Genomic DNA, 114622 nt, shown 5'->3' with positions numbered 1-114622 from the left:
ATTCATGTGTAGGAACCTATGCGACGAAAAAACCCTGAGGCTTCTCTGTTCATGAAAAGCAGTTCACTCCGTGAACTGCGCGCAACCCTCGCGCATGGCACGCTAGAGGCGAGGGTTAGGCAGTGAAAAAACAGATTGGTTGTCTGAAGCGCGGTGATTATCTTCAGAATCTACGATGCAGTCCTCAAAAAACTGCTGTAAACCGGCCATCCAGAGCCATTAAAGCAGGTTTAGCCGGCGCTGCTGCCCGGCATATCGGCTCTCCAGCAGTTGCCCCAGCCTTTTCTTCGCGCGCGCCTCGCCGTGGACCAGCCGGATCGCAGACGGCCACTCCTGCATGCCGGTGACGAACGCCAGCAGTTCGCCCTGATCGGCGTGAGCCGAGTAACCGCCGATGGTTTCCACCCCGGCACGAACCGGATAACGCTCGCGATCCAGCTCGACATACCCGCCTTTCGGTCCATGGGTCTGAATGGCGGCGCCGGGGGTGCCTTTCGCCTGATAACCAACGAAGACCACGTTGTGCCGCTCATCGCCGAGCATGGCTTTCAGATAATCGACGATGCGCCCACCCGCGCACATGCCGTGGCCAGCAATGACAATGGCCGGACGTCCTGTGCTGGCGAGGTAATTCACCGTTTGCAGATGCTGCGCATGGCTGTCGATGGTAATCAACTGCTCAAACCCCAGCGGTTTACGCCCCTTCGACAAACGTTCGCGGGCGTTGGTGTCCCAAATGTCGTCAAATGACTGGTAAACCCGGGTCAGGCGGCTGGCCAGCGGAGAATCGAGGATGACCGGTAACTGCGGCCAGTTGACCGGCAGCGAGCGGTCCGTCGATGGAGGGTCAGCAATCGGCGTCAGCAGTGCCTTGCGATGGAGAATGTCTTCGATTTCGTACAACAGTTCCTGAGTGCGCCCCAGACTGAAGGCCGGAATCAACACAGTGCCATGGTCGGCCAGCGCACGCTCGATGACCGTTTCGAGCCGCTGCTGCCGGGTGGCACGATCTTCATGCAGGCGGTCGCCGTAGGTGCTTTCCAGTATCAGCAGATCCGCCCGTTCCGGCGATTTCGGGCTGGGCAGAATCGGCGTATGGGACGACCCCAAGTCTCCGGAGAAAACCACCCGACGGTTGCGCTGCTCCAGCGGATACTCGATGTCCACTTCAACATAGGCCGAACCGAGGATATGGCCCGCGCGCTGCAAGCGGATACGGCACTGCAGATCTGCCGTGGCCACCACGGAAAACCAGGTCGCAAAGGGAACGGCAATGACACGTTCTTCAACGAGCTTGAGATAACGCGCGACCTGCGACGGATCGTGCCCGTGCTCCAGCCTGAACGCGTCCTCCAGCACCAGCGGCAAAAGTTGCGCCGACGGTTCGCTGCATAGAATCGGCCCCTTGAAGCCGGCTGCCAGCAATTGAGGCAAGCGCCCGACATGATCGGCATGCACGTGGGTCAGGATCATCAGCTTGATGCTTTGCAGTGCCGACTCAGGAAAGCCGCCAAACTCGCCCAAGCGCTCGCGCAGTTCGGCTTCGACACCCTGAAACATGCCGCAGTCGATCAACAGACTATGTGCTGCATCCATCTGCAGCTGATGACACGAACCGGTTACACCATTATCCGCGCCGTGATGAACGACTTCCGGGTATTGGGTCATGAGACTCCCTCTCGCTGCTGTCTGGAAAAGCGCGGCAGCTTAGCGGGGTTGGGGAATCGGTTCAGCCAGTATGGTTTTGCCGGATTTTACCGAAGCATCCGGACATATTTTCGAGGAAGGATAAAACGGGCGCGCGCAATCAACCGGAAGCCGCAAAGAGAGGGCCAACGACGGCATAGCGGTGGAGATTGCGCTCGGGTCAGGTATCCACCACCGGACACCCTGATCATGACCCAAACGACGGTCCTTCAGACCAGACGAGCCTTCGGCTTTCTACGCAGGCGAGCAACCCAGGCAAGCAGCGGCCCGATTGCCATCCCCAGCAGCAGCGCCAGAATGACCGGAATCGCAACTGACAACTCAGGGCTCGACCAGCCGAAAAATACCAGCGACACAGGCTGCCGGTTTTCCAGCATGAACACGATCGTCGCCACTACAACCAGCAGAACGATCACAAAAAAGATTATGCGCTTCAGGTTTCGCATCGATAGCTCCTCTAACGGCTATTGGAGCTCGTGCTCCTCCTCTTCGTTCACCCGATCGCGCAGTTCCTTGCCGGGTTTGAAATGAGGAACGAACTTGCCGTCGAGGCTGACGGACTGTCCGGTTTTAGGGTTGCGTCCCACGCGCGGTGCGCGGTAATGCAGGGAAAAGCTGCCAAAGCCCCGTATTTCAATACGGTCGCCCGTGGCCAGACATTGCGACATCTGCTCAAGCATGGTCTTGATGGCCAGCTCCACATCCTTGGATGAGAGCAGTCCTTGATGGGTGACAATTCGTTCGATCAACTCCGACTTCGTCATATTTTTCCCTTCTTTTTCAAGCAGCTAGGTAAAGCGCTTTGAAGGTTTTAGCACGACCGGATGAATTTGAACAGCCTGCGCCCCCACTTATGTGAAAGGCCACACCAGGCAGGATGCCATTAGCCTGCGCAAGCCTTGCAGGCTGCGGCCTGGCGCTGTTTGAACCAGTTTGGGGCAGAAACTGTGGAAACGTTGAGGCAGGAGGAAAATGCTGCGCCCACAAAAAAGGGCGACCGAAGTCGCCCTTTTTCAATGGTCAGACAGAACTCAGTTCTGCTTTTCCATTTGAGCACGCAGCAGGTCACCCAGAGTGGTAGGACCAGTGTTTTCTGCGGTGTCAGGCTTGCTACGCAGGCTCTGAATCGCTTCTTTCTCGTCTTCAACGTCTTTCGACTTGATGGACAAGCTGATCACACGGCTCTTACGGTCAACGCTGATGATCTTGGCTTCGATCTCTTCGCCTTCTTTCAGGACGTTACGCGCGTCTTCAACGCGGTCACGGCTGATTTCGGAGGCTTTCAGAGTAGCTTCGATGTCGTCGGCCAGAGTGATGATGGCGCCTTTGGCGTCAACTTCCTTGACGGTACCGCGAACGATAGCGCCTTTGTCATTGGCAGTGACGTACTCGGAGAACGGATCGCTTTCCAGTTGCTTGATACCCAGCGAGATACGCTCACGCTCTGGGTCAACCGACAGGATTACGGTGTCCAGCTCGTCGCCCTTCTTGAAGCGACGTACGGCTTCTTCGCCGACTTCGTTCCAGGAGATGTCCGACAGGTGAACCAGACCGTCGATGCCGCCGTCCAGACCAATGAACATACCGAAATCGGTGATCGACTTGATGGTGCCGGAGATCTTGTCGCCCTTGTTGAACTGGCCAGAGAAGTCTTCCCATGGGTTCGACTTGCACTGTTTGATGCCCAGGGAGATACGACGACGCTCTTCGTCGATGTCCAGAACCATGACTTCCACTTCATCGCCAACCTGAACGACTTTCGATGGGTGGATGTTCTTGTTGGTCCAGTCCATTTCGGAAACGTGTACCAGACCTTCAACGCCTTCTTCCAGCTCAGCGAAGCAGCCGTAGTCGGTCAGGTTGGTAACGCGTGCAGTCACGCGAGTACCTTCTGGGTAACGTGCCTTGATAGCAACCCATGGGTCTTCGCCCAGTTGCTTCAGGCCCAGGGAAACACGATTGCGCTCGCGATCGTACTTCAGGACTTTTACATCGATCTCATCGCCAACGTTGACGATTTCCGATGGATGCTTGATGCGCTTCCAGGCCATGTCGGTGATGTGCAGCAGGCCATCGACGCCGCCCAGGTCGACGAACGCACCGTAGTCGGTGAGGTTCTTGACGATACCTTTGACTTGCTGGCCTTCCTGCAGGGATTCCAGCAGAGCTTCGCGCTCGGCGCTGTTCTCGGCTTCCAGGACGCTGCGACGGGAAACGACAACGTTGTTGCGCTTCTGGTCCAGTTTGATGACCTAGAATTCCAGCTCTTTGACTTCCAGGTGCGTGGAGTCGAGCACTGGACGGACGTCAACCAGAGAACCTGGCAGGAACGCACGGATGCCGTTAACGTCGACAGTGAAGCCGCCTTTAACCTTACCGTTGATAACGCCCTTGACCACTTCTTCAGCTGCGAAAGCCGCTTCCAGAACGATCCAGCACTCAGCACGCTTGGCTTTTTCGCGGGACAGTTTGGTTTCGCCAAAGCCGTCTTCGACCGCGTCCAGCGCAACGTGGACTTCGTCACCGACCTTGATGGTCAGCTCGCCAGCTTCGTTGTAGAACTGCTCGAGCGGGATGACGCCCTCGGACTTCAGGCCAGCGTGAACGGTAACCCAGTCGCCGTCGATGTCGACAACGATACCGGTGATGATGGCACCCGGCTGAAGATTGAGGGTTTTCAGGCTTTCTTCAAAAAGTTCTGCAAAGCTTTCGCTCATTTTAATTCCTGTTGATAAAGGCGAAGTATCCGCCTATCTGCCACGCTCCAGACAACGTGGGTTTCGTTCATATGAAAGAAAGCCTGCGGAACATTGACTGGTCTCCCGCACGGCTTTCTGGTCATCCAGCGAGATCGCGAAGGGCGACTTCACTCAGGATGCGTTCCAGCACCTGCTCGATGGACAATTCGGTGGAATCCAGCTGGATGGCGTCTTGCGCCGGCTTGAGCGGGGCTACCGCTCGCTGGGTGTCACGTTCGTCACGGACACGTATCTCATCTAGCAGACTCGACAGACTAACATCGTCCCCCTTGGCCTTCAACTGCAAATATCGGCGTCGGGCGCGCTCCTCGGCGCTGGCGGTCAAGAAAATCTTCAATGGCGCGGCTGGAAACACCACGGTGCCCATGTCGCGGCCGTCGGCGATCAGGCCTGGAAATTCCTGAAATGCACGCTGCCGTTGCAGCAAGGCTTCACGCACTGCCGGCAACGAAGCGACCTGCGACGCACCGCTGCCGACCGTTTCGTTACGGATCGCCAGGGTGACATCCTCGCCTTCGAGAATGATGCGCTGACCGTGATCGTCAGTCGCCGCCTCGAACTGCACATCCAGATGCGCTGCCAACAGTTTCAGCGATTCTTCGTTGGTCAGGTCGACGCCATGATTGCTCGCCGCGAACGCCAGCAGACGATACAACGCGCCCGAATCCAGCAGACACCACCCCAGACGCTTGGCCAGCAATCCGGCTACCGTCCCTTTTCCGGAACCGCTAGGTCCGTCGATCGTAATGACCGGAGCTTGAACTTTCACGATTGCCCCTCTTGCGCTACACGAATACCCACCTGGGCACACAGCGCCAGGAAATTGGGGAAAGAAGTCGCCACGTTGGCGCAGTCCCGAATACGAATCGGGGCCGTCGCGCGCAACGAAGCGACACTGAAAGCCATGGCGATGCGGTGATCGCCGCGCCCGTCTACCTCACCACCGCTGATACTGCCACCTTCAATAATGAGGCCATCGGCGGTCGGTTCAACCTTGATACCCAACACAGTCAGACCATCGGCCATGACCTGGATGCGATCGGACTCCTTGACGCGCAACTCCTCGGCGCCGCGCAACACCGTGCGCCCTTCGGCACAGGCGGCGGCCACGAACAGTACCGGGAATTCATCGATGGCCAGTGGCACCAGTGCTTCGGGGATCTCGATGCCCTTGAGCTTCGCATGCCGTACACGCAGATCAGCCACCGGCTCACCACCCACTTCGCGGGCGTTCTGCAGGGTGATATCAGCCCCCATCAGACGCAGGATATCGATGACGCCGGTGCGGGTCGGGTTGATTCCGACGTGCTCCAACAGCAGGTCGGAGCCGTCGGCAATCGATGCCGCGACCAGGAAGAATGCCGCCGAGGAAATATCGGCGGGCACTTCGATCCGCGCCGCCTTGAGTTCGCCACCGGCACGGATCGATGCCGATGCACCGTCGACCGCCAGCGGATAACCGAAGCCACGCAACATGCGTTCGGTGTGATCGCGGGTCGGCGCAGGCTCGGTGACCGTGGTTTCGCCATCGGCATAGAGCCCTGCCAACAAGAGGCAGGACTTGACCTGAGCACTGGCCACCGGCATGACGTAATCAATGCCATGCAAGCGCCGACCACCACGAATGGTCAGCGGCGGGCGCCCTTCGGCGGCAGTTTCGATGACCGCACCCATCTGTCGCAAAGGATCAGCCACCCGCGCCATCGGCCGCTTCGACAGGGACGCGTCGCCCGTCAGCACGCTGTCGAAACGCTGCGCCGCCAGCAGACCAGCCAGCAAGCGCATCGAAGTACCGGAGTTACCCAGATAGATCGGCCCCGGCGCGGGTTTCAAACCGTTGAGGCCAACGCCATGGATGGTCAGACGGCCATGATGCGGCCCTTCGATGACCACACCCATGTCGCGGAACGCCTGCAAGGTTGCCAGGGCGTCTTCACCTTCGAGAAAGCCTTCGACTTCGGTGACGCCTTGCGCCAGCGAGCCCAGCATGATCGAACGGTGGGAAATCGACTTGTCACCGGGCACGCGAATCTGCCCGCAAACACTGCCGCCCGGCTGGGCAACAAACGTCAAATCGCGGCTTTCGGTCTTTTCGACGTAAGCGCGGCGCGCAAGGATCTTGCCGAAATGCTCACGCGCCACCCGCGCACGGGTGAACACACCGAGCAATTGATGACCATCTCCAGCATCGACGGCGTCGCGCAACGCATCGAGGTCGCTGCGGAACGTGTCCAGGGTACGCAGCACCGCCTCGCGATTGGCGAGGAAGATGTCGTGCCACATGACCGGATCGCTGCCGGCAATCCGCGTGAAATCGCGGAAACCGCCAGCGGCATAGCGGAAGATATCGAGGTTTTCGTTACGCTTGGCCAGCGAGTCCACCAGGCCGAACGCCAGCAGATGCGGCAGATGGCTGGTCGCCGCCAGCACTTCGTCGTGGCGCTCGACCTGCATGTGCTCGACATCGGCACCCAGCGCCGACCACATGCGGTCCACCAGCGCGAGAGCAGCCGGATCGGTTTCTGCCAGCGGCGTGAGGATCACCTTGTGCCGACGGAACAACAACGCATTGGACGCTTCCACCCCGCTCTGCTCGGACCCTGCAATCGGATGGCCCGGCACGAAACGCGCCGGCATGGCGCCGAACGCCTCCCGCGCGGCGCGCACGACATTGCCCTTGGCGCTGCCGACATCGGTCAGCACAGCATCACCCAGATCGAGTGTCGCCAACACGCCCAGCAGTTTTTCCATGGCCAGGATCGGCACGGCCAACTGAATGACGTCGGCACCGACACAGGCGGCAGCAAGATTGTCTTCACAGCGGTCGACGACACCCAGTTCGACGGCCAGCTTGCGCGATTGCGGGTCAAGATCGACGCCGACGACTTCGCGACACAGGCCGCTTTCTTTCAAGCCTTTGGCGAACGAGCCCCCGATCAGACCGAGACCGACCACCACCAGGCGGCCGATCATAGGCGGCGCGGATTGCACTGCCGTGACATCAGCGATGACATCAACCACGCGCCAGAACCTTGTTCAATGCTTCGAGGAAGCGGCTGTTTTCGCCCGGCAGGCCAATGCTGACCCGCAGGTGATTGGGCATGCCGTAGCCAGCGATCGGACGCACGATGACACCCTCGCGCAGCAGGCCGTCATACACCGACGCGGCTTCGCGCCCGAGATCGACGGCGATGAAGTTGGCCTTCGACGGCACCCAGGTCAGCCCCATCTGCCGCAGACCCTCTTCCATCTGCTGCATGCCGGCTTCGTTCAGGCGACGACTTTCAGCCACGTATTCGACATCATCTAGCGCAGCGCAGGCAGCAGCCAGTGCGAGGCTGTTGACGTTGAACGGCTGGCGCACGCGATTGAGTACATCGGCGACCACCGGCGAGGACAGGGCGTAGCCGACGCGCAACGACGCCAGGCCGTAGGCCTTGGAGAAGGTCCGCGACACCAGCAGGTTCGGGTAGTCCGCCAGGAAATTCAGGCCATCCGGCAGCTCGGCGCCTTCGGCGTATTCGATGTAGGCCTCGTCCAGCACCACCAGCACGTCCTTTGGCACATCGGCGAGGAAGTCAGCCAGTGCCTGCGGACCGAACCAGGTACCGGTGGGGTTGTTCGGGTTGGCGATAAACACGACCCGGGTATTGCCGTCGATGGCCGCGAGCATGGCTGGCAGGTCGTGCCCCCAGTCTTTCGCCTTGGCTACGCGCGCGCTCGCGCCGACTGCCTGGGTGACAATCGGATAGATCGCAAACGCGTGCTCGCTGAACACCGCATTCAGTCCTGGCGCCAGGTAGGCACGGGCGACGATTTCGAGAATGTCGTTGGAACCGTTGCCCAGGGTCACCTGATTCGGCTTGACGCCGCACAGCTCGGACAACCGTTGCTTGAGATCGAAACCATTACCGTCGGGGTAACGGGTCAGCTCTGCCAGCGCAGCAGTGATCGCCTGCAACGCCTTGGGGCTGGCGCCCATCGGGTTTTCGTTGCTGGCCAGCTTGATGATGCTGGCCGGATCGATGTTCAACTCGCGCGCCAGTTCGTCCACCGGCTTGCCGGGAACGTAAGGCGAAAGTTTTTGCACGCCGGCCTGTGCCAACGTGAGGAAGTCGCCGCTCATGTACCGCTTAACCTCTTATAAAACGTAGATCCCATAGCAGCCCTGCCAACGTGGGTGACCTCCCTTACGCCACCGCCGGCAAGCCGTACTGCTACGGTTTTCGTGCTGCACCGCTTCCGCTGCAGCAGTCCGGCTTGCCGGGGGTGACGCATTCAAGGACGCCACACCCGCAAGCCTTGCGACGACCAATCAGAATCGTCAGAGCACCGCTTTCGGATAGGAGCCGAGCACCTTGAGTGCCACCGCCTCCTGGCTGATCCGTTCAAGCACCGCCTTGATCAATGGATCGCGGTGGTGACCGACGAAGTCGATAAAGAACACGTAGGTCCATTTACCGCTGCGCGAAGGCCGGGTCTCGATACGGGTCAGGTCGATTCCGTTCTCGTGGAAAGGCACCAGCAGTTCATGCAGCGCGCCAGGCTTGTTGCTCATCGACACGATGATCGAGGTCTTGTCGTCACCGGTCGGCGGCACTTCCTGATTGCCGATCATCAGGAAGCGCGTCGAGTTGTCCGGACGGTCTTCGATCTTCTCGGCAATGCGGGTCAGGCCATACAGGCTGGCCGCCATATCGCCAGCAATGGCGGCAGAGTTCCACTCGCTCTTCACCCGCTTGGCCGCTTCGGCGTTGCTGGAAACCGCTACGCGCTCCACATTCGGGTAATGCGCGTCCAGCCACTTGCGGCACTGGGCCAGCGACTGGGCGTGGGAGTAAATGCGGCTGATGCTGTCGGTCTTGGTGTTCTCGCCCACCAGCAGGTGGTGGTGAATACGCAGCTCGACTTCGCCACAGATGACCATGTCGTGTTCGAGGAAGCTGTCCAGCGTGTGGTTGACCGCACCTTCGGTGGAGTTCTCCACCGGCACCACGCCGAAATTGACCGCACCGGCCGCCACTTCGCGGAACACTTCGTCGATGGCTGCCATCGGCTTGCTGATCACCGCATGACCGAAGTGCTTGAGCGCAGCGGCCTGGGTGAAAGTGCCTTCCGGGCCCAGATAGGCGACCTTGAGCGGCTGCTCCAGTGCCAGGCACGAGGACATGATTTCGCGGAACAGACGCGCCATTTCCTCGTTGCTCAACGGGCCACGGTTACGCTCCATGACCCGCTTGAGCACCGCTGCTTCACGTTCCGGGCGGTAGAAAACCGGCTCTTCGCCTTCAGCCAGACCGGCCATCTTCACGCGCGCCACTTCCTGCGCGCAGCGAGCGCGTTCGCTGATCAGCTCCAGGACCTTTTCGTCCAGGCTGTCGATGCGAACCCGCAGCGCCTTGAGCTCTTGTTCAGACATCAGCCGTGTTCCTTCTCGAATTCAGCCATGTAGGCCACCAGCGCCTCGACGGCGTCCAGACCCAGGGCGTTGTAGATCGACGCGCGCATGCCGCCCACCGAACGGTGACCCTTGAGGTTGAGCAGGTTGCGCGCATCGGCGCCAGCCAGGAAAGCCTTGTCCAGACGCTCGTCAGCCAGACGGAACGGCACGTTCATCCACGAACGGGCGTTGTGGCTGATCGGGTTGGTGTAGAACTCGCTGGCGTCGATGAAGCTGTACAGGCGATCTTTCTTGGCCCGGTTACGCTGCTCCATGGCCTCGACACCGCCCTGCTCCTTGAGCCACTCAAACACCAGACCCGACAGATACCAGGAATAGGTCGCCGGGGTGTTGTACATCGAACCGTTGTCGGCCGAGATCTTGTAATCGAGCATGGTCGGGCAACTGCTGCGGGCACGACCCAGCAGATCCTCACGGACGATCACCACCACCAGGCCGCTCGGGCCGATGTTCTTCTGCGCGCCGGCATAGATCAGGCCGTACTGCGATACATCGATCGGACGCGAGAGGATGTCGGAGGACATGTCGACGACCAAAGGAACGTCGCCGGTTTCCGGTACCCAGTCGAACTGCAGGCCGCCGATGGTCTCGTTGGACGCATAGTGGACGTACGCCGCGTTCTTGCTCAGGTTCCACTCGTTCTGACCGGGAATGGCCAGATAGTCGTAAGGCTTGGCGCTGGCAGCCACGTTGATGTTGCCGAAACGACGGCCTTCTTCGATGGCCTTCTTCGACCAGATACCGGTCTCGATGTAGTCGGCGGTACCGTTTTCCGGCAGCAGGTTCAGCGGAATCTCGGCGAACTGCTGGCTGGCGCCACCCTGCAGGAACAGGATCTTGTAATTGGACGGGACGGACAGCAGGTCACGCAGGTCCTGCTCGGCCTTGACGGCAATGGCCGTGTAGTCGTCGCTGCGATGACTCATTTCCATGACTGACAAGCCCTTGCCACGCCAGTCCATCATTTCGGCCTGGGCACGCTGCAGCACAGCGTCGGGAAGCGCGGCGGGACCAGCGCAGAAGTTAAAGGCTCGCTTGCTCATATCCACTCTCGTCATGTAACTCGTTGAATTCAAAACCGCTGTAGCCACGCGCCAGAGCCGGCGCCCGATTACAGTACTGGCCAAAGCCAAGAGGGCCCACGAATGGGCCCTCAATTACAACGTCTGTCAGTCCTGCGACTCTTCTTCGTCCGCAGCGCCATCGGCTTGCAGGTCCGCTGCCGAATCGTCGACATCGGCAAGGCCGGTGGCCTCTCCTTCTGCCGCTTCGCCTTCGAACGCTTCACCGTCCAGCACGTCATCTTCGACTTCCGACGGCTCCTGGATACGCTCCAGGCCCACCAGCGTCTCGTCCTTCGCCAGCTTGATCAGGGTCACGCCCTGGGTGTTGCGGCTCAGGCTGGAGACTTCGTCAACGCGGGTACGCACCAGAGTGCCCTGGTCGGAAATCAGCATGATTTCTTCGCCGTCCTGCACCTGAATGGCACCGATCAGGTTGCCGTTGCGGCCCTTCATGGCGATCACGCCCTGGCCGCCACGACCGCGACGCGGGAATTTCGACAGCGGCGTGCGCTTGCCGATACCACGCTCGGAAGCAGTGAGGATCTGCGCGCCGGACTCAGGGATCAGCATCGAGATCAGGCGACCCTTGCCCAGCTTCATGCCGCGTACGCCACCGGCGGTACGACCGCGCTCACGCACTTCGCTCTCGGCGAAACGGATGACCTTGCCGGCTTCGGAGAACAGCATGACTTCACGGGCACCGTCAGTGATGGCCGCAGCGATCAGGGTGTCGCCTTCTTTCAGTTTCAGCGCGATCAGGCCGCTGGTACGCGGACGGGCGAACTTGGACAGCGCGGTTTTCTTGACGGCACCCGAAGCGGTGGCCATGAAGATGTAGGCGCCAGTCGGTTCAGCGACCAGTTCCGGGGTATCGCCGTCTTCTTCGTCGATTTCTTCCGCTTCGACGACTTCACCTTCGATCACGGTGCCTTCGATCACGCCGTCCTCGGCGTCTTCGGCTTCGTCGTCACCGACGCTCTGCTGCAACGCTTCCAGGTCGATCTGCAGCATGGCGGTGATGCGCTCACCTTCTTCCAGCGGCAGCAGGTTGACCATCGGACGGCCACGGGCGGCGCGGGACGCCTCGGGAATTTCGTACGTCTTCAGCCAGTAGACCTTGCCCTTGCTGGAGAACAGCAGCAGCGTGGCGTGGCTGTTGGCGACCAGCAGGTGAGAAATGTAGTCCTCGTCCTTGATGCCGGTCGCCGACTTGCCCTTGCCGCCGCGACGCTGGGCCTGATAGGCCGACAGCGGTTGAGTCTTGGCGTAGCCGCTGTGGGAAATGGTCACCACGCGCTCTTCTTCGGGGATCATGTCGCCCAGAGTGAGGTCCAGACGCGAATCGAGGATCTCGGTGCGACGGACATCGCCGTATTCGGCGCGGATCAGTTCCAGCTCTTCGCGGATGACTTCCATCAGGCGCGTAGCGCTGTTGAGGATGCGGATCAGCTCGCCGATCTGGGTCAGGATTTCCTGATATTCGGTCAGCAGCTTTTCGTGTTCCAGACCGGTCAGACGGTGCAGACGCAGTTCCAGAATCGCCTGAGCCTGCTCCGGCGACAGGAAGTACTTGCCGTCACGCAGACCGTATTGCGGGTCGAGGTTCTCAGGGCGGGACGACTCGGCGCCGGCGCGCTCGATCATCTCCACCACGGCGCTCGATTCCCACGGCGTGTTGACCAGACCTTCCTTCGCTTCGGCCGGCGTCGGCGAGGCTTTGATCAGCTCGATGACCGGGTCGATGTTGGACAGCGCAACTGCCTGACCTTCGAGGATGTGCGCACGCTCGCGAGCCTTGCGCAGTTCGAACACGGTACGACGGGTGACGACTTCGCGACGGTGGCGAATGAACGCTTCCAGCAGGTCCTTGAGGTTGAGGATCCGTGGACGGCCATCGATCAGTGCAACGATGTTGATACCGAACACGCTCTGCAGCTGGGTCTGGGCGTAGAGGTTGTTGAGGATGACCTCTGGCACTTCGCCACGGCGCAGCTCGATGACCACGCGCATACCGTCCTTGTCGGACTCGTCGCGCAGTTCGGTGATGCCTTCGAGTTTCTTCTCTTTCACCAGTTCGGCGATCTTCTCGATCAGACGCGCCTTGTTCAGCTGGTAAGGCAGCTCGGTGATGACGATCTGCTGGCGACCACCGACCTTGTCGATGTCTTCGACGGTGGAACGGGCGCGCATGTAAATGCGGCCACGGCCGGTGCGATAGGCTTCGACGATACCGGCACGGCCGTTGATGATGCCCGCTGTCGGGAAATCAGGGCCGGGAATGTATTGCATCAGCTCATCGACGGTCAGCTCGCTGTTGTCGATGAGGGCCAGGCAACCGTCGATGACTTCACCGAGGTTGTGCGGCGGAATGTTGGTCGCCATACCCACGGCGATACCGCTGGAACCGTTGACCAGCAGGTTGGGGATACGGGTCGGCATGACAGCCGGAATCAGCTCGGTGCCGTCGTAGTTGGGCACCCAGTCCACGGTTTCCTTGTGCAGGTCCGCCAGCAGCTCGTGCGCCAGCTTGGTCATGCGCACTTCGGTGTATCGCATCGCCGCGGCGTTGTCGCCGTCGACCGAACCGAAGTTGCCCTGACCGTCGACCAGCAGGTAACGCAGGGAGAAAGGCTGCGCCATACGCACGATGGTGTCGTAGACCGCAGTGTCACCGTGAGGGTGGTACTTACCGATGACGTCACCGACCACACGGGCGGATTTCTTGTACGGCTTGTTCCAGTCGTTGCCCAGTTCGCTCATGGCGTACAGGACACGCCGGTGCACGGGCTTCAAGCCGTCGCGTGCATCGGGCAGAGCACGTCCGACGATGACGCTCATCGCGTAGTCGAGGTAGGACTGCTTCAGCTCGTCTTCGATATTGACCGGGAGGATTTCTTTGGCCAGTTCGCCCATGAGAAGCCTGATTCCTTTTTCTGGTGAAACCTCGTTCAGCCATCCGGGATGAACGAAGCTCGCCGTCGCCGACGAGTGCCAGGCGACGACTTACGACAAATCAGCGAGTTAAGCCATGGATTTGCGCAGTAAAGGAGGCGGCCATGCGCCTCCTTGGAAACCGCCGAATGTTACCACAATCGCCGTCCGGCACGAAGTCTTTGAGAGCGCTGATAGTGAGCCATCAGACAGATAGCCCCCGCAGAAGCGCTCAGAGAGCGCGATAGCGGCATCTTACCCCTGCACAACCCTGTTCAGAGGCAACTCAATGCAGGCGTTTGCGGCACATCAGTTGCGCCATTTTTATCGTGTCCGGGCGCTCGACGATGCCCTTCTCCGTGACGATCGCATCGATCAGGTCGGCCGGGGTGACATCGAACACCGGATTGAACGCATCGACGTCCGCGCCCAGGCGCTGGCCGCCGATTTCCAGCAGCTCGCGACCGTCGCGCTCTTCGATGGGAATGTCTTCGCCGCTGGCCAGGTTCATGTCGATGGTGGAACTTGGTGCTACCACCATGAAACGCACGCCGTGATGCATCGCGGCGACCGCCAGCTGATAGGTACCGATCTTGTTCGCCACATCGCCATTGGCGGTGATGCGGTCGGCACCGACGATGACCCAGGTAATGCCCTTCGTCTTCATCAGGTGCGCAGCGGCAGAGTCCGCGTTCAGCGTGACCGGAATGCCTTCGTTGACCAGCTCCCACGCCGTCAGACGCGAGCCCTGCAGCCACGGCCGGGTTTCGTCGGCGTAGACGCGCTCGATCATGCCTTCCATATAGGCAGCACGAATGACCCCCAGCGCGGTGCCGAAACCACCGGTGGCCAGTGCGCCGGTATTGCAGTGGGTCAGCACGGTCTGCAGGTTGCCCTGGTGCTTGCGGATGAGCTCGGCGCCCAGTTGCGCCATGGTCAGGTTGGCTTCGCGGTCGCTCAGATGAATGGCCACTGCCTCGGCTTCCATGATCGCGACCGGATCGTCACTGTCCTTGAGCCGGTACAGACGCTCGCGCATGCGGTTCAGTGCCCAGAACAGGTTGACCGCGGTCGGCCGCGCATTGGCGAGCAGGTCGAAATCCTCTTCCAGCGCCATTTGCCAGTCGCCGCCTGCCGCCAAACGGTCAACAACCGCCAGCACAATGCCGTAGGCGGCCGTGATGCCGATGGCTGGCGCGCCACGCACTACCATCGTGCGAATCGCTTCAGCCACGTCGGCGGCGTTGCGGTAGGGATGCCAGGTTTCTTCCGATGGCAGGATCCGCTGATCCAGCAGATACAGCGTGCCGTCCCGCCAATCGATGGCCTTCACCTTTTCCGCAGCCAGTAATCGATCGCGCATTGCACACCCCACATGATGATTTTGAGAAACCAGACGCTGAATCCTTTGAGCCAAAGCCGTAAAGCAAATAGCCAGCAGCTGAAAAAGCCGCCGATTATAACGAGCCGACCGTCAGGACGCTCGGGTATACTGCGCCGTTTCCGTCACCAGCCACTGGACGCCCGAACCATGCCCGACTCCGCTGCCCCGCTCGACCTGTTGCTCCTGCCGCAGTGGCTGGTGCCGGTCGAACCTGCCGGTGTCGTGCTCAAGCAACACGGCATCGGTATTCGTGACGGTCGCATCGCCTATATCGGCCCGCGCGCCGAAGCCCTGCGCCAGAGCGCCCTTGAAGTGCGTGAACTGCCCGACATGCTGCTCGCCCCCGGCCTGATCAACGCCCACGGTCACGCGGCGATGACCCTGTTTCGCGGCATGGCCGACGATCTGCCGCTGATGACCTGGCTGCAGGACCATATCTGGCCGGCCGAAGCCAAGTGGGTCAGCGAAGATTTCGTCCGCGACGGCACCGATCTGGCGATCGCCGAGCAGCTCAAGGGCGGCATCACCTGCTTTTCTGACATGTACTTTTTCCCAAAGGTTGCCTGCGAGCGGGTACACAACAGCGGCATTCGCGCGCAGATCACCGTGCCGGTGCTGGATTTCCCGATCCCCGGCGCGCGCAATGCCGACGAATCGCTGCACATCGGCGTCGAGCTGTTCAACGATCTGGCCCACCACGAGCGCATCACCATTGCCATGGGCCCGCATGCGCCCTACACGGTCAGCGATGAAAACCTGGAAAAGATCCGGGTCATCGTCGACGAACTGGACGCCATGATCCACATGCACGTGCATGAAACCGCGTTCGAGGTGAACGAAGCCGTGCAGCAGCGCCAGGAACGCCCGTTGGCGCGCCTGCAGCGACTGGGCCTGCTGGGTCCGCGCTTCCAGGCCGTACACATGACGCAGATCAGCGATGACGACCTGGCCATGCTGGTCGAAAGCAATTCCAGCGTGATTCACTGCCCCGAGTCGAACCTGAAGCTGGCCAGCGGCTTCTGCCCGGTGGAGCGCCTGTGGCAGGCCGGCGTCAACGTCGCCATCGGCACCGACGGCGCAGCCAGCAACAACGACCTCGACCTTCTCGGCGAAACCCGCACCGCCGCACTGCTGGCCAAAGCCGTCGCCGGCTCTGCCACCGCACTGGACGCCCACCGCGCCCTGCGCATGGCGACACTCAATGGCGCCCGGGCGCTGGGGCTGGACGAACACACCGGCTCGCTGGAGTTGGGCAAGGCCGCCGACATGGTCGCCTTCGACCTCTCGGGCCTGACGCAACAGCCGGTCTACGATCCGGTATCGCAGCTTATTTATGCCAGTGGCCGCGACTGCGTTCGCCACGTCTGGGTCGCCGGCAAGCAACTGTTGCAGGACGGCAGACTCACGCGCATGGACGAACAGGCGCTGATCGCCACTGCCAAAGCCTGGGGCGCGCGCATCGCCGCCCGGGGCTGACCCGTTTTTGCACCGCTACCGCCGACGGGCGCGAGCGGCCACCGATTTTCAAGATTAGAGGGATCACCGATGAGCAACGTCGACCACGCCGAAATCGCCAAATTCGAAGCCCTGGCTCACCGCTGGTGGGACCGCAACAGCGAATTCAAGCCGCTGCACGACATCAACCCGCTGCGGGTCAACTGGATCGACGAGCGCGTCAGCCTGGCCGGCAAAAAGGTGCTGGACGTCGGCTGCGGCGGCGGCATTCTCAGCGAAGCCATGGCCCTGCGCGGCGCCACCGTGACCGGCATCGACATGGGTGAAGCTCCGCTTGCGGTGGCGCAACTGCACCAGCTGGAATCCGGCGTTGCCGTCGAGTACCGGCAGATCACCGCCGAAGCGCTGGCCGAAGAGATGCCCGAGCAGTTCGACGTGGTCACCTGCCTGGAAATGCTCGAACACGTTCCGGACCCGTCGTCAGTGATCCGCGCCTGTTTCCGTATGGTCAAGCCGGGCGGCCAGGTGTTTTTCTCCACCATCAACCGCAATCCGAAGGCCTATCTGTTCGCCATCATCGGCGCCGAATACATCATGAAGCTGCTGCCGCGCGGCACCCATGACTTCAAGAAATTCATCCGCCCCTCCGAGCTGGGCGCCTGGAGCCGTCAGGCGGGTCTGCAGGTCAAGGACATCATCGGCCTGACCTACAACCCGCTGACCAAGCACTACAAGCTGGCGGCGGACGTCGACGTCAACTACATGATCCAGACACTGCGGGAGGCCTGAGTCATGCGCTTGAGAGCAGTTCTTTTCGACATGGACGGCACCCTGCTCGACACCGCGCCGGACTTCATCGCCATCTGCCAGGCCATGCTGGCCGAGCGCGGCTTTGCGCCGGTGGATGACAAGTTGATTCGTGACGAGATCTCCGGCGGCGCCAAGGCCATGGTGTCTGCGGCCTTTGCCCTGTCGCCGAATGCGCCGGAATTCGAAGGTCTGCGCCTGGAGTTTCTGGAGCGCTACCAGAAAGACTGCGCGGTCCACAGCAAGCTGTTCGACGGCATGGCCGAACTGCTGGCGGACATCGAGCATTCGAAGCTGATCTGGGGCGTGGTCACCAACAAGCCGCTGCGCTTCGCCCAGCCGATCATGGAGCAACTGGGCCTGGCCGAGCGCTCGGCGGTGCTGATCTGCCCGGACCACGTGACCCGCAGCAAGCCTGATCCCGAGCCGCTGCTGCTGGCCTGCAAGATGCTCGATCTGGACCCGGCCAGCGTGTTGTTCGTCGGCGACGACCTGCGCGACATCGAATCGGGCCGCGATGCCGGCACCCGCACGGCAGCGGTACGCTACGGTTACATCCACCCCCACGACAACCCGACCCACTGGGGCGCGGACGTGGTCGTGGATCACCCGCTGGAACTGCGCAAGGTGCTGGACAACGCGCTTTGCGGCTGCTGAAAGACAACCCCTGTAGGAGTGAGCTTGCTCGCGATCAAGGTTTGTCAGACACAACGATTAACCCGACAGACAGCAATCGCGAGCAAGCTCACTCCTACAAGGACCGTTCAAGAACTGACGAGGACTCCATGCTCAACTACTCCGCCCGCCCCGAACTGCTCAAGGATCGCGTCATTCTGGTCACCGGTGCCGGACGAGGCATCGGCGCCGCCGCCGCACGCACTTACGCGGCCCATGGCGCCACCGTGTTGCTGCTGGGCAAGACCGAATCGCACCTGACGGCGATCTACGACGAGATCGAAGCGGCCGGTCATCCGCAGCCCGTGGTCATCCCGTTCAACCTGGAAACCGCCCTGCCCCATCAGTACGACGAGCTGGCGGCGATGATCGAAAACGAGTTCGGTCGCCTCGACGGCCTGCTGCACAACGCCTCGATCATCGGCCCGCGCACGCCGCTGGAGCAGTTGTCCGGTGAGCATTTCATGCGGGTGATGCACATCAACGTCAACGCGACCTTCATGCTCACCTCGACGCTGCTGCCGTTGCTCAAGCTGTCGGCGGACGCTTCGGTGGTGTTCACCTCCAGCAGCGTCGGGCGCAAGGGCCGTGCCTACTGGGGTGCCTACGGGGTCTCGAAGTTCGCCACCGAAGGCCTGATGCAGACCCTGGCCGACGAGCTGGACGGTCAGGGTTCGATCCGCGCCAACAGCATCAACCCCGGCGCCACCCGCACCGACATGCGCGCTCAGGCGTACCCGGCAGAAAACCCGCTGAACAACCCGACGCCGGAAGAAATCATGCCGGTCTACCTGTACCTGATGGGCCCGGACAGCGCGGGCATCAATGGACAGGCGTTCGACGCGCAGAAGAAATAGCGTCATCCCGCTCGCCGCGCTTGCGCCGGCGAACCCTGTGGGAGCGAATTTATTCGCGATGGGATCTTCCAGACGACAGATTTGCGCTGACTGGAATGCCTTTCGCGAATAAATTCGCTCCCACAGAGGGTATGCTCTTCGACACAAAGTCAGCGCAAGCCTGCCAATAGCGTCAATCCAATACCTACCGCCGCTGTCCCTCCGATCTTTCGCCGGTTTTCCGTCGCCTCTTTGTAGCCCGATCGCCTTGAAACCGATACGTTAGTCAATTCCAAGGCACCGGGCAGCACGTCATTGCCCCTCTAAAATCACAAGTCCATGTTTTACATGGATATTTATGTATTTTTGGAGGTTGGCATGACTTTCGCTCTGTCTACACCAGCCCCACAAGAGGCGCAGGAGCGAGAAATGAGTGTTCCGAACCGAACCAACGCCATCGATTTCGACAAGGCCAGATTGCAGCGCCACGGCTTTGCGATGCTGCACAGTGCTACCCAGTCGCCGGTCGACTTCGACCAGTTGCAACGCCGACTGAGCCTGCAACTGCAGACCAGCCTGGAAGCGGACAAGATTCTGGCAATGTTCTTCCATGGCGTTTGCCAGCTCATCCCTCTCGACGCCTTGAGTTACAAGCACCTGGGCACCGACCTGCGCCTGAGTTTCGGTGAGCGGGCGCGCAACAGCGCCAACTACTGCATGACCCACGAAGGCGAGCAGATGGGCGAACTGGCGTTTCAGCGCGAGCGTCGCTTCAGCGAACAGGAGCTGACCCAGCTCGAATCCCTGCTGACCAGCCTGGTCTACCCCCTGCGCAACGCTCTGCTCTACCGCAGCGCCAACCTCAGCGCCCTGCGCGACCCATTGACCGGTGCAGGCAATCGCATCGCCATGGAACAGTCGCTGACCCGGGAAGTGGAAATCGCCCGACGCCAGCAGCAACCGCTGTCGGTGCTGATGCTGGACATCGACCATTTCAAGGGCATCAATGACACCCATGGCCATGCCACGGGCGACGCGGTGCTCAAGGCCGTGACCGATGTGCTCAAGGATCGCCTGCGCAACATCGACCAGGTGTTCAGATTCGGCGGGGAGGAGTTTCTGATCGTGCTGACCAACACCGGTCGCGAAGCTGCCGCACTGGTCGGCGAACGCCTGCGCCATGCGGCGCTGCAACTGTCTTATCCGGTGCAAGGTCATCCGGTGGAATTGACGGTCAGTCTGGGTTGCTCGACGTTGCTGCCGGGGGAGTCCCCCGACAGCCTATTGCGTCGCGCCGACAGCGCCCTCTATGTGGCCAAGCGCCAGGGTCGTAACCGTCTAGAGATGGCAGGCTGAGGCTTCAGGCACCAAACGCGAAGCGACGCTCGCGTGGCCCTTTGACCTCCTGTTGCGGCCGTTCCATTGCCATGCAACGCTCCAGAAACAGGTACATGTACTCATAGCTCTTGCATACGGCCGTTGTCAGGTCCGCCCGCAATTGCTCGCTCGGGCTGTTGCCGGCCAGCGTGCAAATGATTTCCAGGGCTTCCCACGGATGCGCATCATCGTACTGCGCGTGCATCTTCAACCACTTCATGGCGCGCTTGCGCAGATCTTCCGGGAACAGGTTCGCGTAAGTGTCCTGAGAACATACGACTGCCGACCATTCGCCGGTGACGCCTTCGATTGCATAGTTGGTCGCTGCAATGGCAACCACCAGCGAGTCCGACGAACAGGTGTGCCAGCACCAGTGACTCAGTGCGTGCAACTCGGACGGTACCCGTTGTGCCTGCAGATCTTCCAGCGTGACCCCATGGGCCGCGCTCCAGTTTACCCAGTAATCGGCATGATTGAGCTCGACCCGGATATTGCGCATCAGCCAGCGCCGCGCCATGTCCTCGCCCGGATGCCGGGCAAAACGGGTCTTGGTCAGGTTCTGGCCCATGTAGACCGCAAACTGTTCGACCACAGGCCACCCGCCAATCAGATACTGGCGCATGGTCCTCGAACTCAGCTGTCCATCTCGCATACGTTGATACAGTTCATGCCCTACCACACGCTCCTTGGCCTCACTGCAATCCTTGATCAATTGCTGTGCCCAGACGGGGTAACTGCTGGCATCCATCAGCGGACCGGTTCTAATGAACATATCGATCACTGTGTAGCTCCTTCTAATGATGTTGCATGGGTCGTTCAGCGAAAAGTCCCAGGTGCGCTGAACAACATCGGGGTCTGCCTCGCGGGCCGTGCGTGCAGACGTTCACAGGTGAATAATTGCGGTCGCTCGATGACGTACCCCTGAGCGTAGTCCACACCGATTTCCAATAACGCCTGCTCTATCTGGGGGCTTTCGACGAACTCTGCAATCGTCTGTTTGCCCATTACGTGCCCGATATGGTTGATCACTTCCACCATCGCCCGGTTGACCGGGTCGTCGAGCATGTCCTTCACGAAACTGCCATCGATCTTGAGAAAATCCACAGGCAAATGTTTCAAGTAAGCGAATGACGACATGCCTGCGCAGAAGTCATCCAGAGAAAAGCGGCACCCCAGACTCTTGAGTTCGTTGATGAACCGGATAGCGCTGCCCAGATTGGCGATCGCACTGGTTTCGGTAATCTCGAAACAGATAAGTTCAGGGGGAATTGCGTAGATTTGGAACTGCTGTCGCAAATATTCAAGAAAAGCATCGTCGCCGATGCTGGTACCGGACAGATTGATCGCGCACACCGCCAGCGGACCGCTGTGGTTGTCGCTCAGGCATTCAGCAATGATCTTGAAGACGTTCTGCACCACCCAGCGATCGAGGGTGGTCATCATGCCGTAGCGCTCGGCCGCCGGAATGAAACTGTCCGGCAGAATCATCCGGCCGGACTCGTCGCGCAGGCGCAGCAGGATCTCCACATGGCCGTGGCGCTGCACGCCATCGCGATCGCGGCTCAGGGCAGCGATTTCCTGGGCGTACAGGCAGAAACGGTTGTCTTCCAGCGCCATGTGCAGGCGCTGGATCCAGGCCATTTCGCCGAAGCGGGTCGACAGTTCCGAGTCGTTGTCGTGGTAGACCTGAACCCGGTTGCGGCCTTTCTCCTTGGCCATGTAGCAGGCCATGTCGGCGGCACGCAGCGAGGCTTCCAGCGTGGTCGGCACATTGGACACATGCACCAGGCCGACACTGACGGTGGTCACGAACGGCCGACCTTTCCAGACAAAATGCAGGCTCTCGACGGTCTGGCGCAGGCCCTCGGCGATCTTCTCGGCCACCTCCGGCGGGCAGTGCTCCAGCAGAATGCCGAACTCGTCGCCGCCAAGCCGGGCCAGGGTGTCGCCCTCGCGAATGCCCTGTTGCAGCAATGCGCAGATATGCCGCAGCAACTCGTCGCCGGCCGCGTGGCCGCTGGTGTCGTTGACCAGCTTGAACTGGTCCAGGTCGAGGAACATCACCGCATGCCGTGCCGACTGATGCGCCAGGCCGTTGAGCGCCAGCTCCAGGCGGTATTCGAATTCGCGGCGGTTGGCCAGTCCAGTCAATGCATCGTGGGTCGCCTGCCAGGACAGATTGGCGATGTATTGCCGCTCCTGGGTCATGTCATGCAGCACCAGCACCGCCCCGCTGACCTTGCCTTCGGTGCGGATCGGCGAGCCCACCAGCGCCACCGACACGGTGCTACCGTCCAGACGCTGGATCAGCTTGGAGTGCTCGCTGCCACCGCCCAGCTTGCCGCTGAGGATGTGGTCGATCAGCGTGGAGCTGTCCTTCTGGTCGTTTTCGTCGAGCAGGTTGAACAGCGCCGCCAGCGGCAGGCCGGACGCCTGCTCGGTTTTCCAGTGGGTCATCTGCTCGGCGGCCGGGTTCAGGTAGGTGATCGAACCGTCGACATCGGTGGTGATCACGCCGTCACCGATCGATTCCAGGGTGATCTGCGCCCGCTCCTTCTCCATCTGCAACGCCGTGGCGAAGGCATGGCGCTGCTCCAGCAGCTTGTGAGTGCGCAACAACGCCAGAATGATCAGAAACACCGCTGTGGTCAGGTTGACCACCAGCAGAATGCGCAAAATGACCCGCGAGCCCTCGCCCAGCGCATCGCTGAAGGCCATGGCCGCCGGCGTCACCCCTTCGTTGATGGCATTGATGCGGCGCCGCCACTCCAGCACATCGCCGTTGGTGGCGCTGCCTTCGACGATATGCGCATGCATTTCCTGGGCGACTTCGTCGAGCTGGACCAGATAGCTGTCACCGATCTTCCACAGGTCGATGGCTTTCTGCAGGTAGCTGAAATGGCGGAAATTCAGATAGAGCCAGATGATGCTCTGCGCATCGTCGGGATGGTTACCACCCTGCAGAATGCCTGCAGTGGCGCGCGCGATGTCGGGAATCGGCTGGTCCATGGCCACCCGCAGATCGTGTCCGCCCTGGGGAATGGCAATGGCCTGCTGATACTTCAGGTAGTTGATCTCGTCGCGACTGTTGGCATAGAGATTCAGATAGTAAATGGCATCCTTCTGGCCCTTGGACCAGAGGCTCTCGCCCCCGACGTAGCTGCGCACCGCCGACATCATGTACAGGCTGACGCAGCCGAGCAGTGCCTGTAACAGCACCACGGCGATAAACGGCCAAACGATGCCCAGAAGCCGAGGCTTCTCCAGGGTCCGCATTTGCTTCATGGTGTCCCTTTCATCAGCACTGCCAGATACTCACGCCCCGGCTCAGGCAACCCGCCTGACACACTTGGGGCTTCGGCCAATTTCCACGATGCAGCGGTCAACGCTTACATTTTCTACCCGACCCTTACGGTTATAGCTGAACAAAAGAGACGTAAATATGACGCTTTTCACAGAATTGCGGCATAACGAGCTCAAGCTTAGCCCAAGAATTGACGTGTTCCACTGGCGAAACGCCATTTGGGACATTTGCCGCAAAAAACCGACAAGCTGTATCAGACCTGTTGCAGGTGCCCGTAAAGCCGTGCGTAGAGCCCGCCGTCAGCGATCAGTTGCTGATGATCGCCGTCCTCGGCAATGCGCCCGCCGTCGAAGACCAGCACCCGGTCCGCCTGTTTCACCGCCGACAGCCGGTGGGCAATGATCAGCGTGGTACGCCCATGCAAGAAGCGGTTCAACGCCTGATGCAGGTTGTATTCGGTGGCGGCATCCAGCGCCGAGGTGGCCTCGTCGAGAATCACCACTTTCGGGTCAGCAAGCACCATGCGCGCAATCGCCAGGCGCTGACGCTGGCCGCCGGAAAGACGCACGCCGGAACGCCCGACCACGCTGTCCAGACCTTGCGGCAAGGCGCGGATGGTGGCGTCCAGTTGAGCGATCTCCAGTGCCTGCCAGCAGGCATCATCGCTGCGTTCGCGGCCCATGAGCAGGTTGGCGCGCACGGTGTCGTTGAACAGCGCTGGATGTTGCAGCACCACGGCGACGTTCTCCCGCACGGTGTCCAGGCCGATGTCCTGCAGGCTGGCGCCGCCGAAGTGGATGGTGCCGGCCCTGGCGCTGTAAAGGCCGAGCAGCAACTGCACCAGCGTGCTCTTGCCGCCGCCGCTGGCGCCGACGATGGCGACCTTTTCACCCGGATTGATCGACAGGTCGAGCTGATCGAGCACCGGCTCCTCGTTGTAGCCGAAGCTCAGCCCGCGCACGTCGATACTGACCGTGTCCCGACCGGCAAACGGGTTGATCTGCGGCGGATATTGCGGCTCGTCGGCGCGCGCCAGCAGTTCATTGAGACGGGTCAGCGCGCCACCGGCGGCATAAAAGGCGTATTGCAGATTCAGCAATTGCTCGACCGGACCGATCATGAACCACAGGTAGCTGAACACTGCGAGCATGTGGCCGATGGACAGGTCGGAAAACAGCACGGTGAGCATCGCCGCTGCGCGGAAAAAATCGATGCCGAACTGGAACAGCAAGCCGCTGGCACGGCCTGAGGCGTCGCTTTTCCATTGCGAGGCCACGGCGTAGTCACGCACTTCGCGGGCACGCAAGCCGAGCAGGCCGAGAAAATGACCCTGACGGTTGCTGGCGCGGATTTCCTGAATGGCGTCCAGGGTTTCGGTCAGCGCCTGGGTAAACCGCGAAGTGCTGTCGTTTTCCAGTTTTTTCAGGTGCTTGACCCGCTTGCCAAGCTTGACCGTGGCGTAGATCACCAGCGGGTTGAACAGCAGGATCACCAGCGCCAGTTGCCAGTGCATCCACACCAGAATCGCTGCCGTACCGGTCAGGGTCAGCATGGCGACGAGGAATTTGCTCAGGGTTTCGCCGACGAACTTGTCCAGCGTGTCCAGATCGGTGACCAGATGCGCCGCCACGGTGCCACTGCCCAGGCTTTCATATTCCGCCAGGGCAATGCGCTTGAGGCGCTCGATCAGACGCAGGCGGATGCGGTAGACGATGTCCTTGGCCAGCCCGGCGAACAGCCGTGCCTGAACCACGTTGAAACACAGGGCACCGAGGCGCAGGCACAGGGTCGCCAACAGCATCAGACCGATGTAGCCGACCGGCTTGTGCAGGCTCGCCGGCAACAGATGGTTCATGAACAGCAGTGCCGAATCGCCCTTGCTGAGCAGCACTTCGTCGACCAGCAACGGCAGCAGCAAGGGAATCGGCACTGAACACAGCACGGCCAGCACCGCGACCGCATTGGCGGTCCACAGCGACTTCTTGTGAGTCAGGGCCAGTTGGCGGATGTGTGCCCAGCTCAGCCGGTCGACGCTCGCCAGTGGATCCTCAGCGGTGGTTGCCCGGGCGGGACTTTCCAGATCGAGGGATTCACGCACGGCCGGCGCGCTCCAGCCAGCGGCTGAGCAAGGGCGCCAATTCTTCCAGAGGTTGATAGCCGTTGGTCAACAGTGCCAGTTGGCCGTTGCGCTCGGCGAGCAAAGTGGGGAAACCGGCGATGCCCAAATCCTGTACCCAGGAAAAATCCGAAGCAGTGGCCGCATGCTGCTCTGCGCTGTCGAAGGCCTCGGCAAACTCGATGCGCGGCAGACCGGCTTTTTCCGCCAGTTCCGCCAGCACCGAACCGTGGGTGACATCACGGCCTTCCAGATAGAACGCCTGCTGGATCTCCCGCACCAGCTTCCAGGCAATGTCGGGCGCCAGACTGCGCGCCGCCACGATCGCACGGCAGGCCGGTTCGGTGTCGTAAACGAAACCGTCGGGCAGCGCACCATCAAAGCGGAACGCCTGGCCGGTGGTTTCATGCACCGCCTGCCAGTGTTCAAGAATGTAGCGCCGGGTAGCCGGCTCCAGCGAAGCACCGCTGCCGGTACGCAACCCGCCCACCACCAGATGCAACGGCACGTCCGCCGCCCGCGCCTGCTCGACCAGTGCATCGGCCACCGGGGCGAACCCCCAGCACCACGAGCACATGGGGTCCATCACATAGAGCAGGCGGGCGTGCATGACTCAGGCCTCGTTCGGTTGGTTGTCTTTGGCCTGTGCGTCCAGCAAACGGTAGTTGCGACCGATCGGATGCGGCTGGTTGCGCGCCTTGGCCAGTTCGATCTGCTTCTGCCGATCAATGGCACTGCGACGGGTCTTCTCGCTCAGCGTTTCCCAGCAATGCGGGCAACTCACACCCGGCGAATAATGCTCGCTGGCGCGGTCTTCAGCGCTGATCGGAGTGCGACAGGCATGACATTGATCGTAGTCGCCTTCGGTCAGGTCGTGGCGCACGGTCACGCGATTGTCGAAAACGAAGCAGTCGCCGCGCCACTGGCTCTCTTGCTGCGGGACTTCTTCCAGATATTTGAGAATGCCGCCCTTGAGGTGATAAACCTCTTCAAAGCCTTCGCCGAGCATGTAGCTCGAGGCTTTTTCACAACGAATGCCGCCAGTGCAGAACATCGCCACCTTCTTGTGCTTCGCCGGGTCGAAGTTGGCCTTGATGTACTCCGGGAACTCGCGGAACGTCGTGGTTTTCGGGTCGATGGCACCCTCAAAAGTGCCGATGGACACTTCATAGTCGTTGCGGGTGTCGATCAGCAGCACTTCCGGATCGGCAATCAGCGCGTTCCAGTCCTGCGGCTCGACATAGGTGCCGACCTTCTTGTTCGGGTCCACACCGGCAACGCCGAGGGTGACGATCTCTTTCTTCAGCTTGACCTTGGTGCGATAGAACGGCTGCTCGTCGCAGTACGATTCCTTGTGGTCGACATCGACCAGACGCGGATCGTTGCGCAGCCAGGCCAGCAGACCGTCGATACCTTCACGGGTGCCGGAAACGGTGCCGTTGATACCTTCTTCGGCGATCAGCAGCGTGCCTTTGATGCCGTTGTCGTTCATCGCCGTCAGCAGCGGCTCGCGCAGCTCGACGTAATCCAACAGAGTGACGAATTTGTACAGCGCCGCGACGACGATGGGTGCGGTTTGGGTCATGTAACGTCTCCAGGTGGCGACCCTCGCAAAGGGCCTACCGGATGAATTGATTCAGATAAACGCGTGCCGCCCGGGCAACGCGGCGCGGATTCTAGCAAAAATCGCGGGTTTGCAGACAGGGTGGTTGATCGACGGGGGATTGATGCAGGTCAATAACGGGTCGACGGCTGTGCAACCTGTGAGGGACTGGTGCCATCAATTGAGGGCTGACAGCCACGCAATCTGTGGGAGCGAATTCATTCGCGATAGTGGGTCAGGCGACAGAAATGCATCGAACACACCACCGCCTCGCGAATGAATTCGCTCCCACAGGAACAAGTGTCCTTTAGTGGCAACGCATTCATTCGCAAACGCGGGATACCGAACACGGAAAATCCGCTTCAGTCATGCCCACCGGCACAGGTCGGCGAAGCGGGCGCGGCGCCGAGCTGGGCCCACTCTTCCGGGGTGTAGGTGTGCAGCGCGAGGGCGTGGAATTCACCCATCAGGCCACCGAGCAGGCCGTAGACCTTCTGGTGGCGCTTGACCGCGTTGAGGCCGGCGAATTGCTCGCTGACCACCACGGCCTTGTAATGGGTGTCGGTGCCGCGGCTGTGCATGTGGCTTTCATTGAGTACCTGCAGGTACTGGGGCTGAAAGACCGCCAGCGCGGATTCGATTCGCTGTTGCATGCTCATGTCAGGCTTCGCTTATGGCTTCTTGGCCGGAGCCGCCTTGGTGTCGGCTGGCTTGCTGCCGGCCGGGGCCAGTTCGTTGGTCATGTCGGCCAGAAGCTTGTTGACCACCGGCACGGCGCTTTCCAGTTTGCTCTGGGTCAGCTGGAACGACTGCTGGCTGATCTGCGGCATCTTGGCCTGGACTTTTTTGCCCAGTGGAGACTGGTAGAAGGCAACCAGGTCTTTCAGCTCGGTCTCGGTGAAGTTCGAAGTGTACAGCTTGACCATGTCAGGCTGCAGCTTGTCCCAGCCGATCACTTGATCGAGGGCTGCATTGGCCTTGGCCTGGTAGGTTTCCAGGGTGGCTTGCTTGGACGCTGGCGCTTTGGTTTCGGCAAAACGCTGGGCAAACATCTGCTGCACTTGCATGTAGACCGGCGCACCCAACTGATCGGCATGGGCCAGTTTGAGGAAGGCTACAGCACTGGCTTCATGGCTGGCGGTGTCGGCAAAAACCTGGCCGCTGGCGCATGCCAGAGCGACTGCAGCACAGATGGCGCGAAGACGGGTCATCGAGTTTCCTTATCTAGCAGGCGAGGCAGAACCCCAAGGCCGGACATTCTGCGCTCCTTTGCACATTACGCTCAAGCCCCGACCCTACGAGCGGTTGCCTGCCGGATAATGGCGCCGGGGAACCGAATCGGCTTGCCGGGTACCAAGGTCTATACCAAAAGCTGAAGGCACCGGCTTTTGGGATGCAGCTAAACTGCGGTACTCGACCCCCAGAAGGAGTGATTCCAGTGAGCCGTACCGAAACCGACAGCATTGGTCCTATCGAAGTCCCCGCCGACGCCTACTGGGGCGCGCAGACCCAACGCTCCCTGATCAACTTCGCCATCGGCCAGGAACACATGCCGTTGCCGGTGCTGCATGCGCTGGCGCTGATCAAGAAAGCCGCCGCCCGGGTCAATGACCGCAATGGCGATCTGCCCGGCGACATCGCCCGACTGATCGAACAGTCCGCCGACGAGGTGCTCGCCGGCAAGCTCGACAACCAGTTCCCGCTGGTGGTGTGGCAGACCGGCAGCGGTACCCAGAGCAACATGAACGTCAACGAGGTGATCGCCGGCCGCGCCAACGAATTGTCCGGCAAGGGCCGTGGCGGCAAGGTGCCGGTCCACCCCAATGACCACGTCAACCGCTCGCAAAGCTCCAACGACTGTTTCCCCACCGCCATGCACATCGCAGCCGCCCAGGCGGTGAAAGAACAGCTGTTGCCGGCCATCGCCGAGCTGTCTTCCGGCATCGCCGAGCAGTCGTCGCGGCACATGAAGCTGGTCAAAACCGGCCGCACGCACATGATGGACGCCACGCCGATCACCTTCGGCCAGGAACTGTCGGCCTACGTCGCCCAACTCGACTACGCGGAAAAAAGTATCCGTGCGGCCCTGCCCTCGGTCTGCGAGCTGGCCCAGGGCGGCACGGCAGTCGGCACTGGCCTGAACTCGCCCCACGGTTTTGCCGAAGCGGTGGCTGCCGAGCTGGCCGCGCTGTCTGGCCTGCCTTTCGTCACCGCACCGAACAAGTTCGCTGCGCTGGCCGGCCATGAGCCGTTGACCGCGCTGTCCGGCGCCCTCAAGACCCTCGCCGTGACCCTGATGAAAATCGCCAACGACCTGCGCCTGTTGGGCTCCGGTCCGCGCGCCGGCCTGGCCGAAGTGAAGCTGCCGGCCAACGAACCGGGCAGTTCGATCATGCCCGGCAAGGTCAACCCGACCCAGTGCGAAGCACTGTCGATGCTCGCCTGCCAGGTCATGGGCAACGACGCCACCATCACTTTCGCCGCCAGTCAGGGCCACTTGCAGTTGAACGTGTTCAAGCCGGTGATCATCCACAACCTGCTGCAATCGATCCGCCTGCTCGGCGACGGCTGCCGCAACTTCAACGAGCACTGCATCGCCGGCATGGAACCGGACGCCGGGAAGATGGCCGAGCACCTGGAACGCGGCCTGATGCTGGTGACGGCGCTGAACCCGCACATCGGCTACGACAAGTCGGCGCAGATCGCCAAGAAGGCTTACAGCGAAGGCCTGACCCTGCGCGAGGCGGCGCTGCAACTGGGCTTCCTCACCGATGCCGAATTCGACGCCTGGGTCCGACCGGAAAAAATGCTGGAGGCCGGCAGCAATGGCTGAGCCGATCAGCGGCGCCACCCCACTGGAAGGGTATGGTAAACGCATCCTGATGGTCATCGGTTCGCCGAAGACCATCAGCCTCTGCCACGCGCTGGGCGATGCCTATGCTCAGAGCGCGCGCAGCCAGGGTCATGTGGTGCGGGTGCTGAAACTGGAGGAACTGGATTTCGACCCGGTGCTGCACGGCGGTTACGAATCGAGCCAGACCCTGGAACACGACCTGTTGCAGGCCCAGCGGGAAATCCACTGGGCCGAACATCTGGTGTTCGTCTATCCGGTCTGGTGGGGCGGCCTGCCCGCTCTGCTCAGCGGTTTCATCGACCGGGTGTTCATGCCCGGGTTCGCCTTCAAGGCTCACGGCCGTCATCACCCTTCCAACGAGTTGCTCAAGGGCCGTACTGCCGAAATGCTGGTCACCCTGGACACTCCGGCGCGCTACTTCCGTTGGGTATTCAAGGCGCCGGCACACCGGCAGATGATGCATTCGATTCTGGAGTTCTGCGGCATCAAGACCACCCGCCTGACCGAGTTCTCGCCGGTGCGCAATTCCACCGAAGAACAGCGTCAGCAGTGGCTACGCCAGGCTGAGGGATTGGGCAAGGAGTAAGTCATCCACCCGTGCCTGCGATCTCCACCTGTAGGAGCGCGGCTTGTCCCGCGACCGGCTGCGTAGCAGTCGTAAATCAGGTATACGCGGTGTGGCAGACAGACCGTGTCCACCGGTTTTACGACGACTACGTCGCCGGTCGCGGGACAAGCCGCGCTCCTACAGGGGAAAGCATCTGCCATAGGGACAGCGTTTGCTCGAAGGAGTACAGTGTCAATCAGCCAGCCCGCTTTTCCGTTTCACGCTGTGGATTCAGGCGGCCAGCCAGGTTTAGCCGTCCTGAATCGATCCGCAGACTCCCGTGAACGGAGAAATGGCTATGTTGAGCAAGCGCGAACAGGATGCCGATAACGCCGTGCACTTTCGCAGTGACCGCGTCTCCCGCGTCAATGGCCTGTATTTTTTCAGCACCCGTGAAAACACCCTCGAAGGCCCGTTCATGACCAAGGAAGACGCCGAACGGGAAACCGAAGCCTATATACGCCGCATGCTCGCCCATCGCGCCGCACAAACCGAGCCGCCTCCGTCGACGCTGAACGGCTGAGCCGTCAGGAGTGATTGCGCCGAAAGGTTTCTTCGCCCATCGCCGCGATCTGCCCTTCGATCAAGGCATCGAACGGGCGCAGCAAGGCCTCGAACGACGTGCCCGGCTCCAGCGTATGCAGGGCGTGGGTGATGGCTTCCAGCGTCGACAGCGCTTCAGCGGCAGGCGCCTTGCGCAGCCGGTAACGTGAGGCCGGCGCATCGCTCAGCGTCACCCGGGGCAAGGCTGCCAGCAGCGGGTTGAGGTGCAATAGCTTGCGTGCCTTGCGCCAGGTGCCGTCGGGCACCACCAGCAGCCACGGCTGACTGTCATCGCGGTAAGCCGTCAGTGGTTCGGCGCCCTCTCCCGGAAAAAGCAGTCGCGCCTGATAACCCGGCACGTTCAGCAGCGCGGCCAGATCATCGAACACCTCCCCCACCCGCAACTGCGCGTTGTTCAGCCCCAGCGCTGCCAGCCGCGCAGTGTTCAGCGCGTGATTGACCTCGCTGGGGTGCTGCAGGATAAGCACCCGAGTGCGGCTGTCGAGTTGCGGGATCAAGCCGCAAAGGCAATGGTTTTGCGGACGCAGGCAGCGTTCGCAGCGGGCGCGAGACATGGCCGGTTCCTCTTACAACGGGTTGAGCTGTGCTTTGAGCAGGTCGCGGAAGGTCTGGATCAACGGCTCGCGGCTGCGGCCCCGGCGCAGGATCATGGAAAATGGCGCCTGATAGCCGAAAGTCGCCGGCAATAGCACACGCAAATGCCCGGAATCGACCCACGACTGCGCGTAATGCTCCGGCAGGTAGCCGATATAGGCGCCGGACAGCACCAGAATCAGCTGCGCCTCCATACTTTCCACGGTCGCGGCACTGTGCTTGAAGCCGTGCCGGGCCAGCTCCGCCTGGCTCCAGTAACCGCGCCCGACCATGCGCTGCTGGGTAATCACCGGCTCCGGAATGCGCCGTTCGTTGAACAACGGGTGGCGGTTACTGCAATACAGCCAGTGCTGCTCGCGGTACAACGGCTGGTACAGCAGGCCGTTCATCCGCGTGGAAAACGAACCGATGGCCAGGTCCAGGCGGTTGTCCAGCACGCCCAGTTGCAGTTCGTACGGGCTCATCACCGACAGGTGCAGGTGTACGGCCGGGTGCTCTTCGCTGTAGGCGCCGATCACTTCGGCGAACGGCAACGCGCGGTCGCTGACGGTGGAGTCGAGCACGCCGAGGTTCAAGGTCCCGCGCAGTTCGCCCTTGAGCGCCGCCGCGTACAATTCAAACCCTTCCAGCTCGCCGAGCAGGCGCAGGGTTTCCTGATGGAACAGCTCGCCCTTGCTGGTCAGGCTGAAACCGCCACGACCACGATGGCACAGAACAATGCCCAGCGCCGACTCCAGCTGGCTCATGTAAGTGCTGATCGCCGAGGTCGACAGGTTCAGTTCCTGCTGCGCACTGGCAAAGCCCTGGTGGCGGACCACACAGCAGAAGATGCGCAGCAGTTTCAGATCGGGTAATGCACTGGCCATGATGCTTCCGGAGTTGTTGTCGCTGTCGATATCGTCTGGCGACACTGCTGGCGACCACACAAATCCTGTGGGAGGGAGCTCTGCTCGCGATGGCGTCAGCTCAGACACACTTGCATCGACTGAAACGACGCATTCGCGAGCAGAGCTCCCTCCCACAGGATTTGTGTAGCTGACACAATCAGCGTCTTACCCAGCCCTGCCAATTGGCCGGACTGCCACGAATAGGCGCAGCTTACCCGATAGTTCAGAAATCTCTGAACTAAGTATTTTGCCCCAGCGATTGTTCGCAGCCCGCGCCGTTCGCAGAATCGGCCTCAGCTTCCTACAACATTCATAACCACCGATGAGGCAATCCCGTGGACAAGATTTTCCACCAACCACTGGGCGGCAACGAAATGCCGCGCTTCGCCGGCATCGCAACCATGATGCGTCTGCCCCACCTGCAATCTCCCGTCGGCCTGGATGCCGCCTTTGTCGGCGTGCCGCTGGACATCGGCACCTCGCTGCGCTCCGGCACCCGCTTCGGCCCGCGTGAGATCCGCGCCGAATCGGTGATGATCCGCCCCTACAACATGGCCACCGGTGCCGCCCCGTTCGACTCGCTGTCGGTGGCCGACATCGGTGACGTGGCGATCAACACCTTCAACATGGCCGAAGCCGTGCGCATCATCGAAGAAGCCTACGACGGCATCCTCGAACACGGCGTGATCCCGCTGACTCTGGGTGGCGACCACACCATCACCCTGCCGATCCTGCGCGCCATCCACAAGAAGCACGGCAAGGTCGGCCTGGTGCACATCGACGCCCACGCGGACGTCAACGATCACATGTTCGGCGAGAAAATCGCCCACGGCACCACCTTCCGCCGCGCCGTGGAAGAAGGCCTGCTGGACTGCGACCGCGTGGTGCAGATCGGCCTGCGCGCCCAGGGTTACACCGCCGAAGACTTCAACTGGAGCCGCAAGCAGGGCTTCCGCGTGGTTCAGGCCGAAGAGTGCTGGCACAAATCGCTGGTGCCGCTGATGGCCGAAGTCCGCGAAAAAGTCGGCGACGGCCCGGTGTACCTGAGCTTCGACATCGACGGTATCGACCCGGCTTGGGCGCCAGGCACCGGCACCCCGGAAATCGGCGGCCTGACCACCATTCAGGCGATCGAAATCATCCGTGGCTGCCAGGGTCTGGACCTGATCGGCTGCGACCTGGTGGAAGTCTCCCCGCCGTACGACACCACCGGCAACACCTCGCTGCTCGGCGCCAACCTGCTGTACGAGATGCTCTGCGTACTGCCGGGGGTGACGCACCGCTGAGCCCCGGGCCCGCCGCGCAATAACGGCGGGCCTGATCAGGTGGGAGCGAATTCATTCGCGATGGAAATGGCAGGCGACATCACCGTGTTGTCTTTACCATCGCCTCGCGAATGAATTCGCTCCCACCGGTTACACGTCCGATCCAATATAAAAATTCACCGCTGACTGCCTGCGCCGTTTCAGCCGGATGATTCGCGATTCACTATAAAAACAATGAGTTGGAGATACTCCATGGCTTTAGATATTTTCGTCGTGCTGATCTACGCAGCCGGCATGCTGGTGCTGGGCTGGTACGGCATGCGCAAGGCCAAGACCCACGAGGATTACCTGGTCGCCGGGCGCAACCTGGGCCCGAGCCTGTACATGGGCACCATGGCCGCCACCGTGCTGGGTGGCGCTTCCACCGTCGGCACCGTACGCCTGGGCTATGTCCACGGCATTTCCGGTTTCTGGCTGTGCGCGGCACTGGGCGTCGGCATCATCGCGCTGAACCTGTTCCTCGCCAAACCGCTGCTCAAGCTGCGCATCTTCACCGTCACCCAGATCCTCGAAAAACGCTATAACCCGATGGCCCGTCAGGCCAGTGCGGTGATCATGCTGGCCTACGCGTTGATGATCGGCGTGACCTCGATTCTGGCCATCGGCACCGTCATGCAGGTGCTGTTCGATCTGCCGTTCTGGGTGTCCGTGCTGCTCGGCGGTGGCGTGGTGGTGATCTACTCGACCATCGGCGGCATGTGGTCGCTGACCCTGACCGACATCGTCCAGTTCGTGATCAAGACCGTCGGCCTGATGTTCATCCTGCTGCCGATCTGCCTGTACCGCGTTGGCGGCTGGGATCAACTGGTGGCGAAACTGCCGGCAGCCAGCTTCAGCTGGACCACCATCGGCTGGGACACCATCATCACCTACTTCCTGATCTACTTCTTCGGCATCCTGATCGGTCAGGACATCTGGCAGCGCGTATTCACTGCCCGCACCGAAAAAGTCGCCCAGTACGCAGGCTCGATCGCCGGTGTCTACTGCATCCTCTACGGCCTGGCCTGCGCCCTGATCGGCATGGCCGCTCACGTGCTGCTGCCGGACCTGGCCAACGTCAACACCGCGTTCGCTGCCATCGTCAAAGCCTCGCTGCCGGACGGCATCCGTGGCCTGGTGATCGCCGCCGCGCTGGCCGCGATGATGTCCACCGCCAGTGCCGGCCTGCTGGCAGCGTCCACCACGCTGACTGAAGACCTGCTGCCGAAGCTGCGTGGCGGCAAGCAATCGAGCCTGGGCGTCAACCGTCTGTTCACCGCCCTGACCGGCATCGTCGTACTGGCCATCGCGCTGGTGGTCAACGACGTGATCAGCGCCTTGACCCTGGCCTACAACCTGCTGGTCGGCGGCATGCTGATTCCGCTGATCGGCGCGATCTACTGGAAGCGTGCAACCACGTCCGGTGCCATCACCAGCATGGCGCTGGGCTTCGTCACCGCCCTGGCGTTCATGCTCAAGGACGGTCTGGATGCCAACACGCCGATCTACTACAGCCTGGTAGTCGGTCTGGTCAGCTTCGTGCTGGTCAGCCTGGTGTCGCCACGACCTGCGTCGGTAGCTTCCGCGGTGTAACGCTGTCGCAACAGAAAAAGGCTCCCCATCGGGAGCCTTTTTTATTTGTGCGCTCAACCATCCTGATCCGCCCCCATTCCTGCGGCTTGACCGCTCTGTAGGAGTGAGCTTGCTCGCGATGAGGGTTTAGCAGATGACACAACGGCGTCTGACACGGCGCCATCGCGGACAAGCGCGCTCCTGCAGGACAAACGCATGTTTTTTAGCGACCTCATGCGCAGTTACAAAAAAACCGCGACAGCCGCTCAATCCCGCGGGGAAAACTTGGGCTAGCCTTATTCGAGACACGACGGAGACCCGTAAACCTCCGCTCGCCGCCAGTCGTTGAAACCTCTGTTTTGAAGTCGGGGTGATCGTCGAACACATCAAAGCAGAGGCCCGCCATGGACCGTACCGAAGTCAAACAGCACGTTCTCGATACGCTCGGAAAAATACTGGTCGACAAGTCTCTGATTCAGGAAAAGGACGACGCCCTGCTCTCCGAGCTGGTGCTGGACGAAGATGATTTCGCCGAGTTCTTCGCCAGTCTGCAAAGCGATTTCAATATCGTCCTGCCCAACCGGGTCAAATCCGATATTTCTCACCTGCCCGAGCACTCGGCCTACCGGCAACTGACCCTGCAAGGGCTGATCGATCTGATTCTGGTGCAGATGAAAGGCCGCAAGAAACACTGAACACGCGGCATGCGCCAGCGACTTTCACGGAAGGCAGAAACAGGAAGACCGGCCAGAAGCCGGTCTCGAAGGCAGCGGGCTATGCGCGATAGCCCGGTTGATGGTGATGGTTCAGTCGCCCCGTGGCTCAACGCCGCGGACGACGACGCTCGTCATCGTTGGTGCGAACGGGAATGGGCTGCAACTTTGGTCGCTCGATCAGACCCAGTGCGACACCGACATCGTGAAGCCACTCTTGCACTTTACTGTTCATTCAACGCCCCCTTGGGGAAATACCCGGCAGCCAACTTCTGATACACATGCAGTGGATCATGCCTCTAACAGATCATAGTGCTAGCTGGCACTTTACGCCTGCTACCAAGTGTCGCGGCAAAAATTTTCCCGTTCTTTACCTTCTGACCTGTCCGCAGCCTGAACAGGTCGTCGCGAGCGACCGGCGGTAGCCTCCTCAGCCGGTGACGGCCGGGGCACCCGCCAACCCTTCGTGGGCCTGGCTGCGGCGGGCAAACAGATAGAACAGCGCCCCGCCGAGGAAGCAGCCGGTGAACCAGGCGAAGTTGGCCATCGGCTGCAAGGCCGGCACGAAGGTGATCGCGATGCCCGCCAGCGTCGCCAGTACCAACGCCTTGACCGCGGTGTAGTTGACCCCACCGTTGTACCAGTAACGCCCGCTCGGACCGTCGTTGAACAATGCATCGACATCGATCTGCTGCTTTTTGATCAGGTAGTAATCCACCAGCAGGATGCCGAACAGCGGGCCGATGAACGCGGCCAGCACGTCCAGGGTGTAGTGGATCACCTGCGGGTTGTTGAACAGGTTCCACGGGGTGATGAAGATCGACGCCACGGCAGCGATCATGCCGCCGACACGCCAACTGATCTTGCTCGGCGCAACGTTGGCGAAATCGAATGCCGGCGAGACGAAGTTGGCGACGATATTGATGCCGATGGTCGCGGTGACGAAGGCAAAGGCGCCGAGCAACACGGCGACGTCATTGTCGATGCGCGCCACCGTCGCGATCGGGTCGTGGAGCATCTCGCCGAACACCGGCAGCGTGCCGGAGACAATCACCACCGTGACCAGCGAAAAGGCCAGGAAGTTGACCGGCAGGCCCCAGAAGTTGCCGCGGCGAACTTCCGACATGCTCCGGCAATAACGGCTGAAATCGCCGAAATTGAGCGTCGGCCCGGAGAAATACGACACCACCAGCGCGGTGGCCATGATCACTTGGGAAAACGCCTCCCAGCCTGTCAGCGATTTCTCCGACAGGGTGAAGCTGATGTTGGCCCAGCCGGCTTTCCAGACAATCCAGCCCGCCAACAGAAACATCACCGCGTACACCACAGGTCCCGCCCAGTCGATGAAGCGACGGATCGAGTCCATGCCGGTCCAGAACACCGCCGCCTGCACCAGCCACAGCGCCAGAAAGCCGAACCAGCCCAGATACGACAGGCCGGCGAAGTGCGGCTCGGCGTACACCGCCATGCTCGGAAAAAAGCGCAGCACCACCACGATCAGCGCACTGGAGGCCAGATACGTCTGCACACCGTACCAGGCCACCGCGATCAGACCGCGAATCACCGCCGGAATGTTCGCCCCGAACACGCCAAAAGCCAGCCGACAGATCACCGGATAAGGCACGGCAGCCTGTTGGCTGGGCTTGGCCAGCAGATTGGCAATCACCTGAATGATGCAGATCCCCACCAGCAAGGCGATCAGCACCTGCCAACTGGCAAGGCCCAGGGCGAAAAGGCTGGCGGCGAAGACATAGCCGCCGACGCTGTGCACATCACTCATCCAGAACGCAAAAATGTTGTACCAGGTCCACTTCTGCGGCAGCGGCCCCAGGTCCTGGTTGTACAAGCGGGGGCTGTAGCCCTGTGGCACTGGCTCGGTCATCGCATTTCTCCCTGTATGAACAGGCTGGCCCCCGCACCTTGCCTTCAGGCCACACTGCGTACGGGAGCAAGCGTGAGTTGTATACGAACCAATAGGCAGAATGCGTGCCATCGCCTGTTCGATGCGCGCAAAGCTGCACCACAACAGGCTTTCGGGAACATCTGTAGGGATCAAGAAGCAGGCGAAGGATCAGATCAACGCCCGCAGACAGTGCAGCCATGCCTGCTCAAGGTGCGTTTTGGTACACGGATCCAGTAGAAAGAAGACAGGACAATACGATGTATACAAAAAAATACTCGTATTGTCCTTTTTTGCAGAGGTGAGAAATACCGGCATCACTCCGGCAATTGCATCAGACCATCCTCATCGGTCATGGCCCGTTCCAGTAGATCCGCCGGCAGGTTCTTGCTGGCCCGCGCGCCCAGCAATTTCAACTGCTCGCTACGGCTGACCAGGTTGCCACGCCCTTCGACCAGCTTGTTGCGTGCCGCGCCGTAGGCCTTGTCCAATTGCTGCAGACGATTGCCGACCTCGTCCAGGTCCTGGATAAACAGCACGAATTTGTCGTACAGCCACCCTGCCCGCTCGGCGATTTCCCGGGCGTTCTGGCTCTGTCTTTCCTGCTTCCACAAGCTGTCGATGACCCGCAACGTGGCCAGCAACGTGGTCGGGCTGACGATGACGATGTTGCGGTCGAAAGCCTCCTGAAACATCGTCGGCTCGGCTTGCAGCGCTGCGGAAAACGCCGCTTCTATAGGCACGAACAGCAACACGAAATCCAGGCTGTGCAAGCCTTCAAGACGTTTGTAGTCCTTGCCGGACAGGCCTTTGACGTGGTTGCGCAGTGATTGCACGTGCTGTTTCAGCGCCGCTTGGGCGATCACCTCGTCTTGCGCCCCGACAAATTGCTGATAGGCGGTCAGGCTGACCTTGGCGTCGACCACCACCTGCTTGTCGCCCGGCAACATGATCAGCACGTCTGGCTGGAAACGCTCGCCATCAGGGCCTTTGAGGCTGACCTGGGTCTGGTATTCGCGGCCTTTTTCCAGCCCGGCATGCTCCAGCACCCGTTCCAGAATCAGCTCACCCCAGTTGCCTTGGGTTTTCTGGCCTTTAAGGGCCCGAGTCAGATTGGTCGCCTCATCACTCAGGCGCTGGTTGAGCTGTTGCAACCGCTCCAGTTCTTTGCCCAACGAGAAACGCTCCCGCGCCTCCTGCTGATAGCTCTCCTCCACGCGTTTTTCGAACGACTGAATGCGCTCCTTCAACGGCGTGAGCAGTTGCCCTAGTTGCTGCTGGCTGGTTTCCGCGAACCGCTGCTCGCGCTCGTCGAAGATCTTGCCGGCCAGTTCGGCGAACTGCGCCCGCAACTCATCCCGCGAGCCTTGCAGATCGTTCAGGCGTTGCTGATGGCTGTCCTGTTGCTCGCGCAGCTCGGCGTTGAGCGAGGCGCATTGCGCATCCAGGCGACGCAGCTCCGCCTCTTTGACGCCGCGTTCGCGACTCCAGTCGTCCTGCGCTTCGCGCGCGGCGTCGTGCTGCTGGCGCAGCAACTCGACTTCACGCCGCAATGCCGCCAGATCCGCCTGCTTCACACTATTGGCCTGGCCCAGATCGCTGATCTCGTCGCGGCAGGCGTCGAGCTGGGCATTGAGCCCGTCCTGCGCCATTTGCGCCTGGCTCAGTCGCTCGTCAAGCAACAGCGAGTCAGCCTCGCGCTGCGTCAGCCGACGCTGTTGCTGCCAGGCCAACGCCAGCAACGGCAACGCCGCCGCCCCCAATCCCAGCAACAGGCTGGTCAGGTCAAAAGCCATCACGTTTCCCCACCTCCATCGTGCATGCGCGGCATTATGCGCAGAACCGACGATGACGTCAGATCCGCTTGCATATAAACGGATCGATCAGCTTTAAAAGTGCTGAAACGCGTGCTAGAGCAAGCGCCGGGGACAATCCACAGATCCTGTGGATAACTCAGTGGACAACGCCCCTCCAACCCCCGCAAACGCAGGCAGAATGGGGCCTGCGTTCAAACTGACGATTTTTTCACCAACGAAAAAAAGCGATGATTTTCATTGACTTAATAAATCGCTACATGAAATCAACCTGTTATGACTCAATGTGGCAGTGGCACGGCTGATGGCCGGTTCAATGTGCACAAGTCAATTTCGATTGGCTATAGCAAGCCTTTCAAAAGGTCATAATGGTCATTCTCTGGACAAAATCGCGGCAGTTCGCCACCCAAAAAGCCATCATTCCTGTTGTAACGCCTGATTTACACAAACGCCGTGTTGAGTGCTGCTCGACAGGTATTTCGTCTCTCCGGCTTTCCTTTCGCCAATCGATCAGGTAAAGTGCCCGCCGTTAGTACCAAGCTGAAAGTCAATTCTGGTCGGACACATCCTCCGAGTTCACACTGCCGTCGCGCAGGTGGAATCGAAAAAAGGACCGGCCACCTCGATGGTTTCCAGACATGTACCCAACCGGCCATGCCAGACAGGCACAAGGCGCGCGGTTGATCATGGCCTGCTCAAACCAGCCTGCAAATTGATCAGGATCTTCACCTCGAGCACTGAACCTTTGCTCCTGTCGTGATGCCTGCCCTCCGAAGTACCTACCGGTCAGCCCAGCGCCACACAATTACCGCGCTTCAACTGGCTGCTCTTGTTCCAGACAGGTTCTGCGCCCAGCCTTCGACTCGCATTCGAGCGACCGCCCGCGTTTACTGGAACGTTTTTAGTTTGCACGCCTCTATTTGCGTGTCGATTCAGGAAACACCACAACATGACTACTCAACACCAGACCCAGGATGCTATCCGCACCCTCACCAACGCCTTTGCACCGATGAACTGCCTGATCATGGCCGCACGCAAGGGCTGCTTCAGCTTTACCCTCGTCAACGAGCACGGCATTGCCCGTCACAGCGAACGCCTGTACCCCGACCAGTACTCCAGCCCGGAACCGCTGCAGGCTGTGATCGACCGCACGCGCCAGGCGCTGACCGCCTGATACCGTTCGTCGGCAAACAGTGTTTCGCAAAAAGCCCCGCTTTAAACAGCGGGGTTTTTTTTGTGCCTGTTTTTCTTGCAGAAAAACAATCCGTTTAATCGCCATCCGATATATGCGCGCGGAAGTAAATCGGGAAATATTTTAAAAACAGCCCTTTACGCCGAACATATGACACTACACTTCAAGTCAAGCGGTCTGAGCCGCTTCCGGTGGGCCCGTACTCCATCCACTGCTGCCAAGCGCCAGGGCTCGCCGGCTCATTTCGTTTCCCGAGGGTGTCATGGGAATTGCTGCCAGTGAATTGCGCCGTTATGTGATCCGCCCCACGCTGATCTACCTCGGACGCCACCAACCCGCCGCAGAATGTTGCCTGCTGGCGGTTGCCGCCAGTCAATCCGCCCTCGGTGCCGAGCTGGACAGCCAGCGCGGCCACGGCCTGTACAGCATTCCCGATCTGAGCCATCAGCAGCTGTGGGACAACTACTTGGCCCGCGATCCGGACCTTGCCAGCCTGGTAAGAGGCCTGGCCAGTCAACATGCGTTTTTCAGCGGGCCGGATCTGGAACTCACCGTCAATCTGCGTTATTCCACTGCAATTGCCTGGCTGATGGTCGAAGCCAGTCACCTCCCCCTCCCCGCCGAAAATGACCTGTTGGGAATGGCGCGAATTTGGCGCCAGATATTTCACCCCAAAGGCCGTCTGCAGGACTTCACACGTGCCTGGCACACCTCGATTGCGCCCCTGTTTCAGGCCGAACCAGCCATTTTGTGACTTGGCAGTTTCTCTGAACATGGCAGCGAATTTTCAGGATTGTCCTACAAAAACTGCTCTAACTCGCGTGATCCAGCCTATAGCGCGTTATGAAAAATATTGGTAATTTCCGCGCGGTGATCAACAAGGAGTTCTAACAATGAAAAAAACAATGATCAAATCCAGCCTCAGTCTCGCCATCACCCTCGCCTCCACCCAGATTTTCGCATCCGGTTTCGCCCTCAACGAACAAAGCATCAGCGGCATGGGTACCGGTTATGCCGGTCGCTCCTCTGCAGCCGACGATGCCAGCACCGTTTACGGCAACCCGGCCGGCATGTCGCGCCTCAAACGCCAGCAAGTGACTGTGGGCGTTGCAGCGATCGATGCCAAGACTGACATCTCCGACGCCAGTGGTACCCACGCCGGGACCAACAAGGGCGACATGGTTCCATTCACTGCCGTGCCGATGGGTTTCTACGTCAACCCGATCGACGATCACTGGGCCTTCGGCTTGGGTGTTTACGCACCGTACGGTCTGGTCACCGACTACGAAAGCAGCTTCCAGGGCCAGAACTTCGGCAGCAAGAGCATCGTCAAGGTCGTGACCTTCCAGCCGACCGTCAGCTACGCCTTCAACGACAAGGTGTCGATCGGTTTCGGCCCGACCATCAACCGTATCTCCGGTGCACTGGAATCGACCCTGAACGTCAGCGGCCTGACCCTGCCGGTCACCGGTCGTCCTTCCGGCGACGGTCGTGTCCAGGTCAAGGGCGATGACGTCGGCTACGGCTTCAACGTCGGCCTGCTGGTTCAAGCCACCGACAGCACCAGCGTAGGCCTGACCTATCACTCGAAAGTCACCTACAAGCTCGACGGCCACACCGAAGTGCGCACAGGCGCCGGCGTCCCGGCTCCGCTGCTGAACAGTGCACGCTACGACGCCAAGCTGAGCCTGGACACGCCTGAGTCCGTGGACTTCTCGATCACCCAGAAGCTGACCGACGACTGGAAACTCTACGCCGGTTCCGCCTGGACCCGCTGGAGCCGCCTGAAAGACATCACCGTGAAAAACTCCGGCGTGATCCCGGCAGTCGGCGGCGTTGCAGCGCCGGCTCTGGTCGGCACCATCACCGAAGAGCAGAACTGGCACGACACCTGGGCTTATGCCGTGGGTACGTCCTACCAGTTGAACAAGCAGTGGGTACTGCGTACCGGTCTGACTTTCGACCAGTCGCCAACCAACAACACTGATCGTTCGCCACGCATCCCGACCGGTGACCGCACCATCTTCAGCATCGGCGCTGGCTACAGCCCGACCGAAGACATCACCATTGACGTCGCTTACTCCTACCTGGATGAAGAGACCGTCAAGATCAACCGCACCAACGCACTGGGTCAGCGTTACTCGTCCAAGTACGACAACAGCGCCAACGGTTTCGGCCTGGGCCTGACCTACCGCTTCTGATGCAGTTGGCGGGACCGGCCATCACCGGTCCGCCATACAGAAAACCCCGCAGCCAGCGATGGCTGCGGGGTTTTTCTTTGAGGACCGGATTGCTCCGCTCTGTAGGAGCGCGCTTGCCCGCGATCGGCGACGCAGTCGTCGTAAATCCTATGCATGCGGTGTGCCTGACAGGTTGCATGGTCTGCTAACGCAGCCCTGTTTCGCCTGGCGGCGAGTTACTTGGAAAAGCCCCAAGTAACCAAGGGCTTCTTACCCCGCCATACGGCACCTCGCCAATGCTCGGTGTTCCCTCACTCCGGCGACGCTCCGTGGGCACGCCACGAATGGGCCATCCATGGCCCACGCGGCTCTCGCGGCATCCATGCCGCTCGACCCACTCCACATCGCCTGCGTTCGGCCTTCTGGGACGGGCCCCAAGATCAAAAGCCAGATCAAAAGCGCGAAACACACACTCTCTGTGGGAGCGAGCTCGCCCGCGAAGGTGTCCTCAAGATCGCCATCGCCGGCAAGCCGGACTGCTACGGGTTTTGGCGGCGTGCTGAAGTTCGCCAAGCACCCCAAAAAACTGTGGGAGCGAATTCATTCGCGATGCGGCACTCCTGACGACGCTTTCGTATCGGCTGAATGCTCATCGCGAATGAATTCGCTCCCACAGTAGATCGGTGTTACCCAGCCCTGTAGCCGCCTGACTTGCCAGCGATGACGCCAGCAAGCGCGCACTCAGGGCTTCGACGCAATCGCCTGCTCGATCGCCGAGATCAGCGCCGGGTCATCCGGTGTGGTCTTGCTGGAAAAGCTGGCGACGACGTTGCCTTTGCGGTCCACGACATATTTATAGAAATTCCAGCGCGGCGCATTGCTTTGCTCCGCCAGCACCTTGAACAGGTTGATCGCATCCGAACCGCGCACCGGTTGTGGCTCGGTCATGGTGAAGGTCACGCCGTAGTTCACGTAACAGACCTTGGCGGTCTCGGAAGAGTCGTTGGACTCCTGCTTGAAGTCGTCCGATGGCACGCCCAGCACTTCCAGCCCTTTGCCTTTGAAGCGTTGGTTGAGCGCCTCCAAGCCTTTGAACTGCGGGGCGAAGCCGCAGAAGCTGGCAGTGTTGACCACCAGCATCGGCTTGCCGGAAAACTGTTTGCACAGGTCGATGTCCTGTTTGGCCCGAAGCTTGGGCAGATCGCCTTGCAGCAACGGTGGGCAGTCGGCAGCCATGGCAGAGCCGCCCATGGCCAGAAGCAGGAAAGGTACGCAGATCCAGCGAATTGTCATGACGGCATCCATCCCGGATTGGTGAAGTCGAGTCGTTGAAGACACGCTACTCCCCATGCCGGCGAATGCCTAGCAGGACATGCCCAACTGCAACGCTCCGAGCCCGACGCGCTGCCAGCCCCACCAGGTCAACGCCAGCAGCGCCAGGATCAGCAAGGCAGCGCCGATCCACGGAGCCAGCCTGATCACAGCGCCACCGCCTGGTTCTGCAGACGCTCCACAGGGCGCTCACGCACCGGCCAGTTCAGCGCCGCCGCCATCAGGCTGAGGGCAATCGAGACATGCCAGATCAGGTCATAGTTGCCGGTGTGGTCGTACGCCACCCCGCCCAGCCAGCCGCCAAGGAAGGCACCCAACTGGTGGAACAGGAAGACGATACCGCCGAGCATCGACAGGTTACGCACGCCGAACAGGGTCGCCACGGTGCCATTGGTCAACGGCACCGTCGACAGCCACAGCAGGCCCATGGCGATGCCGAACAGATACGCCGTGACCTGGGTCAGCGGCGCCCACAGGAACAACGCGATCACCAGCGCTCGCAGCAGATACAGCGCGGTCAGCAGGCGCGGCTTGGACATGCGCCCACCGAGCCAGCCAGCAACGTAGGTGCCGAAGATATTGAACAGACCGATCAGCGCCAGCACGGTGGTGCCGACCGTCGCCGGCAGATGCTGGTCGACCAGATAAGCCGGCAGATGCACACCGATAAACACCACCTGAAAACCGCAGACGAAAAAGCCGAAGGCCAGCAGCCAGAATCCCGAATGGGTGCAGGCCTCATGCAGCGCCTCGCGCAGCGTCTGTTCGCCGACACGGGGCGGGATCGGTTTGTCCTTGAGCATCGCCACCAGCGGCAGAATGAACGCCACCAGAAGGCCCAACGCGACCAGTGCCAGCGACCAGCCGAGCCAGCCGATCAGCCCCAAAGTGCCCGGCAACATGGCGAACTGGCCGAACGAGCCGGCGGCGCTCGCCAGCCCCATGCCCATGCTGCGTTTCTCTGCCGGCAGCGCGCGGCCGACCACGCCGAGAATGATGGAGAAGGTGGTGCCGGACAGGCCGATGCCGATCAACAGGCCGGCGCTCAGGGACAGGCTGGTCGGCGAATCGGCCATGCTCATCAGCACCAGCCCCACGGCGTAAAGCACGCCGCCGATCAACACCACCCGCGCGGCGCCGAAACGATCGGCCAGGGCACCAGTGAACGGCTGCGCCAGCCCCCAGATCAGGTTCTGCAAGGCGATGGCGAAAGCAAACACTTCCCGGCCCCAGCCGAACTGCGCACTCATGGGCGGCAGGAACAGGCCGAAACCGTGCCGCGTACCCAGCGACAGCGCCAGAATCAACGCGCTGCCCAATAGAATCCAGCCACTGGTACGCCAGACCGATGTCATTGTTGTTCTCCCGAAATCATCGATGCGCGACGGATAGGCGTATATGCCAACAAGTCGCAATCAGCGGACGCTACGCGCGGGGTGGCAGGCTGTCAATTCAGGTGGCGCCGACGGACATGGCAGATTCGCGCCGAGCATGGATCACAATCAGAATGCGATGCCGTGGGAGGGAGCCCTGCTCGCGAAGGCAATATCCCGACACCATTGCAGTGCCTGGTTTGACGCATTCGCGAGCAGGGCTCCCTCCCACAAGGGCGTATCAATATCAGGACTACGCTAACGCCAGCACCACCAATACCAGCATTTCCAGCAGCTCCAGCATTGCGCCGGCGGTATCGCCCGTGGTGCCACCCAGGCGTTTGATCATCAGGTGGCGCAGGAACACGAAACCGAGCGCCGCAGCCGCCAGCGCTGACACGCCACTCCAACCGCCGAGCAGCACACAGCCCAGCGCCGTCACTACCAGCACCTGAATCCCCGCACCCCGCGGCAAGTGATCAGCCAGCGCCTGACCCAGGCCACCCGCGCGCACATACGGTGTATTGATGAACAACGCCAGCAGCGCTGCCCGACCGATCACCGGCGCCAGCAGCAGGCCGACGCCAGGGTGCGCCTCGATCAGCGCCAGCAGCGCGGTGAATTTCAGCAGCAGCACGATCACCAGTGTGACCACGGCAATCGGGCCGCTGCGCGGGTCTTTCATGATGGTCAGGGTACGTTCGCGGTCACCGAAACCGCCGAGCCAGGCGTCGGCGCTGTCAGCCAGTCCATCCAGGTGCAGGCCGCCGCTGAGCAACACCCAGGCCGCCAGCAACAAGGCGGCGTGCAACATGGACGGGCGCCCGTCGAGCAACAGGTTCAGCGCCATCAACAGGCTGCCGAACAACAGCCCCACCAACGGATAAAACAGCAGCGAGCGCCCCAGTTCGCGAGGCTCCGGCATACCGGGCAGGCGAATCGGCAGGCTGCCAAGAAATTGCAGGGCGATCCAGAACGGCAGCATTCAGACCTCCGTCAGCCGGCCATCGGCTGCCACCTGCAAACCAAACAGACCGCCATGGCCGACGATCACCTGCAACAACTGCTCGCGTGGCAGACCACGGGCCTGCGCCAGCAACAGGCGCATCACCCCGCCATGGCTGATCAGCAGAATCCGCTCGCCGTCATGGGCCTGCTGCAAACGCTGCACGGCCCCCAGCACACGCTGGGCAAACGCCAGCACCGGCTCGCCGTTCGACGGCGTGAAGCCATAAGGGTCGCTCCAGAACTGCCCAAGCGCGTCGGCATCGGTTTCCATCAACTGCGCAGGGCTTTTCCCCTCCCAGTCGCCGAAATGCAGCTCTTGCAGATCAGGCTCCTGTTGCAGCGGCAGGCCATGCTGTAGCGCCAGCCGTTCGGCGAACCGCGCGCAACGCTGCAAAGGCGAACTGACAATGCGGTCCCAAGGACCGGCTTCGGCCACTGCCGCCTGCATCTGCTGCCAGCCGGTGTCGGTCAGCGCATCGTCAAGGCTGCCACGCAGGCCGCCACCCAGCTCGGTCTCACCGTGACGCAGCAGATCCAGGCGCAAGGTCATGCCGGGCGGTCCGCCACCGCAGCTTCGGCGAAGGTCGCCATGCCGTTGTGCAGCTCGCAGGCCAGGCGCAGCAATGGCACCGCCAGCGCTGCACCACTGCCTTCGCCCAGGCGCAGGCCCAGTTCCAGCAACGGTTCGGCCTGCAGCGTTTCCAGCACATGGCGATGGCCCGGCTCGGCGCCCCGGTGACCGAACAGCAACCACGGCCGGCACGACGGATTGAGCTGTACCGCAACCAGTGCCGCCACTGTGCAAATGAAGCCGTCGACCAGCGCCACGATGCCTTCCTGAGCGCAGGCCAGATAGGCGCCGACCAGCGCCGCCACTTCAAAACCGCCCAGTGCGCGCAGGCTGCCCAGCGCATCGCCGGATTGCGCGGCATGCAGCTGCAAGGCGCGCTCGATGACATCAGCCTTGTGATTGACGCCCTGGGCATCGAGGCCGGTGCCGGGACCGACCAGCAAGGTCGCCGCGCACTTGAGCAGCGAACAGGCCACGGCGCTGGCTGCCGTGGTGTTGCCGATGCCCATTTCGCCACCGATGAACAGCTCGCTGCCAGCAGCCTTGGCCCGCAGCACGCTGTCACGGCCGCCTTGCAGCGCCTGCTCCAGTTGCGCCTGGGTCATGGCTTCGCCGCGTGCGAAGTTGGCCGTGCCGGCACCCAGATTGAGGTGGCGCACGCCCGGCAGGTTCAACGGCGAGACGGTGCCGAGATCGACCACGTCCAGCTGTGCCGCCAGTTGCCTGGCCAGCACGCTGATGGCCGCGCCGCCCATGATGAAGTTGTGCAGCATCTGCCCGGTGACCGCCTGCGGATAGGCCGACACGCCCTCTTCGACCACGCCGTGGTCGCCGGCAAAAATGGCGATCCAGACCTTATCCACCGCCGGCTTCTCGCGCCCTTGCAAACCGGCCAGTTGCACCGCCACCGCCTCAAGTTGGCCCAAAGACCCGGCAGGCTTGGTCAGTTGTTGCTGGCGGGCCAGCGCCTGCTCGCGACTGGACGGGTTGATTTCCCGGGCCGGTTCGAGCCACCAGGCATTACTCATAGTGCGGATCCTTTTAAAGTCATGGGCAGTCCGGCGACGGTGAACACCACGCGCTGGCAACGCTCGGCCAGTGCCTGATGCAGCCAGCCGGCCTCATCGACGTAACGGCGGGTCAGCTCGCCGAGGGGCACCACGCCCAGCCCGGTTTCGTTGCTGACGAAAATGATCTCGCCCGGCAGTTGCGCCAGGCCGTTCAACAAGGCTTCGCGCTCCTGCGCCAGTCGCTGCGGATCGTCCAGCATCAGCAGATTGGTCAGCCACAGGGTCAGGCAATCCACCAGCAGGCAGCGGCCTTCCCCAGCGTTTTCCGTCAATACACGGGCCAGTTCGACGGGCTCTTCAACCAGCCCCCACTCGGCCGGACGACGCTGCCGGTGCAGCGCCACGCGCTGGTTCATCTCGCCGTCCAGCGGCTGACTGGTGGCGATGTAGATCACCTCCAGGCCGCCGTCGCTGGCGAGCTTTTCCGCCAGCCGGCTTTTACCGGAGCGCGCACCGCCCAGAATCAGTTGCAGCATCAGGGTTGCTCCAGACCGCAGAGTTCACGCAGCAGCTTGCCGTCCAGGTGTTTTTCCACCAGATCGGCCAGCCGTTCGATATCGCGTTCGCGCAGGGCGTGGTAATCGACCTGCTCGACGTCGTTCAGCCCGGCCCAGCGCAGTAGCGCACTGCTCGACGCCGGTTGTTCGAACAGGCCGTGCAGGTAGGTGCCGAGCACTTGCCCGTCGGCACTGCGCGCACCGTCGCAACGGCCGTCGCTGAGGTGGACCAAGGGGTTTTCCAGTGCCGGTCCGGTCGTCACCCCGGCATGAATTTCATAGCCGCTGACTTCCGCCTCTTCCAGGCTCAACCGGCCAGTGACGTTGCGCAGCTGTTTTTCCGGCCCCAGCACCGTGCTCATTGCCAACAGGCCAAGGCCCGGGCTGGAGCCGGCCGGGCCTTCCAGCCCGAGCGGGTCATGCAGTTCTTCGCCGAGCATCTGCAAACCGCCGCAAATGCCCAACAGCTTGCCGCCGTAGCGCAGATGGCGCTGGATCGCCTGCTCCCAGCCATTGTTGCGCAGGTAGGCCAGATCGCTGCGGGTGCTTTTCGAGCCCGGCAGGATGATCAGGTCGGCCGGTGGAATTGCCTGCCCCGGCCCGATGAATTGCAGATTGACCTGCGGGTGCAGGCGCAGCGGGTCGAAATCGGTGTGGTTGCTGATGCGCGGCAGCACAGGCACCACCACGTTCAGCACCTGCTCGGCCTTGTCGGTCTGGCGCTGATCGAGGCCGTCTTCGGCCTCCAGATGCAGGTCCATGACATACGGCAGCACGCCGACCACCGGCTTGCCGGTGCGTTGTTCCAGCCAGTCGAGGCCCGGCTGCAGCAAGGCGATGTCGCCACGGAAACGGTTGATGATGAAGCCTTTGACCCGCGCCTGTTCGCTGGGTGACAGCAACTCCAGGGTGCCGACCAGATGGGCAAAGACGCCGCCGCGATTGATGTCGGCCACCAGCAGCACCGGGCAGTCCACCGCTTCGGCGAAGCCCATGTTGGCGATATCGCCGGCACGCAGGTTGATTTCCGCTGGCGAGCCTGCGCCTTCGACCATCACCACCGGCCAGCCTTCGCTCAACCGCTTGTGCGAAGCCAGCACCGCCTGCATGGCGATGGCCTTGTAGTCGTGATAGGCCACGGCATTCATGGTGGTCACCGCGCGACCGTGAATGATCACCTGCGCGCCCGTGTCGCTGTTGGGTTTGAGCAGCACCGGGTTCATGTCGGTGTGCGGTGCCAGACCGCAGGCCTGCGCCTGCACCGCCTGGGCCCGGCCAATCTCGCCGCCGTCGGCGGTGACCGCGCTGTTGAGCGCCATGTTCTGCGGTTTGAATGGCACCGTGCGCACGCCCTGGCGGGTCAGCCAGCGGCACAGTGCGGTGACGAGGGTACTTTTGCCGGCATCCGAAGTAGTGCCCTGCACCATCAGGGTTTTGCCGGTCCTGGAAACGCTCATGCGCTCTCCTGGGAAAAATCGCTCAGTGCCTGTTCCAGCCGTTGCCAGTCGGCCTCGTCGCGGGGCAGGCCGAAGCGCAGGCTGCTGTTGTGCGGTCCGGTCGTGACAAAGATGCGCAGCAAAATGCCGCGCCGGGCGCAAAATTCGTAAAGCTCGCTGGCCCGTGGTGTAACCAGCCACTGAAACAGTGCACAGCCGCCCTGCGGGGCAAAGCCGTGACGAGTCAACAACTCGACCAGTCGCTGACTGGCCTGCCCGGTGCGCTCGATTTGCCGGCGGTGACCTTCGATATCGCTCAGGCACGCCTGACCGAGAATCCGCGTCGGTCCGCTGACCGACCACGGGCCAATCTGTTTTGCCAGCACCTTGAGAAAACGCGATTCGGCCAGCACAAAGCCCAGGCGCACGCCGGCCAGGCCAAAGAACTTGCCGAACGAACGCAGGACAATCAGTCCGGGGCGCTGGGTTTCTGCCGCCAGGCTCAACTCCGGGGTGTTGTCCATGAACGCTTCGTCGACCACCAGCCAGCCGCCGCGCTGGGCCAGCCGCCAGTGCCATTCCAGCAGACGCTCGGGTGTCAGGCTCAGGCCGGTCGGGTTGTTCGGGTTGACCACCACCAGCACGTCGAGCACATCGATAAAACGCTCGACCTCGTGCTCAAGCACCTCACGTACCAGAAAACCGTTGCTGCGCCAGGCCTCGGCGTGTTCGGCATAGCACGGCGACAACACGCCGACCTTACCGGCCTGACGCAAGCGCGGCAGTGCCTGAATCGCGGCTTGCGAGCCGGCCACCGGCAGCAGATCGGGCGCACCGTAATAGGCGCGGGCGGCACTTTCCAGGCCGTCGTCGGTTTCCGGCAAGCGCGCCCAGGCCGCCTCCGGGATCGGCGGAATCGGCCAGGACCACGGTGAGATGCCACTGGACAGGTCGAGCCAGTCGCCCGCCGCGATACCGTATTTCGCTACCGCACCCCGCAGCCGCCCGCCGTGTTCAAGCATAGAATTCAGTCCCCAGACAGAGGATCAGCAGCCACAGCCAGACGCCGCGCTGCACCAGTTGCCAGCCACGATCGATGGAACCGGCGTCGGCCGGTACACCCTCACCCAGTTGCGCACGTTCGTGCAGCTCGCCGTGATAGATCGCCGAGCCACCCAATTCAACGCCCAGCGCACCAGCACCGGCAGCCATCACCGGCCCGGCGTTGGGGCTGTCCCATTTCGGCGCCTGAGTGCGCCAGCAACGCAGCGCCAGTCGGGTCTTGCCGAGCAGTGCGTAGGTCAATGCCACCAGGCGGGCCGGAATGTAGTTCAGCAGGTCGTCGATTTTCGCTGCCGCCCAGCCGAAACGCTCGAAACGCTCGTTGCGATAGCCCCACATGGCGTCCAGCGTATTGCTCAGGCGATACAGCACCACGCCGGGCGCACCGAGCACGGCAAACCAGAAGATCGCCGCGAACACCGCGTCGCTGCCGTTTTCCAGCACCGACTCGGTGGCGGCACGGGCGACCTGAGTGGCGTCCAGCTCCGAGGTCTGGCGGCTGACCAGATAACCCACGCGGCGGCGGGCTTCTTCAAGATCATCGCCACGCAACGCGCGCGCCACCGGCTCGACATGTTCGCCGAGGCTGCGCAGCCCCAGCGCGCAGTACAGCGCCAGCACCTCCACCAGCCAGCCGATCCAAGGCAGCCAGCTCAATGCGGTGGCCAGCAGGGTCAGCGGAATCACCGCAATAAACCAGGCGGTCACGCCATGGCTGCGCCAGCCTCGGCCGCCGGCATTGAAACGTTGCTCGATGCGCTCGGCGAACCTGCCGAACGCCACCAGCGGGTGGTTTCGTTTTGGCTCGCCAAGCAGCGCATCCAGCGCAACCCCGGCGACACTCAATAACGCCACACTCATGAATTCACTCCCCATGTGTTCTCGTACAGCAGTTCCTGTAGCGGGCGCTCCTGCGCCCAGCCTTCCAGTACCAGCATCGGCGCCGGATAGAATTCCTTGACCGGCCCCAGGCAGAGTACCGCCAGGGGCTTTGAACCGGCTGGCATCTTCAGCAGGTCGGCCAGCGCCTGAGGTTCGAACAGCGACACCCAGCCCATGCCCAGCCCTTCGGCCCGGGCCGCCAGCCAGAGATTCTGGATCGCGCAGGACAGCGACGCCATGTCCATCTCCGGCAAGGTGCGTCGGCCAAAGATGTGTTTTTCCCGATCGTCCATCAGCGCGGCAACCAGCACCTCGGCACAGTCGTTGATACCTTCGACCTTGAGTTTCATGAAGTCATCGGAGCGTTCGCCCAACGCCTCGGCAGTGCGCACCCGTTCGGCCTCGACCAGTGCCTGGATCTGCCCACGCAAGGCGCGGTCGCTGATGCGGATGAAACGCCATGGCTGCATCAGGCCGACACTCGGCGCGTGATGGGCCGCCGCCAGCAAACGTGCGAGCAATTCGGGTGCCACCGTGCCGCCGCTGAAGTGACGCATGTCCCGCCGCTCGGCAATCGCCCGGTACACCGCCGCGCGTTCGGCGTCGTTGAAGGCGTGGTCAGTCATGACAAGCCTCCATTTGCCAGATGAGCAGGTTCGGCTGTGGGAGCGAATTCATTCGCGAGAGGTCCGCACGGTCGATACAGCTGCATTCGATACAGCCGCATTGCCTGGCATGCCTCATCGCGAATGAATTCGCTCCCACAAGGTTTCGCTGCGAACGTCATGGCTTCAACAGCGCCGCCATCGCCCGGGGGTTCGACGGGAAATAGAAATGCACGTACGAGGCCGTCATCCGCCCCTGCCGATACACCGCCTCGGCGCCGCGCCCGCCGTTGGGACTGACACCCCGGGCAATCGGCGTCCATTCGGTGCTGGTCAGGGAATGGTGATAGGTATGCCCGCGCAGCGTGCCTTCCGGCAACTCCACCGCCTGCAACGCCAGTGCCGCCAGACGCTTCTGCATCACCGCTTCGCCGTCGAGCAGGCCGACCAGTTCGGCGCGCTGCCCATCGACATCGGTCAGCGCATCGAGCAGGTACAACATGCCGCCACACTCGGCCAGCAACGGCTTGCCTGCGGCGTGGTGAGCACGGATGGCGTCGAGCATCGAGGTGTTCTGCGCCAGGGTCCGGTGATGCAACTCGGGATAACCTCCGGGCAGGTACAGGCTGTCGGCCGGTGGCAGTTCGCGGTCGCGGATCGGCGAGAAAAAGCTCAGCTCGGCGCCCATGTTGCGCAACAGGTCGAGGCTGGCGCCGTAGGTGAAGGCGAAGGCTTCATCATGGGCCACGGCAATGCGCACCCCGGCCAGCAAAGGCTCGGGGGTCACAAAATCGGGCGCCGCGAAAGTCACCGCTGGCGGCAAGGTCGCGTCGCAGGTGCTGGCCAGCGCCTCCGCAGCGGCGTCCAGACGCACATCCAGATCGTTCAGCTCGCTGGCTTGCACCAGGCCCAGGTGGCGGCTCGGCAGTTCGATACCGGTGTCCCGCGACAGCGCGCCATACCAGCGCAATCCTTCGGTCAGGCTGCCTTCCAGCAACTGCGCGTGGCGCACGGTGCCGACGCGGTTGGCCAGTACACCGGCAAACGGCAGGTCTGCCTGATAGCGCGCCAGTCCTAACGCCAGGGCGCCGAAGGTCTGGGCCATGGCCGTGCCGTCGATCACCGCCAGCACCGGCACACCGAAATGCCGGGCCAGATCGGCGCTGGACGGTGTGCCGTCGAACAGGCCCATCACCCCTTCGATGAGGATCAGGTCAGCTTCAGCGGCCGCTTCCCACAGCAGCCGACGGCTTTCTTCCGCGCCGACCATCCACATGTCCAACTGGTACACCGGATGGCCGCTGGCCCGTTCGAGAATCATCGGATCGAGAAAATCCGGCCCGCACTTGAAGACGCGGACCTTGCGCCCCAGATTGCGGTGCAGGCGCGCCAGCGCGGCGGTCACGGTGGTCTTGCCCTGACCGGACGCCGGCGCGGCGATCAACACCGCGGGACACTGTCTGGGCTCGCTCACAGTTCGATGCCTTTCTGTGCCTTGATACCGGCCTGAAACGCGTGCTTGACCATGGCGATTTCCGACACGGTGTCGGACAGGTCAATGAGTTCCTGTTTCGCGCCACGCCCGGTGATCACCACATGTTGCATCGGCGGACGGGCCTGCAGGTCGCTGAGCACCTGATCCAGATCGAGATAGCCATGCTTGAGGGCGATGTTCAGTTCATCGAGGATCACCAGACTGACGCCCGGGTCCTGCAGCAATTGCCGGGTCACCCCCCAGGCGGCTTCGGCAGCAGCGATGTCGCGCTGACGGTCCTGGGTTTCCCAGGTGAAACCTTCGCCCATGACGTGGTAGCGCACCTGCTCGGGGAAACGGCGGAAAAACAGTTCTTCGCCGGTCGCGTTGCGGCCCTTGATGAACTGCACCACGCCGCACTGCATGCCGTGGCCCATCGCCCGGGCGAGCATGCCGAAGGCGGAGCTGCTCTTGCCTTTGCCGTTGCCGGTCAATACCAGCAACAGGCCGCATTCATTGGGTGCGCTGGCAATGCGCTCGTCGATCACGGCCTTTTTGCGCAGCATGCGCGCCAGGTGGCGTTCGTCACGTTCGGTGGATTCGCTCATCTCAGCTCTCCGCTTGAGGGCAGGTGTGGCACACGGCAGACGCGGGCAAAGACTGACAGCAGGCGCCGGACAAGGCCGGGCCCGCGCAGAGCATCGCCCTCCGTGATGCTGTTCGGATGGATCAGGCCGGTCTCCGGACTCATGAGCGACGTGCGACTTTCGCGCGAGCCACGCGCCTTCCCATGTCCGAAAACACAGTGGCACCGTGCGTGGCCTTGACTCATTTACCGTTGCGGAGGCAGTGCCGGGATGGTGCAGCGAGTCACGCACCGGCTTCCCTGTTTCACCCCGACTGGCGGGGCACCTGAAACAATCGGCGAAGGTTAGAGGGTTGACCCCGGAGCGTCAATCGAACCCGTGATTCGGTTCAGCCATTGAACCCCCGACAGCGCCTGCACCTCTATTCATAAAGACGCCGTCGACTGGTGGCGACGAAATGGAGATCGACCATGCTCACGCTCAGACCCCAGGTTGTCGTTGTGTTGTTGCTCGCCGCCGGCCTTGCCGCCTGCGGCGAATCTTCCCGGCTGCAGGTCGCGGACGGCATGGGGCCGTCGCCGCAGCTGCCGGAACCGAACAAGACGCTGTTTCCAACGGTGAACATCGCCCCGGCAGTCGGCTGGCCGACAGGCGCGAAACCGACGGCAGCGCCGGGCACCCAGGTTGCCGCCTTCGCCAAGAACCTTGATCACCCGCGCTGGCTCTACGTGCTGCCCAACGGCGACGTGCTGGTGGCGGAAACCAACGCCCCGCCCAAACCCGATGACGGCAAGGGCATTCGTGGCTGGGTCATGAAGAAAGTCATGGGCCGCGCCGGGGCCGGCGTGCCGAGCGCCAACCGCATCACCCTGCTGCGCGACAAGGACCATGACGGCGTCGCCGAAACCCGTACGGTGTTCATCGACCATCTGAATTCGCCATTCGGCATGGCCCTGGTGGGCAACAATTTCTATGTCGCCGACACCGACCGCCTGCTGCGTTTCAACTACGAACCCGGCGCCACCTCGATCAAGGGCGAGCCGCTGAAGGTGACTGACCTGCCCGGCGGCACACTGAATCACCACTGGACCAAGAACGTCATCGCCAGTCCTGATGGCAGCAAGCTGTATGTCACCGTCGGCTCCAACAGCAACGTCGGTGAAAACGGTCTGGACGCGGAAAAAGGCCGGGCGGCGATCTGGGAAGTGGACGCTGCCACCGGCAATCACCGGATATTCGCCTCCGGCCTGCGCAACCCCAACGGCATGGATTGGGACCCGCACACCGGCAAGCTGTGGACGGCGGTCAACGAGCGTGACGAAATCGGCAGCGACCTGGTGCCCGATTACGTGACCTCGGTGCAAGACGGCGCCTTTTATGGCTGGCCGTTCAGTTATTACGGCCAGCATGTCGATGTGCGGGTGTCGCCACAGAATCCTGAGCTGGTGCAGAAAGCCATCGCCCCGGACTTCGCGGTCGGCCCGCACACTGCGTCACTGGGATTGGCGTTCGCCGATGGCAAGTCGCTGCCGGCGCCGTTCAACGAAGGTTTGTTCGTCGGCCAGCACGGCTCGTGGAACCGCAAACCCCACAGCGGCTACAAGGTGCTGTTCGTACCGTTCAAGGACGGCAAGCCGAGCGGCACCCCGGTGGATCTGCTGACCGGCTTCCTCAACGCCGACGAAAAAGCCCAGGGCCGCCCGGTGGGGGTGGTCAACGACAACAAAGGCGGCGTGCTGGTGGCCGACGATGTCGGCAATGTGATCTGGCGGGTAACAGCGGCGCGGACGGTGCAGGCGAGCAATACAGCCCAATGACGCGGCGCCTCGCACATGCGGCGCCTGTGCAATGGGCGCCGCGCGCCCTGTAGGAGCTGGCTTGCCCTGCGACCTGCCGGGAACCGGCAGTAAATCCTGACGACTATGCATTCCTGACACACCGCGCTTGCCGGATTTACGACGACTTCGTCGCCGGTCGCAGGACAAGCCAGCTCCTACATCGACCGTGTCACAAGCCAGCTCCTACATCGACCGCGACACAAGCCAGTCCCCCGAAATAGCCTTATTGCCGCGCCAGATTCGACGGCTGGATCACTCGCTTGGCGTTCAGCCAGGCTTTCTGCCAATAGGGCTTGTCGAGGCTGTCCAGCTTGACCGTGCCGCCAGTGGCCGGGGCATGGACGAAGCGGCCTTCGCCGACATAGATACCGGCATGGCTGACGTTGGAGCCGCCGTTGGTGGCGAAGAACACCAGATCACCGGTCTGCAACTCGCTGCGATCGATGTCCGGACCGCGCAGGTTGATCATCTCGCGGGTCGAGCGCGGCAAGGTAATGCCTGCGGCGCCCTGATACACGTAGCCGATCAGACCACTGCAATCGAAACCGGAATCCGGCGTGTTGCCGCCCCAGCGATAGGGCGTGCCGACCAGCCCGATGGCACGCAGCAGTACGTCATCGGCGAGCGGAGAAGAAAACTGGGAGGGAGCAGATACCACAGGCCGGGAAACGACCTTGGGTGGGGATGGCGGTGGATTACTGGAACAGGCGGCCAGCAATACAGCCAGAGAAGCAACAGCCAGGCGTACCGTAATCGACATAAACACAACAACCTTTGAGGATGCGGCTTACTCTGCCGGGAGCCGAAGCAACGTGCAATCGGGGTTTCCCCGGTTGCACGCTTTAATATCAACGATGTGGACGCGGGTGTTTAAGTGTAGTCGAGGACATCGCGGTCGTGGTTTCTGGCCCTTTGCCGGGTGCCATGGCCAGCGCGCGCTTGGCTTCGATGAACGTACGGGCCCAGTAGGCGTCGTCGAGACTGTCGACACGCACACCACCGCTGCGGCGGCTGCTGGAATGGATGAACTGGTCATCGCCCAGATAGATGCCGGCATGGCTGACGCGACCACGGCCTGCGGTGCTGAAGAACAGCAGGTCACCTGGCTTGAGGTCGTTGCGTTTGACCAGAGGGGCATCGATGTTGATCATTTCGCGGGAAGAACGCGGCAGGCTCATGCCGGCCTCTTCACGGAACAGGTAACCGATGAAACCGCTGCAGTCGAAACCGGAAGTGGTCGAGGTACCACCGAAACGGTATCGGGTGCCAATCAGCGACTTGCCACGCTCGAGAATGCTGTCAGCCAGTACCGGCAACTGGTAAGGCTTGTTGTCAGCGAACTGGGCCAGCTCATCTTCGGTGGCGATTTCGTCATCCAGAACGGAAGAGGCGTAATCGGCACGCTTGGCGGCGCTTTGAGCGGTGACAGAATCCTTCATCTGATTCTGCGACTGTTGTTGCGACGCTGGCATCTGGGCCGCGCAGCCGAACAGCAGCGTAACGAGTGCGAGAGGCACGAGGGGTGCGAAGCGATTCAGCATGGGCACGACCGTGGCTAATGTGTAAAGAAGCCGAGACTATGCCTTCTATCGTCATCATTTGCAAATTCAATCGACACAAATGTGACTTACCAGTAACTCCATGACATCTAAGGCTCGGCATCTTAACGACGCGTCCATGTGCGCGGAGTGATCAGTCGGTGAAGGATTGATCTCGGCGGTAAAGCCTCCCGTGACTCGCGTGCGCAGCATCGGCTCGTGAATATACGGGAAACTGGCGGTCGTGCCGATACTTAAAACAGCATCGAAGCCTTTCGCCATCTCCTCATACAGCACATTCAGTGCCAGCTCCGGCAACATTTCCTCGAACAGCACCACCGGTGGCCGCAGCACGCCATGGCATTGCGCGCACAACGGCGGCAACGGCCGCTGCAGGTGTTCGCTCAATAGCGGGTCTTCGGCGCCGCAGGACTGGCAGTAGAGCGGCGCGATCTGCCCGTGGATTTCGATCAGTCGCTCCGGCGGGCTGCCCGCCGCGCGATGATAACCGTCGACGTTCTGCGTCAGCACCCAGCACTGCGGTTTGTGTCGCTGCAATTGCGCGATCGCATAATGCGCCGCATTGGGCTGTCCGCCCAGGCAAGCGCTACCTAATTGGGCAATGTATTTCCAGCACAGCGCCGGGTCGCGACGCAGCATCGGCCCGGACAGCGCCATTTCAATCGGCAGGTCGTCATCGGTGCGACCGTTGTACAGACCGCCGACGCCGCGATAGGTCGGCAGGCCGGAATCCGCCGACAGCCCGGCACCGGTGATGATCAGAATGCGTTCGGCACGTCGCAGCGCTGCGGCCGTCTGCAGTACCACTGCCGGATCGACCGCCGCCGGGATCACCAACCGAGCGTCTCTTTAAGGAAGGGAATGGTCAGCTTGCGCTGGGCCTGCAGCGAGGCCTGGTCGAGCTGTTCGAGCAGATCGAACAGCGCGCTCATGCTGCGCTTGCCGCGAGTCAGGATGAAATGGCCGACTTCGTCAGTCAGATGCAGGCCGCGACGGGACGCGCGCAATTGCAGGGCGCGCAGTTTTTCTTCGTCGGTGAGCAGGCGCATCTGGAACACCAGGGCCATGGTCAGGCGTGATTTCAGGTCGGCCAGCTTCACCGGCAGTTCGCGCGGCGAGCAGGCGGCCGCAATCAGCAGACGCCGGCCACTGTCACGCAGACGGTTGAACAGGTGGAACAGCGCTTCTTCCCACTCGGGCTTGCCGGCCACCACTTGCAGGTCGTCGAGGCAGACCAGCTCGTATTGCTCCAGGTGGTCGAACAGTTCGACGCCCTGATCGAGCAGCTCGGCCATCGGCAGGTACACCGCCGGCTCGCCCAGTTGCTTGAAACGCAGACAGGCCGCCTGCAGCAGGTGCGTACGCCCTACCCCTTGCTTGCCCCACAGATAGATCAGGCTTTCCGTCCATCCGGCGTCGGCTTCGCACAGGCGTTCGACATAGCCGAGTGCAGCGGCATTGGCGCCTGGATAGTAATTGATGAAGGTGGCGTCATCGCGCAGACGCACACTCAGGGGCAGCTGAATCGGTTTCATGCTGGTTGAACGGTTCGCAAAGAGCCGCCAAGGGACCTCTGGGTAAAGTGTGCAAAGTTTATACCCGCGAAGCTGGCCGCACAATGTGCCAGACCACCTGCAAAATCAAAGGGTTGCGTTTGTACACTTTGCTTTCGGGGAGTTGCGCGAAAAACGGTAGGAGCGCGCTTGCCCGCGATCGGCGACGAAGTCGTCGTAAAACCTGCGCACGCGGTGTGCCTGATCGATTGCTGGTCTGCTAACGCAGCCTGTTTCGCCTGGCGGCGAGTTACTTGGAAAAGCCCCAAGTAACCAAGGGCTTCTTTCCCCGCCATACGGTGCCTCGCTAATGCTCGGCATACCCGCACTCCGGCGACACTCCGTGGGCGCGCCGCGAATGGGCCATCCATGGCCCACGCGGCTCTCGCGACATCCTGTCGCTCGGCCCACTGCGCATCGCCTGCGTTCGGCCTTCTGGGACGGGGCCCCAAGATCAAAATCAAAAGCCAGATCAAAAGCCGGCGAAACACACACTCCCTGTGGGAGCGGGCTCGCCCGCGAAGGCGTCCCCAAAATCGCCTCCGCCTCCAAGCCGGACTGCTACGGGACGGCGCGTGCCATCTGCCTTTGATTCTGGCCGGAGGCCGTAGGAGCCGGCTTGCTGGCGAAGGCGACAGGTCAACACCGCCTACAGACTCCATCTACAGATCAGGATCTTCCATCCCGCCGTAGATATCCGAATCCTTGTAGAGATCGTGCACATGCCGCACCAGCACCATGATCACCGCCGCCACGGGCAACGCCAGGAGGATGCCAGTAAAGCCGAACAGTTCGCCGCCGGCCAGGATGGCGAAGATCACCGCCACCGGATGCAGGCCGATGCGGTCGCCCACCAGCAACGGCGTCAGGACCATACCTTCCAGCGCCTGACCAACCATGAACACGGCGACGATGCCGAGCATCGGGTACAGATCGCCGCCGAACTGGAACAACCCGGCCAGAATCGCCGAGCCGATGCCGATCACGAAGCCCATATAAGGCACGATGGCCGCCAGCCCTGCGATGACGCCGATCAACAGCCCCAGCTCCAGCCCGACCAGCATCAGCCCGGCCGCATATATGACACCGAGCGCCACCATCACCAGCAACTGACCGCGAATGAACGCGCCCAGCACTTCATGGCACTCATCGGCCAGCGCGACGATTCTTTTCTCGCGATGACGCGGCAGCAGGCTTCGCACCTTGGCCATCATCACGTCCCAGTCACGCAGTAGGTAGAAGCACACCACCGGGATCAGCAACAGATTGGTCAGCCAGCCGATCAATGCCAGGGTCGACGTCGTCGCCTGCGCCAGAACGATGCCGACGATGTCGCCGGTCTGACCCATGTGCTCGGAAATCGCGGCCTTGACCTTGTCGAACTTCCAGAACCCGTCCGCCAGCCCCAGTTTGGCCTGCACCCACGGGAACGCGCTGTGCTGCAGCCAGTCGAGCATCTGCGGCGCCAGTTCGTACAAGCGATAAAGCTGCTTGGCCAGCATCGGCACCAGTACCAGCAACAGGCCCATGAAGATCAGGCTGAACAGCACGAACACCGTCACCACTGCCCAGGTGCGTGACATTTTCAGTTTTTCCAGGCGATCTGCCAGCGGATCGCCCATGTACGCCAGCAACAGCGCGACCAGAAACGGCGTCAGGATCGCATGCAGCAGCCAGACAAACAGGCAGAGCAGGACAACCCCGCCCAGCCAGAACCAACGACGCGTATCAGTCATTACAGCCCCTTGAACCCAGGATGGTTTGCCTCATGCAACGTCGTTACCAACGCGCTCATCGTTATGAACGCGCTCACCAGCGGAAGTGCAATGCCGACGCGGCCGCGGCTGGCGGTGGCGCAGTCGAACCGTCCACCGGTACTTGCCCGGCGTTGATCGGCGCGCTCGCGATATCGCCTGCCGGGACTTCCTGCAAATGCGCCAATGCCAGTTGCGAACGCAGTTGATCCGGGCTGCCGCTGACGTCGAACACCACGCGGTCGCCGTCCACCGATTTCAGCTTGCCGCCGAACGGCTCCAGCAGACGCAGCAGTTGTGCGTAGCGCTCCAGATTCATGCCCTGCACGTCCAGCGCCATGTTCGACGACGCTCCCGGCTTGACCACGAATCGCGGCGCCAGACGTTGACTCACCGCCAGCAGCACGGCATCGGCCAGTTCGGCGGAGCTGGCGCCGGTGGCACTGCCCTGCTCCACTTTGTCGCCCAGCCACAGGTGCCACTTGCCTTGCCACTGTTCGCCGCTTTGCTGGGCGTGCACGGCCAGGATGGCGTCGGAGCCGTAACGCTCGGAGGCCTGTTTCAACGGCGCGACATCGTTGCCGTCGAGGGTCTTGGCATTGCCGATGCCCTGCTCGCCCAGATCCGCCAGCGGCAGACGCAACGGCAGACCACGGTGCTGTGCGGCACGACGCAGCGGCTCGGCGGTTGGCTGGCCGTCGCCGACCAGGTTGGCGCCGTCCGCGGCTTCATTGAGCCACCAGGCCATGATCACCGGGCGGTTGGAGCCCCACAGCGGCAGACCGGCCTGACGCAGCGCGCGTTCGGTGCTGGCCGGGTCGAAGTCCACCTGCAGCGACTCGGGCGGCCCTGCGTCATAACCGTACTGACTGATGATCTGCTGTGGATCCTTGCGCACTTCGGCCAGACCCGGCCCCTGCGCGGCCTTGGCATCGCCGGTCAGGCGGATCACCAGGGTTTCCAGCGCCGCCTGGGTGGCGCGGTTTTTCTCGTCGGGGGTCTGGCCGCTGACCGGCTCGCGCACCTGATAGAGATTGTTCACCGTTTCGGCCAGGGCCGGCAGGCTGATCAGGGACAGACAACCCACGAACAGACAGTTTTTTAGACGCATGAATGAATTCCCGATGAAAAGCAGCTTCTATTAATAGCTGCATGAACATGACTGGCTCGATTCAGACCACATCACGGCCGAATCGCTCACGCTGAAGATGAACTTACACTCTATTATGTGCCGACGAACGGCGCAGGCCATCCACGGCAGGTTATTTTTTATTCATGATGGCCCTGCCGTCGGCCCAAGGATGGCCGCTTGGGTCCAACCCTGATAAAATCGCGCGCCTTCGCAGACCGGCGCTGACGCGGCCAAAAGCCGTTCCCTCTTCGGTCGTTACCCCGAATCCCCCCTAAAGGCCTGGATAATGAGCAAGCAACCCTCCCTGAGCTACAAAGACGCCGGTGTAGACATCGACGCCGGTGAAGCATTGGTCGAACGCATCAAGAGCGTCGCCAAGCGCACCAAGCGCCCGGAAGTGATCGGCGGCCTGGGGGGCTTCGGCGCATTGTGTGAAATCCCGGCTGGCTACAAGCAGCCTGTTCTGGTGTCCGGCACCGATGGCGTCGGCACCAAGCTGCGCCTGGCGCTGAACCTGAACAAACACGACAGCATCGGCATCGATCTGGTGGCCATGTGCGTGAACGACCTGGTGGTCTGCGGCGCCGAGCCGCTGTTCTTCCTCGACTACTACGCCACCGGCAAGCTGAACGTCGACACCGCCGCTCAAGTAGTCACCGGCATCGGCGCTGGCTGCGAACTGGCCGGCTGCTCGCTGGTCGGCGGCGAAACCGCTGAAATGCCAGGCATGTACGAAGGCGAAGACTACGACCTGGCCGGCTTCTGCGTTGGCGTTGTTGAAAAGGCCGACATCATCGACGGCTCGAAAGTGGTCGCCGGTGACGCCCTGATCGCCCTGCCGTCCTCCGGCCCGCACTCCAACGGTTACTCGCTGATCCGCAAGATCATCGAAGTGGCTGGCGCCGACATCGAAGCCATCCAGCTCGACGGCAAACCGCTGACCGACCTGCTGATGGCGCCGACCCGCATCTACGTCAAGCAACTGCTCAAACTGATCAAGGAAACCGGCGCAGTCAAGGCCATGGCCCACATCACCGGCGGCGGTCTGCTGGACAACATCCCGCGCGTGCTGCCGGAAGGTGCTCAGGCCGTGGTCGACGTGGCGAGCTGGACCCGCCCGGCGGTCTTCGACTGGCTGCAGGAAAAAGGCAACGTCGACGAGCACGAAATGCACCGCGTCCTGAACTGCGGCGTCGGCATGGTCATCTGCGTGGCCCAGGAGCACGTCGAAGCGTCGCTCAAGTCGCTGCGTGACGCGGGCGAACAACCGTGGGTCATCGGCCAGATCGGCGTTGCTGCCGAAGGCGCTGCCCAGGTCGAGCTGAAGAACCTCAAGGCACATTGATGCCTGACATGCCCCAAACCTGTGATGTAGTGGTGCTGCTGTCGGGCACCGGTGGCAACCTGCAAGCGATGATCGACAGCTTTCAGGACAGTTCGGGCCCGGCTCGCATCCGCGCGGTGATTTCCAACCGCGCCGATGCCTACGGACTGGAGCGTGCGAGAAACGCGGGTATCGACACCCGCGTGATCGATCACACGGCGTATGAAGGTCGCGAGGCCTTCGACGCCGCGCTGATCGAAGCCATCGATTCGTTCGCGCCGAAGCTGGTGGTGCTGGCCGGTTTCATGCGCATCCTCACCCCCGGCTTCGTGCGTCATTACCACGGTCGCCTGCTGAACATCCATCCGTCATTACTTCCGCGTTATAAAGGCCTGCACACGCACCAGCGTGCCCTGGAGGCCGGTGACAGCGAGCACGGTTGCAGCGTGCACTTCGTCACCGAGGAACTCGATGGAGGGCCTCTGGTCGTACAAGCTGTTATTTCGGTAGAGTTGCACGACACGCCCGCCTCTCTGGCGCAACGGGTTCACACCCAGGAACACCTGATCTACCCGCTGGCAATTCGCTGGTTCGCCGAAGGACGATTGACCCTGGGCGAACAGGGCGCATCGCTGAACGGCCAGCCACTGGGGCCCAGCGGCCACTTGATTCGCGCCATTTAAATTGAAACCAGGAGACACTATGCGTCGCGCTTTGCTCTTCGCTTTCGCTCTGTTCGCACTTCCTGCAGTCAACGCGGCAGACCTTCAACCCTTCTCCGCCAGCTACACCGCCGACTGGAAACAGCTGCCGGTGAGCGGTGGCAGCGCCACCCGCAGCCTGGAAAAGAACGCCAACGGCACCTGGACCCTGAGCTTCAAGGCATCGATGATGATCGCCAGCCTGACCGAGGTCAGTACGCTCAAGGTCGACAAGGACACCCTGCTGCCACAGACCTACCACTTCGAACGTGGCGGCCTGGGCAAGAGCAAGACGGTGGACATGGTGTTCGACTGGCCGACCAAGTTCATCACCGGCACCGACCGTGGCGACGCGCTCAAGATCCCGCTGAACACCGGCGTTCTCGACAAGTCCACCTATCAGCTCGCCCTGCAGCACGACGTCGCTGCCGGCAAGAAGAGCATGAGCTATCAGGTGGTCGACGGCGACGAGGTCGATACCTATGACTTCCGCGTGCTGGGCACCGAGAAGGTCGCCACCAAGGTCGGCTCGGTCGATGCGATCAAGGTCGAGCGCGTGCGTGATCCGACGCAGAACAAGCGCATTACCGTGATGTGGTTCGCCAAGGACTACGACTACCTGCTGGTGCGCCTGCAACAGGTCGAAACCGACGGCAAGGAATACAACATCATGCTGCAGGACGGCACGGTGAACGGTAAGGCGGTCAAGGGCAACTGATTGCCCGACGCTGCGAGCGATATCGAAACCCCGCCATTGGCGGGGTTTTTTATTGCCTTGCGCGCACACCTGTAGGAGCTGGCTTGTCCTGCGAAGCAGTCGTAAATCCATTCGCACTGGCCGTATCAGGTAAACCGCGTGCATAGGTTTTACGACGACTCCGTCGCCGCTCGCAGGACAAGCCAGCTCCTACAGGTGCGTCAAATGAAGAATACGTTTGCACTCAAACCCGGCGGATTCATGGCGTTTTACGTTCCCGCCGCCAACATGAAACTTTCTTCATTGCTCCGCACAGGGTGCGACAAAACGCCACACGCCCAGTAAAAACAAGCACTTCCGAACTCTTTCCAAATCCGTAAAAAACTCTTTCCGGAATCGTCGGTTTACTTAGCAAGCTACCAAATTCTATAAAGAAGCCACTGCGACGTCCTGCCGCAGATATCAAAGAGTCAGGAGTTTTCAATATGACGGTAACGGTTACTGAACGCGACGAAGCCCACAAGTCCCATGAAAGCATTGCCGATGGCATCCAGATCTGGGATGTGCGCCAGCAAGGCGAGTTGGTCGGGATGTTCCATCAGGAGTCGGACGCACAACGTTACGCCGCAGAGCTCGCGGCTCTGGAAGCCAAGAAGGCTGAACACGTGCAATAACGGAATTGCAGCAAGACAAAACCCGCCATCTGGCGGGTTTTGTTGTTTTGCAGACTGCGGTTTGTGATCGCTGCCGATTGCTCCCACAATGCAGAGCATCACGCCAGCCGGTACCGGTCAGCCATCACCACATCAAATCATCCGGAATCTTGTACGCCGCGTACGGATCGTCGCCATCCGGCTCTTCGGTCGGCTCGCTGAGCATTACGACGCGCTTCGGATCGCGCTCCTGCACCTTCAGCGCCGCTTCGCGCGGAATCACTTCGTAGCCGCCGCCGTGGTGCACGATCGCCAGCGAACCGCTGCTCAGCTTGCTGCGCATCAGCGCGTTGACCGACAGGCGCTTGACCTTCTTGTCATCGACGAAGTTGTAGTAATCCTCGGTGGTCAGCTTCGGCAGGCGGGTGGCTTCGATCAATTGCTTGACCTGCGCCGCACGGGCCTTCTGCTCGGCCTTTTCCTGTTGCTGACGGTTCAGTTCCTGGTCGCGCTTGGCCTTCTCGGCCATGGCTTCCTGGGCAGCACGCTGGCTGGTGTCGTCGGCTACGGCTTGGCCCTTGTGCACCAGACGCTGTTCTTTCTGCTTGCTCTTGGCGACCTGCTTGGCCTGTTTCTCGTTGACCAGACCTGCTTTGAGCAACTGGTCACGAAGGGAAATACCCGCCATTTATCATCTCTCTCTGAATATTCAACTCAACCGCAGTCGGGCGTGTTCTTTTCCTGGCGCTTGGCTTCGCCCCAGAGCGCATCCATCTCTTCGAGGCTGCAATCTTCAATGGGTCGCCCGCTGTCGCGCAAGGCCTGTTCGATAAAACGGAAGCGTCGCTCGAATTTGCCGTTGGCGTTGCGCAGTGCGTTTTCCGGGTCGACCTTGAGGTGGCGGGCCAGATTGACCACCACGAACAGCAGATCGCCGATTTCTTCCTGAATGCCCGGGCCGTCGTTGTCGGCCATGGCTTCAAGGACTTCATCCAGCTCTTCGCGCACCTTGTCGATCACCGGCAACGCCTCGGGCCAGTCGAAACCGACCTGCGCCGCACGCTTCTGCAACTTGGCGGCACGAGACAACGCTGGCAATACCGCCGGCACGTCGTCGAGCAGCGACAGCTGTTCCGGCACATGGGCCTTTTCGGCGCGCTCTTCGGCCTTGATCTGTTCCCAGCGCTGCTTGACCTGTTCCTCGCTCAGCCGTGGCATCTCCAGCGGCGCATACAGATCGCCGGTAGGGAACACATGGGGATGGCGGCGGATCAGCTTGCGGGTGATGCCGTCGACCACACCATCAAACTCGAAACGGCCCTCCTCCCGCGCCAGCTGGCTGTAATACACCACCTGAAACAGCAGATCGCCGAGCTCGCCGCGCAGGTCATCGAAATCGCCGCGTTCAATGGCATCGGCAACTTCATAGGCCTCTTCGAGGGTATGCGGCACGATGGTCGCGTAATTCTGTTTCACGTCCCACGGGCAACCGTATTCCGGGTCGCGCAGGCGGGCCATGAGGTTGATCAGGTCTTCAATGGTGTACATGGAGAGTCCTGTTGTCATTTCAGCTCAAGACATTCGGCATTCGACCCACCGCTATCGCGAGCAAGCTCACTCCTACAAGGGAATGCGATCACATGTAGGAGTGAGCTTGCTCGCGATGGGGCCGGTGAGACCCGTACCGTCAAGGCGTGCGATTACGCCGCGTCTCGATGATGTTCGGCAACTGCGAGATGCGCCCCAACAGACGACCCAAGGCATCCAGCCCCGGGATCTCGATGGTCAGCGACATCAGCGCGGTGTTGTCTTCCTTGTTCGAGCGGGTGTTGACCGCCAGCACGTTGATCCGCTCGTTGAGCAGCACCTGGGAGACGTCACGCAACAGGCCGGAACGGTCGTAGGCGCGAATCATGATGTCCACCGGATAGGTGAGCACCGGCACCGGGCCCCAGCTGACCTGAATGATCCGCTCTGGCTCGCGACCGCCCAGTTGCAGCACCGAGGCGCAGTCCTGACGGTGAATGCTCACGCCGCGTCCCTGAGTGATGTAACCGACGATGGCGTCGCCCGGCAGCGGCTGGCAGCAACCGGCCATTTGCGTCATCAGGTTGCCGACGCCCTGGATCTGGATGTCGCCGCGCTTGCCCGGCTTGTAGCCCGAGGCGGATTTGCGCGGGATCAGTTCCAGCTGTTCGTTGCCGCGCTCCGGCTCGACCAGTTGCTGCGCCAGGTTGACCAGTTGCGCCAGGCGCAAGTCACCGGCACCCAACGAGGCGAACATGTCCTCGGAGGTTTTCATGTTGGCCTTTTCGGCCAGCTTGTCGTAGTCCACCTGCGGCAGCGCCAGACGCGCCAGTTCGCGCTCCAGCAGCACCTTGCCGGCGGCGACGTTCTGATCGCGCGCCTGCAGCTTGAACCAGTGAACGATCTTCGCCCGCGCCCGCGAGGTGGTGATGTAGCCCAGGTTCGAGTTCAGCCAGTCGCGACTCGGCACGCCGTGCTTGCTGGTGATGATCTCGACCTGCTCACCGGTCTGCAGGCTGTAGTTGAGCGGCACGATGCGGCCGTTGATCTTGGCGCCCCGGCAGTTGTGGCCGATTTCGGTGTGCACGCGGTAGGCGAAGTCCAGCGGCGTCGCGCCCTTGGGCAAGTCGATGGCGTGACCGTCCGGGGTGAACACATAAACGCGGTCCGGCTCGATGTCGACGCGCAGCTGCTCGGCCAGCCCGCCGATGTCGCCGAGCTCTTCGTGCCACTCCAGCACCTGACGCAGCCAGGAGATTTTCTCTTCGTAGTGGTTGGAGCTGGATTTGACGTCGGTGCCCTTGTACCGCCAGTGAGCGCAGACGCCGAGTTCGGCTTCCTCGTGCATGGAATGGGTGCGAATCTGCACCTCCAGCACCTTGCCTTCCGGCCCGATCACCGCGGTATGCAGCGAGCGGTAGCCGTTTTCCTTGGGGTTGGCGATGTAGTCGTCGAACTCTTTGGGAATGTGCCGCCACAGGGTGTGGACGATGCCCAGCGCGGTGTAGCAGTCGCGCATTTCCGGCACCAGCACGCGCACGGCGCGAACGTCGTAGATCTGGCTGAATTCCAGACCCTTGCGCTGCATCTTGCGCCAGATCGAATAGATGTGTTTCGCCCGGCCGCTGATATCGGCCTTGACCCCGGTGGCCAACAGTTCGTTTTCCAGCTGCGACATCACATCGGTGATGAAACGCTCGCGGTCGAGGCGGCGCTCATGCAACAGCTTGGCGATCTGCTTGTACTGCTCGGGCTCCAGGTAACGGAAGGACAGGTCCTCCAGCTCCCACTTGATATGACCGATACCCAGGCGGTGCGCCAATGGCGCATAGATGTCGAAGACTTCCCGGGCCACGCGGTTGCGCTTCTCGTCGCTGGCGTTTTTCACCGCACGGATGGCGCAGGTACGCTCGGCCAGCTTGATCAGCGCGACACGCACGTCGTCGACCATCGCCACCAGCATCTTGCGCAGGTTTTCCACCTGGGCCTGGCTGCCCAGCACCAGCGACTGGCGCGGGCTGAGACTGGCACTGATCGCCGCCATGCGCAGCACGCCGTCGATCAGCTTGGCCACCGTGGGGCCGAAGCGCTGGGTGACGTCGGGCAAGGGGATCTTGCCTTCGCGCACGCCGCGATAGATCACGGCCGCGATGAGGGAGTCCTGGTCGAGCTTGAGATCGGCCAGGATTTCTGCGATTTCCAGGCCCGTCTGAAAACTCGACGTGCCTTCCGCCCAGAGATTCTTGGCGGCGTTGTCCTGTTGTTCGGCCAGCCTTGCGAACTCGCAGGCCTCTTTCAATGCCTGGCGATCGACTGCCAGGTCGACGCTGACCACATGATCAAGCCACGCGTCGAGATTGATACTGCCGTCTGTGTTGATCGGCTGGTGCGCTCTCACCTGTACCATGTTGCTTACCTTCCCTACGGCGCGATGAAATGCGCCATCAGTCGCCGGCCTTCTCGGCGCACGCTGTCTGCGGGCCATGCAGACTCCGACGTGCGCGGGCCGGTCGGATTAAACGGGATTCCATGTGAGCGACGGCGTGTTTCCCTGGGCCGTCGCCTCACTTACCCGCTTCAAATAAAGCCATCGCCTCGACATGTGCCGTCTGTGGAAACATGTCGAGGATTCCGGCACGTTTTAATCGGTAGCCCTGCCTGATCAGTTCGACCGTGTCGCGCGCCAAAGTTGCCGGATTGCACGACACATACACCAACCGTTCGGCACCCAGTGACTTGAGTTTGCCGACCACCTCGAACGCCCCGTCACGGGGAGGATCGAGCAGTACTGCGTCGAAACCATCCGCCACCCAGGCCGCCTTGTCCAGAGGCTGCGACAGATCCGCCTGATAAAATTTCACGTTGTGCAAACCATTGCCCGTCGCGTTGCCAGCGGCGCGCTCGACCATGGTCTGAACGCCCTCCACCGCCACCACTTCACGCGTCATCTGCGCCAGCGGTAAAGCGAAGTTACCAAGCCCGCAGAACAAGTCCAGCACTCGTTCATCGGCACGCGGTGCCAGCCATTCCAGCGCCTGCCGGATCATCGCCGTATTGACCTGTGCGTTGACCTGCACGAAGTCGCCGGGACGGTACGCCAGCTCAAGATTCCACGGTTCCAGCGCATAACCCAGTGACTGCGTGGCATCCGCCGGCGCAGGTTCGCCCACACCATGCAGCCACAACTGCGCGTCATGTTGCTGACAGAACTGCTGGAGAACCGCCAGATCCTTGTCGGCCAGCGGCGCAGTGTGACGCAGCAACACGGCATTGGCCGAACCACTGAACAACTCGACATGGCCCAGCGCCTGCGGTTTGCTCAAGCTGCGCAGCATGTCCGGCAACGCCGTCATGATCGGTTGCAAGGCCTGTACCAGCACCGGGCATTGGTCGATGGCAATGATGTCCTGGCTGGAAGCGGCGCGAAAGCCGACGTCCAGATGCTTGCCCTTGGCATCCCAGCGCACCGCAATGCGCGCACGACGACGGTAGGCGTATTCATCACCGGTCAGCGGCGCCGCCCACTCTTCAGGCTCGACACCGGCGACCCGGCTCAACTGTTCGGCGAGCATGCGCTGTTTCAGGGCAAGCTGATCGGCATGCGGCATCTGTTGCACGCTGCAACCGCCGCAGCGGCCAAAATGCGCGCACGGGGCAGGACGACGCTGAGGACTGGCCTGGAACACGCGCTCGGTGCGCGCTTCGACAATCTTCCCGTGGGCATTGAGCACCCGCGCCTCGATCTCTTCGCCGGCCAGACTGCCGGCGACGAACCAGGTGCGGCCTTCAAGGAACGCAATGCCGCGGCCGTCGTTGGAGAGACGCTCGATGGTCAGCCGTTGTTTCTTGCCAGTCGGCACCTGCGTTGTCTTCGTGCCGCCACTGGGCTGAAAACGCAGGCCGGAATCACGCTTGGCCATCAGTTGGGCGCATCGTAGACGCCGGTCGACAGGTAACGGTCGCCGCGGTCACAAATGATCGCGACCATGACCGCGTTTTCGACTTCCTGCGACAGCCGCAGCATGCCAGCCACGGCACCGCCGGACGACACGCCGCAGAAAATGCCTTCTTCGCGGGCCAGACGACGCATGACGTCCTCGGCTTCGCTCTGGGCCATGTCCATGATCCGGTCGACACGGTCGGCCTGATAGATTTTCGGCAGGTATTCCTGCGGCCAGCGGCGGATCCCCGGAATCGCCGAGCCATCCATCGGCTGCAGGCCGACGATCTGGATGTCCGGGTTCTGTTCCTTGAGGTAGCGCGAGGTGCCCATGATGGTGCCGGTGGTGCCCATGGAGCTGACGAAGTGGGTAATGGTGCCACCGGTCTGCCGCCAGATTTCCGGGCCGGTCCCGACGTAGTGGGCTTCAGGGTTGTCGCCGTTGGCGAACTGGTCCAGCACCTTGCCGCGGCCTTCCGCCTGCATGCGTTCAGCCAGGTCGCGGGCGCCTTCCATGCCCTCTTCCTTGCTGACCAGAATCAGTTCGGCGCCGTAGGCGGTCATCGCCGCCTTGCGTTCGGCGCTGGAGTTGTCGGGCATGATCAGGATCATGCGGTAGCCCTTGATCGCCGCGGCCATGGCCAGGGCGATGCCGGTGTTGCCGGAGGTGGCTTCGATCAGGGTGTCGCCCTGGTGGATCTGTCCGCGCAGTTCGGCGCGGGTGATCATCGACAGCGCCGGGCGGTCCTTGACGGAACCGGCCGGGTTGTTGCCTTCGAGCTTGAGCAGCAGGGTGTTGCTGGTGTTCCCGGCCATGCGTTGCAGACGCACCAGCGGGGTGTTGCCGACGCAATCGGCGATGGTTTGATACTGCAGGGTCATGGCGAGTGTGCGATCCAGACGTGCGGGGGTCGCCTATCATACCGGCAATCGCCGCCAGCCCATATCACGCAAAGTGAGTTGGATATGGCGAAATGGAATAAGCCGCGTAATGGCATGCCCCTGTAGGAGCTGGCCTGCCCTGCGAGCGGCTGTAGGAGCTGGCTTGTCCTGCGAGCGGCGACGCAGTCGTCGTAAAACCTGTGCGTGCGGTGTGTCTGGCTGATCGCTGTAGCTGCTAACGCAGCGCTGTTTCGCCTCCGGCACGTTACGCGGACTACTGTAGGAGCTGGCTTGCCCTGCGACCGGCGACGAAGTCGTCGTAAATCCTGTGCACTCGGTTTGTCTGGCCTGACGCTTTAGCTGCTAACGCAGCCTGTTTCGCCTGACGGCGAGTTACTTGGAAAAGCCCCAAGTAACCAAGGGCTCTCCACCCCGCCATACGGCATCTCGCCTAGGCTCGATGTGCCCTCACTCCGGCAATGCTCCGTGGGCACGCCGCGAATGGGCCATCCATGGCCCACGCGGCTCTCGCGACATCCTGTCGCTCGTCCCACTCCACATCGCCTGCGTTCGGCCTTCTGGGACGGGGCCCCAAGATCAAAAACCAAATCAAAAACCAGATCAAAAGCCGGCGAAGCACACACTCCCTGTGGGAGCGGGCTTGCCCGCGAAGGCGTCCTCAAGATCGCCACCGCCGGCAAGCCGGACTGCTACAGGGTGGTGTGCGCCATCCGCGTTTGATTCTGGCCGAAGGCCGTGGGAGGGAGCTCTGCTCGCGATGGCGGTGGGTCAGGCGACACTGGGTTGTCTGGCGTGACGCTATCGCGAGCAAGGCTCTCTCCCACGGGTAATTCACCTTCACCCGCAACAACCTCAAACCTCCAGCGCAAACTCCCGCGCGGGCAGGCGCATGATCATGCGCAAGCCTTGTCCGGTGTTTTCCGCCCAGAGGTCACCGCCCTGCAGTCGCAACGAATTACGCGCGATGCTCAGTCCCAGTCCGAAACCTCCGTCGCCGGGTCGGGCGCCGTCGAGGCGGATGAAAGGGGCAAAGATGCGTTCAAGGTCGTGATCGTCTACGCCGCCGCCCTGGTCTTCCAGCCACAGCAACCAGTCCTCGCCATCACGTCGGCCGTCCAGGCGCACCATGCCCGCAGGCGGTGAGTGGCGGATGGCGTTGCGCAGGATGTTTTCCAGTGCCTGGGCCAGTGTATCGAGGTGGCCGCGGACCCAGCATTCGCTGTCCAGCTCGCACTGTAGTTGCCGCGACGGCCAGCAGCTTTCGAAGCAGGCGTCGTCCACCAGCATTTCCCACAGTGCCTGCACCTGAATGTCTTCTTCCGGCAGTTTTTGCCGTTCAGCGTCGAGCCAGGCCAGGTGCAGGGTGTCGTCGACCAGCCGGCGCATGCCGTCGATCTCGCGGCTCAGGCGCTCACGCAGTTCGCTCAGGCTTTGTTCGCTGTCACAGGCCACCCGCAAGCGGCTCAACGGTGTGCGCAGTTCATGGGACAGATCGCGCAGCAATTGCTGCTGAATCTGCACCGTCGATTGCAAACGCGCGGCCATGTGATCGAAGGCGCGGTTGAGCTCACCCAACTCGTCCTGACGCGAGGTCATCTGTGGCGACAGGCGGCTGGACAATCTGTCGGCGCGCCAGGCATTGGCCTGTTCGCGCAGCTGATTGAGCGGACGGATCAACACGCGGTACAGGCCGACGCTGAGCAACAGGGTAAACAACGCCGGAAACAGCACGTGAGTCATCATCTGCCAGAACAGCGCATGCCGACCCGGTTTGAAGCGCTCGGGCAATTCGATGATCAAACTGCCGATGCTGGCGTCGTCGGGAAACGGAATCTTCAGCCAGGGCGCGGTTTTCTGCCGGCGGCTCATCGGCCAGTCGACGCCACGCATGAAAGTCAGGCGCTGAACCTGAGCATCATCCAGCGGGATGCTGCTCAGCGATTGCAGATCGCTGCCGATGACCCCGACCCAACCCTGCTCGTGCCGGCGGATTTCCCGCAGCCAGTCGTCGATGCCGCGCTCGCCACCCGCACGCCATGCCTGTTCGGCTTCCGCCGCATAGCTGTTGAGCACGCGCTTGGCGACCGGATCAAGGAACGCGTTCTGTACTTCTATATAGCGGCCCCAGTACCAACTGAGCCAAATCATCAGCAGGCAGAAGCCCACCAGCAACACGGCGAGCTTCCAGAACAGCGAGTGCCTGCCCGGCAGGCGTGAGCGCGGCTCAGCCATCCGCTTCGGCTGCGGTCAACACGTAGCCCTTGCCCCATACCGTGCGCAACTGGCGCGCCTCGTAGCCAACGGCCTTGAGTTTGCGGCGGATCTGGCTGACGTGCATGTCCAGGCTGCGGTCATGCTGGGAGTAACCGCGCTGCAACACGTGCTGATAAAGGAAGGGCTTACTGAGCACCTCCTCGGGACTGCGCCAGAGGGTTTCCAGCAGACGGTATTCACTGCGGGTCAACTGCGCGGTCTGGCCGGCGAAGGTCACGTCGCACAGGTTTTCGTTGAACAGCAGTTGATCCACATCGACCGCCTCGCTGACCGTGACGGGCTGCGGTGCGGTCAGCGCGTGGAAGCGCCGCTCCAGCTCGACCCGGCGCAGGATCGCTTCGATGCGCACCCGCAGCTCGTCGACGCTGAACGGCTTGGGCAGGTAGTCGTCGGCGCCGTTGCGAAAGCCGGTGATGCGGTCGGCCTCGGCCCCCAGCGCCGACATCAGGATGACCGGCATGCTGTGGCGGCGACGCAGGTGGGTGAGGATGTCCAAGCCGTTCATGCCCGGCAGCAGAATGTCCATCAGCACCACGTCGAAGGGCTGGCGCTGGGCGCATTCCAGACCTTCTCTGCCGTTCTGGCACCAGGTCACCTGAAAGCCGCAACGGTCCAGTTGTTCGTGCACGAAGGCACCGAGCACGGGATCGTCCTCGATGGCGAGTATGCTGGGGCGGTGGTGGCTGGCGGGAGTCATTGTCGTCTGCGAGTAATTCTCAGACGGCAATTATTCAAGATTGCGCGGCTGTCAGCAATGGCGGCTCATCGGTGGCCGTTCGCTGATCGCCCAATTAGGCGCGATTCGCCACGCGCAAGTGGCTACACTGCGCACATTGACACAGGACGCCTGACTCAAGGGCAATTCCCAAGGACACAAGGCGACCTGGCGCGGTGCTTGCCTGTCTGCAGGCACCCATCGCCGGAGAACGCTGGAGAAGCAAGCGTGTTGAACAAACTGGGCATCAAGGGCCGCGTACTGCTGCTGACGCTGCTGCCGACCTTTCTGATGGCGACCCTGCTGGGCGGTTATTTCACCTGGATGCAGCTGTCGGAACTGCAAAGCCAACTGCTCAAGCGTGGCGAAATGATCGCCAACGAACTGGGCCCGCTGTCGGCCAATGCGCTGGCCAACAGCGACAAGCCGCTGCTCGACCGCATCGCCGGCCAGGTGCTGGAACAGGCCGACGTGCGCGCCGTGTCGTTCCTTGATGTCGACCGCAATGTGCTGAGCCACGCCGGGCCGAGCATGGTCAATCAGGCGCCGACCGGCAACGGCCTGCATTTGCAGCAGCGCTCCGAAAACGACGCGACCCGTTACCTGATGCCGGTGTTCGGCCGCAGTCGCCATCTCACCGGCGACGTGGTGCCGGAAGAGGCCGACCGCCTGCTGGGCTGGGTCGAACTGGAGCTGTCCCACAGCGGCACCTTGCTGCGTGGTTACCGCAGCCTGTTCGCCAGCACGCTGCTGATCATCATCGGCCTGGGCCTGACCGCCATACTGGCCTTGCGCATGGGCCGCACCATCAACGGGCCGATTTCGCAGATCAAGCAAGTCGTCGCGCAACTCAAGGACGGCAACCTTGAAGTGCGTCTGCCGCCCATGGGCAGCCATGAACTGGACGAACTGGCGTCGGGCATCAATCGCATGGCCGCGACCCTGCAGAACGCTCAGGAAGAACTGCAACACAGCATCGAACAGGCCACCGAGGACGTGCGACAGAACCTGGAGACCATCGAAATCCAGAACATCGAGCTGGACCTGGCGCGCAAGGAAGCTCTGGAAGCGAGCCGGATCAAGTCCGAGTTCCTTGCCAACATGAGCCATGAAATCCGCACGCCGCTCAACGGCATTCTCGGTTTCACCCACCTGTTGCAGAAAAGCGAGCTGACCCCGCGCCAGCATGACTACCTGGGCACCATCGAAAAATCCGCCGACAGCCTGCTGAGCATCATCAACGAGATTCTCGACTTCTCGAAGATCGAAGCCGGCAAGCTGGTCCTCGATGCCATCCCGTTCAACCTGCGCGACCTGTTGCAGGACACCCTGACCATCCTCGCCCCTGCCGCCCACGCCAAGCAGCTGGAGCTGGTCAGCCTGGTCTACCGCGACACGCCGCTGTCGCTGGTGGGCGACCCGCTGCGGCTCAAGCAGATCCTCACCAACCTGGTGAGCAATGCCATCAAATTCACTCGTGAAGGCACCATCGTTGCCCGCGCGATGCTCGAAGACGAGCACGAAGACAAGGTGCAACTGCGCATCAGCGTGCAGGACACCGGCATCGGCCTGTCCAGCCAGGACGTGCGGGCGCTGTTCCAGGCGTTCAGCCAGGCCGATAACTCGCTGTCACGCCAACCCGGCGGCACCGGCCTGGGCCTGGTGATTTCCAAGCGCCTGATCGAACAGATGGGTGGCGAGATCGGCGTCGAGAGCGTGCCGGGCGAAGGTTCGGAGTTCTGGATCAGCGTGACCCTGCCGAAAACCCGCGACGACCTCGAAGACCTGCCAGCACCGCCGCTGACCGGGCGCCGCGTGGCGGTGCTGGAACATCACGACCTGGCCCGTCAGGCACTGGAGCACCAACTGGAAGACTGCGGTCTGCAACCGATGGTGTTCAACAATCTGGAAAACCTCATCAACGGCGTCACCGTGGTCCACCAGACGCCCCACGCCATCGACATGGCCGTGCTCGGCGTGACGGCCCACGAATTGCCGCCCGAGCGCCTGCGCCAACAGATCTGGGATCTGGAAAACCTCGACTGCAAAGTGCTGGTGCTGTGCCCGACCACCGAGCAGGCGCTGTATCAGCCGTCGGTGCCGGACGCCTACAGCCAGCTTCAGGCCAAACCGGCGTGTACGCGCAAATTGCGCCGCGCGCTGTCGGAGCTGATCAACCCCAAACAGACCCGCAACGACATGCCGGAACCGGTGTCGAGCCGGCCGCCGCGTATCCTCTGTGTCGACGACAACCCGGCCAACCTGTTGCTGGTGCAGACCCTGCTGGAAGACATGGGCGCCCGCGTGCTGGCGGTGGACAGCGGTTACGCCGCCGTGCAGGCAGTACAGGACGAAACCTTCGATCTGGTGCTGATGGACGTGCAGATGCCCGGCATGGACGGGCGTCAGGCCACCGAGGCGATTCGCAGCCTGGAAGCCGAACGCCAGTCGACCTCGCTGCCGATCGTCGCCCTCACCGCCCACGCCATGGCCAATGAAAAACGCGCTCTGCTGCAGAGCGGCATGGACGACTACCTGACCAAGCCAATCAGCGAACGGCAGCTGGCGCAGGTGGTGCTCAAATGGACCGGGCTGGCCCTGCGCAATCAGGCGCCGGAGCGGCACCCCGAAATCGCCCACAGCGGCTCCAACCTGCAAGTGCTGGATCACGAGGAGGGTTTGCGTCTGGCGGCGGGCAAGGCCGATCTGGCGGCGGACATGCTGGCGATGCTGCTGGCCTCGCTGGGCACCGACCGTGAAGCGATTCGCGGCGCCCGCGAGAACGGAGACCACGTCGCCCTGATCGAACGCGTCCACCGCCTGCACGGTGCCACACGCTACTGCGGCGTACCGCAACTGCGCGCGGCCTGCCAGCGCAGCGAAACCCTGCTCAAGCAGGATTCACCGGAGAGCGACAAGGCGCTGGATGATCTGGAGAAAGCCATTACCCGGCTGGAGATCGAAGCGCGGGTGAGTGCTTGATGTGGGTCAATGCGCGGTTGCCCTGAGGATGTAGATTGTCCGTAGCAGTCCGGCTTGCCGGCGGTGGCGCCAATGAAATCAACACCTGTAGGAGTGAGCTTGCTCGCGATTGCGTTCTGTCTAACACCTATCTGGTGGCTGAAATTGTGCAATCGCGAGCAAGCTCACTCCTACAGGCTTCGTGCTTTTGACAGGGAATCTTCATGCGCACCCTCCTCTACAGCAGCCAGACCTACGACCGCGACAGTTTCCTCGCCGCCCAGGTGCCAAGCGACATCGATCTGCACTTTCAGCCCGCCCGTCTGACCCTGGACACGGTGGCGCTGGCCGACGGTTATCCGGTGGTCTGTGCCTTTATCAATGACGACTTGAGCACGCCGGTGCTGGAGCGGCTGGCGGCCGGTGGCACGCGCCTGATCGCTCTGCGCTCGGCCGGTTTCAACCATGTCGACCTGCCAACCGCCAAACGCCTCGGCATTGAGGTGGTGCGGGTGCCGGCCTATTCACCCCATGCAGTGGCCGAGCACGCGGTGGCATTGATCCTGTCGCTCAACCGCCATTTGCATCGCGCTTATAACCGCACCCGCGATGGCGATTTCACCCTGCATGGCCTGACCGGTTTCGATCTGGTCGGCAAGACCGTCGGCGTGGTCGGCACCGGGCAGATCGGCGCCACCTTTGCGCGGATCATGGCCGGTTTCGGCTGCCAGTTGCTGGCTTATGACCCCTACCCCAACCCGCAGGTCGAAGCCCTCGGCGCCCGCTATCTGCCGCTTGAGCAATTGCTGCAACAGGCGCAGATCGTCAGCCTGCATTGCCCGCTCAACGAGCAGACCCGCCACCTGATCAACCCGCAGTCGCTGGCGCGCATGCCCCGTGGCGCGATGCTGATCAACACCGGACGCGGCGCGCTGGTCGACACGCCGGCGCTGATCGAAGCGCTGAAAAGCGGGCAGCTGGGCTATCTGGGGCTGGATGTCTATGAAGAGGAAGCACAACTGTTCTTCGAGGACCGCTCCGACCTGCCGCTGCAGGATGATGTGCTGGCGCGGCTGCTGACCTTCCCCAACGTGGTGATCACCGCCCACCAGGCCTTCCTCACCCGCGAGGCGCTGGGCGCGATTGCGCAGACCACGCTGGACAACATCACGGCGTGGGCGGCGGGGAGTCCGCAGAACATCGTGTAGACACACTCCCACCTAGTAGGAGCTGGCTTGCCCTGCGACCGGCTGCGCAGCAGTCGTAAATCCATACGCACTGGCCGTGTCAGAAATACCGCATGCACCGGTTTTACGACGGGTTCCCCGCCGGTCGCAGGGCAAGCCAGCTCCTACAGGGGGATAGCGTTTTTCCGCAGGTGACGTGTTCTCCGCCCTGCGGCAGCGGGCAGTCGGCCGCTAAAGTGTTAGCATGCGCGCCTATTTGGAGACCCCCATGGCCGAACACGATTTTCGCTACAGCATGCTCACCCCGCACCACACCCTGATCGAATGCCGCAGCCTGGCAATCGGTCGTTATCAGGTCACCGGCAACGGTGGTTCGATCAGCCACGGCGACGTGCTGCTGGTCACTGTCAAAGGCAGCAAAGACCTGTACATGCGCCTGACCGTGGAAAAAGTCCGCCACCTGATCAACCCGCCCGGCCAATGGGTCGCGGTGGCCGACGGTCCGAAGTTCACCGAGCTTGCGATTCATCAGTGGAAGGTCAACTGCAACGGCTGCGGCAAAGAGCAGGACATCGAATTCATGGTCGACGGCAAGGCCGGCAAACAGGCGCTCAAGCCTGCCGCCACCGCGCGCATCGCCGAACTGGGCTGGAAAACCGTCGGCGAAAACCACCTGTGCCCGGCCTGCGCGAAGAACGCCGCATGAAATGGCGCGTTCTGACCCTGCTCGCGCTGGGCCTGCTCGGCGGCTGCGCCAGCGATCCCGACGCGCTCAAGCGTGATCACGGCTATGTGCTGGAATGGATCGGCGAGCGGCCCTTGATGGATTACAGCCACCTGACCATGACCCTGGGCAAGGATGGCCGCGCCTATGGCAACGCCGGCTGCAACCACTGGTTCGCGGCGTACCGGCTGGACGGCGATGCGATCAGCTTCGGCCCGCTGGGCAGCACTCGCAAACAGTGCGCTCCAGCCTTGATGGAACAGGAACGACGTTTCCTCGACGCCATGGGCAAGGTGCAACGCTGGGACATGTCCGAGATCAACCAGTTGCAACTGTGGCCGGCGCAAGGCCAGCCGCTGCGGTTCTGGCTGGAAGAGGGTTGATTTCAGGCCAGGCACAATCCCTGTGGGAGGGAGCCCTGCTCGCGAATTACGGTGTGTCAGTCACCGCAGTCATGACAGACATGCCGCATTCGCGAGCAGGGCTCCCTCCCACAGAGGCAAGGCACCATCGTCTGTACTGCAGCTCCAGGCGGATCACCCCTTCCCCTTCAACTCCGCCAGCTTCTGCGCCACACCGGCCGCAGTCTGTTCGCCCATCAACTGCTCACGCACCTTGCCCTTGTCGTCGATGATGTACGTCACCGGCAGTGCTTCGCTCTTAGGCAGGTCGTACTGGTCGGCCGGGTCCTGGGCCAGCACGGTGAACTTGATGCCCAGCGCATTGCTGGCGTTCTTCAGCTCTTCACCCTGCAGGTTGTCGAAGTTGACCCCGAACACGCTGACCTTCTGCCCGCTCAACTGCTCGGACAGCTTGTTCAGTTCCGGAATTTCCGTACGGCACGGGCCACACCACTCGGCCCAGTAATTGACCACCAGCCAATGTTTGTCGACCCGGTCGCTGGCGATCTTCTGACCGTTCTGATCGGTGCCCAGATCGACCCCGCACCCGCTGAGCAACATGCTACCGATAAGTGCTACCGCTGCTGCCAAACGCCTTGCCATGATGCCTGTTCCTTCTCGAAATACCCGACGCAGACTGCATATTGGTCTTTGTCATGACAGCTGTAGAATAGCGCCCACCTCACGCAACATGCGACCGACAAATGACCGATCTGACGCTTTATCACAACCCGCGCTGCTCCAAATCCCGTGGCGCGCTGGAATTGCTGGAAGCCCGTGGCCTGGCACCGACCGTCGTGCGTTACCTGGAAACCCCACCGGACGCCGCACAACTGCGTGATCTGCTGGGCAAGCTGGGCATTGGCGCCCGCGACCTGCTGCGCACCGGCGAAGACGAGTACAAGGCCCTGAATCTGGCCGACGCCGCCTTGAGTGACGAGCAACTGATCGCCGCCATGGCCGCGCACCCGAAACTGATCGAACGACCCATTCTGGTCGCCGGCAACAAAGCCATGATCGGCCGTCCGCCGGAGAAGATCCTGGAGATCCTGTCGTGACCACGCCGTACATCCTGGTCCTGTATTACAGCCGCAACGGCTCGACCAGCGAGATGGCTCGGCAGATTGCCCGGGGCATCGAAATGGGCGGCATGGAAGCCCGGCTGCGCACGGTCCCGGCGATTTCCACCGAGTGCGAAGCGGTAGCACCGAGCATTCCGGAAACCGGCGCGCTGTACGCGACCCTCGACGACCTGAAGAACTGTTCCGGTCTGGCGCTGGGCAGTCCGACCCGCTTCGGCAACATGGCTGCGCCGCTGAAGTACTTCCTCGACGGCACCAGCAACCTGTGGCTGACCGGCGCGCTGGTGGGCAAACCGGCCAGTGTGTTCACCTCCACCGCCAGCCTGCACGGCGGTCAGGAAACCACGCTGATGTCGATGCTGCTGCCATTGCTGCACCACGGCATGCTGGTTACCGGCCTGCCGTACAGCGAAGCGGCGCTGATCGAAACCAGCGGCGGCGGCACGCCTTATGGCGCCAGTCACCATGCCGGCGCCGATGGCAAACGCCCGCTGGACGCCCACGAAACGTCGTTGTGCCGCGCGCTGGGTCAGCGTCTGGCGAAAACCGCGTTGCTGCTGGAGCCATCGCGTGGCTAAAAAGCCCAAGGTCCTGCCCGCTCTGCAATGGTTGCAACCGCGCGTGCGCTGGAGCCGGGCGGCGGCCTTGCTGTGCTTTTTCGGGCTGATCGCGCTGCTGTGCATCTATTACCTGGTATTCGCCGACCTGCACGGCGCCCGGCCGTGGGTGATTCTGGCCATCGAACTGGTGCCGCTGCTGGTGCTGGCGCCGGGCATGCTGAGCGGCAGCCCGCGCGGGCATTCCTGGACCTGTTTCGTGGTCAATCTGTATTTCATCAAGGGCGCTCTGGCCGCCTACGACCCTGGCCGCTCGCTGTTCGGCGTGCTGGAAATGCTCATGAGCCTGGCGGTGTTCACCACGGCGCTGCTGTATGTGCGCTGGCGCTTTCAGTACAACCGCAGATTGGCGGGTGAAGGTAGCTGACGCGATCACCTGTAGGAGCTGGCTTGTCCTGCGAGCGGCTGCGAAGCAGTCGTAAAACCGGTAAACGCGGTATGTCTGTCAAAACGCGTGCATAGATTTTACGACGACTGCGTCGCCGCTCGCAGGACAAGCCAGCTCCTACAGGTGCGCCAGCGTCTGCCAGCCAGCGCCAGGAGGCGGGACATGAAAATTTATTGGAGAGGGCATGCAAGACTACAAATGGCTGAATGAATACTGCCTCAACCGCTTTGGCTCCGCCGCCGCTCTGGAGGCGCATCTGCCGACCTGTTCCACCGCGCAACAACTCAAGGCCATCAGCGACGACCGCTACCTGTCGACCCTGGCCCTGCGGGTGTTTCGTGCCGGTCTGAAGCACAGTCTGGTCGATGCCAAGTGGCCGGCGTTCGAGCAGGTGTTCTTTGGCTTCGATCCGGAAAAGGTCGTGCTGATGGGCGCCGATCACCTTGAGCGGCTGATGCAGGACGCGCGGATCATCCGCCATCTGGGCAAGCTCAAGAGCGTGCCGCGCAACGCGCAGTTGATCCTGGACATCGCCCACGAACACGGCAGTTTCGGCAACTTCATCGCCGACTGGCCGGTGACCGACGTGGTCGGCCTGTGGCGCTACCTGGCCAAACACGGCAACCAGATGGGCGGGCTGTCGGCGCCGCGTTTCCTGCGCATGGTCGGCAAGGACACCTTCATCCCCAGCCACGATGTGGTCGCCGCGCTCAACGCGCAAAACATCGTCGACAAGGTGCCGAGCAGCCAGCGCGATCAGGCGGCGGTGCAGGAAGCCTTCAACCAGTGGCACGCCGAAAGCGGCCGGCCGCTGTGCCAGTTGTCGATGATGCTGGCCTACACCGTTAACCACTGATCTTTTTTTCGCGGGAAGGCGGCGACACCGGATGTAACAAATGGAAAATCGTATACATTATCCGCCATACGTCCATTAGCCGAGTCGCCCGCGTGCCCTTCCTTCTTTCTGACGCCCCCAACCTCGGTGTCGCGCCCTCCGCGTCCGAGGTGATTTCGAAATACCTGCGCGAGTCGATCATCTCCGGGCAGTTCGCCGAAGACGAGCCGATCCGCCAGGACGATATCGCGCGGATCTTCAACGTCAGCAAGATTCCCGTGCGCGAGGCGCTCAAGCGTCTTGAAGCCGAAGGCCTGGTGCAATTCCAGCGCAACAAGGGCGCGGTGGTCACGCGGATTTCCGAGCCGGAGCTGGCGCAGATCTTTGAAGTGCGGGTGCTGCTGGAAGTGCAAGCCATCCGCCTGGCGGTGCCGAACCTGACCCAGGCCCACATCGACCGCGCCAACGCCATCTGCGACGAGTTCATCGGCGACGACGATATCGGGCGCTGGGCCGAGCTCAACTGGGCGTTTCACACCTGCCTGTACGAAGCCGCGCAACGGCCGTTTCTGCTGAACATGATTCGCTCGATCCACGACAAGGTCGAACGCTACCTGCGGGTGCAGATGAGCTTCGACGAAGGCAAGGAACGCGCCGACCAGGAACACCGGGAAATTCTCAAGGCCTGTGCCGATCGTGACGTGGACAAGGCCGCCGAGCTGATCGAACACCACATCATCGGCGTCTGCCGCGCGCTCTACGCCCACCTGCCCGACGCTCACTTGAGCAAGATCTGACTGTGCCGATTTCGTCATTCCCCCGGACGAAATCGGTCAAGACCCTGCCCCGCATTCCCGCCAATCTGACTGACAACGGCCCGGCTCGATGCCCCGTATCAGCCCGGCGTTCACGGTATCAGCGGCGAACACAAATCCTGTGGGAGCCGGCTTGCTGGCGAATGCGGTGAGTCAACAACATCGATAGCGACTGACACACCGCCGTTCGCCAGCAAGCCGGCTCCTACGAAGATTGCGGCAATTTCAAGGCCGCTGATGCGGCCCAGACCTTGGCAGAGGTAATGACATGAAACGCATCCAGATCCTCGATTCCCACACCGGCGGCGAGCCCACGCGGCTGGTGCTCGACGGCTTTCCCGAGTTGGGCGGTGGCAGCATGGCCGAGCGGCGGCAGTTGCTGGCGGACGAATTCGATCACTTTCGCGCCGCAACCATGCTCGAACCCCGGGGCAGCGACGTCCTGGTCGGCGCCTTGCTGTGCAAACCCGTCGACCCCGAAGCCTGCGCCGGGGTGATCTTTTTCAACAACACCGGCTACCTCGGCATGTGCGGCCACGGCACCATCGGGCTGGTGGTGTCGCTGGCACATCTGGGCCGTATCGGCCCCGGCGTACACCGCATCGAAACCCCGGTGGGCACGGTGCAGGCAACCCTGCACGAGGACCGTTCGGTCAGCGTCGATAACGTGCCGTCCTACCGCTACCGCAAGCATTTCATTGTCGATGTGCCGGGCCTCGGCAGCGTCACTGGCGACATCGCCTGGGGCGGCAACTGGTTTTTCCTGATCGCCGACCACGGCCTGAGCGTCAGCGGCGACAACCTCGACGCCCTCACCGACTACACCTGGAAAGTCCGTCAGGCGCTGGAAAGCCAGGGCATTCGCGGCGAAGACGGCGGCATCATCGACCATATCGAGCTGTTTGCTGACGACGACCAGGCTGACAGCCGCAACTTCGTGCTCTGCCCCGGCAAGGCCTACGACCGCTCGCCCTGCGGCACCGGCACCAGCGCCAAACTGGCGTGCCTGGCCGCCGACGGCAAGTTGCAGCCGGGCGAACTCTGGCAGCAGGCCAGCGTGATCGGCAGCCAGTTCGAAGGCAGCTTTCAGTGGCAACACGGCGAACGTCAGGTCGGTGACCGCATCCTGCCAACCATCCGTGGCCGCGCCTACATCAGCGCCGAAGCCACCCTGTTGCTGGACGAGCAAGACCCGTTCGCCTGGGGTATCCGTTCTTGAAACACGACACTGCAGCCGATGTGATCATCATCGGCGGCGGCATCATCGGCGCGGCCTGCGCCGATGAGCTGGCCAACCACGGCCTGCGGATTCTGGTGCTGGATGCCGGGCGCCCGGCGGCCACTGCGGCCGGCATGGGCCATCTGGTGGTGCTCGATCACAGCCCGGCAGAACTGGCTCTTGGCGAATACTCGGTGCAGCTGTGGCGCGAATTGGCACCGCAGATGCCGGACGACTGCGCCATGCGCAACAACGGCACCCTGTGGCTGGCCTGCAATGAAGAAGAAATGGCTGAAGCCGAGCGCAAGCACAAGGCGCTGGGCGAGTACGGCCTGGCCTGCGAATTGATCTCCGGCGCGGCGCTGGCCGAAACCGAACCCTCGCTGCGCTCCGGCTTGTTCGGCGCGCTGAAAGTCAGCGGCGACGGCATCCTCTACGCGCCAAACGCCGCACGCTGGCTGTTGCAGCGGCATGCCGAAAACGTGCGCCAGCAACAGGCCGAAGTGGTCGAGGTCGATGGCAATCGCGTGCGTCTGGCCGACGGACAATGGCTGCAGGCCGGGGCGGTGCTGGTCGCCAACGGCATCCACGCCCGCGAGCTGTGCCCGGAATTGCCGTTGCAGGCCAAGAAGGGCCATCTGCTGATCACCGACCGCTATCCACGGCAAATCAGCCACACCCTGGTCGAACTGGGTTACGTCACCAGCGCCCATCAGGGCAACGGCCCGTCGGTGGCGTTCAACGTACAACAACGGCCCACCGGGCAACTGTTCGTCGGCTCTTCGCGGCAATTCGACAATCACGACCCGGCCGTTGACGGCGCCATGCTCGGGCGCATGTTGCGCCGGGCCATGGAGTTTCTCCCCGAACTGGGCCAGATGAACGGCATCCGCAGCTGGACCGGCTTTCGCGCCGCCAGCCCCGACGGCCAGCCGCTGGTGGGCGAACACCCGAACCAGCCGGGCCTGTGGCTGGCGGTCGGCCATGAAGGGTTGGGCGTGACCACCGCCACCGGCACGGCAAAACTGCTGGCCGCGCAACTGCTGAACCATGCGCCACCGGCACCGTTGCAGGCGCAATTGAGTGCTTTTCTGCCACAACGTTTTATCGGAGCCCACGCCCATGCCTGAACTGCGTATCGACGGCCAGACGTTGCGCGTTGCCCCTGGCACCACTGTGGCGGCGGCCTTGATGGTCAGCGGCGACCGCTGCAGCCGCACCTCGATCAGCGGACAGCGCCGGGCCCCCTTGTGCGGGATGGGCATCTGCCAGGAATGTCGGGTCAGCATCGACGGCCTGCGCCGCCTGGCCTGTCAGACCCTGTGCCGCGACGGCATGCAGGTGGAGACGCAGCCATGAAAAACAGCGTCGACCTGCTGATCATCGGCGCCGGTCCGGCCGGCATGGCTGCGGCACTGGCGGCAGCCCCCAGCGGCGCCAGCATTGCCCTGATCGACGACAACCCGCTGCCCGGCGGGCAGATCTGGCGTGACGGCCCGCAGGCGCAATTGCCAACCCAGGCCCAGGACATGCGCACGCAGTTGCAGCGGTTCAGCAATATCCGCCTGCACAGCGCCACCAAAGTGATCGCCCTGGCCGGACACAAGCGCCTGCTGCTGGAAGACCCCATGCGCGGCTGGCTGCTCGGCTACGACAAACTGATTCTCTGTACCGGCGCCCGCGAGCTGCTGCTGCCCTTTCCCGGCTGGACCCTGCCCGGCGTCACCGGTGCCGGCGGTTTGCAGGCGCTGATCAAGGGCGGCCTGCCGGTGAGCGGCGAGCGCACGGTGATCGCCGGCAGCGGCCCTCTGTTACTGGCTGCGGCGGCGACCGCAAAGAAACACAATGCCGATATTCGGCGCATCGCCGAGCAGGCATCGCTCGGCGCCGTGAGCCGTTTTGCCGCCAGCCTCTGGCGCTGGCCGCACAAGGCGGTGCAGGCGGTTGGCCTGTCCAGCGGCGCATACCGCGCTTCGTCCCATGTGCTCGCGGCGTTGGGTTCGGAGCGTCTGGAAGCGGTGCGGCTACAGGTCGGTTCACGCATCGAGGAAATCCCCTGCGAGCTGCTGGCCTGCGGTTTCGGTCTGGTGCCGAACGTGGAGATCGGCAAGGCGTTGGGGTGTCGGGTGCAGGATCGGGCGATTGCTGTGGATGAATGGCAGGCCAGCAGCGTTACCGATCTATACGCTGCCGGGGAATGCACCGGTTTCGGCGGCAGTGAACTGGCGCTGGTGGAAGGACGAATCGCCGGGCTGGTGGTCAGCGGTCAGCAGCAACAGGCCCGCGCATTGTGGCCGCAGCGCCAGCACTGGCAGGGGTTTGCCGATGCACTGAACCGGGCGTTTGCGTTGAGCCCGGCGCTGGCTCGGCTGGCCGCGCCGGACACGCTGGTGTGCCGGTGCGAGGATGTGCCTTACGCCGAGCTGGCGACTCAGTCCAGCTGGACCGCCGCCAAACTGGCGACCCGCTGCGGCATGGGCGCCTGTCAGGGGCGCATCTGCTCGACCGCCGCGCAGACGCTGTTCGGCTGGGAGGCCCCGACACCCCGCCCGCCGTTCAGCCCGGCGCGAATCGCGACGTTGGCGTGTCTGGATGAGACCCACCCTGCCACCTGATGCCTGCATGACTGCCACAAAACCTGTAGGAGTGAGCTTGCTCGCGATAGCAATCCGTCTGACACATCTTTCGTGACTGACACTACGCCATCGCGAGCAAGCTCACTCCTACAAAGGCGTCACATCCGTTGCTGCTTCCCTCTCCAATACCGCATCATCGGCCTCACTCCACCTTGTGGCCATCTGCCCCGTGAACATGATCGACCTGATCCCCGCCGCGCCGCTGCACGATCTCGACCAGTTGCTGAGCAGCCTGGAACGGGTCGCGCCGCTGTTCGATGCGTTGCCCGACGTGGTGTTTTTCGTCAAGGACGCCCAGGCCCGTTACGCGCTGGTCAACCAGACCCTGGCGCAACGCTGCGGCTGCAAAGAGAAAAGCCAATTGGTCGGGCGCACCGCCGAGGATGTGTTTCCGCCACGCTTCGGCCCGCTGTACACCGCCCAGGACCGCCGCGTGCTGGCCGATGGCAGGCAATTGAGCGATCAACTGGAACTGCACCTGTATTACGGTAACCAGCCGATCTGGTGCCTGACTCACAAGCTCGCCCTGCGCGATGCGGGCGGCGCGATCATCGGCCTGGCCGGGATTTCCCGCGATCTGCACACGCTGCAGGCGCATCCGGCCTATCAGAAGCTGGTCGAGGTCGATGCCTATATCCGTGAGCACTTCGCCCGGCCGATCCTGCTGGAAGAACTGACCGCCATCGCCGGGCTGTCGATCGCGCAACTGGAGCGGCACTGCAAGCGGATCTTCCAGCTGACGCCCCGGCAGATGATCCACAAGGCCCGGCTGGGCGAGGCTTCACGCCTGCTGCGCGAAGATCTGTCGATCACCGAAATCGCCCTGCGCTGCGGCTACACCGACCACAGCGCCTTCAGCCGCCAGTTCCGCGCCCTGACCGGCGTGTCGCCGAGTGAGTATCGGGATGCGCAGGGCTAACGCCATGGGCTACCGGGATAACCCTGTGAGGCCACAGCAAGATCACTGTGGGAGCGAATTCATTCGCGAAAAATGTGTCAGCCGACAGAGGCATGTCGGCTGTACCGGCCTCTCGCGAATGAATTCGCTCCCACAATGATCCCGGCAGTGGCAGCCATGGCAGTGCTCCCGCCGCAACGTGCATCTATGAAGCACCCCGCGCATTTTTGCTCCTTTATGTAACACCACCCGCTCGCCCTTCACTACGCTCAATAGGGCAACCCCGCCCATCCAGAGCCCTGCAGCCAATAGTGGCAAAACGGGCACGTACCCTGCATAGAAAAATATCGTATACGAAATTACTTATCCGGCCGTTCCATTACTTGCATCCATCGAGGCTTCTATGAAAAACCCCGTTGTTGCCGTAGCCCTCCTCGCTGTAATGAGTTCTTCCTTTATCAACACCGCGCAGGCCGACAAGCTCGATGACATCATCGACTCCGGCAAACTGCGCTGCGCCGTGACCCTGGACTTCCCGCCCATGGGTTCGCGCGACGATAAGAACAACCCGGTCGGATTCGACGTCGATTATTGCAACGACCTGGCGAAGGTGCTCGGTGTGACCGCCGAAGTGGTCGAAACGCCCTTCCCGGACCGCATCCCTGCGCTGGTGTCCGGACGCGCCGACGTGATCGTGGCGTCCACCTCCGACACCCTGGAGCGCGCCAAGACCGTGGCCATGACCATTCCCTACTTCGCCTTCCAGATGGTAGTGCTGACCCGCGACAACACCGGCATCAGCAAGTACGAAGACCTCAAGGGCAAGAACGTCGGCAACACCAGCGGCACCTATGAAGCCATCGCTCTGGAAAAAGACCAGAAAGCCTGGGGCAGCGGCAGCTTCCGCGCCTACCAGACCCAGAACGACACCATCCTCGCCGTCGCCCAGGGCCATATCGACGCCACGGTGGTCACCAACACCGTCGCCGCCGCCACCCTCAAGTCGGGCAAATACAAGGGCCTGAAAGTCGCCGGTAACGCGCCTTACGTCATCGACTATGTGTCGCTGGCGGCCAAACGCAGCGAGTACGGCCTGATCCATTACCTAAACCTGTTCGTCAACCAACAGGTGCGCACCGGCCGTTACGAAGAGCTGTGGAAGAAATGGGTGGGTGACGAAATCAAGCCTGCCAACCTGACCGTGCCGGGGGTTTATTACTGATCCCTGTTTGAGCCAAACCGTACACATTCGGCGCAACGCCCGTTTTCTGCGCCGAACCCGGAACCTGTAGGAGTGAGCTTGCTCGCGATGGCGATACGTCCGACACAGATGCATCGCCTGATACGGCGCCATCGCGAGCAAGCTCACTCCTACAAAGGCTCGGTGCAATATCCGTTTTATGTGCCGTACCCAAAACCTGTAGGAGTGAGCTTGCTCGCGATGGCGATATGTCCGACACAGATGCATCGCCTCACACACCGCTTTCGCGAGCAAGCTCACTCCTACAAAGGCTCGGTGCAATATCCGTTTTATGTGCCGTACCCGAAACCTTTAGGAGCCGGCTTGCTGGCGAAAGCGTCAGTTCAGGTAATGACGTATTGACTGACACACCGCCTTCGCCAGCAAGCCGGCTCCCACGAGGGGTCGGTGTTGAGCGTGACAATGACGTGCACCGAAGGACTCAAGCCCTCAATTCAGGAGCCCACGATGTCTGAAGTTTCGTTGAACGGACGCTGTCTGGTCCCGGGCAGTGCGCAGGGCGAACTGCTCTACGCCGATATCGGCCTGAGCTTCTGGGGCGGGGTCGAGCCGTTTACCGGCGAGGTCATCGACCGCCATCACCCGCTCAGCGGGCAATTCATTAACGGTCGCGTGCTGGCGATTCCCAGCGGGCGCGGCTCGTGTACCGGCAGCAGCGTGTTGCTGGAACTGATCCTCAACGGCCACGCCCCGGCGGCGCTGGTGTTCGAGCGGGTCGAAGACATCCTCACCCTCGGCGTGCTGGTGGCGAAACAAATGTTCGGCCACTCGATTCCGGTGATCAGCCTGGGCGAAGCCGGTTTCGCCGCGTTACGTGAAGCGAAGTTCGTGCGGGTCGAGGATGGCCAGGTGCGGACGTTCGACAACCTGCCGCCCGAACTGCCACTCAAACAGCCGAACATTCCCCACAGCACTGCCAACAGCCGTATCAGCCTCACCGAAATGGATCAGGCCTTTCTCGACGGTGCCTACGGCAAGGCCGCGCAGGTAGCGATGGGCATCATCCTGAGCATGGCCGAACTGCAAGGCGCCACCGAGTTGATCGACATCAGCCAGGCGCACATCGACGGCTGCATCTATACCGGCCCGGCAAGCCTGCGCTTCGCCCGGCAACTGGTGGACTGGGACGCCCATGTGCGCGTGCCGACCACCCTCAACTCAATCTCGGTAGACAAACGCCGCTGGCGCGAACTGGGCGTCGACCCGGCGCTGGGCGAACCGGCCAGCCGCCTCGGCGATGCCTATCTGGAAATGGGCGCGCGCATCAGTTTCACCTGCGCCCCTTACCTGCTCGACAGCGCCCCGGAACTCGGCGACCAGATCGTCTGGGCCGAGTCCAACGCCGTGGTCTACGCCAACAGTGTGATCGGCGCGCGCACCCTGAAGTACCCGGACTATCTGGACATCTGCATCGCCCTCACCGGCCGCGCGCCGAAGATCGGCTGCCACCTGACTTCGCAGCGTCTGGCGACCCTGCGCATCGACGTGCCAGCTCTGGAAGGTCTGGACGACAGTTTCTATCCATTGCTGGGTTATCACATCGGCCTGCTCTGCGGCGCCGAGATTCCAGTGATCTGCGGGCTGGAACTGCTCGGCCCCGATCTGGACGACCTCAAGGCCTTTGGCGCTGCGTTCGCCACCACCTCCGCCGCGCCGATGTTCCACATTGCCGGGGTCACACCCGAGGCGACCACCGTGGAACTGGCCCTTGGCGGACATCCGCCAGCCAAGACCCTGCGTATCGAGCCGGTCGAGCTGCTGCACAGTTGGCGCGAGTTGAACAGCGCGCAGAGCCCGCAAGTGGATGCCGTCACCCTCGGCAACCCGCATTTTTCCCTGAGCGAATGCGCCACCCTCGCCCGCCTCTGCCACGGCCTGCGCAAGCACGACAGCGTGGCGGTGGTGATCACCTGCGGCCGCGCCACTCTGGAACGGGCGCAACAGGCCGGCCATGTCGCTGCGCTGGAGCGCTTCGGCGTGCAATTCGTCACCGACACCTGCTGGTGCATGCTCGGCGAACCGGTGATTCCGCAGACCGCGCGCACACTGATGACCAACTCCGGCAAATACGCCCATTACGCGCCAGGGCTGGTGGGTCGCCGGGTGCATTTCGCCAGCCTCGCCGAATGCGTCGACAGCGCCTGCAGCGGTGTCGCCAGCGGGCGCCTGCCGTTGTGGCTGCACACCGCCGAACAAGCGGAGGCCGCTGCGCATGTTTGATTACAACTTCCACTGGCGCGCCGCGTTCAAAGCCTTGCCGGACATGCTGCAGGGCGCTGTGGTGACCTTCGAAACGGCCGCGCTGTCGATGATTCTCGGGGTCATCATCGCGCTGTTTCTGGTGTTCATGCGCCAGGGCAAGAATCGCCTGCTGCGCGGCTTCGCCATGACCTGGATTTCCATCGCCCGCAACACGCCGTCGCTGTTTCAGGTGTACATCCTGTATTTCGGCCTCGGCTCGTTCGGCCTGCACGTCAGTTCCTGGCTGGCCCTGCTCGCGGGGATCACCATCAACAACGCCGGCTATCTGGCGGAAAACTTCCGGGGCGGCCTCAACGCGGTGCCCGATACCCAGTTGCGCGCGGCCCGTTCGCTGGGCATGAGCGCCTTTCAGGCATACCGGCTGATCGTGATTCCGCAGTTGCTGCGCATCGTGTTCTACCCGCTGACCAACCAGATGGTCTGGGCGGTGCTGATGACCTCGATGGGGGTGATCGTCGGCCTCAACAACGACCTCACCGGGGTGACCCAGGACTACAACGTGCGCACCTTCCGCACCTTCGAGTTCTTCGCCATCGCGGCGGTGCTCTATTACCTGATCGCCAAACTGATCGTGGCCGTGGCACGGCTGCTGTCATGGCGCCTGTTCCGGTACTGAGGAGTCGAGCATGTTCAACAGCACCTTCAGCTGGAACGACCTGCAATTCATGCTTCAAGGCGCGTGGGTGACCATTCTCTTGACCATCGTCTCGATGATCATCGGCACGCTTGCCGGGGTGGTCTGTGGCATGGGTCGCGCCCTGCTACCGCGCAGCACCATTCCCCTGGCCTGGCTGCTGGACGTGTTCCGCAGCGTGCCGCTGCTGATCCAGTTCGTCCTGTTCAACGCCCTGAAAAGCATCGCCGGGCTGAACTGGAGCGCCTTCACCGTGGCCTGCATCGTGCTCGGCCTGTACGTCACCGCTTACTGCACCGAGATCGTCCGCAGCGGCGTGTTGTCGGTACCGCTGAGCCTGCGCCGGGCCAGCCGTTCGCTGGGCATGAGCTACTGGCAGGACATCCGCAAGATCGTCCTGCCGATGGCCACGCGGGTGGCGTTCCCCGGCTGGATCAACCTGCTGCTGGGGGTGATGAAAGACACCGCGCTGGTGATGTGGATCGGCATCGTCGAGCTGCTGCGGGCATCGCAGACCATCGTCGTGCGCATTCAGGAACCGCTGCTGGTGCTGTGCATCGCAGGTCTCATTTACTACGTCATGAGTCTGGTGATCGCCCGTATCGGCGCCCGACTGGAAACGAGGTGGCAGGAAAATGATTGAGATCGACAACCTACACAAATCGTTCGGCGAGCTGGAAGTGATCAAGGGCGTGAGCCTGCAGGTGGAAAAAGGCGAAGTGGTGTCGATCATCGGCGGATCGGGCTCGGGCAAGTCGACCCTGCTGATGTGCATCAACGGCCTGGAGTCGATCAAGAGCGGCAGCATCCGCGTCGACGGCACCGAGGTCCACGCCAAGAGCACCGACATCAACAAGCTGCGGCAGAAGATCGGCATCGTCTTCCAGCAATGGAACGCCTTTCCGCACCTGACCGTGCTGGAAAACGTGATGCTCGCCCCGCGCACGGTGCTCGGCAAAAGCAAGGAGGAAGCCGAGGCGCTGGCGGTCAAGCAACTGACCCACGTGGGCCTGGGCGACAAGCTCAAGGTGTTTCCCGGCAAGCTGTCCGGCGGCCAGCAGCAGCGTATGGCGATTGCCCGGGCGCTGGCGATGTCGCCCAACTACATGCTGTTCGACGAGGCCACGTCGGCGCTGGACCCGCAACTGGTGGGCGAAGTGCTGGACACCATGCGCATGCTCGCCGAAGACGGCATGACCATGATTCTGGTGACCCACGAGATCCGCTTCGCCCGCGACGTGTCCGACCGCGTGGCGTTTTTCCGCAACGGCCTGGTCCACGAGATCGGCCCGCCGGACCAGGTGATCGGCAACCCGCAACGTCCGGAGACGGCGGATTTCTTGCGGTCGATCAAGTGAATACGTAACCGCAAAGATGAGGTTCTGTGGGAGCGGGCTTGCCCGCGAATGCTGAATATCGGCCGCTGAAGAGGCGGCGAATGTACCGGCCTCTTCGTGAGCAAGCTCACTCCCACAGGTCATTCATTGTCCGCCAGACCATGGCTACGTTCTGACAGGAGGGCTTCGCTTCATGCGCTCATCGAAAGTGATTCATGTGGTCAGTTGTCACGCCGAAGGTGAAGTCGGCGATGTGATCGTCGGCGGGGTCGCACCGCCGCCGGGCGAGACGATCTGGGAGCAGTCCCGCTGGATCGAGAAGGACAACGTGCTGCGCAATTTCATGCTCAACGAGCCGCGCGGCGGAGTGTTCCGTCACGTCAACCTGCTGGTGCCGCCGAAAAACCCGAAGGCGCAGATGGGCTGGATCATCATGGAGCCGGCCGACGTGCCGCCGATGTCCGGTTCCAACTCGCTGTGCGTGGCGACGGTGCTGCTCGACAGCGGCATCCTGCCGATGACCGAACCGGAAACCCGGTTGGTGCTGGAAGCCCCCGGCGGCCTGATCGAGGCCATTGCCCAGTGCCGTGACGGCAAGGTGCAGAGCGTCGAGGTGCATAACCACCCCTCCTTCGCCGACCAGCTGGACGTGTGGATCGAGGTGCCGGGGCTGGGTTCGATCCAGGTCGACACCGCCTATGGTGGCGACAGTTTCGCCATCATCGATTCGACGAAGCTGGGCTTCGTGCTGACCGCCGACGAAGCAAAAGATCTGGTGGAAACCGGCCTGAAAATCACCAAGGCCGCCAACGAACAGCTCGGTTTCAGCCACCCGCTGAACAAGGACTGGAACCATATTTCCTTCTGCCAGATTGCCGCGCCGGTGAACCGTGACGGCGGCGTAGCGAATGCCGCCAATGCCGTGGTGATCCGCCCCGGCAAGATCGACCGCTCGCCCTGCGGCACCGGCTGTTCGGCGCGGCTGGCGGTGCTGCATGCCAAGGGCCAGTTGCAGGTCGGCGAACGCTTTATCGGCCGTTCGATCATCGGTTCGGAATTTCACTGCCAGATCCAGCGCGTCACCGAAGTCGCCGGCCGCCCGGCCATCGTGCCGAGCCTGCGCGGGCGGGCGTGGATCACCGGCACCCATCAACACCTGCTCGACCCGAGCGACCCGTGGCCGGAGGGGTACAAGTTGACGGATACCTGGCCGGTGGGGTTGGAGCTGTAGAGAACTGTAGGAGTGAGCTTGCTCGCGATGGCGTCGTGTCAGTCACCATCAACGCGTCTTATCTACCGCATCGCGAGCAAGCTCACTCCTACAAGGGGCATGCATTTCAAATTCAACCGGGCGTCATTCGCTCAAAACAAAACGTATACGAAATACCTTTAACTCACCCAGGAGACACTCATGAGCACTTCCGTAAGCTGGAACGGGGTTTTCCCTGCTGTTACCACCCAATTCAACGACGATTTCTCCCTCAACCTGGAGGCCACCCACACCGTCATCTCCAACCTGGTGCGCGACGGCGTGTCGGGGCTGGTGATCTGCGGCACCGTGGGCGAGAACACGTCGTTGAGCGTGGCCGAGAAGATCAGCCTGGTGGAAGTCGCCAAGGACGCCTCGGCCGGGCGCGTGCCGGTGATTTCCGGGATCGCCGAATTCACCAGCGCCAATGCCTGCGCCGTCGCCAAGGACGTGCAGAAAGCCGGTGCCGACGGGATCATGCTGATGCCGGCGCTGGTGTACTCCTCGAAACCGTTCGAAACCGCCGCGCATTTCCGCACCGTGGCCGGCGCCACCGACCTGCCGATGATGGTCTACAACAATCCGCCGATTTATAAGAACGACGTGACGCCGGACATCCTGATTTCCCTGGCCGACTGCGACAACATCGTCTGCTTCAAGGATTCATCCGGTAACACCAACCGCTTTATCGATGTGCGCAACGAAGTCGGCGACCGCTTCGTGCTGTTCGCAGGCCTCGATGATGTGCTGGTGGAAAGCGTGGCGGTGGGCGCCGTGGGTTGGGTGTCGGGCATGTCCAACGCCTTCCCGAAAGAAGGCGAAACCCTGTTCCGCCTGGCAAAAGCGGGACGATTCGCCGAGGCGATGGCGCTTTACGAGTGGTTCATGCCGCTGCTGCACCTGGATGCGCGGCCGGATCTGGTGCAATGCATCAAGCTCTGCGAAGCGATCATGGAACGCGGCAGCGCCCTCACCCGCCCACCGCGCCTGGCGCTGCCGGACAGTGATCGGGAATACGTCGAGGGGCTGATGAAGACGGCGCTGGCCAACCGGCCGGTGTTGCCGGAGGTGGGGCTTTAAAACGCCAACACCTGACACGGGATGGATTCGCCACCTGTAGGAGCTGGCTTGTCCTGCGAGCGGCGACGCAGTCGTCGTAAAACCGGTAAACGCGGTGTGTCAGACAGACATAGTCGTCAGGTTTTACGACTGCTTCGCAGGACAAGCCAGCTCCTACAGGGGATCGCGTATATCGCGTGGTTAGATATTCACCACATTCACAAACCGCGACGCCGCAGTTTCGTCGATTTTCAGACTGGTGAAGTCGAACAGGTTGCGGTCGGCCAGTTGCGACGGCACCACGTTCTGCAGGCTGCGGAAGATCATTTCCGAACGGCCCGGGGTCTTGCGGTCCCATTCCTGAAGCATGTCCTTGACCACCTGACGCTGCAGGTTTTCCTGCGAGCCGCAGAGGTTGCACGGGATGATCGGGAACTGCTTCATGTCCGAATAGGCCTGGATGTCCTTCTCGGCGCAGTACGCCAGCGGGCGGATCACCACGTTACGGCCGTCGTCGGCGCGCAGCTTCGGCGGCATGGCCTTGATGGTGCCGTTGAAGAACATGTTGAGGAAGAACGTCTCGACGATGTCATCGCGATGGTGACCCAGCGCCATCTTGGTCGCACCGATCTCGTCGGCAAAGGTGTACAGCGTGCCGCGACGCAGGCGCGAGCACAGCGAGCAGGTGGTCTTGCCTTCCGGGATCAGCTCCTTGACCACCGAGTAGGTGTCCTTCTCGACGATGTGGTACTCGACGCCCAGTTCTTTCAGGTAGGCCGGCAGCACGTGCTCGGGGAAACCCGGCTGCTTCTGGTCCATGTTCACCGCAACGATGTCGAACTTGATCGGCGCGACCTTCTGCAGGTGCATCAGCACGTCGAGCATGGTGTAGCTGTCCTTGCCGCCGGACAGGCAGACCATGACCTTGTCGCCCTCTTCAATCATGTTGAAATCGGCCACGGCCTCGCCCGCAAGCCGACGCAGACGCTTCTGCAGTTTGTTCTGATTGACGGAAAGGGTGCCCATGGCGCTGGTTTCGCTCGCTGTGACTCTGGAAAGGGCCGGTATTTTACGCATAAACGTCATGACAGGTAACGCCCCCTGTAGGAGTGAGCTTGCTCGCGATTGCCATCCGTCAGATACCTGTTCTTGCCTGACCCTCCGCTATCGCGAGCAAGCTCACTCCTACAAGGCCGTCATGGCGAACCACAACGAAACCTACCGTTCATCCGGCTGTCATGTGCTGTTGATCACCAACAGCTATTAGCCCCCCATTTGAATGCGCCAATTACTCTAAAGGCCACGGTTTTCGTGGCCTTGCGCTTTCTATACTGGCATCAGAGGTCGCAGCCATACCCTTGTAGATTGTGGCCTTCCCCTGACGGCACTGGATCGTCAGGCGCTTCTTGCGAAGCGATCGCATAGACGACGAGGAGTAACGGGCATGATCCATCACGTTTGGGGGCTGTTCACACACCCCGACCAGGAATGGCAACAGATACGTGGCGACAAAGAAGAAACCATCGGCCACATGTACCTCACCCATACGCTGGTCCTGGCGGCGATTCCGGCTATTTCGGCTTATATAGGCACCACCCAGGTCGGCTGGGTCATCGGCAGTCGCGCGCCGGTGATGCTGACCAGCGAAAGCGCGATCTGGATGACCATCATGTCGTACATCGCCATGCTCGCCGGGGTCGGTGTCATGGGCGGTTTCATTCACTGGATGGCGCGCACCTACGACGCCAGCCCGAGCCTGGCGCGCTGCGTGGCCTTCGCCACCTACACCGCAACACCGCTGTTCCTCGGCGGCCTGGCGGCGCTGTATCCGCACATGTGGCTGGGCATGATGGTGGGTCTGGCGGCGATCTGCTACACGGTTTACCTGCTCTATGTGGGCCTGCCGGTGTTCATGAACATCCACCCGGACGAAGGCTTCATGTTCTCCAGCTCCGTGCTGGCGGTGGGGTTGGTGGTGCTGGTGGCGATCATGGCCTTTACCGTGGTGCTGTGGGGGATCGGGGTGGGGCCGGAATACACCAATTGAAATTCGACGCGATGGATTGAACACACTCCACCTGTAGGAGCTGGCTTGTCCTGCGAGCGGCTGCGAAGCAGTCGTAAAACCTGACGACTATGTCTTTCTGACACACCGCGTTCACCGGTTTTACGACGACTTCGTCGCCGCTCACAGGACAAGCCAGCTCCTACAGGTATTGGAAGACCATTCGGCTTTTACCTGTTCGACACCCACACGCTTTGCGGCATACTCGCCTCCTCTGGAGACCGATGAAGCATGCTCGAGCAACTCAATTCCCGCGTCGAATCCTGTTACCAACAAGCCGAAGACTTTTTCAAACGCCCTTTCAAACGCCCGGTCGTCAGCCTGAAGCTGCGTGGCCAGAAGGCCGGTGTCGCGCACCTGCACGAAAACCTGCTGCGCTTCAATCCGGTGCTGTACCGCGAAAACAGTGAAGATTTCCTGCGCCAGACCGTGGCCCACGAGGTGGCGCATCTGGTGGCCCACCAACTGTTCGGCGACACCATCCAGCCCCACGGCGAGGAATGGCAGCTGATCATGCGCGGCGTGTACGAACTGCCGCCGCACCGCTGCCATAACTACGAGATCAAGCGCCGCAGCGTGACCCGCTATATCTATCGCTGCCCGTGCCCGGAAAGCGACTTCCCGTTCTCCGGCCAGCGCCACAAGCTGGTGCGCCAGGGCCGTCGTTATCTGTGCCGGCGCTGCCGGGAGATTCTGGTGTTCAGCGGTGAGACACGGGTGGAATAAGCGCAGCGCCCGATTCGCGCAACGCATCAATCTCGTCCGCGCCATACCCCGCCTCGCGCAACACCTCTTCACTGTGCGCCCCCAATACCGCACCGATATGCCGTGGCGCTGGCAAACCCTGGGAAAACTTCAGCGGGCAGGCCATCTGCGCCTGCACGCTGCCGTCTTCTCTCGGCACCTGAGTCACCACCTCGCGCGCCTGCAATTGCGGGTGTTGCAGCGCTTCGGAGAAATCCAGTACCGGTTCGACGCAAGCGTCTATTCCGGCAAACAGGCGTTCAAGTTCGGCGAAACTGCGGCGTTCAAACTCCATCTGCAGCTCCTGTTTGAGCGCTCGCTGATCGTCCGCAGCCGGTGACAGCCCCCGTGCCGCCAGTTCCGGTCGCTGCAACACGGCGCACAGCGCCTGCATGAAGCCCGGTTCCAGGCTGCCCACGGCAAACCAGCGCCCGTCACGGCTGCGGTAGTAATCGTAAAAACTACCGCCGTTGAGCATCTGCTCTTCGCGCTGCGGCTCGACGCCCGCCGCCAGATAACCGGCCCCGGCCAACGCGTTCAGGCTGAACGCACAGTCGGTCATGCTCACGTCGACGTACTGGCCCTGCCCGCTTTGATTGCGGGCGACCACCGCAGCCAGCAGGCCGATCACCCCGTGCAGCGAGCCACCGGCAACGTCCGCCACCTGCACCGGCAACGGCAACGGACCGCTGTCCTGACGCCCGGTCTGCGCGGCGATCCCAGACAGCGCCAGGTAGTTGATGTCATGCCCGGCCCGCTCGCGGTACGGCCCGGTCTGCCCGTAACCGGTGATTGCCACGTAGATCAGCCGTGGGTTGATGGCCTTCAGCGCTTCATAGCCGATGCCCAGCCGGTCCATCACGCCCGGGCGGAACTGCTCAAGGATGATGTCGTAGTCGGCGACCAGCCGCTTGACCACCTCGATGGCCTCGGGCTGTTTGAGATCCAGCGCCAGGCTGCGTTTGTTGCGGTTGAGGTAAGCATGACTGGCCGACACGCCCTGATCATGGGGCGGCAACACCCGCAGCAGGTCCAGCCGGGTCGGCGATTCGATACGCAACACCTCGGCGCCCATGTCCGCCAGCAGCAACGAAGCGAACGGCCCGGGCAGCAGCGTGGAGAAATCGAGGACTTTGAGCGAAGACAACGGGCCTGGCATGGCGGACATCCCTGATCAGCGGTGGATGGGGTCAGCGTAGGCACCCGCGTATTGAAGGGCAATGACCGAACATGTAATCAAGACTGACACGGTCGGCCTCCGAAATGGCTGCGCACCGTCTATCGTCATCGCGAGCAAGCTCACTCCTACAATGATGGCGCACACCAGTGTAGGAGTGAGCTTGCTCGCGATGACGTCGGAACGCCGTACAAAAAACGGAGCCAATAAAAAACCCGTCCGGGTTGCCCACGGACGGGTTTTCACTGCAGCGTCACACTAACGGATCAGGAACGACCCACCGGCGCATGACCTTCGGCAACGCCCAGGTCATCCATTGGACGCTCCTGCTCAATGCCACGGCCGCCCGAGGCCAGCTCGGCCTGCATTTGCGGTACGTCCAGCTCGTTCACCCACTTGGCGACAACCAGCGTGGCCACGGCGTTGCCGACCAGGTTGGTCAGGGCGCGGGCTTCGGACATGAAGCGGTCGATACCCAGGATCAGCGCCAGACCGGCCACCGGCAGGTGACCCACGGCCGACAGGGTCGCTGCCAGCACGATGAAGCCGGAACCGGTGACACCGGCTGCGCCCTTGGAGGACAGCAGCAGCACCAGCAGCAGGGTGATCTGGTGGGTGATGTCCATGTGCGCGTTGGTCGCCTGGGCGATGAACACTGCAGCCATGGTCAGGTAGATCGAGGTGCCGTCGAGGTTGAACGAGTAACCGGTCGGGATGACCAGACCGACAACGGATTTCTTCGCGCCCAGACGCTCCATCTTGATCAGCATGCGTGGCAGGGCCGACTCGGACGACGAGGTACCCAGTACGATCAGCAGTTCTTCGCGGATGTACTTGATCAGCTTGAGGATGCTGAAACCGTGAGCGCGAGCGATGGAACCCAGCACCAGCAGCACGAACAGCAGGCAGGTGATGTAGAAGCAGATCATCAACTGACCCAGTTGCACCAGCGAGCTGACGCCATAAGCACCGATGGTGAACGCCATGGCACCCAGCGCGCCCAGCGGCGCCAGCTTCATGATCATGTTGATGATGTTGAACATGACATGAGCGAAGCGGTCGATGAAGTCCAGCACCGGCTTGCCGTAGGCACCCAGGCGGTGCAGGGCGAAACCGAACAGCACCGAGAACATCAGCACCTGCAGGATGTCGCCGTTGGCGAACGCACCGACGATGGTGGCCGGGATGACGTTGAGGATGAAGCCGATCACGCTCTGATCGTTGCCCGCGGTGACGTAGGCAGCGACCTTGGAGGCGTCCAGGGTCGATACGTCGATGTTCATGCCGGCACCCGGCTGAACCACGTTGACCACGACCAGACCGATGATCAGGGAAATGGTGGAAACGATCTCGAAATACAGCAGCGCGTAGCCGCCGGTCTTGCCGACCGATTTCATGTTCTGCATGCCGGCGATGCCGCTGACCACGGTGCAGAAGATGATGGGGGCGATGACCATTTTGATCAGTTTGATGAAGCCGTCGCCCAGGGGTTTGAGCGCTTTACCGGCATCGGGATACCAGTGGCCGACCGCAATACCGATGATGATTGCGACGATCACCTGGAAATACAGGGATTTGTACAGTGGCTGACGAGTCGTCATTGCAGTTTCCTCAAGAGCATCGCTGGGCATCGATCCTTATGCCTGGACGCCTAAAGTACGAACCCTCCTGCACGGAGAGATTTGTTGTTGTCGAGCTGCCCGGAGGCAATTCTCTGCTGCCTGTATCGCAAGCCCCGTGCCATCATCCGTTTTTTCCCTGAAAGCCCCGAACGGCAAGGACCACCTGTTTAACCCTAGCTGGAAATATCCGGAAACGATGGCGGATTTCCGCCCATTTCCGACAAATCGACCGGCGCATTGGCGGGTATCCGCCTTGCTGCTGCAACCGATGACTGCCTACCATCGAGGCCACTCCCGGCATCGAAAATGACTATGGGCCTGCCATGCGCCACCGAACCATTGCCAGCCACTTCGCCCGCGCCGTCCTGCAGGGTGCCCAGCGTTATGACCTCGATTGCGCACCGATTCTGGAACAGGCCGGCATCCAGCCCGAGCTGCTCGGCGAGCCCCGCGCACGTATTGCGCCAGAGCAGTTCGCCCGGCTGATCCAGGGGGTGTGGCGGGAGCTGGACGACGAATACATGGGTTTCGCCCAGGCGCCGAGCAAGCGCGGCAGCTTCGCCATGATGTGCCACGCTGTGATCCACTGCCGCACGCTGGACAAGGCGTTGCAACGCGGCTTTCTGTTTTACGGGCTGTTCGCCGGGGCGCCGCGCCTGAGCCTTGCGCACGATGGCGAATGGGTACGGCTGGCCCTGGACGACAGCAACCTGCGCGACCCGGAGCATTTTCTCAGTGAGTCACTGCTGGTGATCTGGCATCGCCTGGCGAGCTGGTTGATCGGTCAGCGTATCCGTCTGGAGCAGGCCACCTTTGCCTACCCAAGACCGGCCCATGGCGCCGAATATGACTTGCTGTTCTATTGCCCGATTCACTTTGACGCCGGGCAGACCGCGCTGACCTTCCATCAGCGCTACCTGACCCTGCCGTTGCAGCAGGACGAGCGTACGCTCAAACGCTTTCTCGAACGCTCCCCAGCCGATCTGCTGGCCCGCCCGGACGACGGCGACAGCCTCAGCAGCCAGCTGCGTCGTCTGCTCAGCCGCGACTGCAACAACTGGCCGGACCTGGAAGCCGTCGCCGACCAGTTGCACATCAGCCCGCAGACCCTGCGCCGCCATTTGCGTGACGAAGGCACCAGTTTCCAGGGATTGAAAGACGAACTGCGCCGGGACATGGCGATTTTCCATTTGGGCCAGGCCGACCTGTCGTTGCAGCAGATCGCCGAGCAATTGGGGTTTTCCGAGCCGTCAGCGTTTCACCGGGCGTTCAAGAAATGGACGGGGCTGACGCCGGGGGCTTATCGGGCGCAGGAGATTTGAACGCCCGCCACAAACTATTGTAGGAGTGAGCTTGCTCGCGATTGCGGTCCGTCAGGCGCAAGATTTGTAGCGACAGGACTGGCCCCTCGCGAATGAATTCGCTCCCACAATGTTTTTGGCGCTCTGTAGGAGCGCGCTTGCCCGCGATTGCGATTGACCGGTATCCGCTGCGTTTTAGATACACCGCCATCGCGGGCAAGCGCGCTCCTACAGGGGTTGCGTGGCGGTTACAGGGGTTGCGCAGCACCTACACCGCAAAATGAATCCTGAACGCCGCGCCGCCCAGCTGTGAATCCCCCAGCGTCAGCCTGGCGCCGTAGCTTTCGATGATGTCCTTGACCACCGCCAGGCCGATGCCCTGCCCCGGGTTCTGCCGGTCCAGCCGTTCGCCGCGTTCGAGGATGCGTGCGCGCTGGCTCTGCGGCACGCCGGGGCCGTCGTCTTCGATGCACAATTCGTCGCCTTCCAGCGAGCCGCGCCAGCTGACCCGCACCTCGCCCAGACACAGGCGGTAGGCGTTTTCCAGCAGGTTGCCGAGCATTTCCAGCAAGGCGCCCTCTTCCATCTGCACCTGGCTGTCGTCCGGCAGCTCCAGCACCACCTGGACGCGCTTGTCTCGATAGACCTTCTCCAGCGTATTGCACAGGCTCTCGACCACCGGCTTCAAGGCCACGTAATGGCGCACCAGGCCGCTCTTGCGCAGGCTGGCGCGCTGCAACTGGTAGCCGATCTGCTGGCTCATGCGTTCGATCTGCGATTGCAGAATGCGCGCCTGCTCGCGGTCTTCCGGGCGTTTGGCGATTTTCTCGCTGACGCCCTGCAACACCGCCAGCGGGGTTTTCAGGCTGTGGGCCAGGTCGCCCAGCGAATCACGGTAACGGATGCGCTGCTCACGCTCGCTGCGCAACAGACGGTTGAGCGAGCCGGTCAGGCGCAGCAATTCGCTGGGGTGCTGCTCGCTGAGGCTTTCCCGCGAGCCGGCCTCGACCTGATCCAGCTCCTGACTCATGCCTTTGAGCGAGCGCAAGCCCCAGGTCAGACCGACCCAGAGCAGAATCAGCAGCACCAGCAAGGCGCCGCCAAAGCCCAGATACAGCTTCTCGCGCAGGCCGGAGATGGTTTCCTGATACTCGCGCACCGGTTGCAGGGCGACGATGCTGAACGCCGCGTTGCGCCCGCCGAGCAGCTTGATTTCCACGTCATAGACGAAGAACTCTTCACCATTGGGCTGGCGGATCTTGGCGAATTCGGCGCCACGGCCGTCGTAGCGAGGCTGGTATTCGATGGATTCGTCTTCGGTGGCACGGGACCGCCACACCAGCTTGCCGGCGCGGTTATAGATGTAGCCGAGCAGGCGGCTGTCCGGCAGGCTGAATTGCTCGCCGGGCAACAGTCTCGGCATCAGTAGACGGTCGTCTTCGACCCGCGCCGCTGAAATCAGCGTGGTCACATCGGAGGCCAGACGTTTCTCGATGGAGCTTTCCAGCGCCAGGCTGAATGCGCTCTGCAACGCCGGCAGCATCAACAACATGAAGATGACCGCCAGGGTGGCGGCGGCCAGCATCAGACGAACGCGAAGCGAACGAATCATCGACAGCGCTCGGTGAACAGATAGCCCAGCCCGCGCACGGTATCGATCGGTTTGAAGCCACCCGGCCCTTCCAGCTTGCGACGCAGACGGCCGACCAGCACTTCGATCACGTTCGGATCGCGCTCGTCGTCATCCGGGTACAGCTGCTCCATCAGGCGCTCTTTAGCCACCACCTGCTGATGGTGGCGCATGAGGTATTCGAGAATCCGGTATTCGTAGGCGGTCAACGCCAGCGGTTGCTCTTCCAGCGAGGCCTGCTTGCGGTTGATGTCCAGGGTCAGGGGGCCGGCGATGATGGTCGACTGGGTGAAGCCGCTGGAACGCCGCAACAACGCATTCAAGCGCGCCTCCAGCTCTTCGAACTGGAACGGCTTGACCACGTAGTCGTCGGCGCCGGCCGCCAGCCCTTCGACCTTGTCCTGCCAGTTGCCGCGGGCGGTCAGGATCAGGATCGGAAATGCCTTGTTCTGCGCCCGCAACTGGCGGATCAGGTCCAGCCCGCCAATGCCCGGCAGGCCGAGATCGATCACCGCCAGGTCGTGATTGAACTGGCCGGCCTGATACAGCGCTTCCTCGGCATTGCCCACCGCTTCGACCACGTGGCCACTTTCGGTCAGACGGGTCTGCAAGTGATGGCGCAACAGCGCTTCATCTTCGACAACCAGCAATTTCATGACGCTCTCCCGGACAAAGGCATACCTCTCGATGGGTAATGATTGAACGCAGACGCTTACAGCCGGTGCTGAACGGGCAAGTAGCTGTCCGAACCCTGGCTCAAACTCGGCAGACGCGACGTGTAGGCCGTGCTTGCCGTCGGACTGGCGATGGACAGTTTAGCCGGGCTCGGCAACATTGATCCCGCAGGTTTTCGGCTGTTCTTGATCAGATCGATACGGGCGGCGTCGATATAGGCGTCGCTCGCCTGGGCGGCCGCGCTGCCGCCGAGAAATGCCAGAGCCAGGAAAAACTTGTTGAACGTCTGCATGTGCGGTCCTCCGGCGCCGGGCGCCTTGGTGATGACGGGGTCCAGCATACCCAGCGGGTTCTGAACCCCTCCTGAACACCTTCTGAACCCGCGCTGAACGTCCGGGTAGCGCCTGGGGTCGGAACAGAACCGGCAGAGTCGACTAGGCTCTCTGCCACACGCACACCTCACAGGAGACCGACCATGCGACTGCTCGTAGCCCTGACCCTCATGTGCCTGGCGGGCCTTGCCCAGGCCGAAGTGAAAACCCGCACCATCGATTATCAAGGCCCGGACGGCACCAAACTTGTCGGCTATTACGCCTATGACGACGCCATCAAGGGCCCGCGCCCCGGCGTGGTGGTGGTCCACGAATGGTGGGGCCTGAACGATTACGCCAAACGCCGCGCCCGCGATCTCGCGGTGCTCGGCTACAGCGCGCTGGCCATCGACATGTACGGCGAAGGCAAGAACACCGAACACCCGAAAGACGCCATGGCCTTCATGCAGGCGGCCACGGCGGACAGCGCCGCCTCGACCCGGCGCTTTGACGCGGGTGTCGAGCAACTGAAAAAGCAGCCGGAAACCAATCCGAAGAAAATCGCTGCCATCGGCTACTGTTTCGGCGGTGGCGTGGTGCTTGACGCCGCCCGGCGCGGCGAACCGCTGGCTGGCGTGGTGAGTTTCCACGGTGCCTTGGCCAGCAAGACCCAGGCTAAAGCCGGCGTGACCAAGGTGCCGATGCTGGTGGAACACGGCAACGGCGACACCATGGTCACCCAGCAGAACGTCGCCGACTTCAAGAAGGAAATGGACGCCGCCAAGGCCGACTACAAATTCGTCGGCATCGACGGCGCCAAACACGGCTTCACCAACCCCGACGCCGACAAACTCAGCCACGGCGACCACGGCGGCCCGGACATCGGCTACAACGAAAAGGCCGACATGAGCTCGTGGGCGGACATGAAGGCGTTTCTGAAAGAGCAGTTTGCGAAGAATTCGACGATGTAGAACCCGTTTCCCGGTCGATCACCGACCTCATCAACACCGCAAAACCTGTAGGAGCTGGCTTGCCCTGCGACCGGCGACGCAGTCGTCGTAAAATCGGTAAACGCGGTGTGTCAGAAAGACATAGTCGTCAGGTTTTACGACTGCTGCGCAGCCGCTCGCAGGACAAGCCAGCTCCTACAGGTTCGGTGACAGACAGGTCGATAGCACATGATGTTCTGATTCCGGCACAATCCCGCCCCATGAACACATTCCTGCCCGCCTGCTGCCCCACCCTCACTGCCCACTGGCCGCTGCCCCAGCCGTTGGCCGAGGTGGCGCTGGTCAGTGCCGCCTTCGACCCGCACGCCCTCACCGCCAATGACTTTCAGCGCTGCCTGATCGAGCCGCCGGCCAGCATTCAGCGCTCGGTCGCCAAGCGCCAGAGCGAATTCCTCGCCGGGCGGCTGTGTGCCCGCGAAGCGATGCGTTTGCTGGATGGCCGCGTGCATGTGCCGCCGATTGGCGACGACCGTGCGCCGGTCTGGCCGCAGGACGTATGCGGCTCGATCACCCACAGCACCGGTTGGGCAGCAGCGATCGTTGCCAACCGACAGCACTGGCGCGGGCTGGGCATGGACGTCGAGCAACTGATGAGCAGCGAACGCGCGGCGCGGCTGGCCGGGGAAATCCTCACCGCCGACGAGCTGCAGCGCATGGAAGCCGGACCGGAGCATCAGCTGGCGCTGCTGGTGACCCTGACCTTTTCCCTGAAAGAAAGCCTGTTCAAGGCGCTCTACCCCATCGTGCTCAAGCGTTTCTATTTCGAAGACGCCGAACTGCTGAGCTGGTCGGAAACCGGCCACGCGCGCCTGCGCCTGAAGATCGACCTGTCCAGCGAATGGCACAGCGGCAAGGCGCTGGATGCGCAGTTCAGCGTGATGGACGGGCAATTGTTGAGTCTGGTCGGTATTCCCGTATAGCTCTTCTCTCGGAACACGACGGGGCCGGGGCATACACACATACCCCTGTGGGAGGGAGCCCTGCTCGCGAATGCGTAAGGTCCGACGCTACATATTTGCCGGTCTGACGCATTCGCGAGCAGGGCTCCCTCCCACAAGATTGCGGTGTCAGATACGGTTCAGCATGCCGCGCCTACCCTTCCAACGGGCAATGCTCACACCGCCCCACCCACTCGACCCGGTGGCTCAAACAACAGCTGCGCCGCTGCCTGACTCTGCGCCCGTCTGCCCCCTCTATATAAAGCACGGCATTGAACAGCGGATTACGTCGCCCATCCGGCTTCGACCGCTGCTGCAACAAGCCATACCCCGCCGCCAGCGGCACATCGCTGACCTCGCTCAAACGGCGCAGGCAGGTTTCCAGATAATCCCCGGCGTTGCCCCATAACACGCCCGGCGCAACGCTACCGTGAGCGCTCAATCGCTCGACGACCTGCTGCAGACAATCCAGTAACGCGGCAAAGCGCTGAAACGGATCGGGCGAATCCGTCACGGCCACGGGCTCGCCATCAAAACGCACGCCATCCAGCAACCCTCGTTCATCCAGCGCAAACCTCAGCCGATCCAGCCCCAACGGCCAGCCCACACCATGCACCAGACTCGCCACCAGCACCGGCGGAATCAACTGCATGAACACGTACTTGCTCCACTGCGAGACCAGCACCGGCTTCTGACTGGCGAACAGTTCAGCGCCATACACCCGCAACAGCAGGCGGTCGAGGCTTTCGTCACGGAGCAATTCAGATAAGCCGAGGGTGGGCCCGACCTCATCACTCAACACGCTGCCGGCGAATTCGCGCAACGGGCCGTCGAACAGATCCTGGCTCATTCCTGCTCCTGCCGACGCGGCCAGGCCAGGCTGAAGCAGGCGCCGCCCAGCGTCTGGCTGCGGCCGATCAAGGCGCGGCCACCGTGCCAGTAGATGATTCGCCGCACGATCGACAGCCCCAATCCATGCCCGCCCGACGCCCGGGTGCGGCTGTCGTCCAGACGCATGAACGGGGTGAAGATGCGGTCCCAGGCGCTTTCCGGCACGCCGGGGCCGTCGTCTTCGACATCGATGCGGCAGCGCGCCTGCCCCAGTTGATAACCGATGCGGACCTCGGCGTCGGCATGGCGCAGGGCATTGCTCAGCAGGTTTTGCAGGGCCCGGTGAAGATAACGCGGCTCGGCCTCGACCCAGGCGCCCTCCTCTTCGCCATCGGCATCAACATGCAGACATTGCCCGCGACTGACCCGGACCTTGGCTCGCAGCGGGGCCAGTTCGGTAATGACCTGATCGATCAGGGCGTCGAGGTCGATGCGCTGGAAATTCAGCGTCGGCGAGCCCTGCTCCAGCCGCGCGTAGGTCAGCATCTCGTCGACCAGCTTGTCGAGGTCCTGAATGTCGTTGTCCATGCCGACCATGTATTTGTGCCGCGCTTCCGGGGTGCCAGCCTCGCCGATCATCTCCAGCCCGAAGCGCAGGCGCGCCACCGGCGTGCGCAGTTCATGGGACACCGCGCGCACCAACTCGCGCTGGATCGTCAATGATTGCTGCAGATGCTCGGCCATGCCATTGAACGCCGAGGCCAGCCGCCCTACCGAATCGGCGCCGCTGGTGGGCACGCGGGTGTCGAGGCTGCCCTGGGCGATCTGCGTGGCCGCTGCTTCCAGCACCCGCAGACGGCGTTCGAGGCGGCGCACCAGGCGATACACCACCAGCCCGATCAGGCACAGGCCGAGGCAGGCGATCAGCGCCAGCAGCTCCGGCGGATAGGGGTTCATCTGATACAGCGGGCCGATTTCCAGCACCCACGGCGTTTCACCGACGCCGGACAGCACGCGAATCGAATCGCCGCCTTTGCCCAGCACCATCACCGTATCGCCTTCGTCGATGCGGCGGCGCTGATCGTCATCGACATCGGCTTGTTCCAGACGAATCAGGTGCAGGTCGAAGCCGAAACCCTTGGTCAGGCGCAGGGTTTCCAGACGCAGCGGCTGTTCGTCCTCGGGAAAGCGCACCAACTCGTCGAGCAGCAGAAAGATCGTCGCCCGCGCCAGTTGCTCGCTGATCTGCTGCACCTCGCCGATCAGCAGCACGGCGCTGCCGGGCCTACCCGACACGCTGGCATCGACTTCGCGAAACACCCGCGCCGCGTGGGGGCCAAGCTGCTCGACCACCACCAGCCCGCGGCTCAGGCGATTGCGCGCGCCGCCGTCCAGATGCGCCTGTTCGGCGGTCTGCAAGGCCAGCGGAATGCCCAGCAATCGCTCCCACACTGCGAGGGCACGGGTGCGCTCGATCTCGTTCATGGGCTTGAGGTTGTCGGCCATCAGGGTAAACGTGCCGTGGGCCAGCTCTTCGCGGTATTGCTCGCTGCGCACACTGTTGACCAGATGCACAGTCAGCACGCCGAGCAGCGCCACCAGCACCAGCACGCCGAGCATGCCGCCATAGATGCGCAGGAAAATGGAGTTCATCGGTCCGCCGTCGAAATGGGCATGTCGCGAGCGGCTTCCGGAACGAACAGATAGCCTTTGTTGCGCACGGTCTTGATCAGGCGCGGGTGGATCGGATCGTCGCCGATTCTGGGGCGGATTTTCGAGATGCGCACATCTATGGAGCGATCCTGGCCGTCATAACCGACGCCGCGCAGGGCGGTGAAGAGTTCTTCGCGAGACAGAATGCGCCCGGCGTTGACCACCAGCAGCCACAACAGGTCGAACTCGGCGCTGGTCAGGTCGATGCCCTGGCCGTTGAGCCAGGCCTCGCGCAGGGCGTTGTCGACCCGCAATGGGCCGAATTCCAGGCAACGTGGCACCTGCGCCGGCGCCTCGGTGGCTTCGCTGCGACGCAACAGGGCATGAATGCGCGCCAGCAAAACCCGGGGATGCACCGGCTTGTTCACGTAATCGTCGGCGCCCAGGTCCAGGCCCTGGATCTGATCGCTGTCGTCGGTGCGCGCAGTGAGCATCAGGATCGCCCCGTCGTAGCGTTGGCGAACCTTGCGGCAGATGCTCAGGCCGTCTTCGCCGGGCAGCATCAGGTCGAGGATCACCAGATCCGGCTGCTCGCTCACGATCCGCTGCGCCGCCCGCGCGCCATCCCCTTCCAGACTGACCCGCAGGCCGTTGTTTTCCAGGTAATCGCGGGTCAGCTCGGCCAGCCGCAGGTCATCCTCAACGATCAGCACATGCCAGGGGGGTTGCTGCACGACGTTTTCTCCGGTTTCTTCTTATTAATGGAACACCATCGTCCTGTAGGAGCGTGGCTTGTCCCGCGACCTGCCGGGAACCGGCAGCAAACCCTGACGACCATGCCTTTCTGACACACCGCGTATACCGGATTTACGACTGCTTCGCAGCCGGTCGCAGGACAAGCCAGCTCCTACAAGGTCCAGCGTACGGCATGTGAATTTTCGCTGTGCAAAGCAAAGGATTGTAACAACCCGACCACCCGCCCGATGCCCCTTGCCAGATGCCTGATTTGTGATAGGTTTCGCGCCCCCGAAAAAACCATCCGGTCTAATTACGGCGGTAAAAATTCGCTGATCGGCGCCCATCCCAGTGACTACGCGGCCTACACGGGATTTCCCCAAATCTCACACAAATTACACACAGACTTATCCACAGGTCGTACGTTGCATTTACCGCTGCTAACACATAATCTTGTACCTAGCTGCTCAGCCAGACCCTACATGTAGGGGTTGAGTCGAAATACCAAACACAAGTGACCGAGACATTTCAAGCTTTTTTCTTGCGCCCTACGGGCTGAATCACCGCCGGAATTACCACCTGATCACTGCCTCACACAGCGCAGACACGAGCTTCAGGATTTACGCGTAACGGTATGAGTGTTGCAACAAAGAACGAGCATTCTGCATCGGATTTATCCGGGTGACGGGTCAGACCCGTGCCCTTTTGGACTTCAAAGCCAGGGATGGCGCACATAAGCCTTTCCCATCCGTTTTGAAGTCTTTTTACCGACGCCTGTCGGTCGAATGCTTCAAGACGGAACGGTGGGTACGCAGTCAGTGCCCAATCAAACATAGAGAACGTGGAGACACCCATGCAAACAGACACAACTCGCGAGAATCCGCAGGCCCCGGCGCCGCAGACAGGTGCGACCCAGCAAGACCTGTCCGCGACCGCTCCGGGTCAACTGCGCGTGATCAAGCGTAACGGCACCGTCGTCCCTTACACCGACGACAAGATCACCGTGGCCATCACCAAAGCATTCCTCGCAGTTGAAGGCGGCACCGCCGCCGCGTCGTCGCGTATCCACGACACCGTTGCCCGTCTGACCGAGCAGGTCACCGCGACCTTCAAGCGTCGCATGCCGTCGGGTGGCACCATCCACATCGAAGAAATCCAGGATCAGGTCGAACTGGCACTGATGCGCGCCGGCGAGCAGAAAGTCGCTCGCGACTATGTGATCTACCGCAACGAGCGCTCCAAGGAGCGTGCCGGCCGTGGTGGCGAAGCTCCGGTAGAAGCTCACCCGTCGATCCGCATCACCCTGAACGACGGCAGCCTGGCGCCGCTGGACATGGGCCGCATGAACACCATCATCGGCGAAGCCTGCGAAGGTCTGGCCGAGGTTGACGCTGCGCTGATCCAGAACGAAACCCTGAAGAACCTGTACGACGGCGTGGCGCTGAAAGACGTCAACACCGCACTGGTAATGACCGCCCGTACCCTGGTCGAGCGTGAGCCGAACTACTCGTTCGTCACCGCCCGCCTGCTGATGGACACCCTGCGCGCCGAAGGCCTGGGCTTCCTCAACGTCGCCGAGAGCGCCACTCACCACGAAATGGCCGACCTGTACGCCAAGGCACTGCCGGCCTACGTCGCCAAAGGTATCGAGTACGAACTGCTCAACCCGGTCCTGGCCGAATTCGACCTGGAAAAACTGGGCAAGGCGATCAACCACGAGCGCGACCAGCAGTTCACCTACCTGGGCCTGCAGACCCTGTACGACCGTTACTTCATCCACAAGGATGGCGTGCGCTTCGAACTGCCGCAGATCTTCTTCATGCGCGTGGCCATGGGCCTGGCGATCGAAGAAAAAGCCCGTGAAGACCGTGCGATCGAGTTCTACAACCTGCTGTCGTCCTTCGACTACATGGCGTCGACCCCGACCCTGTTCAACGCCGGTACCCTGCGTCCACAGCTGTCGAGCTGCTACCTGACCACCGTGCCGGACGACCTGTCGGGCATCTACCACGCGATCCACGACAACGCCATGCTGTCGAAATTCGCTGGCGGTCTGGGCAACGACTGGACCCCGGTTCGCGCGCTGGGCTCGTACATCAAGGGCACCAACGGCAAATCCCAGGGCGTCGTACCGTTCCTGAAAGTGGTCAACGACACCGCCGTTGCGGTCAACCAGGGTGGCAAGCGCAAGGGCGCTGTCTGTGCCTACCTGGAAACCTGGCACATGGACATCGAAGA

General features: G+C 62.1%; 104 protein-coding genes, 1 pseudogene and 1 riboswitch (1 of these 106 cut by a window edge). Of the genes and pseudogenes, 46 read left to right on the top strand and 59 right to left on the bottom strand.

What is annotated here, in order from left to right; genetic code table 11:
* The 12 genes and pseudogenes from ACIPL0_RS17760 to mtnA form a co-directional block, all read right to left on the bottom strand.
* Window positions 1-6 carry the 5' end (the start) of a phosphomannomutase gene (locus ACIPL0_RS17760; RefSeq protein ID WP_400592152.1) on the bottom strand. 1368 nt of this gene lie to the left of the window's left edge, so 6 of the gene's 1374 nt are visible here — the first part of the coding sequence; its start codon is at window positions 4-6; its stop codon lies beyond the left edge, outside the window.
* Between the two features lie 213 nt (window positions 7-219).
* Window positions 220-1668 carry an MBL fold metallo-hydrolase RNA specificity domain-containing protein gene (locus tag ACIPL0_RS17755; protein ID WP_400592155.1) on the bottom strand — a complete coding sequence of 483 codons (1449 nt, stop codon included), beginning with the start codon at window positions 1666-1668 and terminating at the stop codon, window positions 220-222.
* Between the two features lie 248 nt (window positions 1669-1916).
* Complete coding sequence (locus ACIPL0_RS17750; protein ID WP_400592158.1) at window positions 1917-2153, bottom strand: lipopolysaccharide assembly protein LapA domain-containing protein; 237 nt, start codon at window positions 2151-2153, stop codon at window positions 1917-1919.
* A gap of 18 nt (window positions 2154-2171) precedes the next feature.
* Window positions 2172-2471 carry an integration host factor subunit beta gene (ihfB, locus tag ACIPL0_RS17745; protein ID WP_037011901.1) on the bottom strand — a complete coding sequence of 100 codons (300 nt, stop codon included), beginning with the start codon at window positions 2469-2471 and terminating at the stop codon, window positions 2172-2174.
* A gap of 267 nt (window positions 2472-2738) precedes the next feature.
* Window positions 2739-4424 (bottom strand): annotated as a pseudogene (gene rpsA, locus ACIPL0_RS17740) (30S ribosomal protein S1).
* Window positions 4425-4545: 121 nt separating this feature from the next.
* A complete protein-coding gene (cmk, locus tag ACIPL0_RS17735; protein ID WP_400592166.1) occupies window positions 4546-5235 on the bottom strand; it encodes a (d)CMP kinase in 690 nt (229 codons plus the stop codon).
* Window positions 5232-7439, bottom strand: a complete 2208-nt coding sequence (locus ACIPL0_RS17730) for a bifunctional prephenate dehydrogenase/3-phosphoshikimate 1-carboxyvinyltransferase (RefSeq protein ID WP_400593890.1) — start codon at window positions 7437-7439, stop codon at window positions 5232-5234. Before ACIPL0_RS17730 ends, cmk begins: the two co-directional genes overlap by 4 nt.
* A 40-nt stretch (window positions 7440-7479) precedes the next feature.
* Window positions 7480-8592 (bottom strand): histidinol-phosphate transaminase, encoded by a 1113-nt coding sequence (hisC, locus tag ACIPL0_RS17725; RefSeq protein ID WP_400592169.1) that lies wholly within the window; start codon window positions 8590-8592, stop codon window positions 7480-7482.
* 198 nt (window positions 8593-8790) lie between these two features.
* Window positions 8791-9885 (bottom strand): prephenate dehydratase, encoded by a 1095-nt coding sequence (pheA, locus tag ACIPL0_RS17720; protein WP_400592172.1) that lies wholly within the window; start codon window positions 9883-9885, stop codon window positions 8791-8793.
* Window positions 9885-10970: a 3-phosphoserine/phosphohydroxythreonine transaminase gene (gene serC, locus ACIPL0_RS17715; protein ID WP_400592175.1), complete on the bottom strand. Its 1086-nt coding sequence runs from the start codon at window positions 10968-10970 to the stop codon at window positions 9885-9887. The genes pheA and serC overlap by 1 nt, the downstream gene beginning before the upstream one ends.
* Before the next feature lie 126 nt (window positions 10971-11096).
* Window positions 11097-13904, bottom strand: a complete 2808-nt coding sequence (gyrA, locus tag ACIPL0_RS17710) for a DNA gyrase subunit A (RefSeq protein ID WP_400592178.1) — start codon at window positions 13902-13904, stop codon at window positions 11097-11099.
* Between the two features lie 304 nt (window positions 13905-14208).
* A complete protein-coding gene (gene mtnA, locus ACIPL0_RS17705) occupies window positions 14209-15285 on the bottom strand; it encodes an S-methyl-5-thioribose-1-phosphate isomerase (RefSeq protein WP_400592181.1) in 1077 nt (358 codons plus the stop codon).
* Between the two features lie 168 nt (window positions 15286-15453).
* Here mtnA and ACIPL0_RS17700 point away from each other — a divergent pair, with 168 nt between their 5' ends.
* From ACIPL0_RS17700 to ACIPL0_RS17680, 5 genes are all read left to right on the top strand, one after another.
* On the top strand, window positions 15454-16782 hold the full coding sequence (locus ACIPL0_RS17700; RefSeq protein WP_400592183.1) for a TRZ/ATZ family hydrolase: 1329 nt from the start codon (window positions 15454-15456) through the stop codon (window positions 16780-16782).
* A 69-nt stretch (window positions 16783-16851) separates the two neighbouring features.
* Complete coding sequence (gene ubiG / locus ACIPL0_RS17695; RefSeq protein ID WP_400592186.1) at window positions 16852-17550, top strand: bifunctional 2-polyprenyl-6-hydroxyphenol methylase/3-demethylubiquinol 3-O-methyltransferase UbiG; 699 nt, start codon at window positions 16852-16854, stop codon at window positions 17548-17550.
* Window positions 17551-17553: 3 nt separating this feature from the next.
* Window positions 17554-18225 (top strand): N-acetylmuramic acid 6-phosphate phosphatase MupP, encoded by a 672-nt coding sequence (gene mupP, locus ACIPL0_RS17690; protein ID WP_400592189.1) that lies wholly within the window; start codon window positions 17554-17556, stop codon window positions 18223-18225.
* 128 nt (window positions 18226-18353) lie between these two features.
* Window positions 18354-19100 (top strand): YciK family oxidoreductase, encoded by a 747-nt coding sequence (locus tag ACIPL0_RS17685; protein ID WP_400592192.1) that lies wholly within the window; start codon window positions 18354-18356, stop codon window positions 19098-19100.
* Between the two features lie 408 nt (window positions 19101-19508).
* Entirely contained in the window at window positions 19509-20435 is a 927-nt protein-coding gene (locus ACIPL0_RS17680) for a GGDEF domain-containing protein (RefSeq protein WP_400592195.1), read from the top strand.
* Between the two features lie 4 nt (window positions 20436-20439).
* On the opposite strand, the gene ACIPL0_RS17675 is transcribed toward ACIPL0_RS17680, so the two are convergent.
* From ACIPL0_RS17675 to ACIPL0_RS17645, 7 genes are all read right to left on the bottom strand, one after another.
* Window positions 20440-21237, bottom strand: coding sequence for a TenA family transcriptional regulator (locus tag ACIPL0_RS17675; RefSeq protein WP_400592197.1), 798 nt, complete (start codon window positions 21235-21237; stop codon window positions 20440-20442).
* Window positions 21238-21272: 35 nt separating this feature from the next.
* Window positions 21273-23741: an EAL domain-containing protein gene (locus ACIPL0_RS17670; RefSeq protein ID WP_400592200.1), complete on the bottom strand. Its 2469-nt coding sequence runs from the start codon at window positions 23739-23741 to the stop codon at window positions 21273-21275.
* 272 nt (window positions 23742-24013) lie between these two features.
* Window positions 24014-25801 carry an ABC transporter ATP-binding protein gene (locus tag ACIPL0_RS17665; RefSeq protein WP_400593893.1) on the bottom strand — a complete coding sequence of 596 codons (1788 nt, stop codon included), beginning with the start codon at window positions 25799-25801 and terminating at the stop codon, window positions 24014-24016.
* A 49-nt stretch (window positions 25802-25850) separates the two neighbouring features.
* Window positions 25851-26453 (bottom strand): DsbA family protein, encoded by a 603-nt coding sequence (locus tag ACIPL0_RS17660; protein ID WP_400593896.1) that lies wholly within the window; start codon window positions 26451-26453, stop codon window positions 25851-25853.
* Between the two features lie 36 nt (window positions 26454-26489).
* Window positions 26490-27461: a rhodanese-related sulfurtransferase gene (locus ACIPL0_RS17655; RefSeq protein ID WP_400592203.1), complete on the bottom strand. Its 972-nt coding sequence runs from the start codon at window positions 27459-27461 to the stop codon at window positions 26490-26492.
* 380 nt (window positions 27462-27841) lie between these two features.
* Window positions 27842-28138, bottom strand: a complete 297-nt coding sequence (locus ACIPL0_RS17650; RefSeq protein WP_400592205.1) for a BolA family protein — start codon at window positions 28136-28138, stop codon at window positions 27842-27844.
* A 12-nt stretch (window positions 28139-28150) separates the two neighbouring features.
* Window positions 28151-28690, bottom strand: coding sequence for a DUF2059 domain-containing protein (locus tag ACIPL0_RS17645; RefSeq protein WP_400592208.1), 540 nt, complete (start codon window positions 28688-28690; stop codon window positions 28151-28153).
* 227 nt (window positions 28691-28917) lie between these two features.
* Between ACIPL0_RS17645 and ACIPL0_RS17640 the strand changes: the two genes are divergently transcribed.
* The 3 genes from ACIPL0_RS17640 (at window position 28918) to ACIPL0_RS17630 (ending at window position 31463) form a co-directional block, all read left to right on the top strand.
* Window positions 28918-30312, top strand: a complete 1395-nt coding sequence (locus tag ACIPL0_RS17640; RefSeq protein WP_400592211.1) for a class II fumarate hydratase — start codon at window positions 28918-28920, stop codon at window positions 30310-30312.
* Window positions 30305-30919, top strand: a complete 615-nt coding sequence (locus ACIPL0_RS17635) for an NAD(P)H-dependent oxidoreductase (RefSeq protein ID WP_400592213.1) — start codon at window positions 30305-30307, stop codon at window positions 30917-30919. The genes ACIPL0_RS17640 and ACIPL0_RS17635 overlap by 8 nt, the downstream gene beginning before the upstream one ends.
* Before the next feature lie 319 nt (window positions 30920-31238).
* Window positions 31239-31463 carry a DUF6316 family protein gene (locus ACIPL0_RS17630; RefSeq protein ID WP_400592216.1) on the top strand — a complete coding sequence of 75 codons (225 nt, stop codon included), beginning with the start codon at window positions 31239-31241 and terminating at the stop codon, window positions 31461-31463.
* Window positions 31464-31467: 4 nt separating this feature from the next.
* Here the strand turns inward: ACIPL0_RS17630 and ACIPL0_RS17625 are convergent, their stop codons facing one another.
* Complete coding sequence (locus ACIPL0_RS17625) at window positions 31468-32058, bottom strand: tRNA-uridine aminocarboxypropyltransferase (RefSeq protein ID WP_400592219.1); 591 nt, start codon at window positions 32056-32058, stop codon at window positions 31468-31470.
* Between the two features lie 12 nt (window positions 32059-32070).
* Window positions 32071-32964, bottom strand: a complete 894-nt coding sequence (locus ACIPL0_RS17620) for a LysR family transcriptional regulator (RefSeq protein ID WP_400592221.1) — start codon at window positions 32962-32964, stop codon at window positions 32071-32073.
* A 356-nt stretch (window positions 32965-33320) separates the two neighbouring features.
* Here ACIPL0_RS17620 and speB point away from each other — a divergent pair, with 356 nt between their 5' ends.
* From speB to ACIPL0_RS17605, 3 genes are all read left to right on the top strand, one after another.
* Complete coding sequence (speB, locus tag ACIPL0_RS17615) at window positions 33321-34271, top strand: agmatinase (protein WP_400592224.1); 951 nt, start codon at window positions 33321-33323, stop codon at window positions 34269-34271.
* Window positions 34272-34502: 231 nt separating this feature from the next.
* Entirely contained in the window at window positions 34503-35882 is a 1380-nt protein-coding gene (locus ACIPL0_RS17610) for a sodium:solute symporter (protein WP_400592227.1), read from the top strand.
* A gap of 383 nt (window positions 35883-36265) precedes the next feature.
* The gene (locus tag ACIPL0_RS17605; protein ID WP_400592230.1) at window positions 36266-36556 is read left to right on the top strand and encodes a hypothetical protein; all 291 of its coding nucleotides are present in this window, start codon (window positions 36266-36268) and stop codon (window positions 36554-36556) included.
* Window positions 36557-36683: 127 nt separating this feature from the next.
* Here ACIPL0_RS17605 and ACIPL0_RS17600 read toward each other — a convergent pair whose 3' ends face one another.
* The 3 genes from ACIPL0_RS17600 to rmuC form a co-directional block, all read right to left on the bottom strand.
* On the bottom strand, window positions 36684-36809 hold the full coding sequence (locus ACIPL0_RS17600; RefSeq protein WP_400592233.1) for a PA1414 family protein: 126 nt from the start codon (window positions 36807-36809) through the stop codon (window positions 36684-36686).
* Window positions 36810-37004: 195 nt separating this feature from the next.
* Entirely contained in the window at window positions 37005-38456 is a 1452-nt protein-coding gene (locus ACIPL0_RS17595; RefSeq protein ID WP_400592236.1) for an NCS1 family nucleobase:cation symporter-1, read from the bottom strand.
* Window positions 38457-38791: 335 nt separating this feature from the next.
* On the bottom strand, window positions 38792-40156 hold the full coding sequence (gene rmuC, locus ACIPL0_RS17590; RefSeq protein ID WP_400593899.1) for a DNA recombination protein RmuC: 1365 nt from the start codon (window positions 40154-40156) through the stop codon (window positions 38792-38794).
* Between the two features lie 1081 nt (window positions 40157-41237).
* Between rmuC and ACIPL0_RS17585 the strand changes: the two genes are divergently transcribed.
* The 3 genes from ACIPL0_RS17585 (at window position 41238) to ACIPL0_RS17575 (ending at window position 43681) form a co-directional block, all read left to right on the top strand.
* Entirely contained in the window at window positions 41238-41462 is a 225-nt protein-coding gene (locus tag ACIPL0_RS17585) for a hypothetical protein (RefSeq protein ID WP_400592239.1), read from the top strand.
* A 280-nt stretch (window positions 41463-41742) separates the two neighbouring features.
* Window positions 41743-42234, top strand: coding sequence for a hypothetical protein (locus tag ACIPL0_RS17580; protein ID WP_400592241.1), 492 nt, complete (start codon window positions 41743-41745; stop codon window positions 42232-42234).
* Window positions 42235-42373: 139 nt separating this feature from the next.
* Window positions 42374-43681 carry an OmpP1/FadL family transporter gene (locus ACIPL0_RS17575; RefSeq protein WP_400592244.1) on the top strand — a complete coding sequence of 436 codons (1308 nt, stop codon included), beginning with the start codon at window positions 42374-42376 and terminating at the stop codon, window positions 43679-43681.
* A gap of 720 nt (window positions 43682-44401) precedes the next feature.
* Here ACIPL0_RS17575 and ACIPL0_RS17570 read toward each other — a convergent pair.
* The 12 genes from ACIPL0_RS17570 to cobO form a co-directional block, all read right to left on the bottom strand.
* Window positions 44402-44953, bottom strand: coding sequence for a glutathione peroxidase (locus ACIPL0_RS17570; RefSeq protein WP_400592247.1), 552 nt, complete (start codon window positions 44951-44953; stop codon window positions 44402-44404).
* Window positions 44954-45138: 185 nt separating this feature from the next.
* Window positions 45139-46347 (bottom strand): MFS transporter, encoded by a 1209-nt coding sequence (locus ACIPL0_RS17565; protein ID WP_400592250.1) that lies wholly within the window; start codon window positions 46345-46347, stop codon window positions 45139-45141.
* Window positions 46348-46618: 271 nt separating this feature from the next.
* Window positions 46619-47350 (bottom strand): adenosylcobinamide-GDP ribazoletransferase, encoded by a 732-nt coding sequence (locus tag ACIPL0_RS17560; RefSeq protein ID WP_400592253.1) that lies wholly within the window; start codon window positions 47348-47350, stop codon window positions 46619-46621.
* Complete coding sequence (gene cobC / locus ACIPL0_RS17555; protein ID WP_400592256.1) at window positions 47351-47923, bottom strand: alpha-ribazole phosphatase family protein; 573 nt, start codon at window positions 47921-47923, stop codon at window positions 47351-47353.
* Complete coding sequence (gene cobT, locus ACIPL0_RS17550; RefSeq protein ID WP_400592259.1) at window positions 47920-48972, bottom strand: nicotinate-nucleotide--dimethylbenzimidazole phosphoribosyltransferase; 1053 nt, start codon at window positions 48970-48972, stop codon at window positions 47920-47922. Before cobT ends, cobC begins: the two co-directional genes overlap by 4 nt.
* Complete coding sequence (gene cobU, locus ACIPL0_RS17545; RefSeq protein ID WP_400592262.1) at window positions 48969-49490, bottom strand: bifunctional adenosylcobinamide kinase/adenosylcobinamide-phosphate guanylyltransferase; 522 nt, start codon at window positions 49488-49490, stop codon at window positions 48969-48971. Before cobU ends, cobT begins: the two co-directional genes overlap by 4 nt.
* A complete protein-coding gene (locus ACIPL0_RS17540; RefSeq protein ID WP_400592265.1) occupies window positions 49490-50968 on the bottom strand; it encodes a cobyric acid synthase in 1479 nt (492 codons plus the stop codon). Before ACIPL0_RS17540 ends, cobU begins: the two co-directional genes overlap by 1 nt.
* Window positions 50965-51969: a threonine-phosphate decarboxylase CobD gene (gene cobD, locus ACIPL0_RS17535; protein ID WP_400592267.1), complete on the bottom strand. Its 1005-nt coding sequence runs from the start codon at window positions 51967-51969 to the stop codon at window positions 50965-50967. Before cobD ends, ACIPL0_RS17540 begins: the two co-directional genes overlap by 4 nt.
* The gene (gene cbiB / locus ACIPL0_RS17530; RefSeq protein WP_400592270.1) at window positions 51962-52870 is read right to left on the bottom strand and encodes an adenosylcobinamide-phosphate synthase CbiB; all 909 of its coding nucleotides are present in this window, start codon (window positions 52868-52870) and stop codon (window positions 51962-51964) included. The genes cobD and cbiB overlap by 8 nt, the downstream gene beginning before the upstream one ends.
* Window positions 52867-53517 carry a 5,6-dimethylbenzimidazole synthase gene (gene bluB / locus ACIPL0_RS17525; RefSeq protein ID WP_400592273.1) on the bottom strand — a complete coding sequence of 217 codons (651 nt, stop codon included), beginning with the start codon at window positions 53515-53517 and terminating at the stop codon, window positions 52867-52869. Before bluB ends, cbiB begins: the two co-directional genes overlap by 4 nt.
* A gap of 157 nt (window positions 53518-53674) precedes the next feature.
* Entirely contained in the window at window positions 53675-54970 is a 1296-nt protein-coding gene (locus ACIPL0_RS17520; RefSeq protein WP_400592275.1) for a cobyrinate a,c-diamide synthase, read from the bottom strand.
* Window positions 54967-55578, bottom strand: coding sequence for a cob(I)yrinic acid a,c-diamide adenosyltransferase (cobO, locus tag ACIPL0_RS17515; RefSeq protein WP_400592278.1), 612 nt, complete (start codon window positions 55576-55578; stop codon window positions 54967-54969). The genes ACIPL0_RS17520 and cobO overlap by 4 nt, the downstream gene beginning before the upstream one ends.
* Before the next feature lie 106 nt (window positions 55579-55684).
* A riboswitch (cobalamin riboswitch) is annotated at window positions 55685-55901 on the bottom strand.
* Between the two features lie 126 nt (window positions 55902-56027).
* On the opposite strand from cobO, the gene ACIPL0_RS17510 reads away from it, so the two are divergent.
* Window positions 56028-57374 carry a PQQ-dependent sugar dehydrogenase gene (locus tag ACIPL0_RS17510; RefSeq protein ID WP_400592281.1) on the top strand — a complete coding sequence of 449 codons (1347 nt, stop codon included), beginning with the start codon at window positions 56028-56030 and terminating at the stop codon, window positions 57372-57374.
* Between the two features lie 244 nt (window positions 57375-57618).
* Here ACIPL0_RS17510 and ACIPL0_RS17505 read toward each other — a convergent pair whose 3' ends face one another.
* The 6 genes from ACIPL0_RS17505 to ACIPL0_RS17480 form a co-directional block, all read right to left on the bottom strand.
* Window positions 57619-58155 carry a C40 family peptidase gene (locus ACIPL0_RS17505; RefSeq protein ID WP_400592283.1) on the bottom strand — a complete coding sequence of 179 codons (537 nt, stop codon included), beginning with the start codon at window positions 58153-58155 and terminating at the stop codon, window positions 57619-57621.
* Window positions 58156-58243: 88 nt separating this feature from the next.
* A complete protein-coding gene (locus tag ACIPL0_RS17500; RefSeq protein WP_400592286.1) occupies window positions 58244-58936 on the bottom strand; it encodes a C40 family peptidase in 693 nt (230 codons plus the stop codon).
* Between the two features lie 66 nt (window positions 58937-59002).
* Window positions 59003-59785, bottom strand: a complete 783-nt coding sequence (locus ACIPL0_RS17495) for an NAD-dependent deacylase (RefSeq protein WP_400593902.1) — start codon at window positions 59783-59785, stop codon at window positions 59003-59005.
* Window positions 59785-60489, bottom strand: a complete 705-nt coding sequence (gene hda, locus ACIPL0_RS17490) for a DnaA regulatory inactivator Hda (RefSeq protein WP_400592289.1) — start codon at window positions 60487-60489, stop codon at window positions 59785-59787. The genes ACIPL0_RS17495 and hda overlap by 1 nt, the downstream gene beginning before the upstream one ends.
* Window positions 60490-61169: 680 nt before the next feature.
* Entirely contained in the window at window positions 61170-62243 is a 1074-nt protein-coding gene (locus ACIPL0_RS17485) for an AI-2E family transporter (protein WP_400592292.1), read from the bottom strand.
* A gap of 73 nt (window positions 62244-62316) precedes the next feature.
* Window positions 62317-63372: a DUF2066 domain-containing protein gene (locus ACIPL0_RS17480; protein WP_400592295.1), complete on the bottom strand. Its 1056-nt coding sequence runs from the start codon at window positions 63370-63372 to the stop codon at window positions 62317-62319.
* 307 nt (window positions 63373-63679) lie between these two features.
* Between ACIPL0_RS17480 and purM the strand changes: the two genes are divergently transcribed.
* From purM to ACIPL0_RS17460, 4 genes are all read left to right on the top strand, one after another.
* Window positions 63680-64738 carry a phosphoribosylformylglycinamidine cyclo-ligase gene (purM, locus tag ACIPL0_RS17475; protein WP_400592298.1) on the top strand — a complete coding sequence of 353 codons (1059 nt, stop codon included), beginning with the start codon at window positions 63680-63682 and terminating at the stop codon, window positions 64736-64738.
* Window positions 64739-64746: 8 nt separating this feature from the next.
* On the top strand, window positions 64747-65400 hold the full coding sequence (gene purN, locus ACIPL0_RS17470; RefSeq protein ID WP_400592300.1) for a phosphoribosylglycinamide formyltransferase: 654 nt from the start codon (window positions 64747-64749) through the stop codon (window positions 65398-65400).
* A 19-nt stretch (window positions 65401-65419) separates the two neighbouring features.
* The gene (locus ACIPL0_RS17465; protein ID WP_400592303.1) at window positions 65420-66136 is read left to right on the top strand and encodes a DUF3108 domain-containing protein; all 717 of its coding nucleotides are present in this window, start codon (window positions 65420-65422) and stop codon (window positions 66134-66136) included.
* 464 nt (window positions 66137-66600) lie between these two features.
* Window positions 66601-66789, top strand: coding sequence for a hypothetical protein (locus ACIPL0_RS17460; protein ID WP_400592306.1), 189 nt, complete (start codon window positions 66601-66603; stop codon window positions 66787-66789).
* A gap of 124 nt (window positions 66790-66913) precedes the next feature.
* Here the strand turns inward: ACIPL0_RS17460 and ACIPL0_RS17455 are convergent, their stop codons facing one another.
* The 7 genes from ACIPL0_RS17455 to ACIPL0_RS17425 form a co-directional block, all read right to left on the bottom strand.
* A complete protein-coding gene (locus ACIPL0_RS17455; RefSeq protein ID WP_400592309.1) occupies window positions 66914-67456 on the bottom strand; it encodes a DUF2058 domain-containing protein in 543 nt (180 codons plus the stop codon).
* Between the two features lie 26 nt (window positions 67457-67482).
* Complete coding sequence (mazG, locus tag ACIPL0_RS17450; protein WP_400592312.1) at window positions 67483-68316, bottom strand: nucleoside triphosphate pyrophosphohydrolase; 834 nt, start codon at window positions 68314-68316, stop codon at window positions 67483-67485.
* A gap of 139 nt (window positions 68317-68455) precedes the next feature.
* Window positions 68456-70702 carry a GTP diphosphokinase gene (gene relA / locus ACIPL0_RS17445; RefSeq protein ID WP_400592315.1) on the bottom strand — a complete coding sequence of 749 codons (2247 nt, stop codon included), beginning with the start codon at window positions 70700-70702 and terminating at the stop codon, window positions 68456-68458.
* Window positions 70703-70859: 157 nt separating this feature from the next.
* Window positions 70860-72215: a 23S rRNA (uracil(1939)-C(5))-methyltransferase RlmD gene (gene rlmD / locus ACIPL0_RS17440; RefSeq protein WP_400592317.1), complete on the bottom strand. Its 1356-nt coding sequence runs from the start codon at window positions 72213-72215 to the stop codon at window positions 70860-70862.
* Window positions 72215-73117 carry a cysteine synthase CysM gene (gene cysM, locus ACIPL0_RS17435; protein WP_400592320.1) on the bottom strand — a complete coding sequence of 301 codons (903 nt, stop codon included), beginning with the start codon at window positions 73115-73117 and terminating at the stop codon, window positions 72215-72217. The genes rlmD and cysM overlap by 1 nt, the downstream gene beginning before the upstream one ends.
* 873 nt (window positions 73118-73990) lie before the next feature.
* Window positions 73991-75370, bottom strand: coding sequence for a histidine kinase sensor domain-containing protein (locus ACIPL0_RS17430; protein WP_400592323.1), 1380 nt, complete (start codon window positions 75368-75370; stop codon window positions 73991-73993).
* Complete coding sequence (locus ACIPL0_RS17425; RefSeq protein ID WP_400592325.1) at window positions 75363-76109, bottom strand: response regulator transcription factor; 747 nt, start codon at window positions 76107-76109, stop codon at window positions 75363-75365. The genes ACIPL0_RS17430 and ACIPL0_RS17425 overlap by 8 nt, the downstream gene beginning before the upstream one ends.
* A 246-nt stretch (window positions 76110-76355) precedes the next feature.
* Here ACIPL0_RS17425 and ACIPL0_RS17420 point away from each other — a divergent pair, with 246 nt between their 5' ends.
* The 4 genes from ACIPL0_RS17420 to ACIPL0_RS17405 all read left to right on the top strand — a co-directional run bounded on the left by ACIPL0_RS17420 (window position 76356) and on the right by ACIPL0_RS17405 (window position 81382).
* Complete coding sequence (locus tag ACIPL0_RS17420) at window positions 76356-79109, top strand: response regulator (RefSeq protein ID WP_400592328.1); 2754 nt, start codon at window positions 76356-76358, stop codon at window positions 79107-79109.
* Between the two features lie 203 nt (window positions 79110-79312).
* Window positions 79313-80296: a 2-hydroxyacid dehydrogenase gene (locus tag ACIPL0_RS17415; RefSeq protein WP_400592331.1), complete on the top strand. Its 984-nt coding sequence runs from the start codon at window positions 79313-79315 to the stop codon at window positions 80294-80296.
* Window positions 80297-80543: 247 nt separating this feature from the next.
* On the top strand, window positions 80544-80981 hold the full coding sequence (locus ACIPL0_RS17410; RefSeq protein WP_400592334.1) for a hypothetical protein: 438 nt from the start codon (window positions 80544-80546) through the stop codon (window positions 80979-80981).
* The gene (locus tag ACIPL0_RS17405; RefSeq protein ID WP_400592337.1) at window positions 80978-81382 is read left to right on the top strand and encodes an META domain-containing protein; all 405 of its coding nucleotides are present in this window, start codon (window positions 80978-80980) and stop codon (window positions 81380-81382) included. The genes ACIPL0_RS17410 and ACIPL0_RS17405 overlap by 4 nt, the downstream gene beginning before the upstream one ends.
* 153 nt (window positions 81383-81535) lie before the next feature.
* Here ACIPL0_RS17405 and ACIPL0_RS17400 read toward each other — a convergent pair whose 3' ends face one another.
* Window positions 81536-82003, bottom strand: coding sequence for a TlpA family protein disulfide reductase (locus ACIPL0_RS17400; RefSeq protein WP_400592340.1), 468 nt, complete (start codon window positions 82001-82003; stop codon window positions 81536-81538).
* 101 nt (window positions 82004-82104) lie between these two features.
* Here ACIPL0_RS17400 and arsC point away from each other — a divergent pair, with 101 nt between their 5' ends.
* From arsC to ACIPL0_RS17315, 17 genes are all read left to right on the top strand, one after another.
* Complete coding sequence (gene arsC, locus ACIPL0_RS17395) at window positions 82105-82458, top strand: arsenate reductase (glutaredoxin) (protein ID WP_400592343.1); 354 nt, start codon at window positions 82105-82107, stop codon at window positions 82456-82458.
* Window positions 82455-83060 carry an NAD(P)H:quinone oxidoreductase gene (gene wrbA / locus ACIPL0_RS17390; protein WP_400592346.1) on the top strand — a complete coding sequence of 202 codons (606 nt, stop codon included), beginning with the start codon at window positions 82455-82457 and terminating at the stop codon, window positions 83058-83060. Before arsC ends, wrbA begins: the two co-directional genes overlap by 4 nt.
* Window positions 83053-83466: a DUF2069 domain-containing protein gene (locus ACIPL0_RS17385; RefSeq protein WP_400592349.1), complete on the top strand. Its 414-nt coding sequence runs from the start codon at window positions 83053-83055 to the stop codon at window positions 83464-83466. The genes wrbA and ACIPL0_RS17385 overlap by 8 nt, the downstream gene beginning before the upstream one ends.
* A gap of 205 nt (window positions 83467-83671) precedes the next feature.
* Window positions 83672-84343, top strand: a complete 672-nt coding sequence (locus ACIPL0_RS17380; protein ID WP_400592352.1) for a DNA-3-methyladenine glycosylase I — start codon at window positions 83672-83674, stop codon at window positions 84341-84343.
* 92 nt (window positions 84344-84435) lie between these two features.
* Window positions 84436-85119 (top strand): GntR family transcriptional regulator, encoded by a 684-nt coding sequence (locus ACIPL0_RS17375; RefSeq protein WP_400592355.1) that lies wholly within the window; start codon window positions 84436-84438, stop codon window positions 85117-85119.
* Between the two features lie 286 nt (window positions 85120-85405).
* Window positions 85406-86356 carry a 4-hydroxyproline epimerase gene (locus ACIPL0_RS17370; protein WP_400592358.1) on the top strand — a complete coding sequence of 317 codons (951 nt, stop codon included), beginning with the start codon at window positions 85406-85408 and terminating at the stop codon, window positions 86354-86356.
* Entirely contained in the window at window positions 86353-87486 is a 1134-nt protein-coding gene (locus ACIPL0_RS17365) for an NAD(P)/FAD-dependent oxidoreductase (protein WP_400592361.1), read from the top strand. Before ACIPL0_RS17370 ends, ACIPL0_RS17365 begins: the two co-directional genes overlap by 4 nt.
* Window positions 87479-87715, top strand: coding sequence for a (2Fe-2S)-binding protein (locus ACIPL0_RS17360; protein WP_400592363.1), 237 nt, complete (start codon window positions 87479-87481; stop codon window positions 87713-87715). The genes ACIPL0_RS17365 and ACIPL0_RS17360 overlap by 8 nt, the downstream gene beginning before the upstream one ends.
* Window positions 87712-88971 carry an FAD-dependent oxidoreductase gene (locus ACIPL0_RS17355; RefSeq protein WP_400592366.1) on the top strand — a complete coding sequence of 420 codons (1260 nt, stop codon included), beginning with the start codon at window positions 87712-87714 and terminating at the stop codon, window positions 88969-88971. The genes ACIPL0_RS17360 and ACIPL0_RS17355 overlap by 4 nt, the downstream gene beginning before the upstream one ends.
* Before the next feature lie 196 nt (window positions 88972-89167).
* Window positions 89168-89911 (top strand): helix-turn-helix domain-containing protein, encoded by a 744-nt coding sequence (locus ACIPL0_RS17350; RefSeq protein ID WP_400593904.1) that lies wholly within the window; start codon window positions 89168-89170, stop codon window positions 89909-89911.
* Between the two features lie 382 nt (window positions 89912-90293).
* Window positions 90294-91112, top strand: coding sequence for a transporter substrate-binding domain-containing protein (locus tag ACIPL0_RS17345; protein ID WP_400592369.1), 819 nt, complete (start codon window positions 90294-90296; stop codon window positions 91110-91112).
* 486 nt (window positions 91113-91598) lie between these two features.
* Entirely contained in the window at window positions 91599-93371 is a 1773-nt protein-coding gene (locus tag ACIPL0_RS17340; RefSeq protein ID WP_400592372.1) for an aconitase X, read from the top strand.
* Entirely contained in the window at window positions 93364-94029 is a 666-nt protein-coding gene (locus tag ACIPL0_RS17335; RefSeq protein ID WP_400592374.1) for an amino acid ABC transporter permease, read from the top strand. Before ACIPL0_RS17340 ends, ACIPL0_RS17335 begins: the two co-directional genes overlap by 8 nt.
* A gap of 10 nt (window positions 94030-94039) precedes the next feature.
* Window positions 94040-94690, top strand: coding sequence for an amino acid ABC transporter permease (locus tag ACIPL0_RS17330; protein WP_400592377.1), 651 nt, complete (start codon window positions 94040-94042; stop codon window positions 94688-94690).
* A complete protein-coding gene (locus tag ACIPL0_RS17325) occupies window positions 94683-95405 on the top strand; it encodes an amino acid ABC transporter ATP-binding protein (RefSeq protein WP_400592380.1) in 723 nt (240 codons plus the stop codon). Before ACIPL0_RS17330 ends, ACIPL0_RS17325 begins: the two co-directional genes overlap by 8 nt.
* Before the next feature lie 172 nt (window positions 95406-95577).
* The gene (locus ACIPL0_RS17320) at window positions 95578-96615 is read left to right on the top strand and encodes a proline racemase family protein (RefSeq protein ID WP_400592383.1); all 1038 of its coding nucleotides are present in this window, start codon (window positions 95578-95580) and stop codon (window positions 96613-96615) included.
* A 180-nt stretch (window positions 96616-96795) separates the two neighbouring features.
* Window positions 96796-97713, top strand: a complete 918-nt coding sequence (locus ACIPL0_RS17315) for a dihydrodipicolinate synthase family protein (RefSeq protein WP_400592385.1) — start codon at window positions 96796-96798, stop codon at window positions 97711-97713.
* Between the two features lie 180 nt (window positions 97714-97893).
* Here the strand turns inward: ACIPL0_RS17315 and ttcA are convergent, their stop codons facing one another.
* Window positions 97894-98718 (bottom strand): tRNA 2-thiocytidine(32) synthetase TtcA, encoded by an 825-nt coding sequence (gene ttcA, locus ACIPL0_RS17310; RefSeq protein ID WP_400592388.1) that lies wholly within the window; start codon window positions 98716-98718, stop codon window positions 97894-97896.
* Between the two features lie 418 nt (window positions 98719-99136).
* On the opposite strand from ttcA, the gene ACIPL0_RS17305 reads away from it, so the two are divergent.
* On the top strand, window positions 99137-99739 hold the full coding sequence (locus ACIPL0_RS17305) for a Yip1 family protein (protein WP_400592391.1): 603 nt from the start codon (window positions 99137-99139) through the stop codon (window positions 99737-99739).
* 249 nt (window positions 99740-99988) lie between these two features.
* Complete coding sequence (locus ACIPL0_RS17300) at window positions 99989-100483, top strand: SprT family zinc-dependent metalloprotease (protein WP_400592394.1); 495 nt, start codon at window positions 99989-99991, stop codon at window positions 100481-100483.
* Here the strand turns inward: ACIPL0_RS17300 and ACIPL0_RS17295 are convergent.
* Together ACIPL0_RS17295 and ACIPL0_RS17290 are read right to left on the bottom strand one after the other, a co-directional pair.
* Entirely contained in the window at window positions 100458-101660 is a 1203-nt protein-coding gene (locus ACIPL0_RS17295) for a CaiB/BaiF CoA transferase family protein (protein ID WP_400592397.1), read from the bottom strand. The two genes, ACIPL0_RS17300 and ACIPL0_RS17295, sit on opposite strands and share 26 nt — an antisense overlap.
* 284 nt (window positions 101661-101944) lie before the next feature.
* The gene (locus ACIPL0_RS17290) at window positions 101945-103279 is read right to left on the bottom strand and encodes a dicarboxylate/amino acid:cation symporter (RefSeq protein WP_400592400.1); all 1335 of its coding nucleotides are present in this window, start codon (window positions 103277-103279) and stop codon (window positions 101945-101947) included.
* A gap of 344 nt (window positions 103280-103623) precedes the next feature.
* Between ACIPL0_RS17290 and ACIPL0_RS17285 the strand changes: the two genes are divergently transcribed.
* Window positions 103624-104622, top strand: coding sequence for an AraC family transcriptional regulator (locus ACIPL0_RS17285; RefSeq protein ID WP_400592403.1), 999 nt, complete (start codon window positions 103624-103626; stop codon window positions 104620-104622).
* Between the two features lie 247 nt (window positions 104623-104869).
* On the opposite strand, the gene ACIPL0_RS17280 is transcribed toward ACIPL0_RS17285, so the two are convergent.
* The 3 genes from ACIPL0_RS17280 to ACIPL0_RS17270 are packed head-to-tail and all read right to left on the bottom strand — an operon-like array spanning window position 104870 to window position 107198.
* Entirely contained in the window at window positions 104870-106213 is a 1344-nt protein-coding gene (locus ACIPL0_RS17280; protein ID WP_400592405.1) for an ATP-binding protein, read from the bottom strand.
* On the bottom strand, window positions 106210-106887 hold the full coding sequence (locus ACIPL0_RS17275) for a response regulator (protein ID WP_400592408.1): 678 nt from the start codon (window positions 106885-106887) through the stop codon (window positions 106210-106212). Before ACIPL0_RS17275 ends, ACIPL0_RS17280 begins: the two co-directional genes overlap by 4 nt.
* 56 nt (window positions 106888-106943) lie before the next feature.
* Window positions 106944-107198 (bottom strand): hypothetical protein, encoded by a 255-nt coding sequence (locus tag ACIPL0_RS17270; protein ID WP_400592411.1) that lies wholly within the window; start codon window positions 107196-107198, stop codon window positions 106944-106946.
* Between the two features lie 183 nt (window positions 107199-107381).
* Between ACIPL0_RS17270 and ACIPL0_RS17265 the strand changes: the two genes are divergently transcribed.
* Both ACIPL0_RS17265 and ACIPL0_RS17260 read left to right on the top strand, forming a co-directional pair.
* Window positions 107382-108188, top strand: a complete 807-nt coding sequence (locus tag ACIPL0_RS17265; protein ID WP_400592414.1) for a dienelactone hydrolase family protein — start codon at window positions 107382-107384, stop codon at window positions 108186-108188.
* Window positions 108189-108427: 239 nt separating this feature from the next.
* Window positions 108428-109147: a 4'-phosphopantetheinyl transferase gene (locus tag ACIPL0_RS17260; RefSeq protein ID WP_400592417.1), complete on the top strand. Its 720-nt coding sequence runs from the start codon at window positions 108428-108430 to the stop codon at window positions 109145-109147.
* Window positions 109148-109319: 172 nt separating this feature from the next.
* Here the strand turns inward: ACIPL0_RS17260 and fhuF are convergent, their stop codons facing one another.
* The 3 genes from fhuF to ACIPL0_RS17245 are packed head-to-tail and all read right to left on the bottom strand — an operon-like array spanning window position 109320 to window position 112383.
* Window positions 109320-110054, bottom strand: coding sequence for a siderophore-iron reductase FhuF (gene fhuF, locus ACIPL0_RS17255; RefSeq protein WP_400593907.1), 735 nt, complete (start codon window positions 110052-110054; stop codon window positions 109320-109322).
* Window positions 110012-111649 (bottom strand): ATP-binding protein, encoded by a 1638-nt coding sequence (locus ACIPL0_RS17250; RefSeq protein WP_400592420.1) that lies wholly within the window; start codon window positions 111647-111649, stop codon window positions 110012-110014. Before ACIPL0_RS17250 ends, fhuF begins: the two co-directional genes overlap by 43 nt.
* Complete coding sequence (locus ACIPL0_RS17245) at window positions 111646-112383, bottom strand: response regulator (protein WP_400592423.1); 738 nt, start codon at window positions 112381-112383, stop codon at window positions 111646-111648. The genes ACIPL0_RS17250 and ACIPL0_RS17245 overlap by 4 nt, the downstream gene beginning before the upstream one ends.
* A gap of 854 nt (window positions 112384-113237) precedes the next feature.
* On the opposite strand from ACIPL0_RS17245, the gene ACIPL0_RS17240 reads away from it, so the two are divergent.
* Window positions 113238-114622: ATP cone domain-containing protein (locus ACIPL0_RS17240; protein ID WP_400731563.1), on the top strand; the 1385-nt coding region annotated here is incomplete at its 3' end.

Origin of the sequence: Pseudomonas sp. NPDC090208, from assembly GCF_044746785.1 — a bacterium.
Classification (GTDB): domain Bacteria; phylum Pseudomonadota; class Gammaproteobacteria; order Pseudomonadales; family Pseudomonadaceae; genus Aquipseudomonas.
The sequence above is the reverse complement of the archived record's forward strand: the minus strand, read 5'-3'. Positions and strand labels throughout refer to the sequence as shown.

What these genes read in the sequence shown, in the direction of transcription:
- ACIPL0_RS17655 (WP_400592203.1), bottom strand. Translation starts at nt 27,461, where the DNA reads ATGACCCAAACCGCACCCATCGTCGTCGCGGCGCTGTACAAATTCGTC.
- bluB (WP_400592273.1), bottom strand. Translation starts at nt 53,517, where the DNA reads ATGACTGACCACGCCTTCAACGACGCCGAACGCGCGGCGGTGTACCGG.
- mazG (WP_400592312.1), bottom strand. Translation starts at nt 68,316, where the DNA reads ATGTACACCATTGAAGACCTGATCAACCTCATGGCCCGCCTGCGCGAC.
- ACIPL0_RS17460 (WP_400592306.1), top strand. Translation starts at nt 66,601, where the DNA reads ATGACGGTAACGGTTACTGAACGCGACGAAGCCCACAAGTCCCATGAA.
- cobC (WP_400592256.1), bottom strand. Translation starts at nt 47,923, where the DNA reads ATGACCTTGCGCCTGGATCTGCTGCGTCACGGTGAGACCGAGCTGGGT.
- ACIPL0_RS17650 (WP_400592205.1), bottom strand. Translation starts at nt 28,138, where the DNA reads ATGAGCATGCAACAGCGAATCGAATCCGCGCTGGCGGTCTTTCAGCCC.
- mupP (WP_400592189.1), top strand. Translation starts at nt 17,554, where the DNA reads ATGCGCTTGAGAGCAGTTCTTTTCGACATGGACGGCACCCTGCTCGAC.
- ACIPL0_RS17630 (WP_400592216.1), top strand. Translation starts at nt 31,239, where the DNA reads ATGTTGAGCAAGCGCGAACAGGATGCCGATAACGCCGTGCACTTTCGC.
- ACIPL0_RS17500 (WP_400592286.1), bottom strand. Translation starts at nt 58,936, where the DNA reads ATGCTGAATCGCTTCGCACCCCTCGTGCCTCTCGCACTCGTTACGCTG.
- cobU (WP_400592262.1), bottom strand. Translation starts at nt 49,490, where the DNA reads ATGCTGCAACTGATTCTGGGCGGTGCGCGCTCCGGTAAAAGCCGGCTG.
- ACIPL0_RS17355 (WP_400592366.1), top strand. Translation starts at nt 87,712, where the DNA reads ATGAAAAACAGCGTCGACCTGCTGATCATCGGCGCCGGTCCGGCCGGC.
- ACIPL0_RS17610 (WP_400592227.1), top strand. Translation starts at nt 34,503, where the DNA reads ATGGCTTTAGATATTTTCGTCGTGCTGATCTACGCAGCCGGCATGCTG.
- ACIPL0_RS17560 (WP_400592253.1), bottom strand. Translation starts at nt 47,350, where the DNA reads ATGCTGCCGTTCTGGATCGCCCTGCAATTTCTTGGCAGCCTGCCGATT.
- ttcA (WP_400592388.1), bottom strand. Translation starts at nt 98,718, where the DNA reads ATGGGCACCCTTTCCGTCAATCAGAACAAACTGCAGAAGCGTCTGCGT.
- cbiB (WP_400592270.1), bottom strand. Translation starts at nt 52,870, where the DNA reads ATGAGTGTGGCGTTATTGAGTGTCGCCGGGGTTGCGCTGGATGCGCTG.
- ACIPL0_RS17670 (WP_400592200.1), bottom strand. Translation starts at nt 23,741, where the DNA reads ATGAAGCAAATGCGGACCCTGGAGAAGCCTCGGCTTCTGGGCATCGTT.
- ACIPL0_RS17250 (WP_400592420.1), bottom strand. Translation starts at nt 111,649, where the DNA reads ATGAACTCCATTTTCCTGCGCATCTATGGCGGCATGCTCGGCGTGCTG.
- ACIPL0_RS17730 (WP_400593890.1), bottom strand. Translation starts at nt 7,439, where the DNA reads ATGATCGGCCGCCTGGTGGTGGTCGGTCTCGGTCTGATCGGGGGCTCG.
- ACIPL0_RS17635 (WP_400592213.1), top strand. Translation starts at nt 30,305, where the DNA reads ATGGCTGAGCCGATCAGCGGCGCCACCCCACTGGAAGGGTATGGTAAA.
- ACIPL0_RS17280 (WP_400592405.1), bottom strand. Translation starts at nt 106,213, where the DNA reads ATGATTCGTTCGCTTCGCGTTCGTCTGATGCTGGCCGCCGCCACCCTG.
- ACIPL0_RS17360 (WP_400592363.1), top strand. Translation starts at nt 87,479, where the DNA reads ATGCCTGAACTGCGTATCGACGGCCAGACGTTGCGCGTTGCCCCTGGC.
- pheA (WP_400592172.1), bottom strand. Translation starts at nt 9,885, where the DNA reads ATGTCTGAACAAGAGCTCAAGGCGCTGCGGGTTCGCATCGACAGCCTG.
- ACIPL0_RS17595 (WP_400592236.1), bottom strand. Translation starts at nt 38,456, where the DNA reads ATGACCGAGCCAGTGCCACAGGGCTACAGCCCCCGCTTGTACAACCAG.
- ACIPL0_RS17295 (WP_400592397.1), bottom strand. Translation starts at nt 101,660, where the DNA reads ATGCCAGGCCCGTTGTCTTCGCTCAAAGTCCTCGATTTCTCCACGCTG.
- ACIPL0_RS17600 (WP_400592233.1), bottom strand. Translation starts at nt 36,809, where the DNA reads ATGAACAGTAAAGTGCAAGAGTGGCTTCACGATGTCGGTGTCGCACTG.
- ACIPL0_RS17620 (WP_400592221.1), bottom strand. Translation starts at nt 32,964, where the DNA reads ATGGCCAGTGCATTACCCGATCTGAAACTGCTGCGCATCTTCTGCTGT.
- ACIPL0_RS17275 (WP_400592408.1), bottom strand. Translation starts at nt 106,887, where the DNA reads ATGAAATTGCTGGTTGTCGAAGATGAAGCGCTGTTGCGCCATCACTTG.
- ACIPL0_RS17540 (WP_400592265.1), bottom strand. Translation starts at nt 50,968, where the DNA reads ATGAGCGTTTCCAGGACCGGCAAAACCCTGATGGTGCAGGGCACTACT.
- purN (WP_400592300.1), top strand. Translation starts at nt 64,747, where the DNA reads ATGCCCCAAACCTGTGATGTAGTGGTGCTGCTGTCGGGCACCGGTGGC.
- ACIPL0_RS17645 (WP_400592208.1), bottom strand. Translation starts at nt 28,690, where the DNA reads ATGACCCGTCTTCGCGCCATCTGTGCTGCAGTCGCTCTGGCATGCGCC.
- ACIPL0_RS17570 (WP_400592247.1), bottom strand. Translation starts at nt 44,953, where the DNA reads ATGACAATTCGCTGGATCTGCGTACCTTTCCTGCTTCTGGCCATGGGC.
- ACIPL0_RS17480 (WP_400592295.1), bottom strand. Translation starts at nt 63,372, where the DNA reads ATGCGTCTAAAAAACTGTCTGTTCGTGGGTTGTCTGTCCCTGATCAGC.
- cysM (WP_400592320.1), bottom strand. Translation starts at nt 73,117, where the DNA reads ATGACCCTGCAGTATCAAACCATCGCCGATTGCGTCGGCAACACCCCG.
- ACIPL0_RS17465 (WP_400592303.1), top strand. Translation starts at nt 65,420, where the DNA reads ATGCGTCGCGCTTTGCTCTTCGCTTTCGCTCTGTTCGCACTTCCTGCA.
- ACIPL0_RS17320 (WP_400592383.1), top strand. Translation starts at nt 95,578, where the DNA reads ATGCGCTCATCGAAAGTGATTCATGTGGTCAGTTGTCACGCCGAAGGT.
- ACIPL0_RS17680 (WP_400592195.1), top strand. Translation starts at nt 19,509, where the DNA reads ATGAGTGTTCCGAACCGAACCAACGCCATCGATTTCGACAAGGCCAGA.
- ACIPL0_RS17260 (WP_400592417.1), top strand. Translation starts at nt 108,428, where the DNA reads ATGAACACATTCCTGCCCGCCTGCTGCCCCACCCTCACTGCCCACTGG.
- ACIPL0_RS17305 (WP_400592391.1), top strand. Translation starts at nt 99,137, where the DNA reads ATGATCCATCACGTTTGGGGGCTGTTCACACACCCCGACCAGGAATGG.
- ACIPL0_RS17325 (WP_400592380.1), top strand. Translation starts at nt 94,683, where the DNA reads ATGATTGAGATCGACAACCTACACAAATCGTTCGGCGAGCTGGAAGTG.
- relA (WP_400592315.1), bottom strand. Translation starts at nt 70,702, where the DNA reads ATGGTACAGGTGAGAGCGCACCAGCCGATCAACACAGACGGCAGTATC.
- cobO (WP_400592278.1), bottom strand. Translation starts at nt 55,578, where the DNA reads ATGAGCGAATCCACCGAACGTGACGAACGCCACCTGGCGCGCATGCTG.
- arsC (WP_400592343.1), top strand. Translation starts at nt 82,105, where the DNA reads ATGACCGATCTGACGCTTTATCACAACCCGCGCTGCTCCAAATCCCGT.
- mtnA (WP_400592181.1), bottom strand. Translation starts at nt 15,285, where the DNA reads ATGCGCGATCGATTACTGGCTGCGGAAAAGGTGAAGGCCATCGATTGG.
- ACIPL0_RS17755 (WP_400592155.1), bottom strand. Translation starts at nt 1,668, where the DNA reads ATGACCCAATACCCGGAAGTCGTTCATCACGGCGCGGATAATGGTGTA.
- ACIPL0_RS17565 (WP_400592250.1), bottom strand. Translation starts at nt 46,347, where the DNA reads ATGACATCGGTCTGGCGTACCAGTGGCTGGATTCTATTGGGCAGCGCG.
- ACIPL0_RS17455 (WP_400592309.1), bottom strand. Translation starts at nt 67,456, where the DNA reads ATGGCGGGTATTTCCCTTCGTGACCAGTTGCTCAAAGCAGGTCTGGTC.
- ACIPL0_RS17405 (WP_400592337.1), top strand. Translation starts at nt 80,978, where the DNA reads ATGAAATGGCGCGTTCTGACCCTGCTCGCGCTGGGCCTGCTCGGCGGC.
- ACIPL0_RS17510 (WP_400592281.1), top strand. Translation starts at nt 56,028, where the DNA reads ATGCTCACGCTCAGACCCCAGGTTGTCGTTGTGTTGTTGCTCGCCGCC.
- ACIPL0_RS17700 (WP_400592183.1), top strand. Translation starts at nt 15,454, where the DNA reads ATGCCCGACTCCGCTGCCCCGCTCGACCTGTTGCTCCTGCCGCAGTGG.
- ACIPL0_RS17330 (WP_400592377.1), top strand. Translation starts at nt 94,040, where the DNA reads ATGTTCAACAGCACCTTCAGCTGGAACGACCTGCAATTCATGCTTCAA.
- ACIPL0_RS17625 (WP_400592219.1), bottom strand. Translation starts at nt 32,058, where the DNA reads ATGTCTCGCGCCCGCTGCGAACGCTGCCTGCGTCCGCAAAACCATTGC.
- hisC (WP_400592169.1), bottom strand. Translation starts at nt 8,592, where the DNA reads ATGAGCGGCGACTTCCTCACGTTGGCACAGGCCGGCGTGCAAAAACTT.
- ihfB (WP_037011901.1), bottom strand. Translation starts at nt 2,471, where the DNA reads ATGACGAAGTCGGAGTTGATCGAACGAATTGTCACCCATCAAGGACTG.
- cobD (WP_400592267.1), bottom strand. Translation starts at nt 51,969, where the DNA reads ATGCTTGAACACGGCGGGCGGCTGCGGGGTGCGGTAGCGAAATACGGT.
- ACIPL0_RS17415 (WP_400592331.1), top strand. Translation starts at nt 79,313, where the DNA reads ATGCGCACCCTCCTCTACAGCAGCCAGACCTACGACCGCGACAGTTTC.
- rlmD (WP_400592317.1), bottom strand. Translation starts at nt 72,215, where the DNA reads ATGGCCAAGCGTGATTCCGGCCTGCGTTTTCAGCCCAGTGGCGGCACG.
- ACIPL0_RS17265 (WP_400592414.1), top strand. Translation starts at nt 107,382, where the DNA reads ATGCGACTGCTCGTAGCCCTGACCCTCATGTGCCTGGCGGGCCTTGCC.
- gyrA (WP_400592178.1), bottom strand. Translation starts at nt 13,904, where the DNA reads ATGGGCGAACTGGCCAAAGAAATCCTCCCGGTCAATATCGAAGACGAG.
- ACIPL0_RS17300 (WP_400592394.1), top strand. Translation starts at nt 99,989, where the DNA reads ATGCTCGAGCAACTCAATTCCCGCGTCGAATCCTGTTACCAACAAGCC.
- hda (WP_400592289.1), bottom strand. Translation starts at nt 60,489, where the DNA reads ATGAAACCGATTCAGCTGCCCCTGAGTGTGCGTCTGCGCGATGACGCC.
- serC (WP_400592175.1), bottom strand. Translation starts at nt 10,970, where the DNA reads ATGAGCAAGCGAGCCTTTAACTTCTGCGCTGGTCCCGCCGCGCTTCCC.
- ACIPL0_RS17485 (WP_400592292.1), bottom strand. Translation starts at nt 62,243, where the DNA reads ATGACTGATACGCGTCGTTGGTTCTGGCTGGGCGGGGTTGTCCTGCTC.
- ACIPL0_RS17425 (WP_400592325.1), bottom strand. Translation starts at nt 76,109, where the DNA reads ATGACTCCCGCCAGCCACCACCGCCCCAGCATACTCGCCATCGAGGAC.
- ACIPL0_RS17585 (WP_400592239.1), top strand. Translation starts at nt 41,238, where the DNA reads ATGACTACTCAACACCAGACCCAGGATGCTATCCGCACCCTCACCAAC.
- ACIPL0_RS17400 (WP_400592340.1), bottom strand. Translation starts at nt 82,003, where the DNA reads ATGGCAAGGCGTTTGGCAGCAGCGGTAGCACTTATCGGTAGCATGTTG.
- ACIPL0_RS17350 (WP_400593904.1), top strand. Translation starts at nt 89,168, where the DNA reads ATGATCGACCTGATCCCCGCCGCGCCGCTGCACGATCTCGACCAGTTG.
- ACIPL0_RS17575 (WP_400592244.1), top strand. Translation starts at nt 42,374, where the DNA reads ATGAAAAAAACAATGATCAAATCCAGCCTCAGTCTCGCCATCACCCTC.
- ACIPL0_RS17290 (WP_400592400.1), bottom strand. Translation starts at nt 103,279, where the DNA reads ATGACGACTCGTCAGCCACTGTACAAATCCCTGTATTTCCAGGTGATC.
- ACIPL0_RS17340 (WP_400592372.1), top strand. Translation starts at nt 91,599, where the DNA reads ATGTCTGAAGTTTCGTTGAACGGACGCTGTCTGGTCCCGGGCAGTGCG.
- ACIPL0_RS17380 (WP_400592352.1), top strand. Translation starts at nt 83,672, where the DNA reads ATGCAAGACTACAAATGGCTGAATGAATACTGCCTCAACCGCTTTGGC.
- ACIPL0_RS17345 (WP_400592369.1), top strand. Translation starts at nt 90,294, where the DNA reads ATGAAAAACCCCGTTGTTGCCGTAGCCCTCCTCGCTGTAATGAGTTCT.
- ACIPL0_RS17685 (WP_400592192.1), top strand. Translation starts at nt 18,354, where the DNA reads ATGCTCAACTACTCCGCCCGCCCCGAACTGCTCAAGGATCGCGTCATT.
- ACIPL0_RS17315 (WP_400592385.1), top strand. Translation starts at nt 96,796, where the DNA reads ATGAGCACTTCCGTAAGCTGGAACGGGGTTTTCCCTGCTGTTACCACC.
- ACIPL0_RS17580 (WP_400592241.1), top strand. Translation starts at nt 41,743, where the DNA reads ATGGGAATTGCTGCCAGTGAATTGCGCCGTTATGTGATCCGCCCCACG.
- ACIPL0_RS17750 (WP_400592158.1), bottom strand. Translation starts at nt 2,153, where the DNA reads ATGCGAAACCTGAAGCGCATAATCTTTTTTGTGATCGTTCTGCTGGTT.
- ACIPL0_RS17430 (WP_400592323.1), bottom strand. Translation starts at nt 75,370, where the DNA reads ATGGCTGAGCCGCGCTCACGCCTGCCGGGCAGGCACTCGCTGTTCTGG.
- ACIPL0_RS17370 (WP_400592358.1), top strand. Translation starts at nt 85,406, where the DNA reads ATGAAACGCATCCAGATCCTCGATTCCCACACCGGCGGCGAGCCCACG.
- ACIPL0_RS17335 (WP_400592374.1), top strand. Translation starts at nt 93,364, where the DNA reads ATGTTTGATTACAACTTCCACTGGCGCGCCGCGTTCAAAGCCTTGCCG.
- ACIPL0_RS17410 (WP_400592334.1), top strand. Translation starts at nt 80,544, where the DNA reads ATGGCCGAACACGATTTTCGCTACAGCATGCTCACCCCGCACCACACC.
- ubiG (WP_400592186.1), top strand. Translation starts at nt 16,852, where the DNA reads ATGAGCAACGTCGACCACGCCGAAATCGCCAAATTCGAAGCCCTGGCT.
- ACIPL0_RS17660 (WP_400593896.1), bottom strand. Translation starts at nt 26,453, where the DNA reads ATGTGCTCGTGGTGCTGGGGGTTCGCCCCGGTGGCCGATGCACTGGTC.
- ACIPL0_RS17505 (WP_400592283.1), bottom strand. Translation starts at nt 58,155, where the DNA reads ATGTCGATTACGGTACGCCTGGCTGTTGCTTCTCTGGCTGTATTGCTG.
- purM (WP_400592298.1), top strand. Translation starts at nt 63,680, where the DNA reads ATGAGCAAGCAACCCTCCCTGAGCTACAAAGACGCCGGTGTAGACATC.
- ACIPL0_RS17285 (WP_400592403.1), top strand. Translation starts at nt 103,624, where the DNA reads ATGCGCCACCGAACCATTGCCAGCCACTTCGCCCGCGCCGTCCTGCAG.
- ACIPL0_RS17605 (WP_400592230.1), top strand. Translation starts at nt 36,266, where the DNA reads ATGGACCGTACCGAAGTCAAACAGCACGTTCTCGATACGCTCGGAAAA.
- ACIPL0_RS17270 (WP_400592411.1), bottom strand. Translation starts at nt 107,198, where the DNA reads ATGCAGACGTTCAACAAGTTTTTCCTGGCTCTGGCATTTCTCGGCGGC.
- cobT (WP_400592259.1), bottom strand. Translation starts at nt 48,972, where the DNA reads ATGAGTAATGCCTGGTGGCTCGAACCGGCCCGGGAAATCAACCCGTCC.